This is a genomic window from Amycolatopsis sp. NPDC051371, from assembly GCF_040682155.1.
Taxonomy (GTDB): Bacteria; Actinomycetota; Actinomycetes; order Mycobacteriales; family Pseudonocardiaceae; genus Amycolatopsis.
In genome coordinates this window covers 304,257-407,765 of the sequence record NZ_JBFBAG010000003.1, presented here as the reverse complement: position 1 = coordinate 407,765, position 103,509 = coordinate 304,257, and the positions used below count along the sequence as shown (strand labels likewise).

At 69.3% G+C, this 103,509-nt stretch carries 96 protein-coding genes and 2 pseudogenes; 50 read left to right on the top strand and 48 right to left on the bottom strand.

The features are described 5' to 3' along the window. Positions 1-304: 304 nt before the first annotated feature. Both AB0M59_RS06435 and AB0M59_RS06430 read right to left on the bottom strand, forming a co-directional pair. Positions 305-1,213 (bottom strand): alpha/beta hydrolase, encoded by a 909-nt coding sequence (locus AB0M59_RS06435; RefSeq protein ID WP_364609683.1) that lies wholly within the window; start codon positions 1,211-1,213, stop codon positions 305-307. Between the two features lie 25 nt (positions 1,214-1,238). Further along, positions 1,239-2,054: an IclR family transcriptional regulator gene (locus AB0M59_RS06430; protein WP_364609680.1), complete on the bottom strand. Its 816-nt coding sequence runs from the start codon at positions 2,052-2,054 to the stop codon at positions 1,239-1,241. Between the two features lie 167 nt (positions 2,055-2,221). On the opposite strand from AB0M59_RS06430, the gene AB0M59_RS06425 reads away from it, so the two are divergent. Together AB0M59_RS06425 and AB0M59_RS06420 are read left to right on the top strand one after the other, a co-directional pair. After that, positions 2,222-3,052 (top strand): nitrilase-related carbon-nitrogen hydrolase, encoded by an 831-nt coding sequence (locus AB0M59_RS06425; RefSeq protein ID WP_364609677.1) that lies wholly within the window; start codon positions 2,222-2,224, stop codon positions 3,050-3,052. A gap of 28 nt (positions 3,053-3,080) precedes the next feature. Beyond that, positions 3,081-3,416: a helix-turn-helix domain-containing protein gene (locus AB0M59_RS06420; protein WP_364609674.1), complete on the top strand. Its 336-nt coding sequence runs from the start codon at positions 3,081-3,083 to the stop codon at positions 3,414-3,416. Positions 3,417-3,767: 351 nt separating this feature from the next. Here the strand turns inward: AB0M59_RS06420 and AB0M59_RS06415 are convergent, their stop codons facing one another. From AB0M59_RS06415 to AB0M59_RS06340, 16 genes and pseudogenes are all read right to left on the bottom strand, one after another. Next, a complete protein-coding gene (locus tag AB0M59_RS06415; RefSeq protein ID WP_364609671.1) occupies positions 3,768-4,379 on the bottom strand; it encodes an NAD(P)H-dependent oxidoreductase in 612 nt (203 codons plus the stop codon). A 200-nt stretch (positions 4,380-4,579) separates the two neighbouring features. After that, positions 4,580-4,855: a sigma-70 family RNA polymerase sigma factor gene (locus AB0M59_RS06410; protein ID WP_364609716.1), complete on the bottom strand. Its 276-nt coding sequence runs from the start codon at positions 4,853-4,855 to the stop codon at positions 4,580-4,582. A 53-nt stretch (positions 4,856-4,908) separates the two neighbouring features. Continuing rightward, positions 4,909-5,025: pseudogene (locus tag AB0M59_RS06405) on the bottom strand (RNA polymerase sigma factor SigF); the annotation flags it as partial. 866 nt (positions 5,026-5,891) lie between these two features. Beyond that, complete coding sequence (locus AB0M59_RS06400; protein ID WP_364609668.1) at positions 5,892-7,013, bottom strand: SAM-dependent methyltransferase; 1,122 nt, start codon at positions 7,011-7,013, stop codon at positions 5,892-5,894. Beyond that, positions 6,979-7,281, bottom strand: a complete 303-nt coding sequence (locus AB0M59_RS06395) for a hypothetical protein (RefSeq protein WP_364609665.1) — start codon at positions 7,279-7,281, stop codon at positions 6,979-6,981. The genes AB0M59_RS06400 and AB0M59_RS06395 overlap by 35 nt, the downstream gene beginning before the upstream one ends. Positions 7,282-7,670: 389 nt before the next feature. Continuing rightward, the gene (locus AB0M59_RS06390; protein ID WP_364609662.1) at positions 7,671-8,624 is read right to left on the bottom strand and encodes a DUF3558 family protein; all 954 of its coding nucleotides are present in this window, start codon (positions 8,622-8,624) and stop codon (positions 7,671-7,673) included. Beyond that, positions 8,614-9,042, bottom strand: a complete 429-nt coding sequence (locus AB0M59_RS06385) for a hypothetical protein (protein WP_364609660.1) — start codon at positions 9,040-9,042, stop codon at positions 8,614-8,616. The genes AB0M59_RS06390 and AB0M59_RS06385 overlap by 11 nt, the downstream gene beginning before the upstream one ends. Positions 9,043-9,683: 641 nt before the next feature. Then, entirely contained in the window at positions 9,684-11,555 is a 1,872-nt protein-coding gene (locus tag AB0M59_RS06380) for a S9 family peptidase (RefSeq protein ID WP_364609657.1), read from the bottom strand. Further along, a complete protein-coding gene (locus tag AB0M59_RS06375) occupies positions 11,552-12,487 on the bottom strand; it encodes a hypothetical protein (protein ID WP_364609654.1) in 936 nt (311 codons plus the stop codon). Before AB0M59_RS06375 ends, AB0M59_RS06380 begins: the two co-directional genes overlap by 4 nt. A gap of 716 nt (positions 12,488-13,203) precedes the next feature. Then, complete coding sequence (locus AB0M59_RS06370) at positions 13,204-14,199, bottom strand: trypsin-like serine protease (protein WP_364609651.1); 996 nt, start codon at positions 14,197-14,199, stop codon at positions 13,204-13,206. A 147-nt stretch (positions 14,200-14,346) separates the two neighbouring features. After that, complete coding sequence (locus AB0M59_RS06365; RefSeq protein WP_364609649.1) at positions 14,347-15,519, bottom strand: SAM-dependent methyltransferase; 1,173 nt, start codon at positions 15,517-15,519, stop codon at positions 14,347-14,349. Positions 15,520-15,565: 46 nt separating this feature from the next. Then, on the bottom strand, positions 15,566-16,798 hold the full coding sequence (locus tag AB0M59_RS06360) for a cytochrome P450 (RefSeq protein WP_364609646.1): 1,233 nt from the start codon (positions 16,796-16,798) through the stop codon (positions 15,566-15,568). Beyond that, positions 16,795-17,373, bottom strand: coding sequence for an ATP/GTP-binding protein (locus tag AB0M59_RS06355; RefSeq protein WP_364609713.1), 579 nt, complete (start codon positions 17,371-17,373; stop codon positions 16,795-16,797). The genes AB0M59_RS06360 and AB0M59_RS06355 overlap by 4 nt, the downstream gene beginning before the upstream one ends. Before the next feature lie 10 nt (positions 17,374-17,383). Then, positions 17,384-17,725: a DUF742 domain-containing protein gene (locus AB0M59_RS06350; RefSeq protein ID WP_364609643.1), complete on the bottom strand. Its 342-nt coding sequence runs from the start codon at positions 17,723-17,725 to the stop codon at positions 17,384-17,386. After that, positions 17,725-18,111 (bottom strand): roadblock/LC7 domain-containing protein, encoded by a 387-nt coding sequence (locus tag AB0M59_RS06345; protein ID WP_364609640.1) that lies wholly within the window; start codon positions 18,109-18,111, stop codon positions 17,725-17,727. Before AB0M59_RS06345 ends, AB0M59_RS06350 begins: the two co-directional genes overlap by 1 nt. Next, positions 18,108-19,451 (bottom strand): ATP-binding protein, encoded by a 1,344-nt coding sequence (locus AB0M59_RS06340; RefSeq protein ID WP_364609637.1) that lies wholly within the window; start codon positions 19,449-19,451, stop codon positions 18,108-18,110. Before AB0M59_RS06340 ends, AB0M59_RS06345 begins: the two co-directional genes overlap by 4 nt. Positions 19,452-20,710: 1,259 nt before the next feature. Here AB0M59_RS06340 and AB0M59_RS06335 point away from each other — a divergent pair. Next, positions 20,711-21,916, top strand: a complete 1,206-nt coding sequence (locus AB0M59_RS06335) for a cytochrome P450 (RefSeq protein WP_364609634.1) — start codon at positions 20,711-20,713, stop codon at positions 21,914-21,916. A gap of 27 nt (positions 21,917-21,943) precedes the next feature. On the opposite strand, the gene AB0M59_RS06330 is transcribed toward AB0M59_RS06335, so the two are convergent. Both AB0M59_RS06330 and AB0M59_RS06325 read right to left on the bottom strand, forming a co-directional pair. Next, positions 21,944-24,352, bottom strand: coding sequence for a LuxR C-terminal-related transcriptional regulator (locus tag AB0M59_RS06330; protein WP_364609631.1), 2,409 nt, complete (start codon positions 24,350-24,352; stop codon positions 21,944-21,946). 419 nt (positions 24,353-24,771) lie between these two features. Next, entirely contained in the window at positions 24,772-25,512 is a 741-nt protein-coding gene (locus AB0M59_RS06325) for a hypothetical protein (RefSeq protein WP_364609628.1), read from the bottom strand. Positions 25,513-25,820: 308 nt separating this feature from the next. On the opposite strand from AB0M59_RS06325, the gene AB0M59_RS06320 reads away from it, so the two are divergent. The 3 genes from AB0M59_RS06320 to AB0M59_RS06310 all read left to right on the top strand — a co-directional run bounded on the left by AB0M59_RS06320 (position 25,821) and on the right by AB0M59_RS06310 (position 29,089). Then, positions 25,821-26,972, top strand: coding sequence for a helix-turn-helix transcriptional regulator (locus AB0M59_RS06320; RefSeq protein ID WP_364609626.1), 1,152 nt, complete (start codon positions 25,821-25,823; stop codon positions 26,970-26,972). A 287-nt stretch (positions 26,973-27,259) separates the two neighbouring features. Further along, the gene (locus AB0M59_RS06315; protein WP_364609623.1) at positions 27,260-27,715 is read left to right on the top strand and encodes a hypothetical protein; all 456 of its coding nucleotides are present in this window, start codon (positions 27,260-27,262) and stop codon (positions 27,713-27,715) included. A 27-nt stretch (positions 27,716-27,742) separates the two neighbouring features. Next, positions 27,743-29,089 carry a hypothetical protein gene (locus tag AB0M59_RS06310; RefSeq protein WP_364609620.1) on the top strand — a complete coding sequence of 449 codons (1,347 nt, stop codon included), beginning with the start codon at positions 27,743-27,745 and terminating at the stop codon, positions 29,087-29,089. A 95-nt stretch (positions 29,090-29,184) separates the two neighbouring features. Here AB0M59_RS06310 and AB0M59_RS06305 read toward each other — a convergent pair whose 3' ends face one another. From AB0M59_RS06305 to AB0M59_RS06265, 9 genes are all read right to left on the bottom strand, one after another. Then, positions 29,185-30,006: a thiopeptide-type bacteriocin biosynthesis protein gene (locus tag AB0M59_RS06305; protein ID WP_364609617.1), complete on the bottom strand. Its 822-nt coding sequence runs from the start codon at positions 30,004-30,006 to the stop codon at positions 29,185-29,187. Positions 30,007-30,025: 19 nt separating this feature from the next. Continuing rightward, on the bottom strand, positions 30,026-31,261 hold the full coding sequence (locus AB0M59_RS06300) for a lanthionine synthetase C family protein (RefSeq protein ID WP_364609614.1): 1,236 nt from the start codon (positions 31,259-31,261) through the stop codon (positions 30,026-30,028). After that, positions 31,258-34,263, bottom strand: a complete 3,006-nt coding sequence (locus tag AB0M59_RS06295; RefSeq protein ID WP_364609611.1) for a lantibiotic dehydratase — start codon at positions 34,261-34,263, stop codon at positions 31,258-31,260. Before AB0M59_RS06295 ends, AB0M59_RS06300 begins: the two co-directional genes overlap by 4 nt. Positions 34,264-34,350: 87 nt before the next feature. After that, positions 34,351-34,515 carry an FxLD family lanthipeptide gene (locus AB0M59_RS06290; RefSeq protein WP_364609608.1) on the bottom strand — a complete coding sequence of 55 codons (165 nt, stop codon included), beginning with the start codon at positions 34,513-34,515 and terminating at the stop codon, positions 34,351-34,353. Positions 34,516-34,580: 65 nt separating this feature from the next. Continuing rightward, on the bottom strand, positions 34,581-35,822 hold the full coding sequence (gene fxlM / locus AB0M59_RS06285; protein WP_364609605.1) for a methyltransferase, FxLD system: 1,242 nt from the start codon (positions 35,820-35,822) through the stop codon (positions 34,581-34,583). Between the two features lie 54 nt (positions 35,823-35,876). Beyond that, positions 35,877-36,209, bottom strand: a complete 333-nt coding sequence (locus tag AB0M59_RS06280) for a hypothetical protein (RefSeq protein ID WP_364609602.1) — start codon at positions 36,207-36,209, stop codon at positions 35,877-35,879. Beyond that, on the bottom strand, positions 36,202-36,516 hold the full coding sequence (locus tag AB0M59_RS06275; RefSeq protein WP_364609599.1) for a hypothetical protein: 315 nt from the start codon (positions 36,514-36,516) through the stop codon (positions 36,202-36,204). Before AB0M59_RS06275 ends, AB0M59_RS06280 begins: the two co-directional genes overlap by 8 nt. A 20-nt stretch (positions 36,517-36,536) precedes the next feature. After that, positions 36,537-36,845: a hypothetical protein gene (locus tag AB0M59_RS06270; RefSeq protein WP_364609597.1), complete on the bottom strand. Its 309-nt coding sequence runs from the start codon at positions 36,843-36,845 to the stop codon at positions 36,537-36,539. Positions 36,846-36,864: 19 nt separating this feature from the next. Continuing rightward, positions 36,865-37,302: a hypothetical protein gene (locus AB0M59_RS06265; protein WP_364609594.1), complete on the bottom strand. Its 438-nt coding sequence runs from the start codon at positions 37,300-37,302 to the stop codon at positions 36,865-36,867. Between the two features lie 322 nt (positions 37,303-37,624). Here AB0M59_RS06265 and AB0M59_RS06260 point away from each other — a divergent pair, with 322 nt between their 5' ends. From AB0M59_RS06260 to AB0M59_RS06250, 3 genes are all read left to right on the top strand, one after another. Continuing rightward, the gene (locus AB0M59_RS06260) at positions 37,625-38,452 is read left to right on the top strand and encodes a hypothetical protein (protein ID WP_364609591.1); all 828 of its coding nucleotides are present in this window, start codon (positions 37,625-37,627) and stop codon (positions 38,450-38,452) included. Between the two features lie 5 nt (positions 38,453-38,457). Beyond that, positions 38,458-39,282, top strand: coding sequence for a hypothetical protein (locus tag AB0M59_RS06255; protein ID WP_364609588.1), 825 nt, complete (start codon positions 38,458-38,460; stop codon positions 39,280-39,282). Positions 39,283-39,837: 555 nt separating this feature from the next. Next, on the top strand, positions 39,838-41,349 hold the full coding sequence (locus tag AB0M59_RS06250) for a peptide deformylase (protein ID WP_364609585.1): 1,512 nt from the start codon (positions 39,838-39,840) through the stop codon (positions 41,347-41,349). 567 nt (positions 41,350-41,916) lie between these two features. Here AB0M59_RS06250 and AB0M59_RS06245 read toward each other — a convergent pair. Beyond that, positions 41,917-42,393, bottom strand: a complete 477-nt coding sequence (locus AB0M59_RS06245; RefSeq protein WP_364609582.1) for an NUDIX hydrolase — start codon at positions 42,391-42,393, stop codon at positions 41,917-41,919. Between the two features lie 513 nt (positions 42,394-42,906). Here AB0M59_RS06245 and AB0M59_RS06240 point away from each other — a divergent pair. Both AB0M59_RS06240 and AB0M59_RS06235 read left to right on the top strand, forming a co-directional pair. After that, positions 42,907-43,215, top strand: coding sequence for a hypothetical protein (locus AB0M59_RS06240; protein ID WP_364609579.1), 309 nt, complete (start codon positions 42,907-42,909; stop codon positions 43,213-43,215). Positions 43,216-43,363: 148 nt separating this feature from the next. After that, a pseudogene (locus AB0M59_RS06235) lies at positions 43,364-43,846 on the top strand (cation diffusion facilitator family transporter); the annotation flags it as partial. Positions 43,847-43,900: 54 nt separating this feature from the next. On the opposite strand, the gene AB0M59_RS06230 reads toward AB0M59_RS06235, so the two are convergent. Then, the gene (locus AB0M59_RS06230; protein ID WP_364609576.1) at positions 43,901-44,185 is read right to left on the bottom strand and encodes a zf-HC2 domain-containing protein; all 285 of its coding nucleotides are present in this window, start codon (positions 44,183-44,185) and stop codon (positions 43,901-43,903) included. A gap of 178 nt (positions 44,186-44,363) precedes the next feature. Further along, a complete protein-coding gene (locus tag AB0M59_RS06225; protein WP_364609573.1) occupies positions 44,364-44,759 on the bottom strand; it encodes a DJ-1/PfpI family protein in 396 nt (131 codons plus the stop codon). Between the two features lie 212 nt (positions 44,760-44,971). Here AB0M59_RS06225 and AB0M59_RS06220 point away from each other — a divergent pair, with 212 nt between their 5' ends. From AB0M59_RS06220 to AB0M59_RS06210, 3 genes are all read left to right on the top strand, one after another. Further along, positions 44,972-45,244 (top strand): hypothetical protein, encoded by a 273-nt coding sequence (locus AB0M59_RS06220; protein ID WP_364609570.1) that lies wholly within the window; start codon positions 44,972-44,974, stop codon positions 45,242-45,244. 462 nt (positions 45,245-45,706) lie between these two features. Beyond that, positions 45,707-46,129, top strand: a complete 423-nt coding sequence (locus AB0M59_RS06215) for a hypothetical protein (protein ID WP_364609567.1) — start codon at positions 45,707-45,709, stop codon at positions 46,127-46,129. A gap of 72 nt (positions 46,130-46,201) precedes the next feature. After that, positions 46,202-48,502 (top strand): tetratricopeptide repeat protein, encoded by a 2,301-nt coding sequence (locus AB0M59_RS06210; RefSeq protein WP_364609564.1) that lies wholly within the window; start codon positions 46,202-46,204, stop codon positions 48,500-48,502. Positions 48,503-48,540: 38 nt separating this feature from the next. On the opposite strand, the gene AB0M59_RS06205 is transcribed toward AB0M59_RS06210, so the two are convergent. Beyond that, positions 48,541-49,809, bottom strand: a complete 1,269-nt coding sequence (locus AB0M59_RS06205; protein ID WP_364609561.1) for a cytochrome P450 — start codon at positions 49,807-49,809, stop codon at positions 48,541-48,543. 389 nt (positions 49,810-50,198) lie between these two features. Here AB0M59_RS06205 and AB0M59_RS06200 point away from each other — a divergent pair, with 389 nt between their 5' ends. Continuing rightward, positions 50,199-52,583: a LuxR C-terminal-related transcriptional regulator gene (locus AB0M59_RS06200; RefSeq protein WP_364609558.1), complete on the top strand. Its 2,385-nt coding sequence runs from the start codon at positions 50,199-50,201 to the stop codon at positions 52,581-52,583. Between the two features lie 108 nt (positions 52,584-52,691). Here AB0M59_RS06200 and AB0M59_RS06195 read toward each other — a convergent pair whose 3' ends face one another. Continuing rightward, positions 52,692-53,882: a cytochrome P450 gene (locus AB0M59_RS06195; protein ID WP_364609555.1), complete on the bottom strand. Its 1,191-nt coding sequence runs from the start codon at positions 53,880-53,882 to the stop codon at positions 52,692-52,694. Between the two features lie 1,400 nt (positions 53,883-55,282). Between AB0M59_RS06195 and AB0M59_RS06190 the strand changes: the two genes are divergently transcribed. The 4 genes from AB0M59_RS06190 (at position 55,283) to AB0M59_RS06175 (ending at position 57,679) form a co-directional block, all read left to right on the top strand. Then, the gene (locus tag AB0M59_RS06190) at positions 55,283-55,960 is read left to right on the top strand and encodes a hypothetical protein (protein ID WP_364609552.1); all 678 of its coding nucleotides are present in this window, start codon (positions 55,283-55,285) and stop codon (positions 55,958-55,960) included. 61 nt (positions 55,961-56,021) lie between these two features. Next, positions 56,022-56,516 (top strand): hypothetical protein, encoded by a 495-nt coding sequence (locus AB0M59_RS06185; protein ID WP_364609549.1) that lies wholly within the window; start codon positions 56,022-56,024, stop codon positions 56,514-56,516. A gap of 96 nt (positions 56,517-56,612) precedes the next feature. After that, on the top strand, positions 56,613-56,828 hold the full coding sequence (locus tag AB0M59_RS06180; RefSeq protein ID WP_364609546.1) for a hypothetical protein: 216 nt from the start codon (positions 56,613-56,615) through the stop codon (positions 56,826-56,828). Between the two features lie 401 nt (positions 56,829-57,229). Next, positions 57,230-57,679 carry an SH3 domain-containing protein gene (locus AB0M59_RS06175; protein ID WP_364609543.1) on the top strand — a complete coding sequence of 150 codons (450 nt, stop codon included), beginning with the start codon at positions 57,230-57,232 and terminating at the stop codon, positions 57,677-57,679. A 447-nt stretch (positions 57,680-58,126) separates the two neighbouring features. On the opposite strand, the gene AB0M59_RS06170 is transcribed toward AB0M59_RS06175, so the two are convergent. Next, entirely contained in the window at positions 58,127-58,777 is a 651-nt protein-coding gene (locus AB0M59_RS06170) for a hypothetical protein (RefSeq protein ID WP_364609540.1), read from the bottom strand. A gap of 18 nt (positions 58,778-58,795) precedes the next feature. Between AB0M59_RS06170 and AB0M59_RS06165 the strand changes: the two genes are divergently transcribed. The 25 genes from AB0M59_RS06165 to AB0M59_RS06045 all read left to right on the top strand — a co-directional run bounded on the left by AB0M59_RS06165 (position 58,796) and on the right by AB0M59_RS06045 (position 81,167). Continuing rightward, positions 58,796-59,428: a hypothetical protein gene (locus AB0M59_RS06165; RefSeq protein ID WP_364609537.1), complete on the top strand. Its 633-nt coding sequence runs from the start codon at positions 58,796-58,798 to the stop codon at positions 59,426-59,428. Further along, positions 59,422-60,441, top strand: coding sequence for a hypothetical protein (locus tag AB0M59_RS06160; protein WP_364609534.1), 1,020 nt, complete (start codon positions 59,422-59,424; stop codon positions 60,439-60,441). The genes AB0M59_RS06165 and AB0M59_RS06160 overlap by 7 nt, the downstream gene beginning before the upstream one ends. A 226-nt stretch (positions 60,442-60,667) precedes the next feature. Then, on the top strand, positions 60,668-61,255 hold the full coding sequence (locus AB0M59_RS06155; RefSeq protein WP_364609531.1) for an SAF domain-containing protein: 588 nt from the start codon (positions 60,668-60,670) through the stop codon (positions 61,253-61,255). After that, positions 61,255-62,169 (top strand): carbon monoxide dehydrogenase maturation protein, encoded by a 915-nt coding sequence (locus AB0M59_RS06150; protein ID WP_364609528.1) that lies wholly within the window; start codon positions 61,255-61,257, stop codon positions 62,167-62,169. The genes AB0M59_RS06155 and AB0M59_RS06150 overlap by 1 nt, the downstream gene beginning before the upstream one ends. A gap of 8 nt (positions 62,170-62,177) precedes the next feature. Further along, positions 62,178-63,530, top strand: coding sequence for an ATPase, T2SS/T4P/T4SS family (locus AB0M59_RS06145; protein WP_364609525.1), 1,353 nt, complete (start codon positions 62,178-62,180; stop codon positions 63,528-63,530). Beyond that, positions 63,527-64,459 (top strand): pilus assembly protein TadB, encoded by a 933-nt coding sequence (locus AB0M59_RS06140; protein ID WP_364609522.1) that lies wholly within the window; start codon positions 63,527-63,529, stop codon positions 64,457-64,459. The genes AB0M59_RS06145 and AB0M59_RS06140 overlap by 4 nt, the downstream gene beginning before the upstream one ends. Beyond that, positions 64,456-65,349, top strand: a complete 894-nt coding sequence (locus tag AB0M59_RS06135) for a type II secretion system F family protein (RefSeq protein WP_364609519.1) — start codon at positions 64,456-64,458, stop codon at positions 65,347-65,349. Before AB0M59_RS06140 ends, AB0M59_RS06135 begins: the two co-directional genes overlap by 4 nt. Before the next feature lie 56 nt (positions 65,350-65,405). Then, the gene (locus AB0M59_RS06130; protein ID WP_364609516.1) at positions 65,406-65,612 is read left to right on the top strand and encodes a hypothetical protein; all 207 of its coding nucleotides are present in this window, start codon (positions 65,406-65,408) and stop codon (positions 65,610-65,612) included. A gap of 80 nt (positions 65,613-65,692) precedes the next feature. Beyond that, positions 65,693-66,103, top strand: a complete 411-nt coding sequence (locus AB0M59_RS06125; protein WP_364609513.1) for a TadE/TadG family type IV pilus assembly protein — start codon at positions 65,693-65,695, stop codon at positions 66,101-66,103. Positions 66,104-66,190: 87 nt separating this feature from the next. Then, on the top strand, positions 66,191-67,147 hold the full coding sequence (locus AB0M59_RS06120) for a hypothetical protein (protein ID WP_364609511.1): 957 nt from the start codon (positions 66,191-66,193) through the stop codon (positions 67,145-67,147). After that, positions 67,144-67,614 carry a TadE/TadG family type IV pilus assembly protein gene (locus tag AB0M59_RS06115; protein WP_364609508.1) on the top strand — a complete coding sequence of 157 codons (471 nt, stop codon included), beginning with the start codon at positions 67,144-67,146 and terminating at the stop codon, positions 67,612-67,614. The genes AB0M59_RS06120 and AB0M59_RS06115 overlap by 4 nt, the downstream gene beginning before the upstream one ends. Next, a complete protein-coding gene (locus AB0M59_RS06110) occupies positions 67,611-68,060 on the top strand; it encodes a pilus assembly protein TadG-related protein (protein ID WP_364609505.1) in 450 nt (149 codons plus the stop codon). Before AB0M59_RS06115 ends, AB0M59_RS06110 begins: the two co-directional genes overlap by 4 nt. Positions 68,061-68,093: 33 nt before the next feature. Further along, entirely contained in the window at positions 68,094-68,519 is a 426-nt protein-coding gene (locus AB0M59_RS06105; protein WP_364609502.1) for a hypothetical protein, read from the top strand. Continuing rightward, positions 68,519-71,401: a BTAD domain-containing putative transcriptional regulator gene (locus tag AB0M59_RS06100; RefSeq protein WP_364609499.1), complete on the top strand. Its 2,883-nt coding sequence runs from the start codon at positions 68,519-68,521 to the stop codon at positions 71,399-71,401. The genes AB0M59_RS06105 and AB0M59_RS06100 overlap by 1 nt, the downstream gene beginning before the upstream one ends. 953 nt (positions 71,402-72,354) lie before the next feature. Continuing rightward, positions 72,355-72,675 (top strand): hypothetical protein, encoded by a 321-nt coding sequence (locus AB0M59_RS06095; protein WP_364609496.1) that lies wholly within the window; start codon positions 72,355-72,357, stop codon positions 72,673-72,675. 162 nt (positions 72,676-72,837) lie between these two features. Continuing rightward, the gene (locus tag AB0M59_RS06090) at positions 72,838-73,047 is read left to right on the top strand and encodes a hypothetical protein (protein WP_364609493.1); all 210 of its coding nucleotides are present in this window, start codon (positions 72,838-72,840) and stop codon (positions 73,045-73,047) included. A gap of 62 nt (positions 73,048-73,109) precedes the next feature. Beyond that, the gene (locus tag AB0M59_RS06085) at positions 73,110-74,279 is read left to right on the top strand and encodes an AAA family ATPase (protein WP_364609490.1); all 1,170 of its coding nucleotides are present in this window, start codon (positions 73,110-73,112) and stop codon (positions 74,277-74,279) included. Positions 74,280-74,332: 53 nt separating this feature from the next. Then, positions 74,333-76,090, top strand: a complete 1,758-nt coding sequence (locus AB0M59_RS06080) for a hypothetical protein (protein ID WP_364609487.1) — start codon at positions 74,333-74,335, stop codon at positions 76,088-76,090. A gap of 63 nt (positions 76,091-76,153) precedes the next feature. Next, positions 76,154-76,945: a hypothetical protein gene (locus AB0M59_RS06075; protein ID WP_364609484.1), complete on the top strand. Its 792-nt coding sequence runs from the start codon at positions 76,154-76,156 to the stop codon at positions 76,943-76,945. Positions 76,946-77,044: 99 nt separating this feature from the next. Continuing rightward, positions 77,045-77,392, top strand: a complete 348-nt coding sequence (locus AB0M59_RS06070) for a hypothetical protein (protein ID WP_364609481.1) — start codon at positions 77,045-77,047, stop codon at positions 77,390-77,392. A gap of 41 nt (positions 77,393-77,433) precedes the next feature. Beyond that, complete coding sequence (locus tag AB0M59_RS06065; RefSeq protein WP_364609478.1) at positions 77,434-77,955, top strand: hypothetical protein; 522 nt, start codon at positions 77,434-77,436, stop codon at positions 77,953-77,955. A gap of 397 nt (positions 77,956-78,352) precedes the next feature. Continuing rightward, positions 78,353-78,841, top strand: coding sequence for a hypothetical protein (locus AB0M59_RS06060; RefSeq protein WP_364609475.1), 489 nt, complete (start codon positions 78,353-78,355; stop codon positions 78,839-78,841). Beyond that, the gene (locus AB0M59_RS06055; RefSeq protein ID WP_364609472.1) at positions 78,838-79,656 is read left to right on the top strand and encodes a hypothetical protein; all 819 of its coding nucleotides are present in this window, start codon (positions 78,838-78,840) and stop codon (positions 79,654-79,656) included. Before AB0M59_RS06060 ends, AB0M59_RS06055 begins: the two co-directional genes overlap by 4 nt. A 43-nt stretch (positions 79,657-79,699) precedes the next feature. Next, complete coding sequence (locus AB0M59_RS06050; RefSeq protein ID WP_364609469.1) at positions 79,700-80,059, top strand: hypothetical protein; 360 nt, start codon at positions 79,700-79,702, stop codon at positions 80,057-80,059. A gap of 313 nt (positions 80,060-80,372) precedes the next feature. Continuing rightward, positions 80,373-81,167 (top strand): hypothetical protein, encoded by a 795-nt coding sequence (locus AB0M59_RS06045; protein ID WP_364609466.1) that lies wholly within the window; start codon positions 80,373-80,375, stop codon positions 81,165-81,167. A 145-nt stretch (positions 81,168-81,312) separates the two neighbouring features. On the opposite strand, the gene AB0M59_RS06040 is transcribed toward AB0M59_RS06045, so the two are convergent. Next, positions 81,313-81,864 carry a hypothetical protein gene (locus AB0M59_RS06040; protein WP_364609463.1) on the bottom strand — a complete coding sequence of 184 codons (552 nt, stop codon included), beginning with the start codon at positions 81,862-81,864 and terminating at the stop codon, positions 81,313-81,315. Between the two features lie 260 nt (positions 81,865-82,124). Further along, positions 82,125-83,030, bottom strand: a complete 906-nt coding sequence (locus AB0M59_RS06035) for a hypothetical protein (RefSeq protein ID WP_364609460.1) — start codon at positions 83,028-83,030, stop codon at positions 82,125-82,127. A 428-nt stretch (positions 83,031-83,458) separates the two neighbouring features. Here AB0M59_RS06035 and AB0M59_RS06030 point away from each other — a divergent pair, with 428 nt between their 5' ends. Further along, the gene (locus tag AB0M59_RS06030) at positions 83,459-83,959 is read left to right on the top strand and encodes a ParB/Srx family N-terminal domain-containing protein (RefSeq protein ID WP_364609457.1); all 501 of its coding nucleotides are present in this window, start codon (positions 83,459-83,461) and stop codon (positions 83,957-83,959) included. 502 nt (positions 83,960-84,461) lie between these two features. Here AB0M59_RS06030 and AB0M59_RS06025 read toward each other — a convergent pair. The 10 genes from AB0M59_RS06025 to AB0M59_RS05980 all read right to left on the bottom strand — a co-directional run bounded on the left by AB0M59_RS06025 (position 84,462) and on the right by AB0M59_RS05980 (position 98,089). Further along, positions 84,462-85,127 carry an aminoglycoside phosphotransferase family protein gene (locus tag AB0M59_RS06025; RefSeq protein ID WP_364609454.1) on the bottom strand — a complete coding sequence of 222 codons (666 nt, stop codon included), beginning with the start codon at positions 85,125-85,127 and terminating at the stop codon, positions 84,462-84,464. A 390-nt stretch (positions 85,128-85,517) separates the two neighbouring features. Further along, a complete protein-coding gene (locus tag AB0M59_RS06020) occupies positions 85,518-86,456 on the bottom strand; it encodes an NlpC/P60 family protein (protein WP_364609451.1) in 939 nt (312 codons plus the stop codon). 101 nt (positions 86,457-86,557) lie between these two features. Continuing rightward, entirely contained in the window at positions 86,558-86,935 is a 378-nt protein-coding gene (locus AB0M59_RS06015) for a hypothetical protein (protein WP_364609448.1), read from the bottom strand. Positions 86,936-87,253: 318 nt separating this feature from the next. After that, on the bottom strand, positions 87,254-88,345 hold the full coding sequence (locus AB0M59_RS06010; protein WP_364609446.1) for a replication-relaxation family protein: 1,092 nt from the start codon (positions 88,343-88,345) through the stop codon (positions 87,254-87,256). 132 nt (positions 88,346-88,477) lie between these two features. Then, entirely contained in the window at positions 88,478-90,952 is a 2,475-nt protein-coding gene (locus AB0M59_RS06005) for a DUF87 domain-containing protein (RefSeq protein WP_364609710.1), read from the bottom strand. Positions 90,953-91,072: 120 nt separating this feature from the next. Further along, a complete protein-coding gene (locus tag AB0M59_RS06000) occupies positions 91,073-92,974 on the bottom strand; it encodes a conjugal transfer protein TraC (protein ID WP_364609443.1) in 1,902 nt (633 codons plus the stop codon). 4 nt (positions 92,975-92,978) lie between these two features. Continuing rightward, on the bottom strand, positions 92,979-94,247 hold the full coding sequence (locus AB0M59_RS05995; RefSeq protein ID WP_364609440.1) for a PrgI family protein: 1,269 nt from the start codon (positions 94,245-94,247) through the stop codon (positions 92,979-92,981). Positions 94,248-94,257: 10 nt separating this feature from the next. Continuing rightward, on the bottom strand, positions 94,258-96,519 hold the full coding sequence (locus AB0M59_RS05990) for a hypothetical protein (RefSeq protein WP_364609437.1): 2,262 nt from the start codon (positions 96,517-96,519) through the stop codon (positions 94,258-94,260). Positions 96,520-96,521: 2 nt separating this feature from the next. Then, positions 96,522-96,845, bottom strand: coding sequence for a pilin (locus AB0M59_RS05985; RefSeq protein WP_364609707.1), 324 nt, complete (start codon positions 96,843-96,845; stop codon positions 96,522-96,524). A gap of 188 nt (positions 96,846-97,033) precedes the next feature. Further along, complete coding sequence (locus AB0M59_RS05980; protein ID WP_364609434.1) at positions 97,034-98,089, bottom strand: sigma-70 family RNA polymerase sigma factor; 1,056 nt, start codon at positions 98,087-98,089, stop codon at positions 97,034-97,036. Positions 98,090-98,601: 512 nt separating this feature from the next. On the opposite strand from AB0M59_RS05980, the gene AB0M59_RS05975 reads away from it, so the two are divergent. The 4 genes from AB0M59_RS05975 to AB0M59_RS05960 all read left to right on the top strand — a co-directional run bounded on the left by AB0M59_RS05975 (position 98,602) and on the right by AB0M59_RS05960 (position 102,503). Beyond that, positions 98,602-99,672 carry a hypothetical protein gene (locus AB0M59_RS05975; RefSeq protein WP_364609431.1) on the top strand — a complete coding sequence of 357 codons (1,071 nt, stop codon included), beginning with the start codon at positions 98,602-98,604 and terminating at the stop codon, positions 99,670-99,672. 77 nt (positions 99,673-99,749) lie between these two features. Next, positions 99,750-100,862 (top strand): DNA methyltransferase, encoded by a 1,113-nt coding sequence (locus tag AB0M59_RS05970; RefSeq protein ID WP_364609428.1) that lies wholly within the window; start codon positions 99,750-99,752, stop codon positions 100,860-100,862. 139 nt (positions 100,863-101,001) lie between these two features. Next, positions 101,002-101,586, top strand: coding sequence for a VUT family protein (locus tag AB0M59_RS05965; RefSeq protein WP_364609425.1), 585 nt, complete (start codon positions 101,002-101,004; stop codon positions 101,584-101,586). Beyond that, positions 101,583-102,503, top strand: a complete 921-nt coding sequence (locus tag AB0M59_RS05960) for a hypothetical protein (protein WP_364609422.1) — start codon at positions 101,583-101,585, stop codon at positions 102,501-102,503. Before AB0M59_RS05965 ends, AB0M59_RS05960 begins: the two co-directional genes overlap by 4 nt. 8 nt (positions 102,504-102,511) lie before the next feature. On the opposite strand, the gene AB0M59_RS05955 is transcribed toward AB0M59_RS05960, so the two are convergent. Continuing rightward, a complete protein-coding gene (locus AB0M59_RS05955; protein WP_364609419.1) occupies positions 102,512-102,679 on the bottom strand; it encodes a hypothetical protein in 168 nt (55 codons plus the stop codon). Between AB0M59_RS05955 and AB0M59_RS05950 the strand changes: the two genes are divergently transcribed. Next, the coding region (locus tag AB0M59_RS05950) for a DNA cytosine methyltransferase (protein WP_364609704.1) at positions 102,635-103,509 on the top strand (875 nt) is incomplete at its 3' end. The genes AB0M59_RS05955 and AB0M59_RS05950 overlap by 45 nt on opposite strands.

Genomic DNA, 103,509 nt, shown 5'->3' with positions numbered 1-103,509 from the left:
TCGCAATCCACACCGAACCCGGAGGCCCTCCCTCACGCCAAGATCATCCGATCACGTGTCGCCCCGTACCCAACCTCCGTGGTCAATACACCTAGCCGCCGCCCACAGTGGCCGACACCAGTCAGCCGTCGTCGGCCCGAGGATCTTGGGCGTGTTGCCGACCGCAGCCAGTGCAGCGTCCGCCGCTGAAAGTCGACCAGACGCTGGCCGCGGCGATGAGCTCGCCGGCGGCTTGTTCGCAAGCGTGGTCTCGAGCAGAGCCGGCCAGTTTCCCGCTACGGATTACAGGAAAGCGGCGTGCCTGCTAACCGATGGACACGGAGCTGAACGCGTCGGTGAAGAACTTGTCTACGGTGTCCACGAGGTGCCGGAATGTCGGGTGCCCGTCGAACATCCACTCGGTGTGGCCCGCGCCTTCGATGAGTTCCAGCCACTTCGGCTCGGCCGCATGCTCGTAGAGCGAACGGGCTTCCTCCGGTTTGTGGAGCTCGTTCTCGCTGCCGTGCATCACCAGCAGTGGCCTGGGCGAGATCCGGTGCGCGACGGTCTCGGGGGAGAACCGCAGCAGCATGTCCGCGGATTCGAGGGTGACGCCGGCCCCGAAGCCGGGCGCTTTGTACAGCTCCTCGCCGACGTAACCGTCGGTGCGTCCGTCGAGGTCGAGCCGCACGATGTCCCACGGCGACGTGATCTCCGAGCGGCCGAGCTCCGCGCGCCTGCCGCGGTCGGCCGCGATCCGGTCAAGGAGACTCTGCCACGACTGCTCGTCGTGCATGTTGCGGGTCGAACGGGCGCCGTCGGCGATGCCGTTCACCGCCGCGACCGCGGCCACCCGCGGGTCCTCGGCGGCTTCGGCCACGACCACGCCACCCCCAAGCCCCCAGCCCAGCAACCCGATCCGGTCGACGTCCAGGCCCGGCTCGGCGCTGACTCGATCGACGGCCGCGCGGACGTCCTCGGCCCAGTCTTGAGGCGCGAGGCGCCCCCGCTCGCCCTCGCTGGCGCCGAACCCACGGTAGTCGAACGCAAGCACGGCGTACCCCCGAGGCATCAGCGCGCGGGCGAACCGCTCGGGATGAATGACCTTGAGGCCCTGGAATCCCGACGCGGCGATGATCACTGGGTACAGAGTGCCGTCGCCGCCGTCGGGCAGGTGAAGGTCGGCGTCGAGACGTGCTCGGTTGCTGAAGAAGGGAAGGGGACGGAAAGGCACCTGTTCCTCCATCGGTGAAGCGGTGCTACCGGCGCCGGTCGGTCCGGGCCGGAAGTGGGGACGGGGGTTCCGGGCTGAGCCCGGCCATCGCGCGGGAGACCCGAGCGGCCGCGGCGTGCACCACGCGGCCGACCGTGTCGAGCTGGCGTTCCAGGCGGAACTTGGGTGCGGAGACGTTCAAGGCGGCGCACACGCGGCCGCGGAAGTCACGGATCGGGGCGGCCGCTCCGACCAGCCCCTCCTCGAACTCCTCGTCCGCCAGGGCATACCCGAGGTGGCGAGCCTCCTGCAGACGCGTCAGCAGGTCGTCGACGTCCTTGGGCGCCCGCGGGCCCGCAGGCGCGAACGGGATGTCGGCGAACAACCGGCGCACGTCGTCGTCGGCGTGGTCGAACAGCAGAGCCCGGCCCGCCGATGTGGTGTGCAGCGGCGTGGCCCGGCCCACCCAGCCGGCGGTCTGCACCGCCCGCATCGGGCTCTCGGACAGCACCGTCAGGACGCTGTCGTCGTCGAGCACCGACAGGTGGACCCGCTCGTGGACCGCGGTGACCAGCCGCCGCAGCACGGCCGGAGCTTCCGCGAGCAGGCGCTGCTGGCCGACGTTCACCGCCATGGTGAACATTCGCCAGCCCAGGCGGTAGCCGAGCGTGTCGGGATCCCGCTCGACGAGGCCGGTGTCCTCGAGCACTCGCAACGCCCGGGAGACCTGGGTCTTCTCCCGGCCGACCCGCCTGGCGATCTCGACTACACCGAGGCTGCCGCGTTCGGCGACCTCGGCCGAGCCGAGAACCTGCAGGATCGCGGCCGCCCGGTGAACGCTGGACGAACCCTCCGTTGCCATGGCCGGAAGCGTGAACCCGCCGTGAACTGAGCGCAACATCGGTTGTCACTCGAGCAACTATCGCAGTCCGGGGTGCGTCATCAGCAACACCGCTCCCGATGCGGTGCCTCGTGCTGCACACTGCGGGACACCCGGAGGCGGCCCTGGCGGAGGAGAGGATGTGCACCGTGCGGATCGCGTTGGCGCAGGTGGACTGCGTGCTCGGTGACGTGGACGGCAACTTCACGGCGACCCGCCGGGTCGTGCGTGTGGCAGCCGAGCAGGGAGCGGACCTGGTCGTGTTTCCCGAGCTGAGCCTGCACGGCTACGCGCTCGGCAAACTCGACGACGACACCTCTTTCGCCGCGAACGACGAGCGTCTCGCCGAGCTAGCGCGATACGGACCGGATGTCCTCGTCGGCTTTCACGAGGACGGAAAGCTCCGCCGGTTCAACTCGGCTGCCTACCTCGCCGGAGGCGCCCAGACGCACCTGCACCGCAAGCTATACCTGCCGAACTACCTGCAATGGGAGGAACGCAAGCACGCCAGCCCCGGTGCGGCACTGCGCGCGTTCGACACCCGGCACGCCCGGATGGCGACGCTGATTTGCAACGATGCCTGGCAGCCGATGCTGCCCTGGCTCGCCGCCCAGGACGGCGCCGAGATCCTCCTCGTGCCGACCAACAGCGCCGCCGGCCTGGCGCCCGGTGCCGTCGACACCATCGAGTACTGGCGGGACCTGTTGCTGTTCATCGCCCGCATGCAGCAGTGCTGGGTGGTATTCGTCAACCGCGTCGGCGACGAAGCCGGTGTGTCGTTCTGGGGCGGTTCCCGGGTGCTCGATCCGTGGGGTGGAGTCGTCGCCGAGGCGCCGCAATGGGAACCGGCGGTCACGATGGTCGACATCGACGTGTGCGCTACGCGTCGCCGACGCCGGGAAATGCCGCTGCTGCAGGAAGCTCGCTTCGGGTTGCTATCCCGGGAGATCGACCGGCTGCTGCAGGAGAGCTCGGACTGAGCATCGCCCGAGGGGGCAACATGGTTGCGTGAGTGGCCATCCGCGAATCCGCGTGGCAGGGTGTTCGACCTACCTGCGCATGCGCCGTTGTCAGCACCGGCCGCTGCGCCGAGGAACGGAACGTGGTCGCCGGCTACGCGCCGAGCTCGCCCTGATCCTGAGCCAGGCCAGCCCGGCCGACCTGCTCGCCGTGCGGCGCTCCTCGGTCAGCGAGGTCGGAGGCGCCTTGGCCGAGGCAGGCTGCATCCACTGCAGCCGCGGCATCATCACCGTGATTGACCGGGATCGGCTCGAAGCCAATGCCTGTGCCTGCTACCGCGTCATCCGCGACGCCACCGACGCCGCTCTGCCACCACGACGGTGATACCCGCTGAGCTCCCTCCGGTTCATCTGACCTGTAGCAGGCATTGCAACGCCTGCGCGCCCCAGGACTTCTCGGGCTTCACCAACTGGCCGATCACGGAAGCCGGGCCAGGACCAGAATGTCAAGAAACGTGGGCACCGAATTGAGTGTTCTCCAATCCGAGCAGCGCTGCCCTGTTACGTATCCGGTGGCGTACCGATCGCGTTTAGGGACGCTGACGGCTGGGCCCCGACGGCCAGCCGGCGTCTCGAACGCATCGGGCTGGGGTCGGTGCTCACGACCACCTAGGCCGGGGAAGCGGGTGTCGCCGCCTTCATGAGCTGACCGTGAACGCACGAGTATGTCGCCCGGTCAGACGACGGGGTACTGGGCGTCCTTCAGCAGTCGGGCGAGGTGGACGGCGTTGCGCACGAGGGTGGCGTTTGCCGAGGCGACCGCTTTTGGTGTTTCGTCCAGGTTGGTGTAGTCGCCGCCCTGCATGGCCTCGCCGTTCCAGTAAGTGCCGCCCTGGGCCGGGACCGAGAAACCCGTATCGTTGAGGGCCTGGAACAGGTCGGCGATGATCTTGTGGGCGCCGTCCTCGTTGCCGACCGCCGCGGCAACGGCGACCTTGCCGAACATCGCCGGGCGGCCTTCGTCGTCATTTTCGGACAATTCGGCGTCGAGGCGCTCCAGCACCCGCTGGGCGACGCTGGACATGTGACCGACCCAGGTCGGTGTGGCGATCAGCAGGATGTCCGCGCCGGCGATCTTCCGCCGGATCTCCGGCCACTCGTCGCCCTCACCCATGTCCGCTTCGACGCCGGGCCGCACGTCGTGGTCGACGACGCGCAGCACCTCGCCGGTGACGTTTCGTTCGGCGAACAGGTCCAGCAGCTGCCGGGTGATCAGGTCGCTGCTGGACTTCGCCGGGGACGGCTTGAGTGTGCAGACGAGCGCGAGTGCACGCACCGTGTCGGCCATTGATACCTCCGTAGCCGAAACTTCGCGGGTTCCCGCCCCGCGACGGTTGAACCGGGTCTTCGGAGTGAACCTTTTGGCAGCGGCGCGGCGAATGTGGCGACCGCACCGAACCCAGCACGAACCGAAGCTGTCCACTTCGCTACCGAACTGCAGGTCGAGCGGGCAGATCGCCGCCGTCGAGGTAGCCGTCCGGTGTGCGATCAGACGACGTGGTGGCGCAGCTGTTCGAGCGTGCTCCTCAGCAGGCGTGAGACGTGCATCTGAGGCACGCCAATCTTGGCTGCGATCTGACTCTGCGTCAGCTCGTCCACAAACCGCCTCGTGACGATGTCGCGTTGGCGCGGCGGGAGTTGGGCCAACGCGGCGTGGAGCATGAGCCGGTTGTCCGATTTCGTGTATTCGGAGGTGTCGTCGGCGAGTTGGTCGGCGACCGTGAGGGCGTCGTACCCGCGCCGAGCGGGGCGTCCGGTGAGGATGCGCGGTAGGCGTCGGCGGCAAGCAGTCCTTCCTGGATCGTTTGGACGTCTAGCTGGAGGTGAGCGGCAAGTTTGCTGGGCGTGGGTGAGCGGCCCAGGTCGTGAGCCAGGATGCCGGCGGCCTTGGACAGGTGTCTGCTGCAGGTCTTTGAGGCTCCGGGTACGCGCATCGACCAGGCGGTGTCGCGGAAGTGCCGCCGGACCTCGCCCATGATGGTCGGGACGGCGGGCCGCCGCCACCCGCAGCGCGATCGGGAACCGCCCGCACAGCTGCGCCAGTTCGGCCAGCGCGGCCAGCTCGTCCCCGGCTCGGCGCTCGCCGACGAGCTCGGTCAGCAGTGTCATCGTGTCGGCCTGCGCCAGCGGGGGAACTTCCACCAGCTGTGCGCCGTCGATGACCAATCCGTCCAGTCGTAACCGGCTGGTCACGACCACCACGCTGCGGGTCGAGGTGGCGATCAACGGCTGGACTTGCTCGGCGGAGGCGGCGTTGTCCAGCAACACCACCATCAGCAGCTGCCGTCCCGCGGTGATCGTCCGATACAGGCTCACCCGGTTCGGCCAGAGTGGCCGGCACCTGATCCGGCTCGACGCCCAGGGCGCGCAGGAACCGGCCGAGCGCGTCGACCGCTGCCACGGTGGTGTCGGGGGAGAAGCCGCGCAGATCTACATAGAGCTGGCCGTCGGGGAAGCGGTCGCGTGCGCGCTCGCCCACTTCACCGCCAGCGCCGTTTCCCCTATCCCGCCGGGGCCGATCGCGACCGCCCCGCTCGCCCCTGACCCCGCCTCACGTGTAGTCGGCGTCACCAGTGCGTCCAAGCCGGCGAACTGGTCGAAGCGGTTGATGAAATACGTGGCGACAGCGGGCAGCTGGCGAGGGCCGGTGGGCCGTGGATCCGTCGCTCGCGCCAGAGGGAGCTGTGCGCCCAACGGCGTGCCGCGGTCTTGGCGCTCTCCGCGGTGGCCTGGCTAGCGTCGCGGTCGGGTCGGGCCAGCTCGGTGGCCGAGGCTGCGTCGCCGGGCCTACTTGCGTCGCTCATCGCGCCTCCGCACCCGCGACCCGGACGCCGGCCGAGGTCGAGCGTCGCGGTCTGGCTCTGCGCACTCCAGCCACGGCGGCAAGGCACAGGGATTCGACGGGACGGACCTCGCGTGCGGGATGGGGGTTGTGCCAGGCCGAGGTGTAGGTGATGCCGGGCTGGACGAGCTTGAGGCCGGCGAGAAGGTCTCGTAGCTGTCCGGTGGTGCGCAGGTGACGCGGCGGGCGGTGTGCGGTCCTGCCGTAGGTGCAGCAGAGCAGCCGCCGTTGCTCGGCCAAAGCGGCGTCCGCGGCGTCCGCGGCGTCACCGGTGTCGAGGCCGTCGACGGTTGCGTGGGTGGCGATCACCAGGCTGCCTGGTGGCAGCCGCTCGGTGTAGCACTGCAACGCAGCGGCGGCGTCGCCAGTATCGGCGATCGTCTCCAGGACACCGGTCAGCACCAAGCACACCGGGCTGCCGTCGCGGAGCAGTGCGCGGACGGCCTCGGCGAAGAGGATCGTCCCCGGTTCCAGGAAGTCCCCCTGCACGGTCGCGCTCTGAGCCAGATCCGGCACGAACAGGTTCAGGCGCGCCGAAACGTACTCCTCGGGCTCGGCGTACACCACCATGCCGTGGGGATGCGAGAGGACATCGTCGTGCACCGGCCGGGCGAACGGCAATCCGGCGCCGATGACGAGGAATCGGTGGATGCGCCGCCTCCGTTTCGCGAAGCGGATAGCCCGGCCCAGGAAGTCGCGCTCGTCGCGGTATGCCTGTTGCAGGCACGGCACGAGGCGTGTCGCGTTGATGCACCAGTTCCGCTCGAGCGCGAAGGACTGATCGCCTCCCAGGTAGAAGTCTCTGATCCGGGCCGGATTCGGGTTCATCAGGTCCAGCGGCGGCGGCTTCCACTGGTGCGCCGCGATTTTCAACGCTGTGTCCGAGATCGACGGACGGGTCGTGGACGATGCGCTGAAGCCGGGCGTCCGCGCAAGCTGCGGGGCAGAGGAGGAATCGGCGGACAGAAAAGGCAACGGCATGGGGTCAAACTTCCTGCCTGACAGGCGGTGCGACGTTCGGTGGTCGTCGAGGACTGGGACGAGCTCATGCGCGCAACCTGGCGAGGATGCCTTCGACAAGGTTTCTCGCTCTGACGCACGAGGTCTGAATGGGTTCTGCGGTCGGGCCGTTGACCAAGACGCCGAGTCTCTGGTGTGGGGCGAGGTCGACGACACTGTGGCACGAGGTGAAGCTGCCGTCGTTGCCGGTGCTGAGGATCCACTGCCCGGCGGGATAGCCGGCCATGGATGTCGGGTTGAGGGTGGCGTTGATCCCGGTGAGAAGGGGCGGGGGTCGGGATGCCGGGTAAAGACCGATCTCGACCACGCCGGTCAGCGGCGGCACCACCGTCGCCGAGACCGTGGAGGTGCTGCGTGACCGGGTCGTGCTCGATCACCACGATCCGTGCCCGCCCTTCGTCGAGGCTCGCCAGGGTGCAGTGGCTGGACCAGAGCGGGAACCCGCCGGTGCCCAGGATCAGAAACCCCCCGATGTGCCAGTCCAGCATCATCCGGGCTGCGTCGCAGTCCCAGTCGGCTGCCGCAACCGCCAGCAGCGACAGGTAAGGGTGGGCAGTGACGATGTCGGCGGCGAAGTTAGGTCGACGGCGGAGTTGAGGCTGCCGCCGAGCAGGCAGTCGCCGACCGCGTTCCGGCGAGGGCACTCGAGGTCGATGCCCACCCGCCGGGCATCGGGTGTCTGGATGGTCTTGTGGGAGGAGGGGCAGCGAGGCGCGGTCACGGGCGACCCTTCGCGCGCAGGGTGGTGATCACGAGGTCGCAGATCTGCTGGAGCGGTTCTCCACAGGGGTCGACGTTGCCGCGTTTGCTGTCGCCGAGGTGCAGGCTGATGTTGACGGCGTAGGTGTCGGCGAGCCCGATGCTGGCCTGGCAGAACTCCCTTGGCGGTGTCTGCCCCCGGGCGCCGGTGTGTGCGACGGCGGGGAACCCCTGCACTGGCGGCAGGGGCCGCCAGATCACCGACTTCGGCTGCGTGTTGGCGTAGACGCTGCTGAGGCCGGTGTGGGTGTTGAGGTCATACGAAACGCCGACGGCGCCGCCGGTGCTGTGGTTGGTCCAGGCACATGCCGGCCCGACCTGGGGCAGGTCTTCGCGTTCGCCGGAAACGAGGACGCCGATGGCGGCCTCGACCTGGTCGGGGGTGGACGCTTCAGTGCCGGGATCGCCGTCGAGCACTGTCTGTGGAAGGGGATTGGTGACGGCGGGCGCGCCGCCGAACGGCACGGACGACGAACTTGCGGGTTCAGCCGGACCGGCGCTCAGGACGGTGTACGACACGCGGGTCGGTGATACGCACGCCGCGCACGCCAGGACAACGGCGGCGGCGCCGAACCGCGTGACCGCGTGTGGCGTATCGCTCGGCGATGATGCGGCGTGGGCGGTAGATCCCGAGGTTGCGGTGCGGGTCATGTGCGAGTCCCCGGAGGTGTTGGGCATGAGCGGACCGTTCGAGGCGGGTCGCATCGACTCGGTGGGGGCGGGCGAGGTGTGAACGGGTGTGGTGGTGTCGAACGTCCCGGATGGGCGGCCCGGGTTGCCGGCGAAGATCGCCATGAGGGCCAGTACCCAGAGCAGGCCGCAGCCGCCAAGCCCAGCCAGCACGCGCAGGACGGTTTTCACTGGATCGTGGGGGCGTCGCGGAGTCGTGGGATACCACTTCTCATCGGTCACCGCAGATCACCTCCCGGGACCGGCGGGGGACGGCGGGTTGGTGATCGCCCAAGGTCGCCGCGTCGAGGCGCGCTGCTTCCCGGTAGAGATGGGCGGCGATCCGTCCGTAAATGTGGGCCCACGACCGCACGTCCCCGGCCAACGGGCCCGGCATTTGCTGTGTGGGTGGGGTTTTCGCGACCTGCGTTTCCAGCAGTGCCAACGTGATCCGCAGCCGACGGAGGATCCCGTTGAGCTCGGTGGCCGCCTCGGACGGGGTGTGACCGGTGTCGTGCCAGCGCACGTAGAACTGCGCGCCGGAGGCCAAGGCCTGGAACGCGGCATGTTCGTGGGCGAAGATCGCCTCTTCGGCGCTCGCCTCGCAGGCGGTGACGTCGGTGATCGCGGTGCTGCAGGGGCACGAGACGCTAGTAGTCACGAGTCTGCTCCTGGTCGTCTCGGGACCTGGTGGCAGTGGTGGGAGTTGTCGCGGGGCAGAGGGACCGGCTGTGGGGGTAGGTCCGGGTGCGCGGCGGCCGGAGTGCGACGCCACACGACAGCGCGGCCTCCTGCATCCGGCGATAGCTGGAGGCGGACGACTCGGCTCCGTCTTCGATCGTCGTGGCGGCCTCGGACCGGCGGCCTACTCTGGTCGCTTCCTCGGGGGTCACGACCGCGTCCCGTGCTGCGCTGTCGTAGGGTTCGGCGTCTCGCTGCCGCAGTGGGACTCTTCGTGCCGCAACATGTTCCGCGTCCTGGGGTAGTTGGGGCCCCTGCGGTCGGTCAGCTGCCGGATCGACGCGCCGTGACGCCGCGTCCGAAAGCGACTGACGAGCCGTCGAGGGCGTGCTGAGGCCGGGCGACGGTGGATGGTCTGGGGCGGCTGAGGAACCAGTGGGCGGCGGAGGGTGCGGCATGGGACGGAACTTCCTGCGTGGCGGGGAGTCGGTGCGATGACCGGTGGCCGACGGGTGGGCCAGGCGGATCGCGGCCGTGGTGCGATAGGCGGCGTCGGAGGCGTGAGCGGGCAGCGCATACAGTGCCGTGTCGATCGGGGCCTGTATGCGCCGCCCGCGGGGGCTAAACGAGCTCCGGTTCGTACTGGCCGCCGAGGTGGTCGGCCAGGAACCGCTCTGCCGCCGCGTAGAAGGTCAGCCGGTTTTCGGGTTTCTCCAGCCCGTGGCCTTCGTCGTCGAATAGCAAGTACTCGGGCGGTACTCCGTTGTCCCGCAGAGCTGCGACGATCTGGTCGCTCTCGGCTTGCCGGACCCGGGGGTCGTTGGCTCCCTGGGCGATCAGCAGGGGAATCTTCATGTTCTCGGCGTGCCAGAGCGGCGAGCGTGACCGAAGGAAGTCGGGTTCGGTGTCCGGGTTGCCCACCGACGCGTACAGCAGGGCGATTATCGGGGTCAAGTAGGGCGGTACGGCCCGCAGGAGCGTCTCGAGGTTGGTCGGCGCGCACAGGGCGATGGCGCAGCGAAACAGGTCGGGCGTGAATGCCGCGCCGGCCAGAGCCGCGTATCCACCGTAGGAACCGCCGTAGATTCCGATCTTGTCCGGGTCGGCGTACCCGGCCTGGACCGCCCACGCGACGGCGTCCACGAGGTCGTCCTGCATCTTGCCTCCCCATTCGCGGTTGCCGGCGGCGGTGAACGCCTTGCCGTAGCCGGTCGAGCCGCGGAAGTTCACCTGGATGCAGAGGTAGCCGCGGTCGGCCAGCCACTGCGCTTCCGGGTTCAGCCGCCACGTGTCCCGCATCGGCGGCCCGCCGTGCACGAGGAGCACGGTGGGCAGCTTCTCGGCGGACCCGGCCGGGACTGTCAGGTATCCGTGGATCTCCAAGCCGTCGCGAGCGGTGAAGGAGAACGGCTCGACGCGCGAGAGCTTGTCGGCGAGCCGGGGACGGTCGTGGAACAGGAACGTTGTTTGCCCGGTGATCCGGTCGTAGACGTAGGTGGCGGTGGGGCCGTCGGCGTGGACGTAGGAGACGATCCATGTGGCGTTGGCGCGGTCGGCGGAGACCACGTGCAAGTCTCCGTCATCGACGGCGGCCAGCCGGTCGAGGTCGCGCCGGATCTCCGGGGACATGGCGTGGGTGTGCAGGCGTTCACGCTGGAACGACACCATCAGCGGCTGCTTCGTCGATGCATCGGTCACGACCGAATGGACGTCGTAGTTCGGATCTTCCGCGACCACCTCCAGCTCGCCGGTGTCACCGTCGATCCAGACCAGCCGCGTGGCGTTGACGCCTGCAGAGGTCTTCACGAGCAGCCGGCGATCATCGCTGTCGAACTCCACCGGCTCGGTGCTCAGAGCGTCGGGCTGGTCGACCGTCAGCACGGCGTGCCACTCGCCGTCGACCTCACGCACCATGATCGTCCGGCCGCCATCCTCGCTGGAGCTGACGCCGGCCCGCACGTACTGCTGGCTGTCGGCCACGAAACCGATGAACCCGGGGTTGTCGAGAACCTTGGTCAACTCCCCGGTCGCCAAGTCCACTTCGTAGACATCGTGCAGACGGGGGTCAGTCAGGTTGAGTCCGATCAGCACTCGGCCGACGTTCGGAGCGTCCTGGTCGAACAACACTGCTTTTACGCCGTCGAACGGTGTCAGGTCTCGGACGGCGCTGCCGTGCACGGAAACGTCGTAGAGGCGCGAGTTTTCGTCCCCGCCCTCATCACGCAAGTAGAGGAGGCGTTCACTGCTCGGCGCCCACTTGTACTCCCGGATGCCGCGGTCGCGGTCGGCGGTGACCGGCCGGGCGTCACCGCCGTCGATGCGGCGCACCCACACGTTGAGCACGCCCCGGTGTGGGGCGACCCATGCCAACCATTGGCCATCGGGCGAGATCGATGGTTTGGTGTGCTCGGGATTGCCGAACAGCTCGACGCGCGGAATGAGCGAGATTGCTTTTCCTGCGGCGATTTCCGGGTTCGTGGTCGTACTGGTCACGCGAGGAGTTCTCCTATCTTGGTCGGATACTGAAGTTCGTCTCTGGCCCAGTCCTGCTCGCCTACGTCATCGATCCGCGGTTCGCTCGGCGTTGACGAACGTGATGCCTGCGGTGGTCTCGAAGACTCGCGGTGGGCGTTGAGGTCGACGACGATGGCCGGGCTGGGGTCGTGTCGTCGCCGATGCTGGGGCCGCGGCTGATGAGACCCCGGACAAGCGGCAGCGTCTGAGTTCCGGGCTCGGGCAGGATCACCGCAGGCCCCGGAGTAGCCGCTACCCAAGTCCGCCGGCTTATCGGCGTTTGCGTCGCAGAACTCGTCGGGCCTGATCCCGCCGCCCAGTCCGGCATGGCGCGAGACGGTGTGGGTGTTGATCTGGGTGAACATCCCGGATCCGCGGTGGCCGTCCGGCCAACCGAGGCAGCTCACGGCGGTGCCGTCGGGGGCCGGGCCGGCCTGCAGCCGAGCGGGGTCGACCTCGGTCGGTTCGGCCAACCGTAACAGCGCCAAATCGGCATAGGGCTTGCGACGGTCGGCGCGGGGGCCGGGGATGACGAGCAGGGGACGGTAGTTGTTCTCGACCCGGTCGCGGTTCTCGTGGCGGTGCCGGTGCTCAGCCGAGGGATGCCGACGCAAACGTGGGAGGTCTTCTCGGCGGTCGGGGGTTCTCCGGTTTCGGGACGGTCGAAGGCTGCGCAGAACAGGTGCGCGCAGGTGAGTACCCAGTCCGGGGGCGATGACGACGCCGACGCCGGCGAAGTAACCACGCCGGTCGCCGCCGTCATAGTGGACGCTGGCGATCCAGGGGGCGTCGATCGGGGTGTCCGCGGTGTGGGGCGGGGTGTCGAGTGTCGCCAGTGCCTGCTGGTACGCCAGCCGGGGACCGGCCAGCATCATCTTCTGCAGGGTGCCTTGGAGTGATCGGGTCAGCACGTACTGGTGTCCTTGCTGCGCTTGAGAGAGAAGTTCGGAAAGGGATGGGGTCACGTGTCGGCGTGCGACCGTCGGCTGGCTTCTGGTGCGGCGACAGCTCGGGTATGGACGCGTTCCCGTGTTGTCGGGGGCTGTGCCGTGTCAGGGTGTCCAGCTCAGGAGCGTGGCCAGTAGAAGAGCAGCGTTGGCGGTCACGAGGTCGCTGTCCCGACTCCGTGTGGCAGGCGTACCGATGCTGCGAAGCCGTGCGGTCAGCCTCGTTGCGGTGTGGGCCGTTGCAGCCGCGGTGATGTCGGTGGCGTCGACAGCTGCAGGCGTGGGCACGAGCGGTTCTCCTTGAGCGGTTCATGGTTCTCACGTGGCAGTCCGCCGAGGCGGCCTTGAGATTGGTCTTGTTCGGGATCTGTCGGCTTGGTGGTCGGCGGTCGCGGTCCTGCTCGGCTCGCGCCGCGCACCAGAAGGCCGGTGTGCCGGGCTGGGGCACGAGAGGTGACCGCCGCCCGCGGCGGCCGGGTGGGCCTTGGCGACCAGTGCGGTCGAGCTGGCGCGGGCCGCTGTGACCTGGGGCCGGTAGACGGCACGGTCATGCATGCGTTGCATTCTCCGGGCGAGTCGGCTCGTGTTGTTGCGTGTGCTGGCGGATGTCGCGGCCCGGTGTGGCCGCTGGGGTGTCGGATCTGTGGGCGGCCACACCGGCACTGTGGGTCAGTGCGGAATCAGCTGGCCGGCGTCGTGGCCGCTGCCAGGTGGGTGGTGGCCTTGGGGCGGCCGGGCAGCAGCTGACGGACGTGCTTTCTGATCCACGCCGTGAAGGCGGAGATGTTGTTGTAGATGGTCGGTGAGGCGCCGCAGTACGGGGTTGCGCCGCGGGAGACGGTCCCCATCAGGGACCAGGTCGTTCCCTGGTGTTGCAGCAGCCCGGAGCCGGAGTCACCGGTGCAGGCACCGCCGCCGGTGGGCGGGACGCCGCCGCAGAGTTCGCCGGTGCCGATTCCGCCCGGCGCGCAATTCTTGGCGGCCAGCAGCGGGATGTTGATCTGGGACAGATCGGCGGGGGCGGGACTGGTCCAGGTTGTGGGGTCGACGTTGCGGGTGCCCCAGCCGATCGACAGCGCCGGCAGCCAGGGCTGGGCGGCGGCGATGCGGGCGGGGCGGATGCCGTCGAGGTGGCCATCGAGGCGGATCAGGGCGATGTCCCAGACCCGGCCCTCGGCGTCGGGGTATCCCCACTTCCAGTCCGGCGGGACGTCGATCTTTGTGCCGTGGCGGACGAGGCCGCCCTGCAGGCGGTTAGTCGAGCCGAACCGGGCGTGGTAGATGGACGGATCGGTGCGGTCGATGTTCGGGTCGCCCGCGGCGGCACGAAGGGACTCGAATCGGGCCTTGACCTCGGCGGGCATCCGCGCCTGCTCAGACTGCGGCGGCGGGTTGCTAAGACAGTGCCCTTGCGTGACAGCCACCGAGGCTGGGTCGCCCGTCTCGGTGTAACCCTCGTCCAGGAATGTGAGGCCGCAGGTGTGCCAGTTCGGGTCGTCGTGGTCGAGCAGCTGGAGGGAGCCGGCGCCGGCGTAGGCCACGGGTGCCGGGTCGCCGCCGACGATCTGCGGGGACCCGGTGTCGGTCGGCGGTGGTGGGGCGGCGGCCGCGGCGGAGACGCCGACCAGCATCGGCAGCACTGCCAGGGCTACTGCGACTGTCTTTGTGAAACGCACGAGCAGAAATGTCCTTTCGCGGTAACGAGTTTGACGCGGTTGCGGGTATGCGACACGTCGGATTCGATGTGGTGCCTGACCGCGCACGAGGATGGCCGTGCGCGGCCGGGCATCCACGGGATCCCGCACACCACAGAGGCTGAGTTCTTAACCGTGTGGGTGCGCGAGAAATTGACTGGCCACCCCCGGTGACCGGTCGAGTCCGGGCCCGGTGCCACCATGCAGGTAACCCGAGTTTCGTGGCGACATCGGTTCCGGACCCCTGGCTGCCCGCGAGGTCGGGATACGGGCGGTCAGGGAGTCAGTGGTTGCGAGCCACGGGGGCTCGGGTAGGTCGTTGTCCGGTCCTGGTTTCTGGGTGAGGACCGCGGCGGTGAAGTGTCCGCACACCGGTGAGCCGGCGGGCGGCCCGTCGGGGTACCAGGTGAACGCGGGGACGATCCCGGGTGGCAGCACGCTGGTGCCCTGGATCATCGCGTGGATCTCGGCGTGGGTGGCGAGGCTGCCGGTGCCAAGACCGTGTTCCTGCAGCGCCTGCAGCGCCGCTTCGAACTCGCGTGCCTGGGCGGCGAGGTCGGGGTTCTCGGGCTGGAACAGGTGGGTCATGGCCAGGAACCCGCCCGCGGGAAGCCGCGCGAGATGCTCGTGCACCACGCGAGCGGCGTCGGCGCGGTCGCCGCCGTAGAACGACATCACCCCGCCGCCCAGCAGCAACGCCACACGGTCGAAGTCGGGACAGATCAGGCCGGGGTTCTCGCTGCCGGCGTTGTAGAGGGTGTCCCACATCGTGGCCGGGTCCCACGGATCGGCCTCGACCACGTGGATGCCGTCGTCGGCATCGGCGATGGTGCGCAGGTGCGCCAGTGTCAGCGGGTCGCGTTCGACATAGATCACCGTCGCGCGCTCCGTGCGCTGCCAGCGGTTGCGGGCGATCTCCTCGCTGAGACGGACCTGGGAGTGCAGGTCGTCGTCACCGGCGATGTGCGGCAGGCCCGCGCCGGCGACCACGATGCTGCTGACGCGCTGGTGGCCGGCAAGGTAGGTGGCTGCGCGGTCGAGGAAGGCGCGCTCGGACCGGAACACGAAGCCTGCGTTCTCCACCTGCGCGTTGAGCCGGTGGGCGGCGGCGCGTTCGTTGTCATGGGCGAATTTGGCGCAGGGCTTGTACCGGCGGTCGCTGTTTTTGGCTTCGCGGAAGGCGTCGTAGAGGTAGGCGAGGTTGATCCGCGCCTGATCGACTCCGCACGGGCGCCACCACCATGGCGCGTCGTCCGCGCGTTGGTGGGGTGGAGCGGGGTGTGCGGTTGTGGTGTGGGTCATCGGTGTAGTCACGCCTCGGTGAAGTGCAGGAGGGAATCGGACGTCGCTAGCTGCGGGTGCGGGTCGCGGTGACGGGCAGGTGGGCGGGGCCGCGGGTCCAGGGCGAGGGGTGCAGCGGCACCGCGTCGGCGGGGATGTCCAGGTGGGCGTCGGGCAGGCGGTGCAGGACGGTCTCGACGGCGGTGCGGACGATCAGGCGGCTGACCCGCTGCGCGGGGCAGGCGTGCGGTCCGACGCCGAAAGCAAGGTGCGCGCGGTTAGCGCTGTCGAGGCGGTCCTGTCCACCGGCCCAGGGGTCGGTGTTGGCAGCGGCCAGTCCGAGGATGAGCGCGTCGCCGCGGGCGATGCGCCGGCCGGCGAGGACGGTGTCGCTGGTGGCCCAGCGGGTGGGCTGGTTGGCCATCGGCGGATCGGTCCACAACACGTAATCCAAGGCGTCGTCGATGCCGAGGTGCCCGCCGCGGACTTGGGCGTCGAAGCGGGGATCGGTGAGCATGATCCGAAGCGTCTGCGCGATCCACACCTGGGTGGTTTCCCAGCCCGCTCCCAGCGTCAGCAACATCGAAGCCAGAACCTCGGCGTCGTCGAGGTGGCCGGGGTGGTCGAGGAAGGCGGTGGTGAGGTCGGCGGCCGGGGCCGCGCGGTGCGCGCTGATGACGCCGGTGAGGATGGTTTCCATTTCACCGAACAGGGCCTGGGCGTCCGCGCCGGAGCCGAACAGGGCGATCACGCAGGCCTGCAGCCGCTCGCCGAGGTCCGGGGCGATGCCGAACAGGCCGGCGACGGTGAGCATCGGCACCTGCGCGGCGTAGCTCGCGACCAGGTCGATCGGTCCGTCGGCGGGGAGCCGGTCGATGAGGCGGTTGCAGGTCGCTCGGACGAGGCGGGCCGTGTGCTGCTCGTCGAGCCCGGCCAGGCCGTCGTAGATCGGGGCCCGCAGCCGGCGGTGTTTGGCGCCATCGGAGAAGTACGCGTTGGCGCGGGGAGCCATGATCGGCAGGAGCCCGGAGTCCGGGCCGATGCGGCCCTCTCGCAGCAGGCGCCAGTGGGTGGAGTCGCGGGAGAAGCTCAGATCGTTGCGGGCCAAGGCCCGGATTTCCTGGTAGCCCATGACCAGCCATGCCGGGATTCCGGAGTCCAGTTCGACTGGCGCGACCTGCCCCCAGCACTCGCGCAACTGCCGGTAGGCGGCTTCGGGAACGGGGCATGTTGTGGTTGCCGACAGCGGGGTCAGGCCGGTCAGCTCGTCGAGGCGGCAATCGGTCGAGGGGGTGGTCATCGGATTCGGGCCTCCGCGGCGTCGAGACAGGTCAGGGCATGGCTGACCAGGGTGATCAGGGCGTTGACCGAGGAGCGGTGGTCGAGGGCGTTGCAGTGCAGCAGCACCGCCGCGGGCAGGGCGAGCGCCTGGCGCACCTCGTCGTCGGCGTGACGGGGAGCGCCGGGGAAGTCGTTGATGGCGACCACGTAGGGCAGCCCGGTGGCCTCGAGCTGGTCCAGGACAGCGAAGCTGTCGTCGATGCGGCGCAGGTCGACCAGAACCAGGGCGCCGATCGCGCCTTCGGCCAGGCCGTCCCACAGGGACCAGAACCGTTGCTGGCCGGGGGTGCCGAACAGATACAGCACGGTGTCGCCGAGGGTGACCCGGCCGAAGTCCAACGCGACCGTCGTGGTCGTCTTGTTCTCGACGCCGTGGAGGGAGTCGACTCCGACGCTGGCGACGGTCATTGCCTCTTCGGTGCGCAGCGGCCGGATTTCGCTGACCGTGCCGATCAGGGTTGTCTTGCCGACGCCGAAGGCACCGACCACCAGCAACTTCGCCGTCCCGCCCACGGTGTCGGGCACGTAGCTGATGCTGTCGGTGTCACAGCTTGCGGAGTCCGGCAAGGACCTTCTCCATCAGTTCGCGTTTCGGCCCGGCATCCCGGATGCCGAGCAGTCCTTCGTCGATCAGGTCTGAGGCCAGGACTCGCACCACGCTCACCGGCAGCCCGAGGTGGGTGGCGGTCTCGACCAGGCTCAGTTGCCCCTGGCACAGCCCGAGTAGCTCTCGCTTCTGCGGGGTCGTTCGGTCGGGGACGGGCCGGTGGAGCAGCGCGGACAGCAGGGTCTCCGGCCGCAGGGTGGCTTTCGGCCGGGTGCGGCCGCCGGTGAGCACGTAGGCCGGGACCGGGCCCGGCCAATACCCGTCGTCGGAGTGGGACATCAGGCGCGGGCGGGAGTGCTCAACGTGGACTCGCCGACCTGCTTGATCCGCTCGGCCATGGCGTGGGCGATGAGGCCGGGGTTGATGTCGGCAGCGGTCGCCACGGCCAGACACGTCCGGTCGCCGGCACGGCGGACGAACAGAAAGCCGTCGGCCCACTGGGAGAAGTTCTGCTGGAACGGGCCCGTGAAACCGGCGAAGTCCTCCGCCGCGACTGCGCTGGCCACCAGTGCCGAGGAGACTGCGGCGATCGAGTCGGCTCTGTCCTTATCGATCCCGTCGGTGTGGGTCTCGACGAGACCGTCGCTGGTGATCACCAGGCAGAAGCGGACACCGGGGATCTCGCACAGTTGCGCCAGCATCCACGGGTCCTTCGCGGGCGTCATCGTGGTTCCTCACTGTCGGTCGTAGCGGGCGCGTTGCTGGCCGTCTCCGGCTCAGGGACGGGGAGCGAGCCCTGCACGAAGTCGGCCATGAACGTGCCTTCGGCGGCCGGGTCCGGTGCCGGTGCAGGCTGCGGGGCCGACGAGCTCGCTGAGGTGCCTGCTGGCTGTCGCTGAGGAACTCGGATCGGCAGCCCACCGGGGGTATGCGCGCCTGTGGACGCGGGTGGAGCGAGCCGGGTCTCCAAACCCTCGCGATGCCTCCCTGAGGTGGCCTGCTCCGGCGGCTTCGTTGGGGTCGGCTGTCGCGGCGCCGGAGTCACCGGCAGGTCCCCATCGGAGTCGACCGGCACGAGCATGTGTTGGGGCACCGTCGTTACCGCGCGGACGCCGCCGTTCGCGGTGCTGTCGAGACGCACCAGGAACTCGTGCCGGCGGGCGATGGTTCCCACGACGGCGAGCCCGGTCTGGGGTGGTTCGCCCAGTTCGTGCAGGCCCACGGGGACGTGGCCGGACACGCGGTTCTGGGCCCACGGCAGCCGCTCGGCGTCCAGGCCGTGCCCGTCGTCGTGGACCGTGATCGCCCATCCGGCGTCAACCGCGTCGAAGGTGACGGTGACGGTCGTTGCGGGCGGTGAATACCGTGTGGCGTTGTCCAGCAGCTCGGCGAGTAAGTGGATCAACTGCTCGGCGTGGGTGTTGATCACCGCGATGTCTGGGTTGCTCGCCACCTGGACTCGGGGGTAGTCGACGATCCGGGCGCAGGCGTGTTGGACGACCTTGGACAGCGGCTGCGGCTGCGGCCACTGCCGGCCCGGGTATTTGCCGGCCAGCACGGTCAGGGATTGCGATGCCCGTGCTTGTGTGGCGGCGGCGTGGCTGATGCCGTAGTAGTCGTGCAACGCCGCCGGGTCGTCGGGATAGCGTCGCAGGATCTGATTGGCGAGGTGTTCCATCTTGTTGGCAGTGGTCTGCCAGCGTTGTGCCAGGGACACAAAGGCGCTGACGAGGCCTGCCTCGCGGTCCCGCCTCTCCTCGACGAGCACCCTCACGGCCGCCACTGCCGCGTCCGCGACGTGGTCTCCGGTGGCCTCGGGCCAGAGAGGGGGCTCCGTGCCGCGGTTCACGGCGTCGAGCTGGCCGACGACCGTGTTCAGCGCCACCTCGCGGCTGTGGGCCAGTTGCTCGAGTTCGCGTAGCAGTTCCTCACGGCCCTGGTCGGCCCCGTGGTGCCGGTCCCAGTTGGTGTTGGCCCGTCGTGCGGCATTGGCCAGCGCATCGCCTGCGGTGGCCAAGGCATTGAGGCCGACCGTCCGGAGCCGTGCGGGGGTGTGATGGGTCATGGGTGATCTAGTCCCGACTGTCCTAATGGGGGAACCTGCGGTAGGCGTGACGACGTCGTCGCCGTCCCGCCCGACGGCTTTCCACGTTGCGGCGGCCCGGCCAGGCGCGACTCGATCGCTGCTGAGCTGCGCGCGAAGGGGGGAGGTGGGGTGGCACAGCCGCGCGGCGGTGGCTCGCGGGCTGTTGAGGGCGGGGGGTAACCACCCCACCTCCGGTCCGGCTTGGAGGCAAGCCGGACACCGTGGACGCCGCGCCAAGGGAAAGGTGGCCGCATCCACCGGTCGCGCGAGCGCGGACCCCGCGCCGGCCGCCACGCGAACCACGCGTCGACGCCCGACGTCGCCACGTCCACCGCCGGTCGGCGCCGCACCGGGCACCCAGACGGGGCCGGCATCCCGCCGCGACCGCACGGGCGGTGCCCCGTCGGCTGCCCTCGCGGATTGGGCGAGGTCGGTGGCGGATGTCATGACGTCCTTCGTTGATAAATCGATCCGAGGTCGGCTGGGGCACGGGTAGATCGCGACGCTGCGCAAACGACGGAGCGCGGCTCGGTAGGCGTGGCAGTGCGGCGTACCGCATCTGCCTGGCAGTTCAGGCGTCGCCAGCAGCAATCAGTGCCGCCACGGCGCCCGGTCTCACGGTGTTCCGGCCCAGGTGATGCACCGATCCCGAGCCGGAGATGTTCTGCCCTGAATTGAACTCTGCAACCTCTGCGTTCGTCCACTTCGGAGCTCATCAACTCAGACGACAATAGGGCAGAATGCACGATTGTCAACACGTCAAGCGCATTTATTGGCCAGTGCTTCACGGCTCCCGCGAATAGGCTACGCGGTTCTGCGTATCGCGACGCTTTGACACCGCGTAGACGTATGCCTGGCGGCCGCGTAGTTGCATTCTCTTGGTCTACGACGTGCGATTGGCTCGCCCGGTCGCTTCCCGAGGTGAGCGACGGCGCTTCCGTCTGCTGCGACGCTGGAGTCGCTGGCTGCACTACGTGCTCCCAGAGTGAAGGCTACGTGGCGGCGAGGAACGAAGTACGCGGCCTGAACTGTCACGACTGCGCGGTTTTCCGCATTGCGTGCAAGGTGAAGATCACGGATTCTCAGTGAGGCACGCGTCGGCGCGCGCGAGCACAAAACGCGCATCTCATCGGTCGCTGATCCACCGAGGATCTGTCGCTGAGACGCCGAAGGTGCGCTGACGCGTCGCGGACGCAGTCGGCGCGAGGACAGACCTCACCCCTATGAAAGGTGTCTCGATGACGGCCAACGCTTTTTTCAGTCCTCGCTACTGGGACAACGCGCACGAAGTGGCCGCCGCCCTGCGGGAGCAAGGCGCTGTTCATCGCGCCACGATCCCGCGGGGGGAGCAGGAAATACCGGTTTGGGTCGTCGCGCGCTATGACGAGGCACGGGCGGCGTTGACTGATCCGCGGTTGTCGAAGGACGTCGACGGGCTGATCGCCATCCTGGACCGGCACCTCACCGTGAACGGCCAGAAACCCACCCACAGCAGTATGTTCTCCCCGCACATGATCTTCTCGGATCCTCCGCGACACACCCGGCTGAAAGACCTGTTGGTGAAGCACTTCACGCGATCCCGGGTGGAGGACCTGAAACCACGGGTTGAGCAGATGACCGCCGAACTGCTCGACGATCTCCCCCGGGAGCGGGCAGTAGATCTGATCACCGACGTGGCGTTCCCGCTGCCGCTGTTCGTGATCTGCGAGCTGATCGGCGTGCCGGAGCGCAAGCGCGGGATGCTGCGTGCGTGGACGTACGCCTTGATGGAGGATTTGCCCGCCCGGGCCGGTGAGGCGTCCAAGAACATGCAGGACTACCTGCTCGAGCTGATCGAGACCGCGCGCGACCATCCGGGCGATGACCTCCTCTCGGCACTGGTCCGGGAAGCCGAGAACGAGGACAGCCTGAGCCTGGAGGAGCTGGTAGGCACCCTGTTCCTGTTGTTCGTCGCCGGCCACGAGACGACGACCGCGCTCATCGGCAACGGCATCCGCTGGCTGATGGACGACCCGCAACGGTGGCGAGAACTGGGTCAGCACCCGGAGCTGCTGCCCGGCGCGGTGAAGGAGATCTCGCGGTTCGATGCCGCCGTGGCCACCACGACACATCGGTTCACCACGAGCCCCGTGACCATCGGCGGGACGACCATCCCCGCCGGCGAGATCGTGCTCATCTCGCTGCTGAGCGCCAACCGCGACGAACGCCGATACGATCGTGCTGATCAGCTCGACATCCGCCGGACCGAGTCCAATCTCGCGTTCGGCCGGGGCATCCACTACTGCCTGGGCGCGCAGCTGGGCACGATGGAAGCCGAGATCGCCATCGGCGCGCTGGCTCGACGGTTCCCGGACGCCCGTCTGGTCGACACGACGGATCTGCGGCGGCGGCAACCCGCGATGATCCCCAACAGCTACGTCGACCTGCTGGTGAACCTGGGCTAGCGACATGCCGCCGGCCGAGGTGGCTTGTCACAACTCGTCATGGCCGGTCCCGGCGGTACCGGTGGTGAGATACCAGGCAGCGATTCCGGTACGGCTGCTCGTGCCCAGCTTGCGGTTGAGATTCGAGATGTGCGTGCTGACGGTGCGGGGTGACATCGACAGCTGGGTGCCGATCGCCTCGTTCGTCCACACCCGGGCGACCAATCCGGCGACTTCGAACTCGCGGGGAGTGATTCCATCAGGAAGGGTGCGGGACTCGGGCGCGGTCAACGGCGCGAGTGCGAGGGCGTGCATCTCCTTCGCCGACATGTTCTGCCCGGCAGTGAGGTGGCTGCTCCACGTGTCGTTACCGAGCGCGTGTTGTCCCGCTGTTTCGGCCTGCCGTTGCAGGCGAAGAAAGGGCGTTAGCCCGAGCACGCTGGCCTGGGCCGACAGCTGTCGTGCACGTGCTCCGCCGAGCACCTTCGCAGCTGTCGCGTAGTCGCCCAGCTGCGCGGTGATCAGGCCGATCAGCCACAGACTCCACGCCGGCCCCCAGGCGTCGCCGATCTCCCGCTGGATGCGCAACGCATCCTGCGCCGACTCGGCGGCCTGCCGTGGGGTGCCGTCGAGCATCTCGACCAGCGCCCGCGACCACAGGGCCCAGGAGATGCTCCACGGTGCTTGTGCCGTCTCGGCGTCGGCCAGCAGGGTCACGCTTTCGGTCCGGGCGACGTCGAGGCAGTGCAATGACGCCGCTGACATCGTCAGGAACAGGCGAGCCAGCCACTCATCGGCCAGGGCGCCCGCGGCCTCGAAAGCTCGCGCTGCCTTCCGGAGCAAGCTCAGCGACTCTCGCGCCCGTGCCGGGTCCTGCTCGACCAGCCACAAGCGGGTTCCGCGGGCGGCGTTGAGCGGGCCGAAGTCGCTGTCGAGTTCGAGCGCGGCGGCGGCAGCCTCGGCTTGGGCCAGCAGGGGCTCGGCGCGCGCCGGATTGCCCTGGATCAGGGCGATCCACGCCGCCAGCGACAGCGCCGCCACCTGGGGCACGCTCGGATCGCCGCGGTGGCGGGCGAGCCCCGCGGTAAGCATGCGGACATTCTCGTTGAGCCGGCCGCCGAAGATGAACGCGCAGGTCCGGCTTACATCGACCGCCAGCTCCAACCCGCGCGCCGCGGTCTGCGAGGGGGACAGGAGTCTCTGCTGGCTTGCGATCAAATCCGGCCGGGCCTCGTTCAGCCGGACCATCCACTGGACCTGCAGCGGGCTGATCCATTCGCGGCTGGCACGCGCGGCCAGCGCCTCGAAGTAGGAGGTATGGGCTTGGTGCAGCCGGTCGTCATGGTCGGGTGCCGACACCTGCCGGCCGTACTGACGGATCGTCTCCAGCATCCGGTAGCGCTGGCGGTCCCGACGCAACACGCCCTTGATGATGTTCTTGCCGACCAGCGTGATGAGAAGCGTTTGTACGTCGGCTTCGTCGAGGCCGACGTGGTGGGAGATCGCTTGGACGGCGTCGAGGTCGAAAGTACCTTCGAAGAGGCTGGCCAGCACCCACAGCTTCTGTTGGGGTTCGAGCAGCCGTGTGTAGGACCAGCTCACCATCGCCTGCAACGAGCGGTGGCTGTGCTGAGCGGACGTCCCGTGGTTCAGCAGTGACAGCAGGTCCGGGTGCTCGTTGAGGGCGCGGATGGTCATGGCGTTGCCCGGCAGCGTTGCCGCGGCCAGTTCGAGGCTGAGCGGGATGCCGTCGAGGCGGCGGCACAGCTGCGCCGCGGCGGGATAGTCGCGTTCACCGATCGTGACACCCAGCTCGGCCGCCCGGTCGATCAGCAACTGCAGCGCCTCGTGCACCCCATCGTCGCAGGCGTCGCAGTCGCAGCTGTCCTCGTCTCCGACGCACAACGGCAGGACCGGCACGAGGCGCTCGCCGCGCACGCCGAGCCGCTCCCGACTGGTCGCCAGCACCTGCAGGCCGGGGGCTTCGCGCAGCAGCGTGGCCAGCAGCGCCGGTACCGGCCCGGTACCGGGTGCGTCGCCGACCAGGTGCTCGCAGTTGTCCAGCATCAGCAGCATCTGCCGATCCCGGAGGTAGTCGCAGAGCCTGTCCAGCCCCGGCTCCGCTGCGCTGTCCTGGATCGTGAGCGCGTCCGCGATGGCGCCATACAGCCGGTCACCGCCTTCGCGCAGTTCGACCAGGCTGGCCACGACGACGCCATCGCGGTAGCTGCGCGATGACGTCAGGTCGTTGGCAAGACGCAGCCCTAGCCTGGTCTTGCCGAATCCGCCGAAGCCGGTCAACGTCATCAGCCGGGTGCCGGCACGGGAGAGCAGGTCTCGGGCGCGATCGAGCAGCTCGCTGCGGCCGACGAAGGAGTCCAGCTCCGCCGGCACCGACACGGACGGCTCGGGCGTGTCCCGGATGTCGACGTGGCGGTCCTCGTCGCCGGCCGTCATCGGCGCCCCCCGGCCACGGCGACGGCCGTCCGTCGCGTTCCTCGGCGGTCCCGGCCTGACCGGACGGCGTCGGTGTCCGCGACCTCAGCCAACGCGGATGGGCTTGCCTTCACGTCGAGGCCGATCATCGCGGTTCCGTCGCTTTGGAAACCCCGGTGTCTTCTGGCCTGGGGACGGCGTTGACACAGGGCATGCAGGGCATTCCCGTTCCAACAGCGACGCGGTCGGCTTGACCTGGCTGGATCTCGAGTCCGCAGAGTGCCGCGAGGTGATCGGGCGTCGTTTCCGTGGCGGGTACCGGGATCAGGTGGACGACGCGGTCGGCTTCACCGACGATGCGTCCGTTCGGTAGTTCGACGCCGCGCCGTAGCCGTGCGGCGACGACACCGGGCGCCCAGCCCATGGCCGGTGAGGCCACCTCAGCGGATTCGACCGCGGAAGCTGTCGGCGCTGCGGGACCGGAGATACGCGGCGAGACTGACGAGTTGTCCATGATCACCTGGTTGGTTGGTTATCGGGGTAGCTGGAGCGCCTCGACCGCCGTGGGATTGACACCCGCTGGCGGTCGAGGCGCGCGGACCGGACAGGAGGGAGGTGTGAGCATCGGCTGTCCGGGCCGGGCTGGAAGGCGGCGTCACGGTCGAGGATGGGTTCGCCGGGGGGACGTGCCTGCACCTGTTCTCCTCGGCTTCCAGCCGGAGTGCGAGCGTGTGCAGAGCGCTGACGAGGCTTTGGTACATCTCGGGAAGATCGATGGGCGTGAGCAGTTCAGCGTCGTCCCAGCCCTGCAGGAACGCGGTCAGCCGGGCGTGGGCGTACTTCAACGCGAGCGCGTGATCCGAGGCGCTGTGGAGGCGGGGCAGTGCCCGGTCGACCGTCGCGGCGATGTCCTGGAGCCGGGTGCGGGCGTGATGTTCGGAGTCGCGGTCATGCCAGCGGACGTTCGGCAGCGAGACGAGCGCGTGCCGTGCCTGGATCACGGCGATTCGTCGCCGTTCGCGTCGACGCTCCAGAAGGCGGATCATGATGGCCACCGCCGTGGAGCGCAGGTCGCCGCGCGACGGATTGGCTGCATGTTGCCGAGCACTTGATTGCCCATGGTGCGGCGCCAACTGTCGCGCCAGAAGATCGTCATGTCGCGACGAGCGGCCCAGGGTCATGACGTTGACTCCCGGCCGGTCGTGCGCGCCTCACGCAGGGAGACCGTCAGTGCAGCGCCCAGCTGATTCCGCAGCTCGGCAGCCCCATCCGCGCTGAGGAAGACCGGTTCCGCTGCTGCCGTCGAGCTGACGAGCGCGATCCGGCCGTCGTCCCGCACCTCTACCTCGACAACAGCCGCACAGCCCTGCAGATCGACACCCTCGACGATCCAACAGGTAGGCGCGTGGTCACACATAGTAAAAGACCTTACGAAGATCCAGGTCACAAAGGTTTCCCGCTGGGAAACCTGGATGGGTACGCTGAACGCATGGACTCGATCGGCACCACGATCCGTCGCCTCCGCCGCTGGCGCGGCCTGTCCCTCGACCAGCTCGCGGGCCTGTCCGGGTTGTCGAAGGGGTACTTGTCCAAGATCGAAAATGAACTCAAGGCGATCGACAAGCGGTCGACGCTTGTCGCGATCGCCGATGCTCTGCGGGTCAGCCTGTCCGACATCACCGGTGACGGTCTGGAGATCCGCGACCCCCAGGCCGACATCGCCATCCCGGCCATCCGTGACGCGCTTCTGAGCACCGACCTCGACGGCGCCGAACCACCAACCGGGGATCTCGACCAGTTGTTGTCCGAGACGCAGTTGCTCGCCGCGTTGCGTCAGGCGAACCAGGATGCCGAGGTCGGCGCGCGGCTCCCGGAACTGCTGCGGGCCCTCCACACGCACGTCGGCAGGCCGGAAGCGCTCCGGTCGCTGGTCACCGCGACTCACACCACGGCACTGTTGACCAAAGGGCTGGGTGCGTTCGAGCTGGCGTGGATCGCTGCCGACCGCGGCCACGAGGCCGCGATACGGCTCGGTGAGTCCGGTTGGATCGCGCTCGCCGAGTTCGCACGCACCCAAGCCCTGTCCGGCCTCGGCGCGCACAAGCGAGCAGGAAAGCTCGCCGAACGCGCGCTGGGCCACGTGCCCGCCGACGCCTACGACGTACGGGGCGCGCTTACGCTGACCGCGGGATACACCGAGTCCGTGCTGGGCGGGGATGCTGCGGCGGCGCTCGACGAGGCCGCCGGTCTGGCCGAGCACGTCGAGTTCGGCAACCGGAACTTCCTGCTGTTCGGTCCGGCCAACGTCGTGCTGTGGCGCATCTCGTCCGCGCTCGAGCGAGGTGACCACGCTGAAGCCGCGAGCCTTGCTACGACTCTCGATCCGGTCGACCTGACGATCGACTCGCGCCGTACGACGTTCTTGATCGAGCACGCCCGTGCGCTGTACGGCCTCCGACGTCCCGACGAGGAGGTGCTGGCGCTCCTGGTACGCGCCGAGAAGCTCGGCCGAATTCGGACGCGGACGAACCCGTTCGTGCGGGAGATCATCTCCACGATGCTTGCCCGCGCCCGTCGGGAGAACGTGGCCCGTGAGGTGCGCGGGATGGCTGACCGGATGGGGCTGATCAAAACTTCCTGACTGACGGCCACGACATCGCTTGCAACGCGACCTGCCCGTTCCAGCGGGACCGAGGCAGCCGGCACCACAGAAACGACGCACGTGCCGTCGACGTCGACGGCGAAACGCCCGTTGACCATCTCGGAATGCAAGACTCAGTGTGATCACCGTGCTCGTCGCGGGGAGGGACAGTTGGCCGCAGCGAGCGAGGAATGATCTTCGCCGTAGCAGCTGCGTTCAGGAAATCATGATCAAGTGCGTCGGAGACAGATGACATTTGATGACATTCGGCGAGAAGGATGGCGCGCGTGGTCCGACACGTAACGATCACTGGTACTCGTTCGCTCTCCGTCGAGTCTGAGCTATCCAGGATCTTCGACAGCTATCTCCGGCCGTTCGCCGACCCGCACGCTCACTTCTATGTGGGGGGCGCAGCGGGCATTGACACCGCCGCGTTGGACTGGCTGGCCGACTTCAGCCAAGCGTCGCTGAGCGTCGTTGTGCCCTGCACAGTAGCCGACCAACCCGCGGTGGCAGCTGCCTCGATCCGCCGATGGCAGGAGGACGGCCGCTTGGCCGAGGTCGTGGAACTGGGTGCAGACCGATTGAGCGCTGTGGCCTACCGCGCTCGTAACCGGTGGATGGTGGACAGCAGCGGCTTCGTCATCGGATTTCCGCGGGGCACTGACCCGTCCAGCGGAACCTGGTACACAATCAACTACGCAGCCGAACAGGGCAAGCCCCGGTTAATTGCGCCCGTCTAATACCGACCGGATGGTGTACTGACCATTGTGACCACGATTGATCGGCAGTCCGGGGCGCTCCTGCTGCGCCATTTGCGTGAGAGGCGCGGCTGGTCCTGGACCGACCTGGCTCGAGCACTGCGGGATACCGCGCAACAGCTCACGGTCACCTCCCTGATGAACCGACATCTCGCCAGCATCCAGCGCGCCGTCGCCCGGTGGGAAAGCGTCTCCGACCGAACCAGCCCCGGCGACCGCTACCAGCTACTCCTGGCGCAGCTCTACGCGCGAACCCCGGCCGGAGACCTGGCGATCGGACCTGGATCCGATTTCGAGACCCTGCTCGACGCGCTTCGTCACTTCGGGACTCCGCCGCAGCGAATACAGCATCTCGTTGATCTCGTCGCGCAGAGCGGCCAGAACCATGGCGGCGACCTGCTGGTTGCGCTCGCCCATGCGACACTGCCGACTATCGGGGCGGTCCAACGCGACCCCTCGACGCTCGACCACGAGGTGGTCAGCCGGCTGCACGAGTCGGTCGCGGCGATCAACGGCCAGATCGGCGGAGCGCCGTTCGTTCGCCTCCAACTCCAGCTCGCGCCCATCGTCGAGGCCTGCCGACGGTTCCTGGAGCTTGACCAGGTGGGTCCGCGCCGCGAGTTGCACTTGCTCGCCGCTGCTGCGTACTCGCTCGCCGGACGCCTGGCCTTCGAGACCCGAGACGACGAAGCGGCCATGGCTCTGTACACCGAAGCGACCCGAGCAGCTGGACATCTCGCGGACCGAAGCCATCGAGCCGCGATCCAGACGAGCCACACCATGGTGACCTTGCATGCAACCGACGACCTGGCCGCAGCTCGGACGATTGCTCGCGCCGCGACCGTCGACGCGCACCGGGGCCCCAGCTACGCGGTCCGGGCCCGCGCCCACGCGGTACACGCAGAAATCAGCGCTCGGGCTGGCCAGACCCGCGAGGCAGTTGTTGCTTTGGACCGAGCGTGGAAGACCGTCGAGCAGTTGGCCGTCGATGATCCGCACAGCGGGTTCAACGCCGACCACTTGAGCGGGTTCGATGGCCTGTGCGCCCTCCACGCAGGCGACGCGGGCCAGGCGCACGACAGCCTCAGCCGGTCGGTTGCCGCACTGCGGTTGTCGCGCGATGCTGTCCAGCGCGGCATTGTCAGCACCGACTTGGCGCTCGCGCGACTGCGCCTCGATGACCCGGCTGCTTGCGTCGACCTGCTGCACAAAGCCGTCGACATTGCCGCCACGACGGGTGGCCGAGTCGCCGCCCAACGTATCCGGCTGGCTCGACGCGACCTCCGGCCATGGCGATCCGAAGATTTCTTGGCTGAACTCGATGACCACATTCACGACACCATGATTGGGCGCTGATGGTAGAGGCGCTGCACGATACCGGGCTGCGGTAGAAGATCTGCTCGAACCGGCGCAGCTGGCCCGTTGCTGGGCGCGGACAATCCTGCAGAGAGTCAGTCTCCGAAGACCACCGCTTTCGCCCCGTGGGTGAGGACGCCTTGTTCGGCGTAGGACAGGCCGATTCGGTTCCAGTGAAAGATCACCTGGTGGGCGAGCACGGCCCGGAGGCCGCGTTCGAGTTTCCCCGCCCGGGCGAGTGCGCCGACCTCGGTGCCGGCGTTGTGGAACGCGCTCAGCCATGCACCGATCCCGGCGAGCTGACCGTGCGGTCCGGCCAGCGGGCTGTCCGGATTCGCATCGACGGTCATCAGCCGCCGAAGACCCGCCTGTACGCGACGGAGGTGCTCCGGAGCGATGTCGGGCGGCAGGGGCCGGTTTTCGGCGACGCGAGCCCAGACATCGCCTTGCTCATACCATTCCAGTCCGCTCGCGCGCAGCATCGCGCTGCACAGCAGGACGGTGTGTTCGCGCCGGTGGTCACGAGGATGGGCCAGGTGGTCGAGGATGTGCTGGCTGTCGTGGTGGAACAGCGTGTGCGCCACGCTCATGCCGCTGCTACCGCCGAAGGCATGTATTTCGGGTTCGTAGATGGCCTCGACCGAGTTGGCGATCCCGCCGCTGTTGTCGTGCAGGTTCTTCAGCGTACGGGCGACGACGCGGCGAGCCTCAGCGCCGGCGTCGGGTTGTTCTGGCAGGTAGCGCAGCCGCCAGCACGGCGCCTTGCGGATGAACCACCACGCCTTCGCGACGGTGTTCATGACTGGTCGGAGCCGGTCGGCGGTGATCTTCTCGGCGGCGGCGTAGTCGGTGAACTCGACGGTGACCTGCTGCCAGCGTGTTTCCGGCTGGAGCGGTGGGCCGTCGGCGGTGGTCATGCTGGTCCTCCGGTCGGTTTCAGGCGAGCAGCAGGCTGGAGTCCCAGCGTGATCGCGGGCCGGTGCCGGTGGCGGCGGTGAGCAGGGCGAGCGCCGCGCCGGTACGTCCTTCCAAGAGTTCGATATTGTGCGGCCCGGCCTGCACGCGGTCCCGCAGAAGCGCGGTCAGGGGCGGCAGCTGCCCGGCGAGCTCGCCGGTTGCGGCATCGCTGGCGGCACGCCAGGTGGTATGCAGCAGGCCGGCGGCGCCGTGGCAGAGGCTGGGGTCGATGATCCGCGACAGCTGGGCACGGTCAGTCAGGCAGCCGAGCAGGGCGGTCTCGGCTGTCTGCTGGCGGGCGGTGTCGCCGGTGGCAAGCGCGGCGAGTTGCTGGGCGCGGGCGATGCCGGGTGTTCCGTAGCACCAGGACGGCTGCAGCGGGCCGGGCTGATCGCACCGCCCGTCGCGGGCTTCGGCGACGGTGATCGTGCGTGGCCACCACGGGCCGTGGGTATGGGGCTGCTGCCAGCAGTCCAGCCAGGCGCAGATGCGGGCGATCGCCTCGCGGTGCCGGTCGACGAGGATGCCGCGGCGCAGCGCGAGCGCGAGCAGGGCGAGCGGGCCGGTGATGCCGTGGGCCATGCCGAAGTTGCCGTGCCCGCCCGGATAGTCGGCCAGTGACTGCCCGGTCGGGCCGTGCTCGGTCCACCAGCCCGGCAGCCCGTCCGCGCCTGGCAGGGGATCGGTGAGCCGGACCAGGTAGGCCAGCACTGCGGCGGTCGTCGCGTGCTCGGGCGAGTGCAGCAGGTGGTAGGCGCCGAGTCCGGTGAGGCCGCGGATCAGATCGAACTCGGCCAGCGCAGGACGTTCGCCGCGGTCGATGCGCTCATGCGCGGCCGCGAGCCGGACGCGGGTCAGTTGATGAGTTGCGGTGTCGAGTTGGGCCAAGCCGCGCCGATAGCGACCTGTGCCCTCGGCCGCGGCCCGGGTGACGAACGCCAGAGCGGGTACGCCGAAGAACAGGCACGAGCCGGAGCCGCCATTGAGGTCGCCGGCTGCGGAGCCCGACAGCCACGCGTGTGCGGTGCTCCACCGGCCGGACTGGGCGAAGGCGCGTTCGGTGTGCAGAAGCGCGACTCCGGCGCTGCCGCCGGCCAGTGACTGCGGTTGCGGGCGGTGGAGGCTGTTGTGTGCGGCGAAGGCGGTGTGCGGGTCTGCGAGATCTGCGGCGATGTCGTCGGCCAGGGCCAGCATTGACGGGTCGGGGTGGTTCATGAGCGAGACTTCGGGTGGGTGGTCTGGCTCAGGGCGGCGGTGCGGGCGAGACGGTGGCAGGTCCGCTCGAGGTCCGGGGCGATCCCGGACGTGCGGATGCAGTGCAGGTGCAGCAGTGATGCCAGCACGCCGTCTGGAGCGGGCGCGCCGGAGGTGGTGGTGAGCGTGTCGCGGTAGGTGGCCAGCGCTGCTCGCCGCCGCTCCCACGCCGCCATGATGTGCTCGCCGTCGGGCAGGCCGCGCACCGCGTCGGTGTACGGGTTGGCCAGGTGCAGTGCCTGGTCGAAGACGGCGCGGGCGGGCGCGGTGATCGGGTCGGTGGCGATGTGCTCGATCAGCCACGCGGCGCCCGCCGTCGTGTCGCCAGTGAACCCGGCAGCGAGGTCCACCAGGCTCGCCGCGGTCAGCGCCCGGACGTCCGCGAACTGCGGGCCGCTCACGTGGGTGCGTTGCGCGAGCGCGGCAGCGGAGTCCGCGGCGAATACCGCTTCCGCGGCGATCATCGCCGGACCGTGCCCGAAGCGGCCGGTTTCCGGGCGGTACGTGTCGAGCTGCATCGTCGCGATCAGCCCATTCCGACGCAGCTCCGCAGCCCATCCGCCGACCCGGGTCGCCACCTCGCCGAAGCCTCGGGGGCCGGTCAGGCGGATGCGTAGACGCAGGTGATCGTCAGGGTCACGGTAGGGCATGAACCACCATTGCACCGGCCCGCCGAACGTCCACAGCAGTTCCCGCAGGTGGGTGGTGAGCAAGGCGGTGTGCCGATCAGGGTGGCCGTAGAGCTTGCAGAAGAGCCACTTTCCGGCGCCGGGGAGGTGGTCGTCCTCGGCGGTGGTGGCGATGATCGGTGTGGTGCGAGCCGCGATCGCCGGCCATGTCCGGACGCGGGTGGTGGCCAGCGGGACGACGATCTCATGGGCATGTCCGTCGATCCAGCCGAAGTCCTCGGCAGTAGGAGCTTCGTGCACGGTGGCCCGGCCGTGGCGGTCGAGCTGGGCTCGCAGCAGGTAGAGGTGTGCAGGCTCGTCGAGGTTCAGGAGAACGCGTTGGTCGTTGCCGCCGAGGTAGACCGCAGCTGGCACCATCATCCGCTCCTGCCATCCGCGCACCCCCGTTGTCCACTCCTGCCAGGACGCGGCCGTGTCCGGAAGGTCCTTGCTGGTGAGCGTCCAGCGGGCGGGCGATAGAACCGTACGGCGGTAGGTCAGCCGGGGAAGGAACGGCAGCTGGCCAGCGCTTCCCCAGGAGAACGGCCGGCACACGGCGGTCCGCGCGGTCGTGAGCTCGCAGACGAACCGCAGCAGCGGATGCGCGAAGTTGGTGAACTCGACCGCGCTGAACACCTCCGGCTCGACTGGCCGTGCCCGGGAACGGGACCACAGATACAACCGGTGCGCATCGCCGACGACCAGCAGGTCCGACGGCGTCAGCACACCGTCGATCTCGGTCCGGTGCTCGCCGATCGAGAGCAGATCCGGCAGGATCTGCGGGCTGCGGGCGACGTTCTCGGTGTCGGTATAGAGCGGCGGGCAGGACGCTTGGACCCGTAGTGCTGCGGCGTTGACCGTGGGCACTTCGGCATAGGCCCGGATGAAGCGGCTCCGCTCGGCGGTGTCGAGCAGGTCGAGGAAGCGACCGGTGGTCGTGCCGGCGGCTCGAAACGCACCCGACACGACCAGCTCGAACTCGCCGGCGTCCAGCGCCGCCCGGTTTGGAGCGTGGACTCGGACGGCGAGTTCGGTGTGTGGAGGGAACTGTGCCCGGGCCACGTCTGCGGCTTCCAGTTCGGCGATCGCCGCGTCGTCGAGAGCAACCGCGACGCGACGATCTAGGGCAGCGAGCTGGACCAGCCGTGTCACGGCGGCATCACGGCCGGTCACACGCGGCGCCGGGCGCTCCAACAGGGAATCGCGGTATCCGGCCGGGAAACCCAGGCCGATGCCGGGGTTGACCAGCTCCAGCAGCGGCACGGCCGCGCCGATGCCGTAACGCTCCAAGAAACGGGCGTGGTAGTCCACCCAGATCGGATTGCCGAACGGGTGCGGCGTCAGCCGCGCCAGCACACCCGCGGCCCGAGCGGCCTCGGTGACCACCGCTTTGGGCAGGACAACCTCGGCGTCCATACGCAAATCGACCGGGCCGGAATCGTGGGGGCCGACGTGTTCACGCAGCGCGGCGAGCGTGCTGGCCGAGGCCGGGATGTCCTCGGCGTGGATGTCGGTCAGGACTGTGCGGACGTGGGCGAGCGGGTCGGTGACGGTCATGGGCGGGCGCAGGCTGCTGATCAGGACACGCTGCTCGACCAGTTGGCGCAGCATTGCCGTGATCCCAGGCGTGGCGGTGCCGGGATATGTAGCGGCGAGCAGATCGGCGAGGTCGGCCAGCTGGATGGGAGTCTGTGCCGTGTGAGCGGTGAGCTCGATGGCCGCCGTGAGCCGGATCGACACCTCGGCTGGGTCGATGCGGGCTTCGGCTGGGCCCGGCGCTTGGCGCAGGCCGATCACGAGGCGGTCGTCCCGCAGGATCGCCGTGTTGTTCAGCACGACCGACAGTCGTTCGGCCAGTCCCGGGCATTGCTCCAGTTCGGTGATCACACCGGATAGCCACGTTGCCTCGACGCGGGTAGTCAGGCGGTGGTCCTGACCGATCCGCACTCTGGCGGTCGCGCCGTACGCGGCGGGTGTTACCCCGGCGAATCGGCCGAAGGGGGTGGCTCGGCTCGAGGCCCGCAGCCGATACCGCAGCACCGACTCCACGGCGCTGCGGACTCGACGCGGCCGCTGCTCGTGTCCGCCGCACACCGACCTGACCCGCCGCGCGAGATCCGGGCTGGACGCGGCCACCGCCTGCGCGAACGCCGTGTCCGACCAGACGCTGCTGAGCCAGTCGCGCCAGTGCAGCACTGTCCCGGCGGTCAGATCCGGCCAGCTCTGGGTGTCCACATTGGATGGTTGGGCGGCGATCCGGAGCATGGCTGCGTCGATGGCGGTGTACAACGTCAACAACCCCTTCGCGAAGACGACGGCGTGGTGGGCGGTGTGTGTCGGGCACCTCGTCCACCACGCCGTCACCGGTCAGCGCACCGCGGATCAGCAGGTGCTGTTCGAGCAGGCGCTCTGGCAGGTCGAGCCGCAGTTGTCGTCGGTGTTGCGCATCAGGTCGGCCACCACCGGCCCGGACGCGACGATGGTCAGGTCGAGGTCGAACTCGGTGTCCGGTCCTGCGGTCAGGGCCGGGGTGTGCTGCAACGTCATGCCGAAATCTCCTCTACAGCGTTTGGTGAATCATGCGGATGGGACTGCCTGCCCGGTCCCCTTGGTCAGGACGGGGACGGCCAGGAAATCAGGACGCGCGTGTGGTTCTTCTCGATCAGGCGGCCCTCGCCGATCTCGGCGTCGGGGGTGCCGGCCGGGAACACCTCGATCCGCGCTCCGGGACCGTGCCGGTGCAGGCGGTCCCACTCACGGATCAGCGCGACATACTCCTCGGCGACGGCCTCGCCGTCGCGGCCGTGACCGTAAACGACGAACTTGAAGGACGTGCGGTCGTCCGAGGTCGCCTGCGAGGCTCGATAGGCGAAGCTGCACCCGGCCAGCGCCGTTTTCGCGCCCATCCGGGCCGAGCGCTGCACCAGTCCGGACTCGATCGCCTCGGGCGTGGCCACGAGCAGCCCGAAGTCGTCCAACGCGGTGGCTAGGAAGAGGTCCAGCTCGTCGAACGACTCGAACCCGCCCACCTCCACCCCCGATTCCCGCACGACCTGCGGCAGGCTCAGTGCGTCGCGCAGGGCGTCGGCATCCACGACCTGGTCGCCGTCGACGCGCAGCGCGACGTCCTCGCCGGACAGCAGGACTAGCCGCTCGGCGTTGGCGCCCGCGCCCAGGATGGGAACGAATCCGCACAGCACGTAGCCGCGGCTGACCAGGCGGCCCTGCTCGCGCACCAGCGCGACCGAGCGGGTGAGCCCGCGCATACGCAGCGGAACGACCAAGAGACCGCCCTCGGCCAGTTGCTCGGTCCAGGCCGGCGGAATGTCCCACGCTCCCGCGGTGACGATGATCCGATCGAACGGGGCGTGCTCGGGTACGCCCCCCTCGGCGTCCGCGCGCAGGACCCGGACCTGGGTATACCCGGTCTGGGCGAGGAACTCGGTGGCGCGGTCGGTCACGAACGGGTCGATGTCGACGGTGGTGACGTGCCCGCCTGTGCCGACCAGTTCGGCGATAAGCGCGGCGTTGTAGCCACCGGACCCGATTTCCAGTACCCGCATTCCGGGCTGGATGTCAGCCTGTTCCAGCATCATTGCCTGAATCCGCGGCGCGGACACCGAGCTGGTCGCGAGCCCGTTCTCGTCCCGCTTGGTGATGACGACGTCGTCGCGGTTGTAAACCTGCGCCAGCGGCGCACCGGGGGCGAACGCCTCGCGCGGCACCGTGGCGAATGCCTGGATCACCGGGGCGGTGCACAGTTCGTCGTGGGCGCGCAGCTGGTCGACCATCGCTGCGCGCAGCGCGGCGGCATCCTGCTCGGTGGCGGTCCCGTCATCTCGTAAGGTGTTCACTCGATCACTCTTCCAGTAGATGTTCCCCGGCTGCGGGTGCACGCGCCGGGAGGATCAGGTGGCTGCCGGGCGGGGCGGGCGAAGGCTGTGTCGCCCGGGTGCAGCGGTGCGGTGGACGGCGTCGCCGACGAGATCGCGGTAGGCGGCTTTCCATACCATGCACCGCGCCCGGTGCCGCCACGGCGTCGCCGCACAGGAGCGGCAGCGGCCGTGCTCGTCTGGCTCATGGTCGGCCAGCAGCGCGCGGAACGCGCCGGTCAGCCGCACGATCTCGGAGTCCGCGAGGGCGGCTTTGCTGTGCTGGTCGCCCTCCTCGGCGAGGCGATCGAGGTAATCCAGCCGCCCGAACACCGCATCGCGGAGGGCGGAGCTCAGTACTTCATCCATGGTCGTGTTCCTCGCCGAAGGTGCCGGTCTCGGGCGGCCACGCTCGCGAATCGTGCGGCGTAGCCGATGCTGCGGGCGGAGGCCACAGGCGCGGATGCAGTTCCACTGGGACGACGTCGCCGACCCGCAGGCGCGCATTGTGCATCCGGTGCGCTGCGTCGTAGAAGTAGGTGCACGGCCAGAACCGGGCCGCGCACGTCGGGCAGACCGCCGGTGCGCCGGGCTCGGGCAGGTGCCGGGTCAGATCGTTGATCGCCTCGGCAGCACGTCCGGCCGGACTGTCCGCCGCGACCACCAACCCGGCCATCGGCCGGATGTTCGCACCCTTCATCGCGGTTCACGCCAATCCCGCTCGGGCAGCTCGACCGCGGCCCACCGGTCGAACCGGTCGATCAGCACCGCGGACGCGGCGTTTCCGCGCTGCTCGGCGCGGATCTCGGCGGTCATGGCGTGCGCGTCGGCGTCGGGGATCACGAGAAGTCGGTGGACCTGCGCGCGCATCCGATGTTCGGCGGCCAGGGCGGAGGCCGCGGCCAGAACCGGGTGCTGGTAGCCGCCGGGCGGGGCGGTGGCGAAGGCGCGGACCACCGCGGCCGCGAGCGGCGGCGAGGGTGTGCTTCCCGCCGAGGTCGTCATGGGGCCGCGATCACGAGTGTCACGAGGCCAATCCGCTCGGCCCGGCCATGGGTGGCACCGGTCGTCCGGTCATCTCCCATTGGGTGAAGTTGACGACGATGCGGTCCCACAGGCCTGGCTCGCCGACTTCGGCGACGTGCATCCGGACGCGGTGTGCGCGGTCGTCCCGGCAGGCCAAGACCCGCACGGCGGCACGGGCGGTGGTGTCGAGGAACAGGTGCTCGTCGATGCGCCGCTGCAGGGTCCGGCGCCGGTGCTCGACAGTGGGCAGGCCGGCGCGAACGATCGCAGCCGCGGCTTGGTGCTCGATGCCTGGCACGAAGCATGCCGGAATCAGCCGCGAGCGCTGCAGCTCGGCGATCACATCGGCATGGCGATCGACGCGGCGAGTCCGTCGCCTCATGCGGGTGATGAGATCGGACAGGGAGGGCCTAGCCGTCGTCAGGAGTGCGGTCATCAGATGGGCTCCTTCACGATCGGACTCGATCAGGTTGGGGGGATGAGAATCGGTCGGCGGTCGCAGGTGATGCGGCGGTATGCCGGTAGTCCTCGGTGCAGACCGGCTCTCCCGCGAGTCCGTTGCTCTCGTCCGTGCTCTGCAGGTCTCCGTCGTCGGCTTGTCCACGCAGGCGTCGATCGCGTCTTCCGTCCGGCCCTGATGTCGTGGTTGATACCCCTCAACTCCGTGTCCCATCGAGATTCGGTTGCTTAGTTTAGTGGTATTAACTGGATGCTAGGGTGCGGCAAGCGAGCCAGTCAAGAGGTCTAAACTCGTGAGGGTGAGTATCGATCGCGAGTTCGACGAGCTGCGCCGTGACCCCGATCCGCTGCGTCGCGGGCGGCGGGCGACCGAATTGCTGACCTACTACAACCAGCTGGCCGCTGAGCTCGCTCGCATCCGCCGCCACGCGATCGAGTGCGCTCGAACCGACCTCGCCATGAAAGACAAGGACATCGCCCCGGAGGTCGGGCTGACCAAGAGTCGGCTCTCGCAGCTGATGAAGACCGCGCCGGCCGCCGAACGCCTCTTCTATGGCCATGGTCCCGTCAGCATCAGCGTGCCGTTCCGCTATCAGACCACCGATCGGGAACGCCCTCTGATCGCAGCCGAAGACGCCGAGGCCGCCGACCAGTTGGCCGAGCTGCTCCACTCCTTGTCCTTCGTTGTCACCCGTCGTCAGATCGAACCCGAGCAGGCAGCGCTCCCTGACGGCGACGCGGTTGTCGTCTGTGGACCGAAGTCGGCACCGGTTGGCGCGCATCTGCTCGAAGCCGACCCTGCACTGCGCATGGTCCAGTCCGGATCTCGCTGGTGGGTCGAGGAGGTCGGCACCGGTGTTCGGCACGGCTCCCCGGCGGATGAACCCGCTCCGCAATCTGGCGACATTGCCTATCTTGCACGGCAAATCCGGGACGGGCGGGTGGTCGTGCACATCGCTGGGATTCACACGATCGGCTCGCTCGGCGCCGCTCATTTCCTCGCCAACAATCTCGCGGCGCTGTTCACCATGACCGGTGACGCGTCCTGCTCGATGGTGATTCGTTGCTTCGTCGATGACCGGCACGTCACTGCCAGCGAACTCCTCGCCGGCCCCTTCATGTGGTGAGCCACGTGGAGACAGTATCCGCTCAGCTTCCGGCAATCCACGCCAGCGATGACAAGATCGTCACCATGACCAACGGTGTGATCATGCTCGACGGGGCCTCGGCGTTCGCGCCTGTGCCAGTTCCTCCTGCGGTCTATGCCGCGGAGCTCGGCGCACAACTCAAAGACCGCCTTGCTCACGCGCCCGGCGGAGACCTTGCGGAGGTTCTCGGGGAGGCAATCCGCGACGTCGCTGCGCGCTTGGATCTTCGCCCGGGCGAGTCGCCCTCGAGCACGGTCACGATCGTGCGTGAGCACGACGGCTGGCTCGATCTGTTGCTGTTGGGCGACAATCTCGTCGTGCTGCCTACGACGATCATTACGGACACGCGCCTTGGCCGGCGCGACCTCGAGCCAAGCAGGCGGTACCGGCGGCGCCTCGCCGGTGGCTTCGGGTTCGACGCGGCTCACCGAGCCATCCTGCGAGAGCTGCAGATGCAGCAGGCCGATCGTCGCAACCGGCCGGGGGGATACTGGATCGCTGAGGCGGAGCCTGCCGCAGCGGCGAACGCCCTCGTCCGCCGCTTCCGAACCGCCGAAGTCCCTTGGGTCGGCTTGGCCACCGACGGCGCCTACAAGCCTATGCAGCACCTTCATCTGGACGACTGGCCGCAGCTGGCATCCGCTGAACCTGAGTTCCTCGAACAGGTCCTGCGCCGATGCGAGAAATGGGAAGCTCAGGACGACCCTGCAGGGGTGGACCTGCCGCGTGCCAAACGTCACGACGACAAGAGCATCGCGATCGCGATTCCTACGACACAACCGCGCACAACCGACGCGATCACCATGTGACCTCGGTTGCAAGACGATCATGGGCTGCGAGAGACGGCTACGCAGTCGCGCTCGCACGGCCCCGTGCAGACCCGCGAGCAGCGCCTCGCGGGCGTGGGCGGTGTGCAGGTCGTTGGGCGGCGACACCGCCACCGCGTCGACCAGGCCGCGGTCGCTCATCTCCGCCCAGCTCAGCGTCCGACAACCCGGCGACGCCGTCCGCAACACTTCCTGCCTCCGGACCGGATCCAGTTCGCAGACCGCGGTCACCTCCGCCCGGTCGATGCCGTCGAAACCGGCGACGCGCCGCACGCCGTGCCGCAGCACCACCACCACACCAACCCGCACCAGACGCATCGAGGTGTCACTTGCGCTCGTTTCGTCCATGGCCCCTCCTCGCACTCTTCTGCGACCTGCCACCTCACGCCCGCCGCTCCGACCGTCTCCTGCCCTGATCGGGTGCGCCGTGCGGGCAGCAAGATCGAGGACACCGCACGCACGCTGTGGGAAACTAGACTGAGCGACGACTCACGGTGCGTTCACACACACTCACGGTCCTGATCGGCGGAGGCGGCGATGACGACGGGCGCGACCAGCACCACCGACACCGGCGGACCGGGCGCCGAGGTGAACGTGTTCGCCGTCGAGCTGGAGCGCTGGCGTGATGTACGCGGCTATTCCCGCGCCGCGCTGGCCAAAGCGATGGGGTACGACCGCTCCTACGTCTCCAAGGTCCTTTCCGGCACCGAGCGCCCCTCCGAGGCCTTCGCCGGGCACGCCGAAAGCGCACTACGCGCCGGCGGTGCCCTGCACGCCGCGTTCCGCGACTTCGAAGCCCGCCGCCCGCCGAAGGCCCGGCCCGCCGTTCCGCCAGTGCTCGACGCGACGGCCGGAAGCCTCGTGGTCGACCACGACGACGCGACCCTGCGCTACGACGACGGCGTCTACCGGCTCACCCAACGCCGCCGCCTCGTCAACGAAGGCACCGAACCGATCACCCGGTACCTGATCCGGATCTCCGTCGACCGCTACCCCGGCGACCCCGAACGCTCGAACCGGCTCTACAGCGAAAATCCGCTCGCCTGGGATGAAATCAACCTGCACGCCTGGCACGGCCGGAACCGGGCCGACGCGATGGACTGGACTCCCCATCACGACCGCGATGCCTTCAAGGAAGTTTGGCTGCTCTTCGCCGGGCAACGTGGCCATTTTCCCTTGTATCCTGGGGAATCTTGCTGGATCGAGTACGAGTACACCGTAAGCGAAGTCCACTGGGGCAACTGGTTCCAGCGCGCGGTCAGGCTCCCAACCCGCACTCTGTCGGTCTGCCTCGACTTCCCCGCAGACCTGTCGGCCGCCGTGTGGGGATTGCACACGTCGATGACCGCGCAGGCCATGCCGTTCGCCACCGCCATCGCCCGCGACGACACCGGCGACCGGCACGTGTTCTCCTGGTCGTGCGAAGACCCGCCGCTGCACGCCCGTTACCGGCTCGAATGGGACTTCCGCGGCCACGCAGCTGCCGTCGACGGTCCGCCGCCAACGCCGAGCTCCGTCATGGCCTCACTCGGCATCGTGCAGGACACCGACCCGGCCCTGCGGCGCGTCGCACGCCGCTTCGATCTGCCAGCTGAGGCCGAAGACGCCCGCCGCGTGGTGACCGCGCTGAACTCGGCGTGCGAGCGCGTCGCCCACGCGCACACGTTCGGCAAAGGCATGGGTATTGCGGCGCCCCAGATCGGTATCGACAGGGCAGCGGCGATTGTGCGCACGCCGGACGGCGAGGCGATCACCCTGTTCAACCCGACCATCATCGAGTCCGCAGGAGATGTCGACGAGCAGTACGAGGGCTGCCTGTCCTTCTTCGACGTCCGTGGCCAGGTGCCACGTCCGCACGTGATCCACGTCGAGCACACCACGGTTGATGGGCAGACGAAGATCACCATCTTTGCGCGCGGCGTGGCCCGCCTCGTCGCGCATGAAGTCGATCACCTGCACGGCACGCTCTACACCGACAAGATGCGCGAGGGAGCCGAGCCGATCCCAGTCGAGCAATACCGCGGCACCGGCACCACCTGGAAGTACTGATCGCCCGCAGCCGCGGCGGCAACGCCCTCGCCAGTCTCCGCAAAGCTTGCAATGTTCGTCAATGCCCCTGGTGTACGCAGGGAACTACGGGACGGGGATACGAGATGCGAGCACGGAACGCCTGCGCCACCGGGCCGTCCGGTAGCGGGGCAGTCCGGCGGTAGCCGACGGTGTGGGCGTGGGCCGCAGCGACCAGGGTGCGGCCATAGCCGAGCCGGCGAAGCGGCGTTGACGTGGACGTAGTCGAGGGTCGCGACCCGGCAGTCGAGACAGCACGTCAGGGTGAGGGTGGTCACAGCCGTGCCGTCGAGCACAAGCTCGATCCGGCCCGTCGAGGCGCTGGTCTACCTCGACCTCGACCTCTACGAACCCACCCGCGACACCATCAACGCCATCCGGCCGTACCTCACCAAGGGCAGCGTGCTCGCCTCGACGAACTCGCCTACGCCAAGTGGCCCGGAGAAACCGCAGCCCTGCGCGACACCCTCGGCACCGACCACGCCACCCTGTGCACACTGCCCGGCCGCCCCACTCCGACGTACCTACGATGGGGCACCTAGCCGCAGCTCAGGCGGCTGCGCCTACCTCGACCAACAGGGCCTCTCGGTTGGCCAGGATGAACTCCTTCAACGCGGTCGGCTTCAAGTCGATCGACGCGAGATCGTCTCCCCGAAGGTCAACCCGGTCTAGGTCATACCCGCCGCGCGACGGGTCGCTGAACTCCGGGCCACTCCGGGCCGACTCGTCCAGGCCAGCCAGCCGCGCCACAAAGAAGTGCTGCACAGCGACTCCACCGTCCGACGGCGAGCTGAAGAGGAACACCTGCGAGGCATCCGTGGCCTTCGCGCCCAGTTCCTCCGCCAGCTCCCGGTACAAGGCCGCCTCCACCGAGGCGTCAGTGTTCTCGACACCGCCACCGGGCGCGGTCCAGTACGGCGCCTGCCCCGGCTTGGTCCGCTTGATCAACACCAACCGAGCGAGATCGTCGATCAGGATCGCCCGTGCGGCACGCCGTCCCACTGCCACCGTCAACTGATCCGTCACATCCCAAAGCTTACGACCCGCCGCTTCGCCCAATCACGACACCAGATTGATCGACGACCGTCTGTCACAGTCGGGACACCCGTTCTTGACGCCGGTGGGCACGGCCCTGTTCGACGCGTGGCCGCGCCGGGCCCTGGGGCGAAGCTGCCGGCTAACTCTGGGACGGCCTGATCAGTGTGGCTGATACGAACGGTTTCCTCGAGCTCAAGCGGAGCCGCGACCGGAACCGTGCTTCACATGGGCGAACACCGGGTCAAAACTCTGACCGGCTACGACGCAACCCAACGCTTTACCGTGCACGCTGCCGTACTCGGTGCCCGAGCACTTGGCTGGCCCGATCATCAACTACCACCGCCCCACGCGTTGGACCGATCGGGACCTACCAGCACGAATGCCTGGCCGCCGGATGAAACAGCGAAACCGTGAATCCATTCTGGCAACGCGGTACATGCGATCCAACTACGTTCTTGCTATACTAATTTCTCAAGGGGGCAAGCCGGTGTTGAGGTAGATATGACTGACTTCCCGTTTTCGGAGAATCCGGCAATAAATCCTGCCCGTCCCTGGGGAGACTCTGACGAAGTCCGCCGTGAACTGACCATGTGGCTGAAGAAGATGCCGGATAGCCAAAAGGCGCTCCTGCGCACCGTGATCGAGAACGGCGAAGGCACGCTCGACGACAGGACGTTGGCGACAGCCGATGCGATCAACAAGATCGCTGAGGCCTTCGGCTTCGTAAACCTTGTCGAAATCGACAGCAACGGGGCCAGTCTGGCAGGCGGAGCACGAGAACCCCTCATCGTCTTGGGCTTATACCGCTGAAATAGTAACCGCGGTGGCTACTGACTTCGAATCACGCGCGTTGTCAACTGGGTGCTGGTTCGGACAGAGATTGGCGAACGTTTGCTGACGACAAACAGAAGGATCACTGCGCGTCCCGGACGCTGCTGCTCCTGACCAGTCCTCTTGCATCGGCTCCGCCGCCCTGGTTGCAGACGGCCTGTACGCCCGGACCGACGGCTTCACCTCACTTGCGGTAGTGCTCGGCGCCGTGGGTGTCTCGCTCGGGTTCCCGCTGGCCGACCCGATCCTCGGGCTGGTCATCACGGTGGCGATCCTGTACGTGCTGCGGGACGCCACGAAGGAGGTGTTCCGCCGTCTCATGGACGCGGCCGACTCCGCCACCGTCGATCTCGTCGAACACGCAGCCCGCGAGGTGCCCGGGGTGCTCGGCGCCCGGGATCTGCGGATGCGCTGGATCGGCCACAGCCTGCGCGCGGAACTCGCGGTCACCGTCGAGGCGACGCTCACCGTAGACCAGGCCCACCGTCTTGCCCATGATGTCGAACATCGCCTGGTGCGCACGATCCCGCGGCTGACCGCTGCGGTCGTGCACGTCGAGCCTTCATCGGGCGCAGACGTCGCGCATGATCCACTGGCCCGCCTTCGGTGACGCAGGGCGTCTCCGAAGGTCATCACTATGATCCGCTCGCCCGGTAACCGAGCTTCAGCCTCGGGCGATGAGTGCGCTTAGCAGGATCACAGCGAGCGCAACCAACGCGATCACTATGAGGCAGCTCATCAGGAAACGTGCTGGCCGTGTCTGCTGGGGCCGCGACGACACGATCCTCGCCCAGACACGGTCGGCCAGCAACGTTACGTCGCGAGGGGTGAATGATGTGAGCTTCGCGCGGCAGTCTGCGCATGATTCCAGGTGTGTCTCCAGTTCCTGGACGACGTCCGGCGGCAGCTCGACGCCCATGACGTAATCGGCGATGAGCTGGGCAGACACATGGCTTCCACTCATGACAAATGCCTCCGGTGCCAGGGAGCACGCACGCTCGCACTCGGAAGACGACCGGATTGCGAAAACGGTTCTCGCGGGATGCTGCCCGATGGGACGACGATGGCCCACAGCACGGTGAGGCTGGCGAAGACGACCTACGACACCGGTGGAGAGCCGGCAACGGTCAACTGTGCCAACGGCTTGAACCTCGCGGCATCGACCGCAATGCCGCGGGCCGGAAACGAGACTGACGTGGAAACCAGTGACGGCACCACGACCGGGCGTCCGGTCGCACGGTCACATCGGGGAACCGTGCGGCCAACTGGGCGCACATGAACCAGTGCGTTGTGGCCCGCCTTCCCGTCAGCAACCCGACCTCCGCCAAGAGGAACGCACCGGTACACACCGAGGTGACCCGGCGTGCGGCACCGCCGAGCCGGCGGATCTCGGCGATCAGTCCGGATGGGAACCGGTCCAGTTGGCCCGGCGGAGGCCCGGGCACAACAACCGTGTCCACCGAATTGTCCACATCGGACACTTCGTTGTCCACGTCGATCACTACCCCGGTGTCCGAGCGCACCGGCCGACCATCCAGGGAGGCGTGGCTCACCCGGCAGCCCGCCCGGCCCGTTGAGGACCCTGTATCGGCCCGGCGAGGTCGAGCAGCACCACACCCGCGCACACCACAACGACGACGTCGCGCCGGTTCACGTCAGTCACACCGGAAGTCTCGTGAGGAAACGAGAGGTTCTCACGGACAACCAACCCACAGATCCGGACATCCGCCGCGCCGTGACCGGCCGCGTGGACAATGACGTCGAATCCCGCGTCCTTCGCCGAACTCCTCGATCGCGCCTGCCGGAGACCGCACGAGGTGAGTACCAGGGCCTGGCCGCCGCGGGCTCGGCCACGGCGGAGACTGTGTCCCCGTTGATCATGACGAGCCTGCTCATCGATGGTGGCCAGCCGGGCTGGCTCGTACTCGGAACGGTGTTCCTGCTGGCGGGCCTCGGTATCGTGCAAGCTGCGAAGTGGTCGCTGCGGCGTCCGGCTCGGCTGGACTAACGGACGGCGAGCCGGTTGCGCACGGGATGACCGGCTTTGCCCGACGTACCCGCGATCATGATCGCCGACCCCAAGCCCGGAAACTGCGTGATGTCCCGGCGCAAAAATGTAGAGCACGGCATGCCGCAGAAACGCCCGGGTTGGGCACGGCGACCGCCGGCCCGACGGCAGAACAGCGATGCAGCCGCATGCCGTCCACCGGCGCACTTTGACGAGGGATCTCCACGGGTAGAGGTGCCGGCGGCATGCGGCGGCACGCGGCCCTAGGCATGGTCACATACCGACGTTCGACCGACGAGAACGAGCGGACCGGCGGGATGGTCGTCGGCCACTTCACCTCGGCGACCCGGCTACAGCCCGGCGACCGCTACCGTCCCGCGAGGCGGCGAAGCCACGCACACCTACACGGAGGTCGCCGTCCTTACCGGCCCCTGCGGCGCGATCTCCGGTACGGCGCTGCGCTTGAGCTATGAGACCTCTCCGGAGTATGCCCGTGGTCGCGAAGTGAGCGCCGTTTGGGCGCGGGAGGTGCTGCGGGATCCGGCGGCCATGATGCTGGCACTGCTGCGCGCCGAGAGCGACAAGGTCATCGTGCACGGCGAGGACGTGGCAGGTGAGGTCCTGTTTCACCACGTGATGTCATTGGCTGATGTGCCGGACAAATTGGACGTGCTGATGGGGCGAGTGCGGCTGGATCAGCTTCCCTCATGGGTCAACGACGCTGCGATCCAGGGTGTGTTCGAGCATCGGCTGCTGGCTGCAGTGACCGAGGCGCCGCTCGCGATTCAGAGGAGTAACGGTTGTAAACACTGCAAGTGCGCTGAGGCCAGTGCGACGGAGGTTGCCGGTCGTCGGCTGAAAAAGCGCTGTCTAACGATACGCTGACACTTGTACCAAGACCTGCTCTTACGAGGATGTGCAGGTTTTGGTGTAAGCCGTAGGTCAGGGAGGGCACCGATGAGCAACCAGAACGGGGAAGAGGGAAGCCAGGGGCTCGGCCCGCACCAGGAGACGCGCACCGCAGCAAAACAATACGGAGAGGCGCTATCCAGGCGTGCCACGGCCTTGGGGTTTAGTTCAGGACGGGAACTGGCGCGCACGCTCAACTTTAGCCCAGCCTACGTCGCTCGTGTGCTGTCCGGCAAGCAGGTGCCGTCGCAGGAGTTCGCCCAGCACGCAGACGATCTGTTGAAGGCTGGGGGTGCGTTAGTGGTGCTGTTCGAGGCAGCCCGTTACGAGGCGATGGCGCGTGTAACTCAGCTGCCACCGGGGCCACGGCCGTTTGTCGGCCGCGACTCCGAGCTCGAAGAGCTGGATCAGCTGCTACTCGATGACGCGCAGAAGGTGCCGTCGGTGGTTGTCGTGGATGGTCCGCCAGGGGTGGGGAAGACCTCCACGGCGTTGACCTGGGCGCACCAGGCGCAGCACGAGTTCGACGGGGCATTATGGGTCGACCTGCGCGGCTACAGCGCCGGGACCCCGGCCGAGCCCGGCGAGATTCTGGAGAGCCTCCTATTGGGTGCGGGTGTAAGCCCGCAGCGGATACCGCCAGAGACTCGGCGACGCGCCAGCCTACTGGCCAGTCTGCTCTACGGGCGCCGGATGCTGGTGATCCTGGACAACGCGTTGGGTGAAGAGCAGGTCCGGCCGGTGCTGGCCGCAACGGCGACGTGCGCGGTGCTGATCACTAGCCGTAAACGGCTCAGCGGTGTGATCATCGACCCGGGCGCCGATTCGCTGACGCTGCCGCCGTTGCGGCATGACGAAGCGGTCGCGCTGTTGCGCGACCGGATCGGTAAGGACCGCTCGTCGACCTCGCCGGCGGCGCTGCGCACCGTGGTGCGGCTGTGTGCACAGCTTCCGCTGGCGGTCCGGATCGCGGCGGAGAAGATCGCAGCGAACCCCTTTCAGAGCGTGGACGAGCTCGCCGAGCAGTTGGCGGCCGACGCGAAGCGGCTGCAGACACTCGAGGTACCCGAGATGTCGGTGCGCGCAGCGTTCGCCTGGTCCTACCGAACCCTCCCGGCCCGCTCTCGGCAGTTGTTTCGACTGCTGGGTCTGCATCCCGGTGCCACCTTCAGCGCGGAAGCGGCCGCGGCGCTGTTGGGCGCGGGCCAGGCCGGTGTGCGGATGGAGCTGGACGAACTCACCAGCGCTCATCTGGTCCGTGCGGTGTCGGCGACGCATTTCGCGATGCACGACCTGATCCGGGCGTTCGCCGCGGACGAGGCGTCGCAGCCTGACTATGCCGGCGAGCGCGTCGCCGCGGTGCGACGGTTGGTCGAGTGGTATTGGCAGGCCACCGGCGCCGCCTTCAAGGCTTTAGTGCCCAACCGGGACCACGAGATGGACCTGGGGACACCGGCCGACGGAGTACCGCGGTGTGCGTTCGCATCGTTCGATTCGGCTTTCCGCTGGTTTGCCGGAGAGATCGGCAATGTCACCGGCGTCAGCGTTCTGGCCTGCGAGTACGGGCTCTTCGAGATGGGCTGGAGGATCCCGGTTCTCTGGTTGGACTACCTGATGTTCGCACGTCCGTGGGAGACCTGGGTCTCCAGCCAGACCGCGGCGATTGCGGCAGCCGAGGCGGGTAACGACGCGCTCGGCATCGCACGTGCATCGGTCAATCTCGCCGAAGTGCACCGACGCCTGCACAGGCTCGATGCTGCGGGTGGCTGCTACCGGGTGGCCGCCGAGCTCGCCGACTCAATCGGGCCGGACGTGTCCACAGTGTGGGCGTACATCGGACTAGGCAATATCGCCCACGAGCTCGGCGACTATGCCGAGGCGGCCGCGAAGATCGAACGAGGGATGGTCGAGGCCCAGCGCATCGGCTACGCGATGGGCGAGGCCACAGCGCGCGTGCACCTCGGCAGGTCGTTCCGCGCGCTGGGCGATCGGGAGCGCGCATTTGAGCACGGCAAGCAGGCATTGGACTGGTTCACCGCCGAGCAGGACGAGCAAGGTCGTGGGTACGCCGCAGCGCCGCTGGCGCGGGCCTACCGGCACTTCGGATTGCTTGAGCAGGCCCTGACCTACAGTGAGATCGCCCTGGAGGCCTACCGCGCCTCCGGGCACGATCTGTGGGGGGAGGCCGACGCGCTTGATGAGCGCGGCCGCGCGCTGGCGCTACTGGGCGAGCCTGAGCAGGCCCGGGCGTGCTGGGTTGAGGCCAAAGCCCTGGTCCGAGACGTGGACCAGGCTAAAGCGGACGTCATCCAGACGCAGCTTGATGCCATGGATGAGTCTGGACCGTAGTGGCTGTTGTTGCGAGTGTGGCCGTTCGTAGCGCCCAGTCATCGCCGGTCGATGAGTACTGGTAGATGCGTTAGGCCGCGGGTGATGCCGTTAGGCCACCACTCGAGTTGGCTCTCGGGTACGGCCAGCTGCAGGCTTGGCAGGCGGTCCAGCACCATACTGACCGCGGTGGCGGCATGAGCGCGGGCCATTGCCGCGCCGATGCACACGTGCGGTCCACCGCCGAAGGCGAGGTGACGTCCGGTGCGGCCCGGTCGGAACTGATCCGGGTCCGGGAAGATGTCAGGGTCGCGGTTGGCAGCCAGCAGCGACAGCAGTACCGGATCGCCGGGATTCATCGGCTGACCGGCCAGAGTCAGGGGCTCGGTCACGAACCGCCAGGTGGCGTTCTGGATCGGCGCCTGCAGGCGCAGTGTTTCCTCGATGACCGCCGTGAGGTAAGAGGGTTCTGCATGCGCGCGGGCCTTGTCGTGCGGGTGGGCCAGCAACGCGAGAATCGCCGATGCGATCGCCGACGTGGTGGTCTCGTGGCCTGCGACCACCATCACGAAGAGGTTGGCCACGGCTTCGTGCCGACTCAGAGTGCCCGCGTCGATCTGCGCGAGCAGGTCTGCGGTCAGGCCCTCGCTCGGGTGGTGCGCGTGTAGGTCGAGTACTTCTGCGCAGACTGCCTCGAGTTCATCGGTGGCGGCGAGCGTCGTCGCCAACGGGACTCCGCCTTCGGCGATCACCTGGGCAGATTGGCTCAGTCGGTGCAGCAGTTGCTGCGGGATACCGATCAGGTTGGCGATAGCGGCGATGCTGAGTGGGTAGGCGAAGTCGGCGACGAGATCGGCGGTGGGCTGCCCTTGCAGCTGGTCGATCAGCACGCCTGCGAGGGTGTCGACTTGCGTGTTCAGACTGCGCTGCCGTCCGCTGCTGAACGCCGCAGCGCACGCGCGGCGGAGCCGCAGGTGGGTTTCGCCATCCTCGTTGGACATCTGGGCGAGGAGGCTCTCGCGTAGGTCGGCGGGCAGGCCCAGCGGCACTTTGTGCCACTGAGGCGACGCCATGGCCGGTCGCTTTGACAGCCGCGAGTCCTGCAACCCGGCGCGCACGTCGTCGTAGCGGGTCAATAGCCACGTCCATGTGGTCGCGGTCAGCTCAAGCTTGTGGGCCGGGGCATGCGCGCGCAGCCAGGTGTACGCCTCGGACGGGTTTCGATTGAACTCGATGCCGGAGAGCGTCGGTGACGTGCTCTGTCGCTGCCCACCACGTGACCGGCTGAGCTCCGTCGGGCCGGTCTTAGCGCCGGGATTCGTGGACATGAGCCACAGCCTGCCAGATGACCGGAATCGGCGGCCAGAGCCGAACGATGCGCCTTGTCTCATCGTCAGGGGGGAACACAAGTCATCTGCTTCGGGTGTCTCCTTTTCAAAAGGAGGCACGATCGGGTCACCCAACTCTGGTAAACGCCCTGCTCAGGCCGCGATACTGGTCATCAGAATGCGGTCCAGGGTACGAGGTTGGGGAAGCCCTGGGGCCTGCGGACAAGGGGAGGTGCCAGCGATGAAGGGCGAGATCAGGTCCGCGTTCAGCGTGGCCGATTCTGCCCCGCTGGCGCGAGTGGCAGATCAGCCGGAGGTCCAGGTTGACGGTCGTGGTCGATGCCATGAGACCTCGGTGGCCGCGTCAGATGGACAGGGCGGGGGAGAGCGTGGTCGAGGACGGCCGTGAAGCCGGCCCAGCGGCCACTGGTCGCGATGCGTCGACGGACGAGCGGGCAGACGGGTTGCTGGCTTCGGTCGAGGACGCGCAATTGACCAGCTTCGTCGGTCGGTCCGGGCTGATTGCTCAAGCCCAGGCTCGTCTGCGCAATGCGCGCCTGGTCACCCTGCTTGGCTTGGGCGGTGTGGGCAAGAGCCGTCTGCTGTTTCGGCTGGCCGCTGAACCTGAGGTACAACGGTCATACCCAGACGGAGTCTGGGTAGTCCGATTGGTGGACGTCCCGGCACGAGATGACCTGGTCGCGGCAGCGTGCGCGGACCAGCTGGGCCTGTTGGACAACGCGGACGGCTCGCCCGTCGCCCGGCTACGCGAGTTCTTTCGGGAGCGCCGCGCGCTGCTGATGCTCGACAACTGCGAGCACCTGACCGAGGGAGCCCTCGGCGAGGGACAAGTGTCCCGGCTATTGACCACCCTGCTGCCGGCAGCACCGAAGCTGACCGTGGTGGCGACCAGCCGAGTCAGGCTGGGCGTAGCGGGCGAACACCTACTGCACATCGAACCATTGTCCTCGGCTGATGCCCTGCGCCTGCTACGTGACCGCGCACAGGCCGCAGGCCGGACGATCACGAACGTCGAGCTGCCGCTGGCGCAACGTCTGTGCGAGATGCTGGGCGGTCTGCCGTTGGCCATCGAACTGGCGGCCGGGCAACTCGATGTGATGACACTTGCGGAGATTGCCAAGCATCCCGAACTGCTACGGCTACTCGTCGACGGCCTGTCTGAACAACGCCACCACCGCACGATGCATGCGACCATCAAATGGTCCTACGACCTGCTGGATGAGTCGGAACAGCGCCTGCTCGCCACCGTCTCGGTGTTCGAAGGCGGATTCGATCTCGACGCGGCCGTCGCGGTCTGTCCGGAAGCCGGTATCGATGCCTCTCAGGTGCCCGCTCTGCTGCGGAATCTCGTCCGCAAGTCCCTGCTGCTGGCTGAAGCCACAGGAGACCACACGCGCTACCGCATGCTCGAACTCATCCGACAGTTCGGCCTGCAGTTGGTGTCAGAGGCGAAACAAGAGTGGGCTCTCCGCTCCGCGCACGCACGGTATGTTCTCGACTTCGCGTCGAGCGTACGTGAGCAGTGGTTCGGTCCGGAGGAGCCGGCGCTGATGCTTCGGATGCGGGCCGAGCTGCCCAACTCGCGTGCTGCCCAAGAGTTTCTCCTGTCATCGGGTCAGACGGCTGACGAGGGCCTTCAGCTGGCTGTCGACATCACCGCGTCGCGTGCGTTTGTGTTCGCCGGTGTGCTGGCCGACTGCCGGCGCATGCTGACCCGCGCGCTTGAGAAGCAACACCAGAACACACCAAGCATGGGTCAGGCTGCGGCCCTGAGCCAGATCGCCTGGATTGCGCAGATTCAGGGCACCGATGCCGCAGGCCCTGTCCTGCAGGCGGCCGAGCGACTCGCTGCCCGCCTCGGCTGCGAGGATTCGTTCGGACCTCTGTTGTATGCCCGCGGTTGTCGGCTGTGGCTGGCCGAGCCGGATCAGGATCGTGCGTGGGACAGCATTGCGCTGCTTGGCCGTGCGGAGGCCGCTTTCGCGGAGTCCGGCGATCACGGCAGTGCGTACATGGCGGCACTGTACGGTGCGATGGCGACTGTGTTCCTGGGCAGCGCGGACGCCGCGTTCGCGGCGGGTGCCCGAGTACTGGAGACGGCCACCGCAGCGCGGGCGGAGTGGTGCATTTCATGGGCCAAGTGGACCTGTGGGCTGGCCGAACTGCTCCACGGCAACCTGCGGACTGCGATCCAGTTTGCGCAGGAGGCATTGCGGATCCAAGTGGCGATCAAGGACCGGTGGGGCCCACCCTGGGCACTGTGGCTGATCGCCCTGATCTTGCTGCGGCTTGGCAGGTTCGAACAAGGTGCGAGGCTGCTCGGAGGCGCGCGCGTCGCTCAGCGACTGACCCAGACCAGCGTGGTGGGGTTGTCGCAATTCTTGCGCGTGCAGCGTGCTGTTGAGGCTCACGCACGCCAGAGGTTCGGGGACAGGTTCGAGGTTGAGCTCAAGGTTGGGGAAAACGCCGCGGCGTCGATCGAGGAGGTCTACGCGTCAGCCTTGCAACAATTCGACACTGAAGATGAGGTCTCGGCCGCCCCGCGGGCCGCGGACAAGTTGACCGATCGCGAGCTGCAGATTGCCAAGCTGGTGTCGAAACCGATGAGCAACGAAGAAATCGCCGAAAGACTTGGAATCAGTCACCGCACGGTGGAGAAGCACGTACAAAGGATCCTGGCCAAGTACGGCTTGAGTACCCGCACGGACATTGCGGTGTGGTACCTGCGTACCGTCGCCCCGCTGGAGGCATGACGATGCTCGGCGTGCAGGGGCGGCGCGTTGAGGCCGCTGGCGATCAGGCGCCGAGGTCCTTGGGTGGAGCGAGCCATGCGGCCACGCGGGCGGGGAAGAAGCTGCCGCTCAACGACCGCCGAGTATCGCAGGCAACGCGCTGAAGCCGTTCATGATGACGCTGGGATTGTGGCGCAGATGATCGATTCCCGCGGCAAGGCGTGCGTTCGGAAACTCGCGGGTCACCGCAGTGAACGCGACTTCGGCTTCCATCCGCGCGAGAGGAGCACCGAGGCAGTAGTGGATCCCGCGTCCGAAGGACAGGTGGGTCGCGTTGCGGCGCACGTTGAAGTTGTCGGCGTCCGGATACCGCTGCGGATCGCGGCCGGCGCTCAGTAAGGACACCAGCACGATCTCATCGGCGGGGATCACCACGCCGCCGTACTGAACCGGCTCCCTGGTCCAGCGGTAGGTTGCCATGCGGACTGGACTGTCGAATCGCAAGATCTCCTCGACGGCGCCGGGAACGAGCTCCGGTCGTTGGCCTAGCAGTTGCCAGCGCTGCGGATCGGCCAGCAGGTGGTACACACCGTTGCCGATCAAGTTGGTCGCGGTTTCATGTCCGGCGACAAACAACAAGAACACCATGTCCATCACCTCGTCAACGCTCAACTCGCCATGGTCGGCCAGTTCCACGAGCGCCGACAGCAGACCATCGTCCGAACTCGCGCGCTTGGCAAAGATCAGCTTGTCGAAGTAGTCCTCCATGTCGCGCGAGGCAGGAAGCACCCGGTCCGGGACGTCTTCCATCAAGGCGGTCGTCCAGTCGCGGAACTGATGACGCTCGTCCAGCGGTACGCCGAGCAGCTCGCAAATCACGACGAGCGGTAGCGGGAACGCGAGGTGTTCGATTACGTCGACTGGGCGGTTGCGAGGCAGGTCCTCGAGCATCCGCGAGACCAGGGTCTCGATGTCCGGGCGGAGCAGCTGGACCCGCCGGAGTGTGAAGACCTTGGACACCCGCCGACGCAGCTCATCGTGACGAGGGTTGTCCATGAACAGGATGCTCGACGAGCCGAACATCCGCGACAGTTCGGGAGCTTCGCCGGCGCGCCGTAGCTGAGCGCCGAGAATACGGTGTATGCCCGTGCTGTCCTTGCTGAGACGCTCGTCGGTGAGAGCAGCCAGCGCATCAGCGTGATCCCCGATTACCCATGCGGTCACACCGCTGGGCAAGGTCGCCTGATGCACAGCCCCCTGTTGCCGCTGCGCCTTTGCCGCTTCGTGGGCGCGCTCCCAGTCGAAGATCTCCGCGGTCATGGTCACCCTCCAGTCCGACCGTCGTCCGGAAACGAGCCGTGAACGCGTACGGCCGTGACCGATCCGGCACGACGACTCCGCAGCGCCGTGCAAGGTGGCCGAACCACCGCAATGATGATTCGCTGAACGCCGTTCCCCGTCGTCGGCCGATGAGATTCCTTGGTCTCAGCATGGTGGACGGGTCTCGCCCGGTCATCGGCGCACACACGTAGTTCGTCACGGCATCACCACGTAGCCCCGAAGACAGGGCATACGTGCTGACACGTACGCGAGATCGGTCGCCGCGGCGACAAAAACCGACAACGGTGGGCGATGCGCAGTAGTCCGATGGGCCCGAATATCGATCGGATAATTGAAACTCAGCACGCCTCCGTCGTGGCCCAATGATGGCAATTCAATCAAGACCACTGCGTGTGGCGGCTGCTACTCGCCGTGGCAAACATGTGCGCCCATTCGTTGCAGCTACGTGCAGGCTCGTACTGCGTCGGTGTCAGCATGCCACGCCGAGTAGTGAATACGCGCGCTCGCGCATTGACGTCGTGGGCCCCGATCGGTCTATCGTTCACCCAGTCCCCAATGCTGGCGCTGGCCCTCGGGGCCTGCGGGGCTCGGTGTTCTTCCCTGCTGATCGTGCCTCAGCGACGAGTTGAGCGGTATTTGCAGAAAGGGATCTAGTCCGAGCGTTTCCTCGCAGTTGGCTTTCCACTGGAATTGAGGCACCTATGATTACCTCGGATGAGAACCTGTATGGGTGTCCATGTGTGAGCACGGTGCTCATCGTTCGTGATGACGAGACGGGGTGGGCGCATGTCGCCTACGACATCGATCCACGACGAAGGCCGCGAACCGCCGGATTTGTCCTGTGCGAAAGCGAGCATGCCCCGCTGATGGGGATGACGACAGCTGGCTTCCGCCTGGCGAGCGCATATCGGGTCAATTCGTGGTCGACGGCGTTCCTCTTCGAGCGAGTCGCTGTATGCCTCGCCCACCTACCGGAGCCGCCTGGCCGTAGCACCGAGGGCGACGATGCGGGTGAAGTTCGGACTGCGTTGAGGGGCCGATTGCTGCAGCTGGTGCGGTAAGTGGTCATCGGGGTCGTTATCGAGCGACGTTCGAGACCGTTCGCGGGTTGAGCGTTCGGGCGTCTCGCGCTGTCCGATCGGTGGAGTGCTCCGGAAAAGCCGGCCGGTCGATGAAGTCTCCTCGGCGACAGGGCCGGATTGAACGAACGGGCCGCTCAGTGAGGGCGTCTCGGGCTAAAACGCAGCTCTTCCTGGTTGGTGGCTGCCGAAAGCGTTTGGAGACAGGAAATGGCAACACATCCTTTACGGTCACACTCGATAGTCGGCCTTAGTGAGCTTCAACTGCGTGGACGCCTCACCGCACTTGCCGGTGGCACTATGGCCATGGGCGTTGGTATCGCGTTGCTGGTCTGGTCACGACTGGGCATGGTCCCCATGGACGTCCTTCACGCCGCGGTCAGCCACGCGACCGGCTGGACGTTCGGCAGCGGCATCATCGTCTGCCAGCTGGCACTCGCAATGACCTTCATCCCGCTCAGGCTCAAACCTGGAGTCGGGACGGTCGCCGCCCTCGTGATTCCTGCGGTCGTGGCCGACGGGACGCTGGCGCTGCTGCCCGCGCTCGACGCCTTTCCGATACGAGTCGCAGCCTTCGCGTCCGGCGGGTTCGTCTTCGCCGCCGGCGTCGCCGTCTACCTATCAGCCAATCTGGGCAGGCTTCCACGTGACGGACTCATGATGGCATTCTCCGGCCCGCCCAGTGATGACCGCCGAGCCGGAGCCAGACGCGTTGCGCTGACCCGCATCGCCATCGACGCAGCGTTCGTCGCCGGAGGCGTCGCGCTGCTCGGGCCCGCGAACGCCATCCACATCGGCGCGCTGTCGCCGGGCACGCTCCTGCTCGCGGCCGGAACCGGCCCCTTGATCGCCTACCTGCTCGACGTAATCGCTCGAATTCCCGGCTTCTCGCCGCAGCCCACTCGGGCCGTGCCTCGCCACGGAACCGGTCGTCACCGGCGCGCACAACGCGCCAACACCTACGGCGATCGGGCATGACCCCGACCGTCTCCAGATTCCCACTCAAGCCGGAAAGTCCGCACACGTAGAGGAAACGATCATGACTCAGAACGACATTCAGATCACGAGAGGGGAACTCGGCGAGCCCGTCATGGGGCCACGGCGACAACAGCTCACCGTCGCGGTGCACTCCGGTCTGGCCCCGATCCGGACCCTGTCGTCCGGGAAGGTATGGATGGCCGGCGGCCACCACGCGCTCGCGCACATCCATGCCGAGTCCGAGATCCAGGTCTACGTCGTGCGAGGCAGGATCGCGTCGCTCACCGGCCCCGACATGACGCCGACCGTGCACGGCCCCGGCTCGTTCGTCTACATCGCACCAGGCGTGGAACACGTAGGCGTAAACCTGGATCCGTACGAGCCTGCCGAGCTGCTGGAGTTCCGCACCGATCCCGCGTTCAACGAGGATGTGGTCCCCCTCTCCGGCTTGGACTCTCTCGCCGAGACCCGTGTTGCCGAACTGCGCCGTGAGTACCTCCTCGGCCGCTGCCACGAACGGCTCGCCGTTCCATCCGTGCATGCCGTGACCCGGTGAGGCCCGCGGCCACCCACAAGCACCCGCACAAGTCTGGTGCGGACACCGGAAACACGCCACCGCGGCCACTGCCGCACCAATCGAAAGGGAACCGCCATGCAGAACATCCAGATCGTCCGGGCCATCCTCGCCGGATCATTCATCGTCGCCGGGATCGTGGCTGGAGCGGGCGCGGCGTCCGCCGCGACGACCCACCAGTCCGCCCCGGCCGCCGTCTCGGTCAGCCCCGACACCCGCGAGGGCTCGATCACCGCCGCATCCTCCGGCGGTGCGCCGGTGGTGACTCCCGACGGCACCCGGATCTGGTGGTAGGGCCCGGGGCTCAATCGCCACCGCGAGCCGAATCTGTCCCGCCGGTCGCGGCAGGGACATCGAGACACTGACGAGCCATGTCGCGCAATCCGCACGTCGACCGACAATAAATGCTGCCCTGAATAGGGTAGTTCGACAAATCAAATAAGCCGCCTCGGCGCCCTTGACTTCGATTGTTTTCTTGGGCAGCGTGGACGGCATCAGCAATCACAGGCGCTGATCGTGGGGATCATCCAGCTAGTACCGGGCTTCGCAAAGGCCGTCAGGTTGGGGAACTTGGCAGCACGGCCTTCGCTCCGAAATGGAATTCAGGCGCATTTATCTCGCGCATCCATATCGTAGACGATCCGGGTGATGACTCCCTGCGACTTTCATTCCAGGAAAGTTCACAAGGAGATCCGATGTCATTGACTCGAATAGCGAAGACCGGGCTGATCGCCGTTGCCGCGGTGGCGAGCCTGCTCGGCGGGACAGGCCCCGCCACGGCACACAGTTCGGCGGTGGCTTCCGGACCGGACGGCGCCCGCATCGCCGCGCTGCCGGGCACCCGCGAAGGAGCGGCGCCGCACGCCACCACCGCGGTGAACGCCGTCCGGCCGGCCGCGGCAGCCGCGCTGCCGGCGAGTTACGTGTCCGGCGACGGAGTGCGCATCCGGACGGGCCCCGGCACGAACTACCGCATCGTCGGCCTGGGCTACTACGGCCAGCGATTCGTGCCCTACTGCTACCGCACGAATCCCACCATGGCCGGCGTGTGGGTCCTCGGGCAGGTCAACTACGGGCCGATCGGCTACGTGCACTCGTCCTACCTGCACATCAACAACTGGAACATCGTCAACCTCTGCGGCTGACCCGCGACCGCGTCGGTGGGTTCGCGCCGCGTTCGCACTGCGAGCCCACCGACGCCAACCAGCCTGCTCTGCTGCCGAATCCGTCGTGGTCGACGGCCCGCCGACCACAGCGAGAGCACCTCGGGGCTCGTGAGCCCGCGGCCACCTCTCCCCACGTCGATGGTGGCCGCCTCCCGGGAGGCTGCCGGCGAATCCACCCTCCACCGCCGGCAGCCTCCCCACCCTTCGTCCAACGAAAGCGCAACCATGAACGAATCACACGGCCACCTCGCCTCCGCACAGCAGCCGCTGACGCGACCCACCGAATCTGTGCTCACCGCGCCGGAAGCGTCACGCGAGGCAGAGCTCGTTCTCCGCCCCATGCCGCGTACCGCGTGCGTCACTGCGGGGCACCTGCACGCCGTGGGCGCAGGGACGCGCGTACGCGGTGTTGTCGCCGCGGTCGAGTCAGCCAGCGGTGAGGAGCATGGCGAGTGCCCCGCCGAACAGGCATGGCCCGAACGGCACCGTGGAGTGGCCCCGCTCGTCGCGGCGGTGCGCGCCGGGGACGGCGAGCAGCAGCAACCCCAGCAGGGAAGCGACGACCAGCGCGCCCGCCACCTGCGGCCAGCCGGTCCAGCCGGTCAGAGCGCCGACAACGGCTGCGACGACGATGTCCCCGGCCCCGACACCGCCGTCGGTGAGCACGGCCAGCACGAGGACCAGCCCACCGGCGGCCAGGAGGGCGCCGCCCGCGCGCACACCCGCGTCCACGTTGTCACGAGCCAGGCACAGGGCCCCGAAACCGGCGATCACGCCCGCGAGTTGCGGCCAGGCCAGCTGCCGAGGCAGGCGATGCTCGCACCAATCGACGATCGCCAACGGCACGCCGAGCACCGCCGCGAATCCGTACACCGCGACCTGGCCGCGATCACCGACCCGCCACGCCACCAGCGCCAGCAGCACCGCGGTGACCCCGCCACCCAGCCACCACGAACCAGCGATCTCACGCTCCCGCCGCACCAACCGTCGGGTGAGCGTGCTGGTAGTTGCGCCGATCCCCAGGCCGACGACAGCAGCGCCGAGGACCCACCACAGGCCGTTCACCGACAGTTGCACGACCCCTCCCGGCCTCGCATGATCACTCTGCCCGCCATCTTGCCTGTGTACACCGTGATTCCGCTCGCGTGCGGCCGGCGGGGGAGCGCACCGACGCGCACCTGCCCGCGCCTCGTCGCCGTCGCCGTCCTCGGATTCGCCGTGAGCGCCTGCAGCTCAAGCAGCTCCGACGCCCCGGCTTCCTCTGCGAGCGTGCCGAGCGCCGCTGCTGCGACAGTCACGACCGCATCGCCCGCCGGCACGGCGAGGCAGCAGGCGGTCGACGCCTACCTGGGCATGTGGCGCGACGTTGCCGCCGTCGCGACCAGCTCGGACTGGCGGTCGCCCCGGCTGGCCGAGCACGCCACCGGCGACGCCCTCTCGGTGCTCTCGCGCCAGCTCTACGCCGATCACTACAACGGCTTGATCAGCAAGGGTGCCCCGAGCAATTCCCCGGTCGCCCAGTCCGTCGACTCGCAGTACGACCCGAAATCGGTCGTGATCAGCGACTGCTCCGACGCGAGCACCTGGCTGAAGTTCCGGGCGGACAACGGGAAGCCGGCCGATGACGAACCTGGCGGCAAGCACCGGATCCATGCCGAAGTGAAGCTGGCTGTCGACGGTTCCTGGCGGGTGATTCGGTTCGCCGTGGAAGGAACTGGATCATGCTGACCGCCGCCCGCCGGTTCGGCATCGTCGCCGCTTCGGCGTCGGCGGTGATGCTGGCGAGCATGAACCCTGCGCTGGCCGGGGACTGGTACGGCGACGTCGACTGTGGACAGAGCTCCTATCCCGGCTGCGAGCTCGGCGCGGGCCAACGTGGCCGTGACGCGCCTGCGCCCCGGCCAGACCCCCGCACTGGCGCGCCGAAGCCCGAGAAGGGGCAGCGCGACACGCCGATGCCGCCGGGCGACCGGATTGTCGGTGGCGAGGACAACCGGGCGGCCTGCTCCTACGTCCGCAGCGACTATGAGCCACCGTCCAATGGAGTCCAAACCGCGAGCCATCGCCTGCACCACTCGACGGCCCACGGCGTGCAGTTCGCGTCCCGGGCGCAAGCCCGCTACCAAGAACCCTGGTTGGTGCAGGCGCCCGGTCAGGGCGGGGCGTGGTACGTCTATCAGTGCTCCGGGCAGGGCTCGCGCGATGCGTTGTTCCGGGCGCCGGTGTGGATCGCCGACGGACAAGCCCCCGGTACGGCCGAGGTGCCTTCGCCGCAGCAGCTGGCCGAGCAGGCCCGCTCGCAGCTGCGGCTGCCCAGCCCGCTGATCGCGTCGAGCCCGGCCGGCACGCAGTTGGTCCGGCTGCCGACGTGGCTGTGGCTGGACCGGGCGATGTGGCAGCCGCACTCGGCAACGGCAGCGGTGCCCGCGGTGTCGGTCACCGCGACCGCGACCCCGACCTCGGTGTCCTGGTCCACCGGCGACGGAACCACCGTGACCTGCACCGGTCCCGGAACCCCGTTCCCCGCCGGCGGTGCCGCGCAGGCCGTATCGCCGGATTGCGGACACACCTATCAGAGGTCCTCGGCCGGCAGCCCCGGTGAGTGGTTCCCGATCACCGTCACGGTGTCGTGGCGCGTCACCTGGGCCGGCGGAGGCACCGCGGGCGCCTTCTCGGACCTGACCACCAGCGCCGCAGCCTCCCTGCGGGTCGCCGAAATGCAGGCGCTCGGTACCGGATAAATCCCGCTCGCCCGTCCCCGCACCACCACATTCGTTCCCTGACCCCATTTTCGCGCACATCGCCGATAGCGCGGCACGGGCGAGCTACACCTTGGAAGGACCTCTCGTGACCGGTACCGACACACCCGCACGCGGGCAGAAGCCCGCTGGCGCATCGAGGCCGGCGTCGTGGCTGGACCGCACCGGCGAACCCGCGACACCGACTTCCCGGCGGGGCCCGCGGAGGGTGCCGCACCTGGCTGCCGGGGTGCTGCTCGTCGGCGTGTGCGCCGGCGGAACCGTCTGGTGGACCACCAGCATCCAGGACCGGACGCCGACCCTGGCCGTGGCCAGGCCCGTCACCGTCGGGCACGTGCTGGCCAGCGCGGACCTCCGCGCGGTCGACGTCTCTGCATCGCCAGGTACCGCACTCGTCCCGGCCGAGGAGATCGCCAGCGTCCTCGGCCGTCCGATGGCGACCACCCTCGGGCCCGGAGCCCTGTTGACGCCGGACGCCGTCGGCCCTGCCCGGCTGCCCGCCGTCGGCCGCGCGATCGTCGCGGTCGGGGTGAAGCCCGGGCAATTCCCGCCCGAACTGACCGCCGGCACCCCGATCACCGTGATCGTCACCGCCGCCACGCAACCCACGACCACCGCGGCGGCGCCGGTGGCGGGAACGACCTGGCGCGCCACCATGGTCGGCGTCGCACCCGCGGGCACGGACCAGACCACCGTGGTCTCGCTTGAGCTCACATCCACCGATGCTGTGACGCTGGCCCAGGTCCCGGCCGGCCAGCTCGCTCTGGTGATGGAGCCCGCGGGCGGTGACCGCTGATGCTGATCGCCTTGTGCTCGGTTCACGGCTCGCTGGGCGTGACCACCCTGGCCCTCGCCCTCGCCGCACACTGGCCCGACCCCGCACACACCCGCCGGCTGATCGCCGAGGTCGACCCAGCCGGCGGTGACCTGGCGATGCGATTGCACCTTCCGACCACACCCGGATTGGCCAGCCTCGCCGCCGCCGCACGCCGGCAGCCTCGCCCCGAGGTCGTGTGGGAACACACCCACGCACTGCCCGATGGCGCGCGCGTGCTCCTCGCCCCGCCCGGCAGCAGGCACACGCGCGCCGCCCTGCACATCCTGACCAGCGCCCAGCCCCAGCTGTTGCCCGCCGCCGCCCGCGAACCCGGCGTCGCGGTGCTGGCGGACTGCGGCCGGGTCGATCCCGGCACACCCGCCGAGGCGATCGCGCGCCAAGCGGACGCACTCGTACTGATCAGCGGCACGCACGGCGAGGACCTCGCCCACACCGCGGCACGGCTGAGGGAGCTGGCCCGCTGGACGCCACGGCCCGGACTGCTGCTCACCGGCGACGGCTACCCGACCGCCGAGGTCGAGCGCGAGCTCGGCGTGCCGACCATCGGGCGCCTCCCGCACGATCCGGCGGCCGCAGCCGCCCTGACCGCCCATCGACCACCGCCCGCGCGCCGCCGCCGTAACGGCGGACTGGCCCGCCACGTCGCCGCACTCGCGCTCACCCTGGCCACATCTACCTCCGCCGTCCCATCGCCGACGGCCGCCGACACGAGCACCGCAGAAGCACCGTCCGCGGACTCCCGCGTCCGCGGCAGCGCACCCGCTCACCCTTGCCGCGCCGACCTGGCTCCCGGGCGCAACCAGTCACCGGTGGGGGAGCTGTCTGGGGGCGGTAGCCCGTCACCCTCGACCGGGACGGAGCCACGCAGGTGACCGGGAGCATGCCCTCCACGCCACCGTCCACGGCGGACGCCGCGCAGCGGCTGCGCGCGCGGCTGCGGCACGCGCTCACCACTGAGTTGCCCGCACGTATCGAGGGGGTGACCCGCCCGGGCGACGGCCCGCTGCCGCTTGCGCGGCGGCGGGAGATCGCCCGTGAAGTCCTCGCGAGCGCCCTCGCCGCGCACAGCGAGGCCGAGCTGGTCGCCGGCCGGGAACTGGCGGACTCCAGCACTGAGACGCGACTCGTCGATCAGGTGCTGGATGAGGTGTTCGGACTTGGCGGCCTGCAACCGTTGCTGGCCGATCCGACGGTGGAGACGATCGCGGTCAACCGCTACGACTGGGTGTTCGTCCAGTACTCCGACGGCCGACGCACCCAGGCCGCACCGGTGGCTGCCTCGAACGATGAACTGACCGACTTGATCCGCACCCTGGCCGCGCGGGCGTCCTCGGAGGAGCGCCGCTTCGACCGCGGGTCACCCGCTCTGAACCTGCAACTCCCCGGCGGCGAGCGACTGTTCGCGGTCCTCGGCCTGACCGCAGGCGGAGTGACAGCCTGCACCATCCGGCGGCACGGTTACCTCGCTGCCACCCTCGCCCAGCTGCGTCGCCGCGGCACCCTCGACGTCGGGTTGGAGCGGTTCCTGCGCGCGCTGGTGCGGGCGCGGAAGAACGTGCTGATCACCGGCGGCACCGGTGCCGGAAAAACCACGATGCTGCGCGCCCTCGCCGGCGAGATGGACCCGCTGGAACGGCTCGTCACGATCGAGGACGCCTTCGAACTGGGACTCGGGCTGGATCCGCAGCGGCACGCCGACGTCACCGCGCTGCAGGCCCGCGAACCAAACGTGGAGGGCGAGGGCGCCATCGATCAGGCCGAGCTGGTTCGCTGGGGCCTGCGGATGAGCCCGGACCGGGTGATCGTCGGCGAGATCCGCGGGCCCGAGGTCATTCCGATGTGCAACGCGATGTCCCAGGGCAATGACGGCTCCATGGCCACTCTGCACGCCTCCAGCTCGAAGATCGCGTTCACCCGGCTCGCCTCCTACGCCGCACAGGGCCCGGAACGGCTGCCGCTGGACGCCACCGCGCTGCTCGTGGCGAGCGCGGTGCATTTCGTCGTGCACCTGGACCGCGCGGCAGACCGCACGACGCGGGTGATCGCCTCGGTCCGCGAGGTGGTCGACGCCGAGGCCGGGGCGGTGATCTCCAACGAGGTTTACCGCCGTGGCCCGGACCGCCGCGCGGTGCCCGTGGCCGGGGCGTTGCGCAGGGACACCCTCGACGACTTGGTCGCGGCCGGTTTCGACCCTGAGTTGCTGGCGCGGCCGGAGGGGTGGTGGACGCCATGAGCATCGACACCACCACGGCCGTCGCCGCCGCGCCGGGGCTGGGAATCGCCGTGGGCGTGCTGCTGATCGTCACCGCCTGGTCCCGAGCCACGGCAGGATCGACCGTGTCGCGTGGTGCCGGGCTGGTTCGTGCTCTGCGGCGCGTCGCCGGCGATCGGCGTGCAGTGGCGCGCCTGACGATGGTGGTCGCCGTCGGCGCGGGGGCCGGGGCGGTGACCGGGTGGGTGGCCGGCGCGGTGCTGGCCGCCGCGGCGGTGTGGTTCCTGCCCCGACTGGTCGGTCCGGACCGCGCACACGCGCGCCGGGTCGCCCGGATCGAGGCGATCGCGTCCTGGACGGAGATGCTGCGCGACGTGCTCTCGGCGGCGGCCGGGCTCGAACAAGCCGTCCTCACCACCGCCCCGCTCGCACCCGCGGCGATCCGCGGCGAGGTCACCGCGCTCACGGCGCGGCTGGAAAGCGGGCAGCGCCTGGCGCCGGCACTGCGCGCGTTGTCGCGCGAGCTGGACGATCCGACCGCGGACCTCGTCCTCGCGGCGCTGGTCCTTGCCGCGGAGCATCAGGCCCGGCAGCTCGGCGACTTGCTCGGCTCGCTGGCGATCACCGCTCGTGGGCAGGCGGCGATGCGGATGCGGGTGGAGGCAGGGCGGGCGCGGACGCGCACGTCGGTGCGGGTCATCGTCGCCACCACCGTGGCGTTCGCCGCCGGGGTCGTGGTGTTCAACCGCGCCTACCTCGACGTCTACAACACCGCCGCCGGCCAAGCCGTCCTTCTGGTGATCGGTGGTCTGTTCGCCGGCGGATTCGCCTGGCTCGCCCGGATCGCGGCAGGCGAGGGTCACGTGAAGGTCCTGGTGTTGGACTCTGCGGGGCCGCCCGGCGCACGTGACGGTGGCGAGACCGTCGCCGGAGGAGGCGGGCGCTCATGATTCCCGCTCTCGTCCTCGGCGCCGGTATCGGCGTCGGGTTGTGGCTGCTGGCGACCTGGGTCTGGCCGCATCGCCCGGCGTTGAGTGACCGGCTCACTCAGATCAGCGCGCGACCCTCGGCCGCGCCGATCGTGGACGCGGACGACTCCGTCTGGGTCGCTGCGTGGGGCCGGATATTCGTGCCCGGCCTGCGGAGGCTCGGCCTGCCTGGCGCCGCGATCGAGAATGATCTGCGGATCACCGGCCGCGGCACCAACACCCACCTCGCCGCGAAAGGCCTGCTCGCCGTGGCCGGGCTGGTGGCGCCGTGGTTGCTGCAGGCCCTGTTCGCCTTGAGTGGGTTGTCGCCGGGTGTGCAGGTGCCGCTGCTGGCCGGGCTCGTGCTTGCCGTGCTGGGCTTCCTGACCCCCGATCTCGACGTCCGGGCCAAGGCGACCCGGCTGCGACGCGATTTCCGCAGCGCGCTCTCGGCGTTCCTCGACCTTGTCTGGATCACCCTCGCCGGCGGCGCTGGTGTCGAGGCCGCCCTCCACGACGCTGCCGCTGTGGGGGCGGGCCCGGCGTTCGGCAAGATCCGCCGCGCCTTGCGCGCCGCGCAGCTGACCCGCACCACGCCGTGGGACACGCTGCGCCGGCTCGGCGAGGAACTCGGCATCACCGAACTGGCCGAACTCGCCGCGTCGATCTCGCTGGCCGGCACCGAAGGCGCTCGGGTGCGGGCATCCCTGGCGGCGAAGGCACAAGCGCTGCGCACCCATCAGGTCACCGACGCCGAGGCCGATGCTCAATCGGCCACCGAACGGATGGCGCTGCCGGTGACCCTGCTGTTCCTCGGCTTCCTCGGGTTCATCGCCTATCCGGCGGTAATTCAAGTCCTTAATGGACTCTAGCTGGGCTTGGCCGCCCGCTGTGTCGCGAGGAAGGTATTGCAAGACAACGGAAAGAGATGGATGTCATGTTGCACCACATGCGTAGTCTCTGGGAACTGATGCGAGCGCGCATCACCCTGTTGGGCGCTGACGCCGAGCGCGGCGAAATCACCACCACGGTCATCGTCACGGCACTGATGGCCATCGCCGCCATCGTCATCGTCGCGATCATCGTCGCCAAGCTCACGGCGAAGGCGGAATCGATCGACCTCGGGCTCGGCTGACGATGCTCGCCCGACCCATCCAAAACCACCACCACCACCGGCGCCAGTACCGGCAGCGACCACGCGACCGCGCTCGCCGGATGCGTGCACGCCTCCGGCAGGCCGTGGGCGGAGACCGCGGCGAGATCACCGTCGAACTGGTCATCGCGACCCCATTGCTGCTGCTGGCCCTGCTGGCGATCATCCAGTTCGCCGTGTGGTCGCACGCCACGCACGTCGCCCAGGCGGCCGCCTCCGAGGCACTGGCTGCTGCCCGCACTCAGTACGGCACCACCGGCACCGGGCTGGCCGTCGGTCGGCGCTTGCTCGAGGACCTCGCCGCCGGTCCGCTGCGCAACCCCGCCCTCGAGGTGTCTCGCGGCGCGGACACGGTGTCTGTGAGTGTCCGTGGCGAGGCCGCCGCGGTGCTGCCAGGCATGCACCTGCACGTGCACGCCGAAGCATCAGGCGAAGCAGAGCGATTCGTGCCGAACACAGCCTCGGCACCCTGACTTTTCCTTCCTACACAGGAGATTCGGCTCCAGGCCCGAAAGGACACCCCGATGACGTGCCACAAACCCACCAGAGCGTCCTCGCCCGTGGTCACGGGCTTGTTCCCCGACGGACCGGACTCCCTGGTCGTGAATCCCGCCATCCCCGATCGGCGATGGCGCACCGAGTATGTGCGTGCCTGGCTACCTCTCCGACTTGTCCTTACCGGACTGACCGGCACTGCCGTCGCGGGTTTCGCCGTGCTCGCGGCCCGCTCAGGCGCGGGTCCGGTAGCGGGAGACGCGCTCGGCTTCGGGATCCTCACCGCCGGTGCGAGCGTGGTGAGTGGCTGGCGCCGCGCCACCCGGGTGCTGGTCGATCATCGCCACGGCGCGGCGCTTTCGTGTCGGCTCGACCGGGTGCGCGGCGAGTTCTTCCTGCGCAGCCGTGACTTCGCCGATCTCGGCGCGCCGGCCGCCGCGGCGGTGCGGGAGCTGATCGCGGGCGTGGACGAACTGCACCGCAGCCCGGCGCGAGCCTGGTTCGACCCGGCGCTGTGTCATGAGGTGCACCGAGTGGTGTGGGAGACCTTGTCTGTGCTGGACCGCACCCGCGCGGCCCGCAGCTTGGCGACTGAACTCGCGGGCGACCCGGATGCCGAGGTCGGTGAACTGGCCGCTGCGGCGCGCGAGGCGGTCGCCGTGGTCGACGCGGGCCTGGCCGAGGTCGCGTGGCATATGCGCGGCTGCATCGCGTTGTCGCGGGCGTGGGAGACGAAACTCCGCCACGCCGAGCTGGCCGTCCGCACAGACCGCACCCTGGCCATCCTGCCCGGGGACGACCGTGTGCGGGCTATGGGACGGACGGCGGAGTCGTGGCCGCGGAACTTGCACGCCTACCTCACCGCTGCTCGAGATCTCACGGGAGCCGGAGCGTTCCCGTGGGAAAAGCCGGCATCGTCGTGGCTGCAGGTTCCTGGCAGCCATGCGGCCGGGGGAGGAGCCGCGACCCGTCGTTTCAGCTGGTTCCGCGGCAGCGAGCCCGACAAGACGAGGGCGCCGTGAGCCCGCAGACACCGAAACGCGAGATAGCGCGTCGCCGGTGGTGGCGTGGCGAGCGTGGCTCGGTGACCGTCGAGGCCGTGCTGCTAACCCCGCTGCTGGTCATGCTCCTGGTATTCCTGGCCGTCGCGGTGCACCGCGACGTCGATGCCCGGCTGCGGCTCGACGACGCCGCCCACCAAGCCGCCCGCGCCGCCACCCTGCAACGCAGCACTCCTGCCGCTGCCACCGCCGCACAGCAGACCGCCGGCGCGGCGCTCGCCCACGCCGGAGTGGTGTGCCGCGACGTGGCCACCACGATGTCGGGCACGCTGACCCCCGCCGCGACGATCACGGTCAGCGTGCGCTGCACCGTCGACCTCGGACAGGCCCTGCTCCTGGCCGTGCCTGGCGGGAAGGTCCTGGAATCGACCGCCAGCGAGGTGGTCGACGCGCACCGCTCGGCCCCCGCAGCGGAAGTGGCGCGATGACCGGCAGCGGCGCCGACGGCAGGTGGGGCGTGTGGTGGCGCGCCGAGCGGGGCCAGCTGTCGGCGTTCGTACTGGTGCTGCTGATCGGGCTCCTCGCCCTGGCCGGCCTGAGCCTGGACGGCGGCCTCGCGCTGGCGAGCAAGGTCCGCGCCGGCGGAGCGGCCGAATCCGCCGCCCGGGCCGGCGCCCAAGCCCTCGACCTCGCGGCCTACCGCGCCAGCGGCGAGGTCCGGCTCGATCCCGTCCTGGCTCGCGAGCTCGCGCAGCGGTATTTGGCGAGCATCGGCGCCACCGGCACCGTCGCGGTCGCCGCGGACACCGTGACCGTCGAGGTCACCGCCACCTACCGCACCCAACTGCTCTCGCTGGTCGGCGTCAAGGACATCCACACCCACGGGCACGCCGCCGCCCACCCGCAACTCGGGATCACCGGCATCGAGCCCTGACCCACGGGCAGCACCACGACAAGGAGACACGGCATGGTCACCTCGGAAGACGAGATCACCCGCCGCATCGAGGAACGCGATTCTGAACGCAGCGCCCACCGAGCCCAGGCAGCCATCCTCGTGGTGCAGCTGGCCAGCCGGCACTGCGAGCTGGCCGGGCAGCTCGCCGAGCTCGAACGCGACCTCGGCAGAGTCTTGACCGAGGCTGGTGACGTCATCGACGTGGCCGAACTGGCGCAGATCACCGACATCCCCGTCGCCGATCTCACCCGCTGGCTCGACCACGCAGCCAAGCCGGCCCGCAGCGGCAAGCGCTCACGGCCGCGCGTGAGGATCCGCGACGCCGCCGGTCACGGCACGGCGACAGCACTCGAACCGCGTGCCGCACGGACCTTGCCCCAGGCACCGAACGAGTCAGCCGAGCCCGCCGAAGCTGCGGCCGCAGCGGCGCGCAGCTGATGGTCGGCCGCACACCGATCGCGCGCACCGTCCGGCTGCTGGGCCTGGGCGTGCGGGGACTGCTCGCGCTCGGCCTGCTGGCTGCGCTGGTGGCAGGACTGCCCTGGGCGCTCGTCTATGGCGCCGGGTGGCCGTTGCCGAATCATCTTCCGAGCCTGGACGAGCTCGGATCGGCGCTTATCGCACCGATGTCGACAAGTCTTCTGCTCGACATTCTGGCCTGCCTGGTGTGGGTGCTGTGGCTGGTGTTCGTCCTCGACGTCGCGGCCTGTGCCCTCGAGTCCGCCCGGGGTGTCCGGTGGCCGGACCTGCGCCGGCAGGCAGGTCCGGTGCGGCGCGTCGCGGCCATGCTCGTCGGGGCCCTGCTCGTGGCGATGCTGGGCCGCACCGCCAACGCCGCACCCGCACCCCCCGCCGAGCCCGCCCGGTCTACCGGCGCCGCGCCGACGGTCGTGACGAGTCGTGTCGAGACCATGCCGGTCGCAGAAGAGCACACCGCCGACCAGCCGGCCCCAGTCCAGCCCGGTACCGAGCGGGTACGGCCGCCGGAGGACGGAGTGCACGACTCGCTGTGGCGCATCGCGCAACGCTGCCTCGGCGACGGGGACAGGTGGCTCGAGATCTGGGCACTCAACCAGGGCAGCACCCAGCCGGGCGCGCGCGTGCTGAGCAACCCGAACCTGGTTCACCCCGGCGACATACTCCGCATCCCCACCGCCGATCCTGTCGCCGGTTCCCCCGTCTCACCACCGCAGGCGTCAGACGCTGTCCCCGCCAGCCCGGCAACCGCGACCGAACCGCCACCCTCGGCGCCGAGCACGATCACGCCACTACCTGCAGACCCGGCACCCTCCCATGTGGACGCCGGTACAGACACGGCAATTGACCACCCCGCCGGCGGTGCGGTGAGCTGGGGCAGTGGTGAGGTGTTCGCGAGCCTGAGCCTCGCCGCCGTGGTCAGCGCCCTGGTCCTGCTCGTGCGGCGCCGCCGCCAGGCGCGTTACCGGCCCGGCGGCCGATGCGACGGGGATGTGGCGGCCGCGCCCGTGGTGTATCAACTGCGACTGGCGCACCTGCGCGCCCAGCACCACGACGAAGACACCGCACTGGACATCGAAGGCGAGCCCGACGACGCCGGCGGTACCGAAGCCGACGTCCCCGTCACCCGGCAGCACCGTCGTGAACCCGTTCACCGGAGTAACGAGGGCCAGCTGCAGCTGCTTCTCACTCGCAGCCATCGCGTGGTCGCCGCCGCGCCCACCGGTACCGACAGCGGACCGGCGACACCACCGCGGGCGGTCGACATCGCCCTGCGCACACGTGCACCGCGCACCGACGCCAGGACCACCGACACCGCAGCGGGCGAGGCCACCCACGTCGCCCTCGACCTGGCTCGCGTGCACGGCCTCGGCCTGGTCGGGCCCGGCGGCTACGCCGCGGCCCGCGCCCTGCTGCTCACCATCCTCACCACCGCACGCGAAGACGCACCAGCACCGAGAGTGCTTGTCCCCGCCGAAGACCTCGTCCGCCTGCTCGGCGCGCCGAGGCCCGGGACGGACTTGCCCGACGCGCTCAGTGTCGTCGTCGACCTGGACGCCGCCGTGGCCGTGCTCGAAGCCCCGGAATCGTCCCGGCCCGCCGTCCTGATCGCGACATCGCCCCGCGACCCGGAGCGGCAGGCGCGACTGCAGCACCTGCTCGACAACGGCGCCCAGCGCGGCGTCACGGCGCTGCTGCTCGGTCAATGGCGGCCTGGAGTGACCGCCTACATCACCGCCGGCGGGACGATCTCCGCGACCGACCCCGAGCTCGGCGAACCCCTGCGTGGCACCCGCAGCTTCACCCTGCCCGAAACTGCCACCCGTGACCTGCTGACCTTCCTGTACACCGCGCAGGACCACGACGGCCCCGTCGACGCGAACTCGGCCGCGTCAGATGCCGGTGCAACAGCCCCTGATCGACTGGAGATCACCTCCGACCGGTCCGTGCCGGAACCGGCTTTCACCGCGGCCGCTGCACCCGCCCGCGAGCCGCGCACACTGCCGGCCACGCAGGCCGCGGACGCGGCGAGACCCACACCGCTGACGCTGGCGGTGTTCGGCGCTCCGGCTCTGCACTGGCGCCGTGACCCGGCCCGGCCCGACATCGACACGCGCGACCTGTCGGGAAAGCTGAGCAGCCGACCGGTCGAACTGCTGGTGTTCCTCGCCGTCCATCCCGACGGAGTGTTCCGGGACGGGATCGTCGACGCGCTCTGGCCAGATCAGCCGCCCCGCAACCCCGCCAGCGTCCTGCGCACCGTCGTCTCCCGGATCCGCCACACGATCGACACTGCCACCCGCGGCGCCGTCGGTGCCCTGATCCTGGCCGAGCACGGTCACTACCGGCTCGACCCAGCCGTCGTGGAGGTAGACTACTGGGGCTTCGCCGACGCCGTCACCGCGCGCCGTAGCGCCACCACCCCCGAGCGGCGCACTAGCGCCTACGCGGCCATCGTGGCGCACTACGGCGGACCACTGGCCGAGGGCCTGGACGCCGAATGGCTCGTCGCCGCCCGGGAATCCACACGGCGCGACGCGCTCGAAGCTGTGGCCGCGCTCGCCCGCGCCCGCGTCGAGGACGACCCGGACTACACCCTGGATCTCCTCGAAACCGCGCGCAGCTTCGACCCACACAACGAACTGCTCTACCGCGACATCATGCGCATGCAACACGCCCTGGGCCGGCACGGCGAAATCTCCCGCACACTCACGCTCTTGCGGACCCGCTTGGCCGAAATCGACCTCACACCCACCGCGGACACCGGCGACCTCGCCCGCCGGCTACGCGAACGCGAGACCGGGATACCGCTCGGCGATTTCTCCCGAGCCACGGCGCCATGAATGACCACCCCGACGGCTCTCGAATACACCTCGGCGACGTGGCCTTCGAGGCATGGCTCCGGCGGGCCAAAGGTATTTGAGCGAAACAGTGAAATACCTCGATATCATGCCACGACATCTGCCCGTGCCGATGCTAGCGTCGACTACGACAGCACAATCGTCGACGCCGGAGAAAAAGAACCCCGTGCGCACGGACCCCTATTTCCTTGCAATGTCGTCACCGTCGCGCATCGAGCGTCGAGCGCGACCGCCGCGCGCCACGACGACCGCCCGGTCCAGCGCGCGCGACCATGGCTCCGACTGTGACGCCAGTGCCTCGAGCGCCGATGACGACACGCATCAGCGGTCACCCGCCGCCACCGGCCCGTGTGGGATTGATGCGGAGGGTGACCGCCAACCGGGGTGCCGCCGCCCCCGCCAATCAGCCTCGTTCTCCGGTATCCGCCTAAGCCGGATCCCCCTGTCTCAGCCGTTCTCGCAGCTCACGACCACCGCACGGGGATCCGCCAGTATCCCAGACTCGCTTGACACCAAGCAGGTAAGCACATCAGGCCCGGCGCCGGCGTCACGTCGTTTCGTCATCGCTTCCGTCCCGCTCGCCATTGCCCCCTGGTCACCTCTCGCACCTCTCGCCTCCCGTTCCTATTTTCTCACAGAAGCTCATTCATTCACGGCCTTATTTGCGGCCGGCGTCGACAGTCTTGAATTCAACGGAAATCGCCTGACCTGCACAAACGCGACGGGAATCCCATTTCCCACGAGAAAATACCCTGAAATTGACCCTGAAAACTATTGCGCGGGCATCCTGGATCGAGTTACGTTTGTTGTGTCACCGGGAAACCGGAAACCGCAAACAATCACCCGGGCGCGAACCGTCAACCCGGGAAGTCGAAATCCGGCAATTCGCGATGGGGGACCGCTATGTCCCGCAGCTGCCGTGAAAGGAACCACCGATGACCACGCCATCAACCACTCTCGTCACGGGCGCCACGCGCACCGCACCGGACGCGGCACCCCGGGTCCGCAACGGCGAGCCCCGCCGCATTGTCGACGAACACCCGGTCGAGACCGTGGTCCGGGTCATCCCGCTGATCAGGGCGCGGCTGTTCATGCCGGACGACGTCGCCCCCGACGAAGGCCGTGTGCTGGCCGACCTGCCCGCCCTGCCCCCGGTCGGCACCCGGATCCTGCACGACGGGTTCGAGTACGTCGTGGCCGAAGTCCTGCAGGAAACCGGCAACGTCTGGGTGTCGATCTATCTCGATGACGTCTGAGACCGTCGCAACGTCGCCGCGAACGTGGCGGGTCGCCGCCGCACCAAGGGACAGCCCAGGTGAACCGTCACCCGGCAACCCGGAAGCCAGCAACTCACGAATGGGACCGCTATGCGTCACGAGCAACGCACGCCGCCAGTCGGTAGGACAACGGCCACGACCGTGTCCGTTGCCGAAGCCGCCGAGATCGGCGGGTTCAACGGGTGGGCCGCCGCCGAGATCGCGGCACGCTACACCGACGTCACAGCAGCGATGGGTGAACCGCCCGCGATCCCGCTGCGCTACCACACCGCGCCCACCCTCACCGCCGCCTACGCCGCCGCCTTCCACCGGGAATTCGCTGCCTGTGTCGCCGACCAGGGCCTGCGCTGAGCCGCCACCCCTTCCCGCCTGCACACCGTGCCCGTCTGTTTCTGTGAAAGGAACCCGACACCATGACCACGCCAGCCACTACTGCGGTCACGGGCAGCGCACCCGCCGCCCCGGGCGCGGGCAACCGACTGCCGGGCGGCGAACTCCGCCGCAGGGTCGCCGAACAGCTCGCCCACGACCCCGCCGCCGCACTCACCCCCGGAACCATCGCCAGCAAGCTCGGCGGGAAGTCGTCCGGAGCGGTCGGTAACGCACTGGCGACGTTGGAAGCACGCGGGGAAGCGGACAAGGTCGGCACCAACCCGCTCACCTACCGCGCGACCGACAAAACCGCCGACGCCGCGCGAAAGGCCACAGTCACCCCGCGCGGCACCCCACCCACCGCCGCCCCCGCACCACCGCCGCCCACCACAGCGCCCATCCCGCCCGCGCTGGTGACCGGACCGGTACGGCGCCCGAACGGGCAGCTGTACCACCCCCGCAAACTGTCCGACCTGTCCGACGTGACCGCACTTCGACGGTTGCGGGACGCGGGTGTGCCCGCGCTCATGTACGGGCCACCCGGGACCGGGAAAACGTCGGTGGTGGAGGCCGCCTTCGACGACCTCGTCACCATTCAAGGCGACAGCGACACCGTGACCGACGACTTCGTGGGCTCCTACACCCAAACCCCGGACGGCCTCTACGAATTCGCCTACGGGCCGCTGGTGACCGCGATGCGCGAAGGTCGCGCGCTGTTCGTCGACGACGCGACCCTGATCCCGCCGACCGTGCTCGCGGTGTTGTACCCCGCGATGGACGGACGCCGCCAAATCATCATCAAGACCCACAAGAACGAGGTGGTCGACGCCGTGCCCGGGTTCTACGTCGTGGCCGGACACAACCCCGGAGTCCACGGCGCGGTGCTGACCGACGCGCTCTCCTCCCGGTTTTCCGCGCAGATCCAGGTGTCCACCGACTACGACCTCGCCACCAAGCTCAAGATTAACGAGAAGGCGGTGCGGGTCGCGAAGAATCTCGCCGCACGGCAGGCAAAGGGCGAGATCGGGTGGGCGCCGCAGTTGCGTGAGCTGATCGCGTTCAACCGGATCGCCGACGCGCTGGGCACCACCGCCGCCGCCGGAAACCTGATCGGCATCGCCCCCGAAGAAGACCGGGACGTGGTCGCCGACGCGGTGCGCAACACCTTCGGTGCCAACGTCGCCCCGCTGTCGCTGGGCGCGCAGTTCTAACCCGCACCACCGCCGCCGACCCGCGCGCACCGTCGCCGAAAGGACCCACACCCGTGACCGCCCACGTAGCCGCCGCCACGTCCACACCGACCGCCGTGTTTCCCGCCGCCCCCGGGTGGCTGACCCTGTCCGCCGCGTTCGGCGACGAGGTCCCCACCATCGCCGACCGCGACGACCTCGTGGTCACCGTCGCCCCGGGGGCCGGACACGGCGCGCCGGCCTGCTTCTTCCCCGACCTCGCCACCATCGAGGTTGACGGCACCTACCTGGACACCGGGGTCGACCCCGCCACGGTCGAACCCCACCGCGTCGGGGACCGCAAGCGCTACCGGACCATCTGGGGACTGCTGACCCACGAGGCTGGCCACGCCCACTTCTCCCGCTGGCGGGCCCCCGCTGGCGCGCCCCCGGGCGCGGCGGCCGCCGCCGATGCGCTGGAAGAGTCCCGGATGGAGGCCCGTCAGGTTCAGCACCGCCCGGGGGACCGGTACTGGCTGCGCGCCAGCGCCACCAACCTGATCCTCGCCGACACCCAGGCACACGACCCCGCCGCCGCGCCCCAGATGACCGCCCAGGACGCCGCCCGCAGCGCCGCGCTGCTGCTGGCGCGGGTGGACGCGGGGATCCTGACCCGCCGCGAAGTCGCCACCGTCGACCGAGTGGTGCGCGACATCCTCGGGACCGACACCCTCACGACACTGCGCCGCATCTGGCGCGCCGCGCATCGCACCGCCGACGACGACGCCACGCGCATGATCGAACTGGGGCGCCGCTGGTGCGACGCGATCGGCACCGACGCGAACCAGCCGCCCGACACCCCCGACCCGAACGCTACCGCCCACGGGACCGGGAACGGCACGCCGTCGCCGCTGGCGGGCGCGATCACCAGCGCCGCCGCCGCCATCGCTCGCGCGGTCGCCGCGACCGTCGCCCCCACCGACCCCGTCACGCAAGCCATCGACGCCCGCGCCGCCGACGACACGGCACGCCAGCAAGCGCAGGACGCGGCGAACGCGGTGTTCGGCGGCACCGGAACCGGATTCGACGCGACCGCCCGCCACATCACGGGCACTCGTGCGCCGAGCGCGACAGAACAGACCGCCTCGCGGCACCTCGCCCGCGCGCTGACCACCGCCGGACACCGGGAACGCACCGCCACGAAAACCCGTTCGACGGTGCCGCCGGGACGGTTGCGGATGCGGGGCGCGATGACCGCCGACGCGCAACGCTCGGCGGGCGCGATCCCCACCGCCGAACCGTTCACCCGCACCACCCGCAGTGTGGTGCCCGCCCCGCCGTTGCGGCTGGGAATCATCTGCGACGTCACCGCCTCCATGAGTGCCCTCACCGACCCCGTGGCCTCGGCGGCCTGGATCCTCGCCCACGCCGCCCACCACACCGCCGTACCCGCCACCACGGCCACCGTGGTTTTCGGCGCAGGCATCGTCACCCCGATCACCCGCCCCGGGGCCACCCCCGCCAAGGTGACCACATTCGGCACCCGCTACGGCGGGCACGCCATCGACACCGCGATCAGCGCCCTCGACGGTGCCCTCGACCTGTCCCGCCCCACCGCCGCGCGGCTGCTAGTGATCATCTCCGACGGCAACTTCGAACTCGAAACCCGGCAGCCGGGCCAGAAGATGCTCGACCGGCTGCGCGAGAGCGGGTGCGCGGTGTTGTGGCTGGCCCCCGACAAGCCCGGCACCGACCCGATGAACGGCGCCACCGTGCACACCCTGACCGACCCGACCACCACCGCCCGCGCCATCGGGCAGGCCGCCACCGCCGCCCTGCGCGCCACCCGCTGACCCCCACGGGTCCCGGGGGGCGTCGCTCCCGGGACCCGCTGACCCGACCACGGAAGCAAAGCCATGAACACGACACCCGCCACCACCGACCAGACCGTCCCGCCGGACGCGGTGACCATTGTTCCCGCCGCACCGGGCCCGGTGCCCCTGCGCAACCCCGAGGGCATGTGGGCCTTCGTCATCACGACGGTGGGGCTCACCGCTCCCGGGGCCGGAGGCCGCCCGACCGACCCTGATCCCGACCCCGCACGCACCGACATCGCCTCGCTGTTCGCCGGGGCATGGCTGCCCGCACCACCGCCAGCGACCCTGAACCGGGGTGACGTCGTGGTGCGGTTGGCCTCGCCGGCGGACCTCGACCGCACCCGAGTCGACGTCGAGGTCCTCGCCGCCCACGAGGACGAGTGGCGCAGCGTGCGGATCCCGCCCGCGCTGGACACGCGCTGGCCACATCACGTGGCGACCACGGTGCTGTCCTGGATGCGTGCCCTCGCCGACGAGGCCGCCCGGACGGTGACGCGGCAGGCCTTCACCACAACCCTCGGGACCGGTAGCGCGCACCTCGGGCCCCGCCCGGACGCGCCGGACGCACTCGCAACACTGATCGACGCCGGACTCCTCGCGGTCGGCGACCGCCTGAGGTGGAACGGGAACACCGCCACCGTCTGCCACGGCGGGGCACTGGCCCACGGCACCGAACCCCACGAGCTCTGTACCTCCGCCGTCTCCACGCTGGCCACCAACCTCGCGACCCCGGTCACGGTCAACGGCAGGCACCTATGGCGCCACCCGCGCGAGGGCCGCACTCTCGCCCAGCTGCGCGCCGGACTGGCCAGCAACCGACACCCGCACTGAGCCCCCGGAATCCATCACGACCGGAGAACATCCGACATTCCCCAGGACGGTCACACCATGCGCGAACCTCAGCTTGACCCATACCCCGGTACACCGACGGTGACCGACGCGCAGGCGTCGCGGTGTGGCGACGTCGTCGACCCTGCCACCGGGCTTCCGCGCACGCTGGAGGACAAATGTCCGACCTGCATCTTCCGGCCCGGCAACCTGATGCACCTCACTGAGGGCGCACGAGAGGACATGGTCCGGGCCGCGCTCGAGAGGGGCAGCTGGATCGTCTGCCACACCACCCTGCCTGATGCCGGGATCCCGATCGGGCAGCAGGCGATCTGCCGAGGCTTCTGGGACGTGCACGCCCGCGACTCACTCGGCTGCCGCCTCGCCGTCGCGTTCGACGGCCCCGTGCTCGTCCCGCTTCCCGCCGTACCCGACCAACCGCACGCCTGAAGACCACCCCACTCACCACGACACGAAAGGGACCGCCCACCATGACCCCCACGGCCGTTACCGCGCTGGCCGACCGGGCCATCACCATGGCCCGCCGCTACTGCGCGGCCGCGCCGCGCGAATTCGCCGAGCGCTACGTCGTCACGTCGCGATGGTCGCGTCGCGCGGCGTCCGCCGCCTCCCTCGCCGCCGCACTCGGGATTCCCGTCGACGCGGTGCTCGTGCGCGACGACCCGCAGCGCCGCTACGGCATCGACACCAGTGTCACCCCGGGCGACCTGTTCGAGGTCACCAGCGACGGCGGGCACCGCTGGCAGTTCATCTCCGACCTGACCGGGTCCAGCCCGGTATGGGGCTGGTTGTTGCTCGGTGAGTGCCCGTACTGCGAGGCGCCGCGAGTGCCCGTCGCGCGAGTCGCCGGCCTCGCCGACCTCGGAGCTCATCTCGACCCCGACGGCGAGCACCTCGGCGACGAGGGCGCACCCGCAGAATTCCACGGCGACCCCGGTCATCGCCGGGACTGCGTCGCCGCACCTCGCCCGCCCGACGTGGAGGCCAGGTGAGCTTCCCCTCCGTACGGAGTTCCATCCCGGGACACCACGGTCGCCGTCATCGACGAACCCGCTGCTATCGCCGAGAACGCCGCCGCCCCTCGGCAACCTCCCGACCTTCGGGTGACCCGATCCCATCGTTCCGATACGAGGAGGCAAACCCCATGCAGGACAGAAAGAAACGTCTGATGTGGACCGTGCTGGCCGTTCTGCTACCCGGACCGTGGACCCCGGTGATTGTGCTGGCCTACCTGCTCGGACGCGCCGTCGACGAGGACCACGATTCCGGCCAGCACCGTGCGGTAGCGCCGAACTGCCCACCTGACCCCTACGCGTGCATACCCGCCCCCGTATCAGCCCTGACTACCGGAAACCCCTACGCGCCGCCACAACCGAGCAGGAGCCGATGATGTCGACCAAGACCGACTTCTACCTCCGGCGCGGCATCAGCGCCGAGTGGCTCGGCTCGGTAGCCCGCGACGCCCACCCGGAGGACCTGCTCGCCGTCCCGCCGGGGCGACTGGCGTTGACCACCACCGACGAGACCACCTACCGCGACGCCGTCAACGACCTGATCACCGTCTGGGCCTGCGAGGACCTGGGCGAGGCCTACCCACGCCGAGGCGGCTGGCCGTGGCCGTGGGCCACCAGCCACCACACGGACTGGATCGTCGCGTTCGACCGGGGCGAGAACGCGGTGTTCCTCACCGTGGGCGGCGGCGTGGCGTGGCACCGGATCAACCCACGCTGCCCGTGCGTGCCCGAGGGCGAGGACCCGCTCGGGCCGCCCGACATCCACGCGTGGCTGGCCGACCCGGCCGCTCCGCCGTCGGTGCCGATGCCGCTGATGCGCGACCCGGCCACCGGACTCCCTACTTCCGCTGGAGCACCGCTATGAGTTGCGCGACTACCCACGACTTCTACCTCGGACGCGGCCCGGACGCCGACTGGGTCGCCTCGATCGACCTCAACCACTGCGCCTGCGCGAGCCTCGCCGTCATCGAGCGAGCGGGCGCCGCGGAGGAGTTCCGCCGGCGAGTCGAGCGTCTCTGCGACACGATCCACCGAGACGAGTCGGGTTACGCCACCAGCCCACCGTCGGCGAGTTGGCCGTGGCTGTGGCCGACCAGCCATGGCACCGACCGCACCTATGCCTTCGACGAGGGCGCCGTCTGGACCTGCCAGCGCGGACAGCGGTGCTCGGCCCGCGCAGGTGCGTACGTCCCGCCCGGACCGGACGAGCCTGTGGTGGTGTTCCCGCCCGGTCGTGACACCTGTGGCTATACCGGGATCGACGCCGCCGACACCACCAGCCGCCGCTACGGGCCGCTGCTGGGCCGAACCCACTGCGACGGGATCGAGGACCTGGGTATGCGGATTCTGGCCGACCTCACCCTGCCGCCGGGCCCGGGAACGCCACCCGAGCTCGCCGCGCTCCAGCGGCGGTTGGCGCCGGATCTGCGGTACGCCGTCACCGCTGACTCCTCGGTGGTGGAGCTGGAGATCGAGGTCCTCGGCTACCGCGACAGCGACCCCGCCGCCGACCTCGCCCGCGACGCCCTGGCCAGCCTGCCTGCCCTCTACGGGTGGACCGACCCCGACGGCGGCCCGCCGCGCTTCGGCGTGCGCGTGCTCATCACCGCCGCCGACCGCCACACCAGCCATCCCGTGCTGGCCGACCGCCACACCAAGGCGGCCCTGACCGTCCGCTGACCCCAGACCATCACTGGCACATCAACCGACCACGGAGGACACCATGACCCACTACGGCCCACGACATGCACCGACCACCGCCGAGGCTGGTGCGACAGCGGACCCGCGCAGCGCGGCCGAGCACTATCGCACCGCCGAGACACTGTTCGCCCGCGCCCGCGAGATGCACTCGGACCTCAGCGGCCGCGCTGTCGCTCAGGACGAGTACCGGCGATGCCTGGACTGGGCCGGAATACATCTGCGTTTCGCCGAGGTCCTCCTCGCCGGCGGCGAGCTCGTCGCCACCCACCTCCGACTCACAGCCGACAATGTCCGGCTCCTCAACGTCCACATCGGATCCGAAGCCCACCAGTGGAACGACCTGATCGCAGCACTGCACGCGACGACGAGGGCCACGTCGTGACACCGCACCGCACGCCACCGGAGCCGCACTGTCCGAGCTGCGACGTCGGCATCGGCCAGGCTCATCGCCAGCCCTGTGACGTGGCGCGCTGTCTGGCTACCGGGCTGCAGCGCCAACCCTTGTGCCGCTGTCCCCGCGACGTCTGGACCGGACGGTGGCCCGGGGAAGCCGAGTGCGAAGAGTTCGGCTGGATGCTCGGCCCCGGAATGCCCGACCTCAACCGCCTGCTGGCCACCGCCACGTGGAACCCGCACACGCACCGCTGGACCCGCCCGGACACGCCACGACCTGACTGCTGAAGGAGAACACGACGATGAGCACACTCAGCACCACACAGGATTCGTCCGCGGCCGGCGACCTCGCGGTCGGTGAGTACTGGATCGAGCTGGTGCCTGCCGTTCGGGGTGAGCCGCACCAGGTCAGCTTTCCCGCGGTGATCGAGCCTTACCGCCACCACGGCCTGTGGGTCCGGCCCCGGCTGCGCCGCGAGGTCGCCGAAGCGATGTGCCGGTGGCTCAACCTGGTGTACCCGGTCGACCCGGACTGGTATCCGCTGGCCCGCCTCGAGGGCGACCTGCTGGTGGTCTTCACCGGGGACGCCGCTCACCACCGTCACGAGATCGGCCCCGACATCGACGGCCGCTACCCACTGGGGGAACTGGGCCGCTGGTTCCTGTCCGGCCCGCCGCGTACCCCCGACCGCGACGCCGATTGGCCTGCGGCGCCGCGCGCCCTTCGCTACCGCCGGGACCCGGGCGAGGCCCTGGTCACCTGCGACCCGGGCACGCCTGCCCGCAGCGCGTTCCCCGCCCGCATCGAGACCCGCGAGGGCACTGCGGGGCGCGTCGCGATGTTCCGGCTCGAGATCGCCGAAGCCGTGGCCGACTACTGCATCCGCGCGAACCAGGAGTTCCCCGACGACTATCCGCTTGCGTACTTCGACGGCGACACCCTCGTTCACGTGCACCAGCACCGCCGCACTTGCGACGGTTACCTGCCCTGGCGCATCGAGGCCATGCCGGACGGCACGTACCGCATCGACGGCGACGAGTGGTCTTTCCGTCCAGTGCACCGAAAATCCGAGGGAATGCCGCACGCCTTCCGGTAACTCCAGGCCGAGGGGTGAGAAGCGGACATGACCGCATCTCGTTGTGTCGACGAACGGAGGGGGGTTCGCCGGCACACCCGCTGTTTTGGCGGGCGGGACGCCTCATCGCCCTCGACCCCGACATCCACACCGCGGTGTCTGCGGATCACCGTCCCAGGTAGGTCGCGACGTCGGTGTCAAGCCACGCGACCACGGAATCGATGTGCTGGCGTCGCAGCCCGCGTCCGGACTCGATGGGAACGATCAGGGTGGGGATGGCGTCGTCGTGGCGTCGCTCCTCGGCCCACCCGTGCTCTTTGCCGCCCAGTTGGTCGTCCAACCAGGCCAGTGGCCGGTCGAGCACCCACCGGCGGATCGGTGCGACCTTGGGAGACCAGCCGAACGCGGGTCCGTGGTTGGGCACCTCGATAACGGGCATCGGCGGCAGGCCGAGATGTGGCGCAATCCAGTCGGCGGCGCAGACGCCCCAGCTCGTCGCCCACGCCAGCTCGGCTCCACGGTCGAGCAGCTCGCCCAACCACGTGCCATGCTCGGGGTTCAGCCACACGGTACCCGCCCTCGGAAGGCCATCGGGGCCGAGTGCGTCAAACTCATACGGTCGGTAGCCCAGTTCGGTAAGCGCCCGATCACCGCCAGCCAGGGCAGGATCAGCAGCCAGCACACCGTCAACATCGACCGCCACGACCGCGCCGCGCATGTCCGCTCCTTCGGCTCACAGATGTCCAACCGGAATGGAACCCGTGCATAGTGTCCCATTCGAACCCGACCCGGTGTATCGCGTAGCCGTTCGATGTACTCGGGGCCGTCAGATGCCGAATTCGACTTTTCTTTGCCCCTGTCGCTCTCTGCTGTGATAGCTCGGGGCTGATTGTTGAAACTCGTCGATCGTGTGTGAGGGCCGCAGCCAACAGGATTGCCAGCTGCGGCCCCATGCGAATGTCGGGTAGCGTGGTGCGGCTACCCGGCGGCTCCGGTGATCGGCGGCACGTCGACCTTGTCCGGATTGATCGCGAACCTCTTCGGTGCCTCGCAGGTCTTGATCGCGTAGCCGTCGGCGACCATCTTCTCCAGGGCGTTGTTGACCGCGCCACCCGAGCGTCCGAGGTTCCTGCCGATTTTGGCGGGCCCGAAGCTGTCGCTTGCGTGCTCGGTCAGGTACTCCTCCACCAGGGCCCGTAACCCGCCCTTGGGCAGCCGATCCTTCTCCGCAGGAGCGGTGTCGGCGGTTGCCGCGCCCGGAGGGGCCGTTTCCGCAGACCGGGTGCTCCCGGTCTCGGACTGTTCGGTCACCAGGGAGACCGGAACGGAGTCGGACGGCGGGCTGGTGGTGTCCGAGGCGACCGTACCGTTTCCGGTGTTCTTGCCGTCGCTGGTCTGCTTGCCGTCGGCGTCTGTGTCCGATGGTAGTGCCTTTGCGGTGGTAACTTCGGTCGAAGGACCGTCGCCCGTATCGGCCTTCGTCTCAGTCCCGTCTTCTTTGGCATTCGTTGTGTCGGTGTCGCTAGCGTGGTTGCCGCTTGCCGTCGCCGTCGCGTCTGTCGGCGTGTCGTCGGCGTCCGGCGCGACGGTGGTGCTGTCGGACTGCGCTAGCGTCCAGGTGTCGGGGATGCGGGGTCCGGCGCCTGCGGTGCGGAGTGCGGTGCCGTCGCGGCCCCAACGGGCCAGGATCTTCGCTGCGGTCGAACGGCCGACCCCGGCCGCCATCGCCAGCGCGGCGGTGGTGGAGCCGGGGTTGTCGGCCAGCGCCGCGCGCATTTTGTCTTCGGTAGTTACCGCGGTCTGCTGGATTACCGCCTGTAGGTGTCGATCGCCGTTGATGGCATCGGTGGCAGCAATGTGGTTCTTGCCGTTCGTGGGGGACATGACGAACTCCATGTGCCTGTCGTGGAATGGGTGGTCATGCCCCGGCCGGGGCGTTGGCCCGCCGGTGCGCATCCGGTCGTTCGGGCTACATGTCTATGAACGCTCCGTCTCTGCCTCCGTGTCAAGTGGTTCGTCGATCGACACCGTCTCCTGTGGACGGTGGTAGCGCACCGATCGAGGAGAATCGGAGGTATTTCAGCGATCACGACAGTGATCGCATGCATCGACATACGAGCGGAGCGTCGCTCGTCGGGTCGATCCGTGGACGATGACACTGGACGCGTCATGCCTTCCCGTCGCGGCCGAGCCGGGGCAGCACAACGGGTAGGTCTCTGAGCGGGCGGGTTGCGGAAACATGTCCGACGGGGCTCAGCTTCTGCTGGCTGCCTCGTGTATTCATTTTTCGCGCGTTGCGGCATGCTCTGTGGATGGACGAACGGCAGAGGGATGAGACCGAGCCGGCCGGGCGGCTGATTTATTGGGTTCATTATGTCTTGGTGCCTATGGGGCAGGTGCCTCGCGAGGTGCCGTGGCATGAGGACTGCATGCGGGACGCGGTAGTTGGTGAGACGTTTCCGGGCGATCGATCTAACGTTGCTGGCGTCCGGGGCTGCTGCTGGTATCACGGCGGGGACTGGGACGCAGTCACCAAGGCAGCGGTCCGGTTGATTGCTCAAGTTAACGCGACCGGCGTCGAGGAGAACTACCGGCTTTGCCAGCAGGTACTTGACGCTGCTCGCGCAGACGGCATGTCCGGATGGCCGTTGCAGGCGCTGAAAAGCCTGGTTAAGGTGCCGATCCTGATTCGTAAGAACGCCAAGTCGCAGTCCGTCATCGACAACGGTCAGCACCGCCTACGAGCCATGCGCGACGCTGGCCTCACTGAAGTCCTCGTTGGTAAACCGCACTGGCGACGAGAGGACCTTTAAAATGTCTTACATACCCGGACATTGATCGACACGTCGATTCTCATCGACGTCGCGCAAGCGCGCGATCGTGCTCAATCAGTGAGAGGCGCAAGCAAGACTGGGAACCTGCACCACGGATCTGTGTGCGGGCCGCGTGGCGCTACGTAGTCGTCGCTCCGGTATCGGTAGTCGCCGACTTGCACGGACCGGTCGAAGGCCGGCGCGTTCACCATTTCTTCCGCCTCCGATGTAGAGGCCCACGTGCCGGATCCTCGACGGCGCGCCGTCGTAGACCAGGTCCCCTGGAAGAAGAGCCTGCCCGTCGAGGACTGGCGGCCCGCCCTGGAACTGGAGTGTGCGGTGCGGGGCAGGGAGATCTCGGCCGCGTCGTAGGCGGCCTTTGTCAAGCCCGGCAGTCGAATCCGCTATCCCCCTTCAGGGGGCCGTTGACTGGCGGAAGGTACTTACTCCGAGGGTGCCCTATTCCTTGGTGGCGTGTTCCAAGCTAGCCACCGGGCGTGGCTTATGGAGTGCGATGTCGCTGCAGGAGGTCGTGTGTCCATGCGGTGTGGCGCCGACGCAGTTCGATCGCCGTGAGGTCACCGCGACCGAGGTCGCGGTAATTCGGGACCCAGTCTTCGACGGCTTCGTGCGACCGGGCGAGCGTCCACAGGTCCCATAAGTGAGGCTCGCGGATCCAGGTCCCGCTGGCTTCCTGGTAGGCGCTGAGGAACACGTCGGCCAGGTGTTCGCTGTGGAGCAGGTAGAGGTCGAAGCGACGCCAGCCGACGTCGTAGCCGGCTGATCCGCGGGCTGCTCCTTCCCAGTCGATGACGCCGGTGAGCGTGCCGTTGTTCCATATCACGTTGCCTGACTGGTAGTCGCCATGTGCCAGCACCAGAGGTGCCGTGGTGATGGTGTTCTCCCATGCGTTGTCGACCATGTGCGCAGCCGGCCCGAAGAGCCGAGCTCGGTATCCCCGACGGTCGAAGACGGTGTCGAGGTTGGCGGCAACGTCGGTGTCTGAGGTGTGAATGTGGGCCAGTGTCTGCCCGAGCTGAACCGCCCAGGGGTGAGGTTCGTCCGGAATGATGTCAGCAGTGCCGGGAAGTCGGCTGATCAACACCCACGATTGAGTCTTTTCGTCCTCGTCACTGCGTGCGAGAAGGCGTGGTGCGATGCCGCCCAAGGTGTCGATTGCGGTGAGGGCGCGTTCCTCGTCGGCTGCCGCTGGGGTCGCCGGCGGTGAACACTCGAAGGACCATATCGCGCCGCGGAGTGGCTATCCGGATCAAGTAAGTCGCGGCGTGGGAACCGCCAGCAAGGGGCCGAACGGAATCGAGAGTTGCCGAAGGTCCGGCCAGCCTAGTTGCCGTCGCGAGTGCAGCGGGTGGTGCGGAGGGCATTGTGGTTGGTGCTTCCTGTCTTGTCGCGGCGGCGGTCCAGTATTGGCAGGGTGGAGTAGCGGTCACGTTAGTAACTGCGGACGGGTCAGTCGTCCCGTCGTAGCTGATCAGCTGGTCACGTCGTGGTCATCTGCAATGGAATCTGGTCAAGCGCGTGGAAGCGAAGACTGGTCTTATGTTGCTGCCTCTGGCGACGGTCGTGTTGCGGCGAAGTAATGCCCGATGGGGTCGATGCGGACGAGGGCGCCGGTGTAGGGGGCGTTGATCATGTGCGTGCTGGAGATCGCGATGCCGACGTGGGTGATCGTGTGCGAGCTTGCACCGAAGAACACCAGGTCACCGGGCAGTAGCGGCGTGCCGGGCGGGAGCAGTGGGCCGGCGTCGTGTTGGGTTTGCGCGGTCCGCGGGATGGTGAGTCCGGCTGCCTGGTAGGCGGCGTGGGTGAGGCCGCTGCAGTCGAATCCACCTTCGGAGTCGCCGTCGCCGCCCCAGACGTAGGGCTTGCCGAGCTGGGCTTGGGCGAAAGCGACCGCGTCCAGCGCGTGTTGGCCGGCCGGGCCGTTGCCGACCGAGGTGCTGCGGTAGTGGGCGGCTTGGGTGAGGACTTTGTCGACGTACCAGTCGGCGTGGTTGTAGGCGAAGATCGCGGCGTGCAGGTCGTGGTCGGCGTTGTTGTCGCAGAGATAGAAGCTGGCCGCGAAGATCGCGTCGTGTTTGTCCCAGGGCGACGGCGGAGCGTGCCCGCCCGGAGGGAGGGGGTGACGGGTGATGACGCTGTCGAAGGTGGGCTGCAGAAATTGCATCGGTCCGCGTGCGCCGGCGGAGTTCTCGGTGTCGGTGGCGATGCCAGGCAGGGTGCTGCGGCCGTGGTCGGACTCGATTTTGCCGATGGCGGCGAGGATGGACCAGTCGAGGCCGGGGCACTGTGTGGCGGCTTGCTGGTAGAGGGCGAGGTAGTCGGCGGGTATGTCGGCTGTCGCGGTCTGGCTGGGGGTGCTGGTGCTGCTGCCGGCGATGACGGTGATCACGCCGACCGCGGTGGCGGCCAGCAGCGTGGGGATCAGCAGGAGCGCGGCGGCCGCGCCGACGGCGATCTTGGCGGACGTGGACATGCGGGATCACTTCCAGGGTGCCGGAAAGTGCTGTATGGCTGTCGAGGAATCGGTGTGCTTTGGCGACCTTCGTCGCGTGATGGATCTCGTTTCGCCGGGCTTCACCGATAGTCGGCGCGGTCGGCGATGTAGGCGGTCCAGTCGCTTTTGGTCAGGTCGGCCCATCGTTCGGCGGTGTTGGTGTGCAGGCCGAGGACGTCGGCGAGGATCGGGAACGGGCAGGTCGCCGGTGAGGGAGACGAGGGCGGCGTTGCGGGCGGTTCCGGCGTTGATGCCCAGGTCGCGGAGCTTGTGGGTGAAGGCGACTTGGCTGGTCGGCCGGGTGTGAGACAGGGGAACAGCCAGCGACTGACCTTGTCCTTCTTGGACAGTCGGGCTGCGGTGCGTGGCGTGTCGGCGAGCTGGGTGAGCAGGTTCGCGAGCTTGGGGGTGGCAGCAGGAGCGGGTGCCGGCGGGTCCGCAGGAATGCCCGGCTTCACCGATGTCGAGTTGGTCGGTGGTGATGTGGCGGATGCGAGAGATCGGCAGGCCGAACAGCAGGAGCAGGGCTGCGGCAGCGCGGGTATCCAGGGTGATGGTGTTGTCGTTAGCCGTTGGAGAACAGCTGGGTGACGACGCGGCGACCTGGGCGCCGATGAGCAGGAGGATGACGAGGACGAGGGCGGCGGTACCGGCCCAGAGCTTTCTTTCCATGGGTGGATCGCGCTGCTTCCGTAGGCACAGAAAGAGAAGCCGAAAAGGCAAGCCCTGGGTGAGAGGGGCGGCGGTATGTGCGAGAAGGCGGCTGCTGCCTCGCTTCAGGTCGCACCGCGGGCGACGCGGTTGGGCATGGCCGGCGGCGGGATCGAGCTGGGCGGCGGCAGCCGATATGGCGAAGCCACGGCGGCCTCGCCGACCTCGTCCTCGTCGGCGAGCGACGTGGGGTCTGCAGGCGGGGCCAGGCCGGGCCAGGCGTCGGGGAGGTCGACCAGGCGGTAGCGCGGGCCGGCGCGATCGGCGCGGGCCGAGGTCAAGGGCAGCCACACCGCGCCGGCCGGGCTGGGATGCGGGACGGTCGGGTTGAGCAGGTCCGCCGCGGCGGTGGCCACCGGCACCGCGGCCGGGTTGTCGAGGTCGGTGTGAACCCGGGCCAGGGCGCTGCGGGCGCCGGCTTCGCGGCGGGTTGTGGGCAGCCACACCAGTACCGGGGTGGCGATGCCGGTGGCTTCGGCCAGCCGTGCGTAGCCGTGCAGCTTGCGGCCGACCTTGGTCAAGGATTCGGTGCCGGTGTCGAATTCCAGGAACCACTCCACCTCACGCACTGCCTTGTCTCGGCCGGCGCGCCAGCGGCCGTAGCCGTCGGGGATGGTGAGGTCGCCGAAATGCCGCGCACAGCGGGATTCCGACCACCACGTCACCAGCGTCTCCGCGGTGGCGGCGGGGGCGTAGCGGGTGCGAGCGATCAGCGAGGTGAAGAAGTCGTTGACGCCGACGGTGTGGGTGAGGCGCTGATTGTGGGCGATGCCCATGGCGCGGTCGTGCCGATAGCCGAGTTCCTTGACCTCGAGGCCGTGTTCGGCGGCGAGCACGGCCGCGCCGGCCGGGCCGAGGACGTAATGCATGGGTGCGGATCCGAGCTGCTGGAAGGGTTGGAACCGCGACACCGCGCGCCACAAGTAGAGGTCGCGCAGCCGCTGGCGGGTCGAGCGGTCGGAGGGGAACGCGGCGTCCTGGATTTGGTTGGTGGTCAGGACTCGGTGCTCGTGCAACAGTGCCAGCAGCCACTTGTCGCGGACGGTGAGGCGGGCAGCGAGCACGGCTTGGTGCTCGACCGAGCCGGCGGCGCGGGCGGTGTGGCGGCCGGGCAGGTGGCCGCGCAGGGTGTGCTGGCGGGTGGTGGTCGTGATCACGAGCGGCTCCTGTCGAGGAGTTGTGAACAGAGTGTGGATAAGTCCTGTGGGTAGCTCGAACTCAGCCCGGCGTGGAAGGGGCGGCGGGCTGTGTCCTGTTGCGCCGGGGTGGACTGTCACCCGGTGCGGTGCTCAGGGGCGGGTACGACGCGGGTCGGTCTTGGGTGGACGGGTCGGCGGCACCCGCCTGCCGCCCGGCGCAGAATGTGGCGCGGCTGCTGTGCTGATGTGAGTTGCGGTGGCGGCGTCACTGCTGTGCGCGCGGCGCCGGGCACGCAGCGCCGCCCGGATTTCCCGCGCCCGCCCGGGAATCGGGTCGGGCAGGGGAGTGGTGGTCATGGTGAACGGTTCGGTTTCGTCGCCGCCCACGACGAGCCGGGTGGCGGTGTGGTAGACGCCGAGGTGGGACAGGTCGTGTTCCGACAGCCGCGGGGCGGTGTGGCGCGCGAGTTCGCGGGCGTCCTCGGGGGAAGCGGAGAAGAAGATTTTGTTGCGGGCGTTGGTGGAGATCCCTTCCTTGAGTTCGCGGGGGAGCTGGCCGAGGTGCTGGTGGGCCAGGGTCATGCCCACCCGGAAACCGCGAGCTTCGGCGAGCATGTCCTCCATCGGGTAGGGCAGGTTGAGGAAGTTGTGGCACTCGTCGATCACCAGGGACGCGTCGGGGCGCAGGCGCTGCGGGACCCGGGCTCGGGCGGTGGTGGCCTGCCACGTGCGGGCCACGACGAGCGACCCGACGAGACGGGTGGTTTCCTCGCCGAGGGACCCTTTCGGGATGCGGACCAGGCAGATTCCGCCCTCGTTGAGGACGTCGGCCATGTCGACGGTGGAGCGTCCGCCGGCGATGGCGGCTTTGACGAAGGGCCGCAGCAGGAATGCGCGGAGTTTGTTCATCAGCGGGGAGATGACCTGGGAGCGGGAGCTGTCGGTGAGCTCGTCGTACCACTCCCAGAACCCGGTGAGGATCGGGTCGGTGAGACCGGCGGTGATCCGGGACCGGAACGCTTCGCTGGTCAGCAGCTTGGGCAGGTCGGCGAGCGTGGGTACGCCTTCCTGAGCGCGCAGGGTGAGGCAGGCGGCGCGCATGAGGTCGTCGGTGCGCGGGCCCCAGAACGCGGAGTAGACCCGCCGGAAGACGGAGACGAGGTTGTCGACCTCGCGGTCGGTGTCGCCGCCCTCGAGGACGTTCAGGCACGGTGGCCGGTGCAGGGAATCGGCGTCGAAGAGGACGACCCGCTCGGCCGCGGCAGCGGGGAGCCGGTTGAGGGTGTCGGTGACGAGGTCACCTTTCGGGTCGATGAGCACCAGGCCGCGGCCGGCGTCGATGTCGTCGAGGATGAGGTTGCCCAGCAGCGTCGACTTGCCCGAGCCCGTCGCGCCGATGACGTGCAGGTGATGACGGGCATCGGCCACCCGCAGACCGACCAGACGGGCGTGGCCGGAGTCGGCCTGTCCGAGGGGTTTGACGTCCGGACCGGGCGTGGCGACACCGGGTGGCGGGGCGACGGCTTTCGCGCCGGCGCGTTCGACGCCAGGGATCTCGGCGTCGACGGGCAGGTGCGCGAGTGCTGCGAGTTCTGGTACCGAGAGCAGGTCGCCGCGGTCGAGGCGCCGCGCGGCGAGGGCGTGGGCGGAGCGAGGGAGACGGGTGCGGGTGTAGTGGTTGTGGTCGGTGTAGGCGGCGAACGCGGCCGCCAGCGCGTGGGCTCGGCCGCGCGCGGCGGCGCGGGCCTGGCGGACGAACTCGTCGGCGGTGTCGGCGGGCAGGTCGGTGGCGACGGCGTAGCGCACCAGGGTCTCGTACTGGGAGCCGCGCTGTTTGATCACGATGGCCTTGTTCTGGGCGGAGTACTCCAGCGACAGCTGAGGGTCTTGGCTGATGCGCCGCGCGTCGGCGGTCCGGCCCGAGCGGGTCGCGTGCGCGCCGGGGGTGATCAGGTCGAGGATCCGGCCGCGCAGCTGGTGGGAGGTGCGGTGGTGCACGCGGCGGGCGGCGCGGCGGGCGTGGGCGACGCGGCGGCCGGTGACGGGGCGGGCGAGGATCTGCACGCAGGCGCGCTCGTCGGGGCCGAGCCCCACCGGGGCGCCGAGCAGCCCGCGGATCGGATCGGCGTCGAACCCGGTCCGGATCGGTAGGGCCTCGGATCGTGCCAGCCGGAGTTGCCCGCCGATGGTGATGCGTCGGCGCCCGGCCGGCAGGTCGGGGAACGGTGAGGTGGCGGCGGTGGTGCGGGTGTGCGAGCCGGGCCACGCCGCCTCGATGGCGCGTTCGACCAGGCTGGGCGGGATGACACCGGGGACCCAGAACTGCACGGTGACGCCGTGCTCCCCGAAGACGTACTCCAGCGCCAGATGTGGCTGTCCGGCCCACCAGCGCCGCCACGTGGGCCGTAGCAGACCGACGAGGTTGGACCAGACCGCGGCCCCGCCGGCCGGGTCGACGGTGGGTGGGGCGAGGACGGTGATCCGGCGAGCATCGGCCAGCAGCGCCCGGTGCCGGCGCGCGAGCCACCTGCGGCGGCCCATCCTCCAGCCGAGCAGGGCGAGCGCCACAGCGGGCACGACGACTGGCCCCCAGGCCAGCGCCCACTCGCGCACCGTGGCGAACACCGCGGTTGCAGCGTCTCCGGGGCCGGGCAGGTAGTCGCTTACCCAGCCTCGGGGACACAGACTGCCGGTGGGTTGTGCGGGCACGACGAACCTTCTTCCGGGTAGCAGTACGGGGTTTCCTCATGCCGGGTCGAGCTCGACCTGACCGAGGCCGTCGAACTCCGGGCTGTCGAGGTCCGCGTCGGCGGATCCGAGGTCGATGGAGGCGTCGGCGAGGCCGCCGTCGGTGGGCGCCGGGGTCTCGGTGGTGAACCGGGCGAGTTCGGCGGGGTCGGTGGTGATCAGGAAGTTCTCTGTCGGCGAGGCGAGTGACTGGAACGCCACCCGATGCGCGCCGGCGACCAGCAGCCCTTGGCCGCGGTTGGCCGAGAGCAGGAACTGCCGTTCCCCGGCGGAGAGGTCGAACGCCGCGGCGACCTCGTCGATCGCCTGCGGGGCTTGGCGCATCAGGATCTGGGTGGCGCTGTTGGCGACGATGGCCTTGCCGAGCTCGGTGCCGAGCACGTCGGGCGGATCCTGGCTGGCGAAGGTCAAGCCGCACCAGCGTTTCCGCAACGCTTTGCCCATCCGGTACAGGTAGCGGCCGCCCTCGGGTTGCTGCATGAGCAGCCACGCCTCGTCGACGACCACCAGCCGGGGCCGCCGGTGCGCTGGGTCCGACACGCGCCGCCAGACCGCGTCCAGCACCAGCAGCGTCCCGATCGCCCGCAGTTCGTCGGGCAGATCGCGCAGGGAGAACACCACCAGGTGCCCGTCGGGGGTGGTGGAGGTGGGGCCGTCGAACGGGTCGCTGAAGGCGCCGTCGACGAACGGGTGCAACCGTGCCGCGAGATCGGCCGCGATCGGGTCGCCGTGGTCGCCGGTGGCGGCGAGGACATCGCGCAGGTCCCGCAGCAGCGGAGCGGGGCGGGTCCAGGTGCGCGGGTCGGCGGTGATCCCGGCTCGGCCGTAGGCGGCGGTGATGGCGGTGTCGAGCACCGTCCGCTCGCCCGGCGTGACGGCGACGCCGAACAGGACGGTGAGGACGGTGTGCAGGAACAGGCTGCGCCGCCGCAGCGCGTCCGGTGCCGCGGTGCGGCGGCCGGTCGGGTCGGTGTGGATGGGCAGGTCGAAGGGGTTCAGCCGGACGCCGTGGGCGCCGAGGTGCAGGTAGGTGCCGCCGACCTGGGCGGCGAGGCGGGCGTACTCGTCCTCGGGGTCGATGACGAACGCCTGCACACCGGCATAGAGGCTGCGCAGGGTCTCGAGCTTGACCAGGTAGCTCTTGCCGGATCCGGAGCGGCCGAGGACGACGGAGTTGTAGTTGTCGCAGGCGAAGCGGTCCCAGTGCACCAGCCCTTGCGAGCCGACGTTGTAGCCGTAGAGCACTCCCGACGGCGTGGCGGTGGTCGGGTCGGTGCAGGGCAGGTCGGGGGAGGTGAACGGGTAGGACGCGGCGACGGCGGGGGTGTCGAAGGTTCGGGTCAGGCCGAGGGAGTCCAGGCCGAGGGGCAGAGTGGAGACCCAGCCTTGCAGGGCCCGGTAGGTGGCGGGTTTGGCGTCCAGCAGCAGCGACGCGCACAGCGACCGCAGCGCCGACACCTCCTCCGCCAAGGACTCTTCGTCGGGGGCGTGCACGGTGAGGTAGAGCCCGAAGCGGAACAGGCGGCCGTCGCCGCGGGCGATGCGGCGGGACAGGTCGGCTGCGTCGTCGGCGGCGGCGTCGAGGTCGGGGTCGTCGAGCCGGTCGTGGCGGGCGTTGTGCCGGCGGGACGATTCGAGTTTGGCGCGCTGTTTGCGCAGGCCGGTGGCGGCGGTGGCCGGGTCGATGGGCTGGATGTGCACGGAGACGTCGAGGCGGGCCGGGTAGGTCAGCAGCGGCGCGAGCCACCCGGGATACACCTCCAGCGGATAGCCGGTGATCCCGAAGGAGGCGACGAACTCGTTGCCGACCTCCAGGTGCCGGGCGCTCACCGATAGCGAGTCCGGGGTGAACGCACTCGCGGACCCGCTGCGGGTGCGGTGGCGTGTGGTGCGAGCCATGGGGCTACCTGCTCTCGATCTCGTCGTCATAGTCGAAGTCGTCGTCGTCCGGCAGCCACGGACCCGACCGTGCCGACGAAGACATGCGCGTCCCCGGCCGTGAATGCGATGCGCTTTCCTCGTCGGTCGGAGCAGTGCTTCGGACGAGAGTCTGCGGTTCCCGGCGGCGTTCGGGCGGGGACTCGGTGTCGGTGTCAGGGCCATAGAGGTCGGTGAAGGTGGTCGTGCTGGTGACGACGTCGTCGGCGGCGGCCAGCTGCGCCGAGGGCGGCAGGAAGGTGTCGGGGTTGCAGGCCGAGGCCAGCACCGCGGTGGCGGCCGCGGCGTCGAGCGGGGTCACCACGATCCCGGCCGGCGAGAACAGCTCGGTGGCCTCGTCCAGGCGGCGCACCAGCCGCTGCTCGCCCGCGTGCCGTACCCGCTCATCCACCGGTGCGGGGTCGCGGCGACGGCGCAGCAGCGTGCTGGATGCAGCCGGTTCGGGTGTGGTGCGCAGTGGCTCGCGCAGCACCAGCAGGACCTGCCGGCGCAGCAGCTCGGCCTGGGCGGACAGCTGGGCGAGGTAGTCGGCGTGATCGAGCGCGGCGGCCTCGAGCGCGGGATGCGGCAGCCCGCCGGCCCGGTCCTGTAGCTGCGCGATCTGCGGGGCGAGGTCGAGCCGTTCGGCGCGGATGAGGATCTGCACCGGGGCGTTGAGGCTGTGCAGGTAGCGGGCGAAGGAGGCGACCAAGGCTTCCTGCTCACCGGGTGTCTGGAGGGAGAAGTTCACGGTGCTGCACGCGGCGATGACCGCGAGCCCGTCGTCGCCGAGGTCGATGACTCCAGCCCTTGCCCCGGTGTCGGCCACGCCGCTGGCCGGCAATTCCAGCGGCGCCGGGGACACTGGCTCCAGGCCCGGGGAAACCGGTGGCCGCCCCCGGCGTCGGGTGCGTGGCGCCGGTTGCTGGACGGTCAGCCAGGTCGGAGCCGCACGCACTCCGTCCGGGGCGGCGACGCGGTGGCGGGGGGCCAGGCGCTGGCGAATCGCGGCGAGGACGAGCTGGTCCAGCGGGAGCCCGTCTCGCTGCCCGAGCGCCAGCACGGTGACCATGATCCCGACCGGCAGCGCGAGGACCAGAAACACCGGCAACGGCACGATCGCGCGGGTCAGCGAGTAGAGCGCGGCCAGCAGCAATCCGGCCACGCCGAGGATCGCCAGCTGTCGCGCGGTGAGCGGCCCGAGCACGCGGTCGGGCCGCTCGACGTCGGCGGGAACACGGACGGAACTCGTCATGAGCGGAGCCTCATTTCTTCTTCGGGACCGGGCCGCGGCGCGGCCGCTTCGGCAGATCGAGGGGCAGTGGCAGCTGCACTCCGGGACGCGGCGTCGGCGTGACTGTCGGCGGCGGCGTGGCGTCAGGTGCCGGTGTCGGTTTGGGTTGGCGGCGCACGCCCAGCGGCAGCGGGTACTGGCCCGAGGTGAGTGGCCGGTTGCCGGTGTAGGCGTCGCGAGGACGGCGGCGCGGGGCACGGGCGGCCCGGTTGATCTGCCCGGACGGAGTGATCAGCCCAGGCCCGCTCTGCCGAGCCGGCGACGGGGGAGGGGCGTCGGCGAGGGTGCGCCGGGCCGGTCGGGCCGGGGCCGGTCGCAGGTGGATCGGCAGCATCCCGGTTCCTGGTGCGATCAGCGCGTTCGGCAGCGTGGTGGGCGGGCGGGCATTGCGGTTGACCCGCCCGTCGGTGGTGAGGAGCCCGGGCTGGCGCACCGGCGGAGCCGGTGCGCGGTCGGCGAGGTCGTCGGCCAGCGACCGCCGACCGACGCGATCGGGATCACGGCGGGTGGTGATCGGCAGACCGAGCTGCTGACGCGGCAGCGCGTTCGGAAGGTGCTCCGGGGTCAGGGCGCGCGGGTTCGGTGCCACCCGGCGCGCGTCGCCGGCACCGCTGGTGGTGAACAGAGAGAGCTGCCCCGGGCCGGGGTGGCGGTCGGTGAGTGGTTCGACCGGTGCGAGGTCGCCCAGCCGCGGCGACCGCGGCGCGGCCGGGTGGGTGCGGCGGACCCGTATCGGGAGCATGAACTGGCCGGTGCGGGTCGAGGGCGGCTCTGTCGGCAGAGCTCCGCCTCGGCCCGTGCTGCCGCGCCCGCGACGCGCGGAGCCGCGCCCGCCGCCGAGGGCGGCGGTGGCGCCGCTGAGCAGGCCCATCGTCTTGTAGGCGATGACGCCGCGCACGACCCGCCCGATGAATGAGGGACGGCCGGAGCGCAGGGGCGCGAGGAACCAGAACGGAATCTTGATCAGGATGTAGAGCAGGGCGATGCACAGCAGCAGGTTCACCAGCGCCGAGGGTGTCGGGCCGAGGACGGTGAACCCGCCGGGGGCGAAGAAGATCTTCACCGTGACCACCAGCGTGAGCGACTGGCCGACCTGGATCGCCAGCACCCCGCCGGCGCCTTTCCACCAGAGGTAGGCGATGCCTTCGGTGTGCGGGAGCGCGTGCAGCATCAGCGCGATCGGGGCGGCGGCGACCAGCAGGATCGTCACGATCACCCGCACGGTGAACACGACCAGCAGCACCAGCAGCAACCCGACCAGCACCAAACCGAGCGCGCCGAGGAACAGGCCGCCGCCCTCCATCGAGCCTTGCACCATGGTGATCAAGCTGCGGGTCATCGCGGCCGGATCGACGCCCTCGCCCAGCACGGCGGCCGACAGGGCGTTGGCGATCTGGATGCCCTTGGTCGCCAGGAACAGCGACAGAGTCCCGGCGAGGAACCCGACGACCAGGCGGGGTGCGAGTTCTTTGACGGTGTAGCGGGCCTGCAGGGTCTGGTAGCTCATGATGATCAGCCCGGCCAGCAGCACCAGCACGCCGTAGGCGGTGAGCAGGATGTGCCACGACCCCGTCCACGCCGCGCCCAGTCCCGGGATCTGGTCCGGTTCCGGGGTGGTCAGCAAGGTTTTGCCGAGCAGGTCCAGCAGCGGGTTCAGCCCGGCGGCTACGACGGCGGCGAACATGGCGCTGGCGGCGACGACCATGCAGCCGGTGAGGTCGGTCAGCCCGCAGCTCGCGGCGTCCCCGGTCCCGTTGGGTATCGGTTGCTGGGGCGGGACGCTCGGGGCGAGGGTCGAGGGTTGCGGGATGCAGTCGGGGCCGTCGCACGGTCCCTCGAGCGAGGGGGCGCAGCCGGGCAGGATCGAGCCGGGAAAACACGAGGGGGCGGGGCCCGGCAGGGTGGTCTCAGGTGGCAGCGGCGTGGCCGGGATGGTCCGGGTCGGACTGCTGCTGGGGAGGTGGCAGGCCGGTTCCGGCGAGCCGGGCGCGCAGTTGGGGTTCGGTGGCAGGGGCAGCGGAGGCTGCTGCTGCGGTGCGGTGTGGGCGGACGAGGTCGCACGGTCGGCGCCGGGAGCGGCTGCCGCGGAGGCCAGGACGCCGAGGAACGTCACCAGCAGAATCCCCGCGACGATGAAGATCTGCCGGCGCGACCGGGTAACCCGCGCGGCCCTCCGGGACGGGTCGCTGGCCGGGCTGAGTATGCGGCGGTTCGGTGAGGTCGGTGCGGGCATGGCTACGGCCCGCCGACGATGGTCTTGAGAATCTCGACCGCGAGCGGCGCGAGCGCGGCCAGGCCGAACCCGATCCCGGCGGCCTTGAACGCATCTTTGGCCTTGTCGACCTCGCCGGGGTTGCCGCCGGCCATCAGGTAGCGCAGGCCGCCGATGGTGAAGAACACCAGGGCGATCCCAGCGAGGATGCCCATGATCCAGTTGCGGATGTTGGTCAGGACCTGATCGACGGTCTGGGCGAGGGCGAGGTAGGTCACCGTCTCCGCGTGTGCCGCTGAGCCGCCCAGCAGTACCAGCGCGGCAGCTGCGGTGAGGCCGAGCAACATCGCCGCGCGGTGGTGTCGCCGCGGCGACGACGCCGGAGTGGCCGGGCACGGACTCGACGTGCGCGGCCGACGGCGGGCAGCGGGCGCCGGGTCTGCCGTGGCCGACTTCTGATGCCCGTCGTGAGGTACCGATGGGCGGGTGGCGAGAGTCCGGCGGCGGGTGGCGCGGACGCGGCGGCGGCCGTGGATCAGTCGCATGACAGCACCTCCCGAGCAGCGCCCGGTCGGGCCGCGCGCCGTCGCGGCGGCGACGGAGCACGCCGGCCGATCCCGCGATCACCGACTCCAGTGCCCGGGGCGTTCGACACCACCGGACGGCGCGATTCCCGGACCGACCTCGGACCCCGATCGGTAACGGTGTGTAGCCGGGAGGAGGGGGGTGACGCCGAAGTGCGTCGCCGGCCGGATGCGTCCGGCGTGGCCTCTGTCCTCAGGTGCGCGGCGAGGCGGGATTCTGCGCGCTGTCGGGTCTTCTTGGCTGCTTCGTAGGTCTGCCCGCGTGCGTGGGCGGCCTCGGCCAGGGACAGTTCGCCGAAGCGGGTCGCGCCGATCAGCGTAGCCTCCTGCGCGGAGATGACGCCGGCATCGACAGCCCCGAGAAGGGCGAGTTCGGGATGCGCGCTCGGTGGGGGTGGCGGGCACGAGCGGAAGCCGGACGCCGGCGCAGCACGTTCGGCCAGCAACTCCTGCATCTGTTCGTCGCTGGGATCGCCGACCGGTGAGGCGGCACGCAGCGTCTCGCGCAGCGCGGCACACCCAGCGCGGTAGGCACTCCAGCGCAATCGGACCAGGATCCTCGGACGGTCGAGGTCGACCGTGGTGAGCTCTTCGAGGAAGCCGGTCATGACCGCGGCTTGGATGTCGTGTGCCTCGCCCTGGGCCGACCGGGACAGTCGCGTGGCGACCTGCACCAGCCATGGCAGTGCCAGCCCGACGCACGCGACCGTCCAGGTTCCGCTGTCGGTGCGGGAGCGGGTGACGAGCGCGGCCCAGGCCGCGTCCCGCAGCGGCTGGGGATTGTCCTTGTTCAGCAGCAGCGATCCGAGCTCGTCCAGCGGCACGAGCCGCGCCGGCAGTCCTGGTATCGGACGGCAGTCGAGGGTGACCGGATGCGGTCCGGTGACCAGCCATTCAAACGCCATGTGGGCCGTGTCGAAGACTCCGGGCTCCGTGATGAACACGGGGGTCCGGCGTAGGAAGAAATCATGGAAGTCGGGTTCGTTGTCCGGTTCTGACGGCGTCATGGTGGAATCTCCTTGGCGTGGAGTGCGACGCCGAAAGGAAGCCACGCGAGGCGCCTCGAAACCGCATCAGAAGCGCCTCAAAGCCGCCTCAAAAGCGCCCCAGGTTGCCGACGGTTAAAGGCTTGAACATGACGTCAAAGGCGTGGCAGCACGTAGTTACCGTGTTCGCGGAGGTGGTCGTGAACCGACTGTGACCTGCGTCGACACCACGTTGAGTCGGTCCGGGGATGAGTGGCGCCTCGAACACAGTCAGTCATTTGCAGCTGAGGTGCGTGTGTCGACGCGGCCAATGGAGAAGTCGTCGAAATTCATCAGGGTAGGCGTGTTGTCATCGGTATGCGCGGCCCTGTTGGTCGGTACTCCACGATCGCAGTTGTATGCGAGCTGGACGGGGACGTTTTTCTTTTTCTGCGATCCGTGTCCCGGCAGGGTCGTTTTTTCGGAACTAGTAGGTGACAGCAGCACGAGCCCGTCGGCACATCCTGGCGGCACCTGGCACCGGAGGCCCATTCATGACCTACCGCCCGCAATCCTCGGACGGCCGTCCCCGCCACCGAGGGGACTCGACCCGCCCACCGCGCCGTCGGCGCGGCGGCGACCTCGCTCCCTACCCCGGCGCCCACAGCACCACCACGGGAGCCGCCGGCACCCGCGCGACCGCGCGCCCGGGGGGCCGGCCGCCCCGCTCGCACCGGCGCACGAGCAGCGGGTCACCGGACCCGATCCCGGCGACCGTGTGGACGTGCGGACCCGATCCGATCGACGCGCACGAGTCGTGGCCGGTACCGATCGTCGAGCGCATCACGAGCGTCTTCACCACCGTCGGCGGGCACGTCGTTCTCGTCGATGCCGGTACCGCCACGCCGGCATCCGCCACCCCAGAAACCCCGGACGCCACAGCGACCGGCGGGGTCATCCCGGCACCGGTGCAGGAGGCGGTCCGTGCACTCGGCCGGACCGTCAACGCTGTCGCCCTGGACACCCGAGCCGATGTCGCGGTGACGTCGTCACGACCGTTCTGGGCCGACCTCGTCGGTGACTCCACCGCGTCCACAGCGGACCCCGCCACAGATGCCGTCGGTGACCCGGCGCTCGGTGGCTGCGGTGCCGTGGATTCGGGGCAGCAACGAGCGGACGTGGTGCTCGTCGCGCTGCCGGCGCAGGTCGTCGAGCGCGTGTCGCTCGACCGGCTCGCACTGCGCGCGGCGGCGGTGGTGCGCCGCGGCGGCATCGTCGCGGTGTACACCCACAGTGACGGGAACGGGGAGCGGCTGCTCGACCCGACCGGCGCGATCGTGGCCGCCGCGCAGCACGCCGATCTGCTCTACCTGCAGCACATCGTGGTGCTGCACACGCCGGTCCGAGCGGGTGGTCTGCATGCGGTGCCGAGCGCGTCGGTGGCCGCCGAGTACGACCGCACCGCGCGCCACGCGACGGTGCGCGGGCTGCCCGCGCCGCACCTGCGTGCCCACGCGGACATCTTGGTTTTCGCGCAGCCGGCCGACCCCACGACAGGGCCCCCGAGCACCCCCGACATCGCCCCGGCTCCCGCCGACGACATCGCCCGCGGAGACCGCCAGTGAACCCGGCGCCGTTCCCCTCGTCCGAGGCGACCCGGCCCGCGCCGGTAGTTCCCGACGCACCGAAAGGCACCCCGCTCATGTCCTCCTCGCACCTCACGCACCCGACGTCGGACACCGGCACTGACGACGCCACGACCGCGGTCGGGGGTGAGGCCACCGTGCCGGTTCCGCGCTGGCTCATCGACGCCCTGGACACCACGCCACGACGTGGCACTGCCGGGGCGGCGGACGCCGCGGCGCCCGTCCCGACCGATCCCACCACCATGGTCGATGTCGCTCGGGCGGACGAGCCGCCATTGTCGGTATGGGTGACCGCGCAGACCTCGCCGGCGGCGCAGCGCAAGGGCCGCTACGTCCCCGACTCCACCGCCCACCCGGCGAAGATGCTCCCCGCCGTGGCCGCGCACGCCATCCGCCACTACACCCGCCCCGGCGACCTCGTCTTCGACCCGATGGCCGGCTCGGGTACCACGTTGGTGGAGGCGATCGATGCGGGGCGCCGCGCGGTCGGGGTGGAGTACGAACCGCACTGGGTCGCCGTCGCCCGCGCGAACCTCGAGCTTGCGCGGGACCGCGGGCACAAGCCGGACGGCGAGATCGTCCAGGGTGACGCGCGGCAGCTGCCGCAGCTGCTGCACGAGCGGTACCGGGGGCAGGTCGCGCTGGTGGTCACCTCGCCGCCGTACGGGCCGGCGACTCACGGGCAGGTCGTCACCGCTGCGACGGACTCGCCGGACGGGAAGGTGCACAAATACCATCACCGCTACGGCAACGCCCTCGACCGTGGGAACCTCGCCAATGTCGGCCACCACCGGCTGCTGGCCGGGTTCACCCGTATCCTCACCGGCTGCGCCGCGTTGCTGCGCCCCGGCGGGCATGTCGCGATCACGGTGCGGCCGTGGCGCGAGCATTCCGAGCTGATCGACCTGCCCTCGCAGATCATCGCCTGCGGCCGCGCCGCCGGCTTGATCCCGGTCGAGCGGTGCGTCGCCCTGCTGGCCCGCGTCGCCGACACCGACCTCGTCGCCCGCGGCAGCTTCTTCCAGCGTGACTTCATCCGCAAGCAGCGCGAGCAGGGTCTGCCGCTGCATCTGGTCGCGCACGAAGACGTCGTCGTCCTGATCAAGCCCCTGGCCCCCGGCGCCCTGCCGACCACGTCGGCAGACCGCGGTCGCGGGGAGCGGGCATGAGTGCCCGCGCCCGCTGCACCGACTGCGGATGGACCGTCCATCACACACGGCCCGACGACGCTCGCCGTGCCGCCCACCGCCACCGTTGCGAGCCTCCCGACCGTCCTGGACGACAAGGCCTCGATGCGGGCAGGCGACCATGACCGAGCTGTCGAACTCCGGCACCGCGCTGGTCCTGCGGGGACGTCAACATCGCGGCTCGCGTGCGCGCAGCTGGACCCGCCGCCCGGCGGCCGGATGGACTTCGGCAGGCTGCTACCTCGCGGCCGTCGTGGGGGCGAACTGGGCCAGCAGCTACCACGTGCTCACGCTGGGAGGCCTGGTCATTCCAGCCGGCGCGTGCATCGCGGGAGCGGCGTTCATCGCCCGCGACGTCGTGCACGAGGCACTCGGTGCGCGGGGCGTGCTCGCGGCGATCGCCGCGGGAACGGTGCTCTCGGCGGCCGTGGCGACACCCCGGGTCGCGCTGGCCAGCGCGACCGCGTTCCTGCTCTCCGAACTCGCCGACTCGTTGCTGTATCGCCGGTGGCGCCCGCACGGCCACGTGCTGGCGATCGCCGGATCGAATCTCGGTGGCCTGATCGTGGACAGCGTCGTGTTCGTGCCGTGCGCGTTCGGGTCGCTGACCCTGCTGCCCGGCCAGCTCGCCGGGAAGGCGCTCACCACCGCGGCGGCCATCGCGCTTGTCCTCGTGGTGTCGCGACGGCGGGAGGCGCGGTCATGAGGACGTTCTATCTCGGTGTCCATCAGCCGGCGTGGCTGGAGCGTGATCTCGGGATTCCGCTGCTGGTGTCGCACCGGCGTCTGGCCGGGCGCCGCACGCTGCCGCGGGCCACGCACGAGTGGGCCGTGGATTCCGGCGGTTTCTCGGAATTGTCGTTGTATGGCCGGTGGCGCAGCGACGCGCACGCCTACGTCGCGGCGGTGCGCCGCTACCGCGATGAGATCGGGAAGCTGGCGTGGGCGGCGCCGCAGGATTGGATGGTCGAGCAAGCAGTTCGCAACCGGACAGGCTTGAGTGTGCGCACGCATCTGCAGCGCACGGTGGGCAACTACTTGCAGCTGCGCGACTTGGCGCCGGAGCTGCCGATCATCCCGGTCATCCAAGGGGACGAGGTCGCCGATTATCACCGCTGCGCGGACTTGTACGAACGTCACGGTGTGGACCTGGCGGCCCTGCCGCTGGTGGGAGTGGGAAGTGTGTGCCGGAGGTCGCACACCGGCGAGGTGGAGCGCATCGTGCGTTCGCTGCACGCCCGCAACTTGACCACCCACTGCTTCGGCGTCAAAACCCAAGGGCTGGCCCGCTACGGCGAGGCGATCGCCTCGAGTGATTCGGCTGCCTGGAGTTTCAGCGGCCGGTATCTGCCGGGGTGTACGCCGAGTCATCGCAACGAGGCCAACTGCCTGCGCTACGCCCTGGCCTGGCGGGCACGACTGCACCGCAAGCTCACCGCCGCCGCCTCCTCTCAGCCTGATCGGCTCGCGCACCCGGCACCCGCGGCGGAAACTGCACGACCGTCCGTACCGGACCGTCCAGGCCACACCCATCCGCACACGCGTCGTCCGCCGTCCCGGGCGAGACGTGGACGTGCAGGCAGGGCGTCGACCGACGCACAACGGCCGGGGGTGCACCGATGAGCGCCCCTTCACGTGATGTGGTCGCGCCTGCTGCCGATGCCGGCGACGCGGTGCGGTTCGTGGCGACCGAGGGCCCGGTGATCGGGTCCGTGTGCACCGGCCTGCTGGGGCTGGATCTCGGTGTCGCCGCCGTGCTCGGTGGCCGGATCGCCTGGGTCAGTGAGGTCGACCCGCACGCCGAGCGAATCCTCGCTGCGCGCTTGCCGGGCGTGGCGAACCTGGGGGATCTGCGGACGGTTGACTTCACCGGCGTGGAGCGGGTGGACGTGCTCACCGCCGGTTTCCCGTGTCAGGACATCTCCGCGGCCGGTCGGCGCGCGGGCATCGAGAAAGGCGCGCGCAGTGGACTGTGGAGCAACGTGCTGGACGCCGTTCGCGTGCTACGACCCGGGCTCGTCGTCGTGGAGAACGTCGCCGCCCTCCGCTGGAAAAACGGCGGACTCGACCGCGTTCTCGGCGGGCTGGCCGAAGCGGGGTATGACGCGGTCTGGCGTTGCGTACGAGCCAGCGACATCGGAGCCGCGCACCGGCGCGAGCGGGTGTTCGTGTGTGCCGTCCCCCAGCCGGGACGGGATGCGGATGATGCCGACGCCGCAGGCCCGCGACGGCGAACCGCGCGGTCCGGTCGATCCGGCGCGGCGGCGAGCGGGCGGGCACCAGGTCAACCTCAACGACGCCGTCGACTCCGTGGTCACCCCGACGCAGCTGCTGCCGACACCGACGGCGGCGGACTCGCGGTCGGCGGCGATCCAGACGGTGCTCAAGCCGGGCCGGCCGATCCCGGCCGGGTGTGTGACGCTGACCGACTCGGTGCAGCTGTTGCCGACGCCGACGGCGTCGGATGCGAAGAACTGCACCCACGTCAGCCACGACGGCGGACCGTCGCTTCCCGACCGGGCACGCGCTCTCACGACACCGGACCTCGCACCAGAGGAAAGGTGTTGCGCGGCAACACAAATTCCGGGGGGGGGGGGGGGGGGGGTAGGTTCTTTGTTTGGCCCGGCGC

What these genes read in the sequence shown, in the direction of transcription:
- AB0M59_RS06340 (WP_364609637.1), bottom strand. Translation starts at nt 19,451, where the DNA reads ATGACCCATCACACCCCCGCACGGCTCCGGACGGTCGGCCTCAATGCC.
- AB0M59_RS06135 (WP_364609519.1), top strand. Translation starts at nt 64,456, where the DNA reads ATGATTCCCGCTCTCGTCCTCGGCGCCGGTATCGGCGTCGGGTTGTGG.
- AB0M59_RS06180 (WP_364609546.1), top strand. Translation starts at nt 56,613, where the DNA reads ATGCAGAACATCCAGATCGTCCGGGCCATCCTCGCCGGATCATTCATC.
- AB0M59_RS06330 (WP_364609631.1), bottom strand. Translation starts at nt 24,352, where the DNA reads ATGACGGCCGGCGACGAGGACCGCCACGTCGACATCCGGGACACGCCC.
- AB0M59_RS06290 (WP_364609608.1), bottom strand. Translation starts at nt 34,515, where the DNA reads ATGACGTTGCAGCACACCCCGGCCCTGACCGCAGGACCGGACACCGAG.
- AB0M59_RS06085 (WP_364609490.1), top strand. Translation starts at nt 73,110, where the DNA reads ATGACCACGCCAGCCACTACTGCGGTCACGGGCAGCGCACCCGCCGCC.
- AB0M59_RS05985 (WP_364609707.1), bottom strand. Translation starts at nt 96,845, where the DNA reads ATGTTGCTCGGCCTCACCGCAGCTGCCGCGCTGGTACTGCTGGGCGGC.
- AB0M59_RS06100 (WP_364609499.1), top strand. Translation starts at nt 68,519, where the DNA reads ATGGTCGGCCGCACACCGATCGCGCGCACCGTCCGGCTGCTGGGCCTG.
- AB0M59_RS06150 (WP_364609528.1), top strand. Translation starts at nt 61,255, where the DNA reads ATGCTGATCGCCTTGTGCTCGGTTCACGGCTCGCTGGGCGTGACCACC.
- AB0M59_RS06040 (WP_364609463.1), bottom strand. Translation starts at nt 81,864, where the DNA reads ATGCGCGGCGCGGTCGTGGCGGTCGATGTTGACGGTGTGCTGGCTGCT.
- AB0M59_RS06305 (WP_364609617.1), bottom strand. Translation starts at nt 30,006, where the DNA reads ATGACCACCGCCGACGGCCCACCGCTCCAGCCGGAAACACGCTGGCAG.
- AB0M59_RS06030 (WP_364609457.1), top strand. Translation starts at nt 83,459, where the DNA reads ATGGACGAACGGCAGAGGGATGAGACCGAGCCGGCCGGGCGGCTGATT.
- AB0M59_RS06335 (WP_364609634.1), top strand. Translation starts at nt 20,711, where the DNA reads ATGACGGCCAACGCTTTTTTCAGTCCTCGCTACTGGGACAACGCGCAC.
- AB0M59_RS06110 (WP_364609505.1), top strand. Translation starts at nt 67,611, where the DNA reads ATGACCGGCAGCGGCGCCGACGGCAGGTGGGGCGTGTGGTGGCGCGCC.
- AB0M59_RS06365 (WP_364609649.1), bottom strand. Translation starts at nt 15,519, where the DNA reads ATGACCCACACCACAACCGCACACCCCGCTCCACCCCACCAACGCGCG.
- AB0M59_RS06125 (WP_364609513.1), top strand. Translation starts at nt 65,693, where the DNA reads ATGCGTGCACGCCTCCGGCAGGCCGTGGGCGGAGACCGCGGCGAGATC.
- AB0M59_RS06160 (WP_364609534.1), top strand. Translation starts at nt 59,422, where the DNA reads ATGCTGACCGCCGCCCGCCGGTTCGGCATCGTCGCCGCTTCGGCGTCG.
- AB0M59_RS06075 (WP_364609484.1), top strand. Translation starts at nt 76,154, where the DNA reads ATGAACACGACACCCGCCACCACCGACCAGACCGTCCCGCCGGACGCG.
- AB0M59_RS06145 (WP_364609525.1), top strand. Translation starts at nt 62,178, where the DNA reads ATGCCCTCCACGCCACCGTCCACGGCGGACGCCGCGCAGCGGCTGCGC.
- AB0M59_RS06205 (WP_364609561.1), bottom strand. Translation starts at nt 49,809, where the DNA reads ATGTCCACGAATCCCGGCGCTAAGACCGGCCCGACGGAGCTCAGCCGG.
- AB0M59_RS06270 (WP_364609597.1), bottom strand. Translation starts at nt 36,845, where the DNA reads ATGACGACCTCGGCGGGAAGCACACCCTCGCCGCCGCTCGCGGCCGCG.
- AB0M59_RS05980 (WP_364609434.1), bottom strand. Translation starts at nt 98,089, where the DNA reads ATGACGCCGTCAGAACCGGACAACGAACCCGACTTCCATGATTTCTTC.
- AB0M59_RS06300 (WP_364609614.1), bottom strand. Translation starts at nt 31,261, where the DNA reads ATGAACCACCCCGACCCGTCAATGCTGGCCCTGGCCGACGACATCGCC.
- AB0M59_RS06195 (WP_364609555.1), bottom strand. Translation starts at nt 53,882, where the DNA reads ATGACCGCGGAGATCTTCGACTGGGAGCGCGCCCACGAAGCGGCAAAG.
- AB0M59_RS06275 (WP_364609599.1), bottom strand. Translation starts at nt 36,516, where the DNA reads ATGGCCGGGTTGGTGGTCGCGGCGGACAGTCCGGCCGGACGTGCTGCC.
- AB0M59_RS05970 (WP_364609428.1), top strand. Translation starts at nt 99,750, where the DNA reads ATGTCCTCCTCGCACCTCACGCACCCGACGTCGGACACCGGCACTGAC.
- AB0M59_RS06000 (WP_364609443.1), bottom strand. Translation starts at nt 92,974, where the DNA reads ATGGCTCGCACCACACGCCACCGCACCCGCAGCGGGTCCGCGAGTGCG.
- AB0M59_RS05990 (WP_364609437.1), bottom strand. Translation starts at nt 96,519, where the DNA reads ATGCCCGCACCGACCTCACCGAACCGCCGCATACTCAGCCCGGCCAGC.
- AB0M59_RS06050 (WP_364609469.1), top strand. Translation starts at nt 79,700, where the DNA reads ATGACCCACTACGGCCCACGACATGCACCGACCACCGCCGAGGCTGGT.
- AB0M59_RS06065 (WP_364609478.1), top strand. Translation starts at nt 77,434, where the DNA reads ATGACCCCCACGGCCGTTACCGCGCTGGCCGACCGGGCCATCACCATG.
- AB0M59_RS06430 (WP_364609680.1), bottom strand. Translation starts at nt 2,054, where the DNA reads ATGGCAACGGAGGGTTCGTCCAGCGTTCACCGGGCGGCCGCGATCCTG.
- AB0M59_RS06320 (WP_364609626.1), top strand. Translation starts at nt 25,821, where the DNA reads ATGGACTCGATCGGCACCACGATCCGTCGCCTCCGCCGCTGGCGCGGC.
- AB0M59_RS06060 (WP_364609475.1), top strand. Translation starts at nt 78,353, where the DNA reads ATGTCGACCAAGACCGACTTCTACCTCCGGCGCGGCATCAGCGCCGAG.
- AB0M59_RS06280 (WP_364609602.1), bottom strand. Translation starts at nt 36,209, where the DNA reads ATGGATGAAGTACTGAGCTCCGCCCTCCGCGATGCGGTGTTCGGGCGG.
- AB0M59_RS06185 (WP_364609549.1), top strand. Translation starts at nt 56,022, where the DNA reads ATGACTCAGAACGACATTCAGATCACGAGAGGGGAACTCGGCGAGCCC.
- AB0M59_RS06140 (WP_364609522.1), top strand. Translation starts at nt 63,527, where the DNA reads ATGAGCATCGACACCACCACGGCCGTCGCCGCCGCGCCGGGGCTGGGA.
- AB0M59_RS06175 (WP_364609543.1), top strand. Translation starts at nt 57,230, where the DNA reads ATGTCATTGACTCGAATAGCGAAGACCGGGCTGATCGCCGTTGCCGCG.
- AB0M59_RS06130 (WP_364609516.1), top strand. Translation starts at nt 65,406, where the DNA reads ATGGATGTCATGTTGCACCACATGCGTAGTCTCTGGGAACTGATGCGA.
- AB0M59_RS06240 (WP_364609579.1), top strand. Translation starts at nt 42,907, where the DNA reads ATGACTGACTTCCCGTTTTCGGAGAATCCGGCAATAAATCCTGCCCGT.
- AB0M59_RS06105 (WP_364609502.1), top strand. Translation starts at nt 68,094, where the DNA reads ATGGTCACCTCGGAAGACGAGATCACCCGCCGCATCGAGGAACGCGAT.
- AB0M59_RS06350 (WP_364609643.1), bottom strand. Translation starts at nt 17,725, where the DNA reads ATGTCCCACTCCGACGACGGGTATTGGCCGGGCCCGGTCCCGGCCTAC.
- AB0M59_RS06360 (WP_364609646.1), bottom strand. Translation starts at nt 16,798, where the DNA reads ATGACCACCCCCTCGACCGATTGCCGCCTCGACGAGCTGACCGGCCTG.
- AB0M59_RS06210 (WP_364609564.1), top strand. Translation starts at nt 46,202, where the DNA reads ATGAGCAACCAGAACGGGGAAGAGGGAAGCCAGGGGCTCGGCCCGCAC.
- AB0M59_RS06415 (WP_364609671.1), bottom strand. Translation starts at nt 4,379, where the DNA reads ATGGCCGACACGGTGCGTGCACTCGCGCTCGTCTGCACACTCAAGCCG.
- AB0M59_RS06055 (WP_364609472.1), top strand. Translation starts at nt 78,838, where the DNA reads ATGAGTTGCGCGACTACCCACGACTTCTACCTCGGACGCGGCCCGGAC.
- AB0M59_RS05960 (WP_364609422.1), top strand. Translation starts at nt 101,583, where the DNA reads ATGAGGACGTTCTATCTCGGTGTCCATCAGCCGGCGTGGCTGGAGCGT.
- AB0M59_RS06045 (WP_364609466.1), top strand. Translation starts at nt 80,373, where the DNA reads ATGAGCACACTCAGCACCACACAGGATTCGTCCGCGGCCGGCGACCTC.
- AB0M59_RS06035 (WP_364609460.1), bottom strand. Translation starts at nt 83,030, where the DNA reads ATGTCCCCCACGAACGGCAAGAACCACATTGCTGCCACCGATGCCATC.
- AB0M59_RS05975 (WP_364609431.1), top strand. Translation starts at nt 98,602, where the DNA reads ATGACCTACCGCCCGCAATCCTCGGACGGCCGTCCCCGCCACCGAGGG.
- AB0M59_RS06345 (WP_364609640.1), bottom strand. Translation starts at nt 18,111, where the DNA reads ATGACGCCCGCGAAGGACCCGTGGATGCTGGCGCAACTGTGCGAGATC.
- AB0M59_RS06165 (WP_364609537.1), top strand. Translation starts at nt 58,796, where the DNA reads ATGATCACTCTGCCCGCCATCTTGCCTGTGTACACCGTGATTCCGCTC.
- AB0M59_RS06250 (WP_364609585.1), top strand. Translation starts at nt 39,838, where the DNA reads ATGACGACGGGCGCGACCAGCACCACCGACACCGGCGGACCGGGCGCC.
- AB0M59_RS06095 (WP_364609496.1), top strand. Translation starts at nt 72,355, where the DNA reads ATGACCACGCCATCAACCACTCTCGTCACGGGCGCCACGCGCACCGCA.
- AB0M59_RS05995 (WP_364609440.1), bottom strand. Translation starts at nt 94,247, where the DNA reads ATGACGAGTTCCGTCCGTGTTCCCGCCGACGTCGAGCGGCCCGACCGC.
- AB0M59_RS06190 (WP_364609552.1), top strand. Translation starts at nt 55,283, where the DNA reads ATGGCCATGGGCGTTGGTATCGCGTTGCTGGTCTGGTCACGACTGGGC.
- AB0M59_RS06020 (WP_364609451.1), bottom strand. Translation starts at nt 86,456, where the DNA reads ATGTCCACGTCCGCCAAGATCGCCGTCGGCGCGGCCGCCGCGCTCCTG.
- AB0M59_RS06325 (WP_364609628.1), bottom strand. Translation starts at nt 25,512, where the DNA reads ATGACCCTGGGCCGCTCGTCGCGACATGACGATCTTCTGGCGCGACAG.
- AB0M59_RS06265 (WP_364609594.1), bottom strand. Translation starts at nt 37,302, where the DNA reads ATGACCGCACTCCTGACGACGGCTAGGCCCTCCCTGTCCGATCTCATC.
- AB0M59_RS05965 (WP_364609425.1), top strand. Translation starts at nt 101,002, where the DNA reads ATGACCGAGCTGTCGAACTCCGGCACCGCGCTGGTCCTGCGGGGACGT.